Origin of the sequence: Anabaena sp. CCY 9613, from assembly GCF_963920895.1 — a bacterium.
Classification (GTDB): domain Bacteria; phylum Cyanobacteriota; class Cyanobacteriia; order Cyanobacteriales; family Nostocaceae; genus Cyanocohniella.
This window is the reverse complement of the sequence record NZ_CAWUDE010000002.1, coordinates 57,672-173,014: the sequence shown is the minus strand read 5'-3', so window position 1 is coordinate 173,014 and position 115,343 is coordinate 57,672. Positions and strand designations below refer to the sequence as shown.

Annotated in this window: 99 protein-coding genes, 2 tRNA genes and 1 pseudogene (2 of these 102 cut by a window edge); 52 read left to right on the top strand and 50 right to left on the bottom strand. The window is 41.4% G+C overall.

What is annotated here, in order from left to right:
• Positions 1-162, top strand: partial view of a glycine cleavage system protein GcvH gene (gene gcvH / locus ACM0OT_RS02615; protein WP_414562479.1) — the end only. Its footprint begins 228 nt before the window's first position; the window shows 162 of its 390 coding nt (coding positions 229-390); its start codon lies off the left edge, out of view; the stop codon is at positions 160-162.
• Between the two features lie 307 nt (positions 163-469).
• Here gcvH and ACM0OT_RS02610 read toward each other — a convergent pair whose 3' ends face one another.
• Both ACM0OT_RS02610 and ACM0OT_RS02605 read right to left on the bottom strand, forming a co-directional pair.
• The gene (locus ACM0OT_RS02610; protein ID WP_414562477.1) at positions 470-1,417 is read right to left on the bottom strand and encodes a 50S ribosomal protein L11 methyltransferase; all 948 of its coding nucleotides are present in this window, start codon (positions 1,415-1,417) and stop codon (positions 470-472) included.
• A 9-nt stretch (positions 1,418-1,426) separates the two neighbouring features.
• On the bottom strand, positions 1,427-2,311 hold the full coding sequence (locus ACM0OT_RS02605) for a bile acid:sodium symporter family protein (RefSeq protein ID WP_414562476.1): 885 nt from the start codon (positions 2,309-2,311) through the stop codon (positions 1,427-1,429).
• A gap of 86 nt (positions 2,312-2,397) precedes the next feature.
• Between ACM0OT_RS02605 and ACM0OT_RS02600 the strand changes: the two genes are divergently transcribed.
• Both ACM0OT_RS02600 and ACM0OT_RS02595 read left to right on the top strand, forming a co-directional pair.
• Positions 2,398-2,553, top strand: a complete 156-nt coding sequence (locus ACM0OT_RS02600; RefSeq protein WP_414562475.1) for a protein-arginine deiminase family protein — start codon at positions 2,398-2,400, stop codon at positions 2,551-2,553.
• A gap of 8 nt (positions 2,554-2,561) precedes the next feature.
• Positions 2,562-2,735 (top strand): UPF0175 family protein, encoded by a 174-nt coding sequence (locus tag ACM0OT_RS02595; RefSeq protein ID WP_414562847.1) that lies wholly within the window; start codon positions 2,562-2,564, stop codon positions 2,733-2,735.
• 108 nt (positions 2,736-2,843) lie between these two features.
• Here ACM0OT_RS02595 and ACM0OT_RS02590 read toward each other — a convergent pair whose 3' ends face one another.
• Entirely contained in the window at positions 2,844-4,196 is a 1,353-nt protein-coding gene (locus ACM0OT_RS02590; protein WP_414562473.1) for a DUF3370 domain-containing protein, read from the bottom strand.
• Between the two features lie 5 nt (positions 4,197-4,201).
• On the bottom strand, positions 4,202-4,771 hold the full coding sequence (locus ACM0OT_RS02585; RefSeq protein ID WP_414562472.1) for a peptidase C15: 570 nt from the start codon (positions 4,769-4,771) through the stop codon (positions 4,202-4,204).
• A 58-nt stretch (positions 4,772-4,829) separates the two neighbouring features.
• Between ACM0OT_RS02585 and hisH the strand changes: the two genes are divergently transcribed.
• The 3 genes from hisH to ACM0OT_RS02570 all read left to right on the top strand — a co-directional run bounded on the left by hisH (position 4,830) and on the right by ACM0OT_RS02570 (position 6,798).
• Complete coding sequence (gene hisH, locus ACM0OT_RS02580) at positions 4,830-5,465, top strand: imidazole glycerol phosphate synthase subunit HisH (RefSeq protein ID WP_414562470.1); 636 nt, start codon at positions 4,830-4,832, stop codon at positions 5,463-5,465.
• A gap of 179 nt (positions 5,466-5,644) precedes the next feature.
• Positions 5,645-6,211 (top strand): 16S rRNA (guanine(966)-N(2))-methyltransferase RsmD, encoded by a 567-nt coding sequence (gene rsmD, locus ACM0OT_RS02575; RefSeq protein ID WP_414562468.1) that lies wholly within the window; start codon positions 5,645-5,647, stop codon positions 6,209-6,211.
• 59 nt (positions 6,212-6,270) lie between these two features.
• On the top strand, positions 6,271-6,798 hold the full coding sequence (locus ACM0OT_RS02570) for a GrpB family protein (RefSeq protein WP_414562466.1): 528 nt from the start codon (positions 6,271-6,273) through the stop codon (positions 6,796-6,798).
• 163 nt (positions 6,799-6,961) lie between these two features.
• On the opposite strand, the gene petG is transcribed toward ACM0OT_RS02570, so the two are convergent.
• A complete protein-coding gene (petG, locus tag ACM0OT_RS02565; protein ID WP_010995538.1) occupies positions 6,962-7,075 on the bottom strand; it encodes a cytochrome b6-f complex subunit V in 114 nt (37 codons plus the stop codon).
• A gap of 209 nt (positions 7,076-7,284) precedes the next feature.
• Here petG and ACM0OT_RS02560 point away from each other — a divergent pair, with 209 nt between their 5' ends.
• From ACM0OT_RS02560 to ACM0OT_RS02545, 4 genes and pseudogenes are all read left to right on the top strand, one after another.
• A complete protein-coding gene (locus ACM0OT_RS02560) occupies positions 7,285-7,659 on the top strand; it encodes a c-type cytochrome (RefSeq protein WP_414543464.1) in 375 nt (124 codons plus the stop codon).
• 178 nt (positions 7,660-7,837) lie between these two features.
• Entirely contained in the window at positions 7,838-9,229 is a 1,392-nt protein-coding gene (locus ACM0OT_RS02555; RefSeq protein ID WP_414562464.1) for a malic enzyme-like NAD(P)-binding protein, read from the top strand.
• Between the two features lie 169 nt (positions 9,230-9,398).
• Positions 9,399-9,809, top strand: coding sequence for a thiol-disulfide oxidoreductase DCC family protein (locus tag ACM0OT_RS02550; protein WP_414562462.1), 411 nt, complete (start codon positions 9,399-9,401; stop codon positions 9,807-9,809).
• A gap of 89 nt (positions 9,810-9,898) precedes the next feature.
• Positions 9,899-10,072: pseudogene (locus tag ACM0OT_RS02545) on the top strand (ABC transporter substrate-binding protein); the annotation flags it as partial.
• A 56-nt stretch (positions 10,073-10,128) separates the two neighbouring features.
• Here the strand turns inward: ACM0OT_RS02545 and ACM0OT_RS02540 are convergent.
• The 3 genes from ACM0OT_RS02540 to ACM0OT_RS02530 all read right to left on the bottom strand — a co-directional run bounded on the left by ACM0OT_RS02540 (position 10,129) and on the right by ACM0OT_RS02530 (position 13,825).
• A complete protein-coding gene (locus ACM0OT_RS02540) occupies positions 10,129-10,557 on the bottom strand; it encodes a hypothetical protein (protein WP_414562461.1) in 429 nt (142 codons plus the stop codon).
• Positions 10,558-10,761: 204 nt separating this feature from the next.
• Complete coding sequence (locus ACM0OT_RS02535) at positions 10,762-11,364, bottom strand: hypothetical protein (RefSeq protein ID WP_414562459.1); 603 nt, start codon at positions 11,362-11,364, stop codon at positions 10,762-10,764.
• Positions 11,365-12,181: 817 nt separating this feature from the next.
• A complete protein-coding gene (locus tag ACM0OT_RS02530) occupies positions 12,182-13,825 on the bottom strand; it encodes a sensor histidine kinase (RefSeq protein WP_414562457.1) in 1,644 nt (547 codons plus the stop codon).
• 994 nt (positions 13,826-14,819) lie between these two features.
• Here ACM0OT_RS02530 and psbQ point away from each other — a divergent pair.
• From psbQ to ACM0OT_RS02485, 9 genes are all read left to right on the top strand, one after another.
• Entirely contained in the window at positions 14,820-15,287 is a 468-nt protein-coding gene (gene psbQ / locus ACM0OT_RS02525) for a photosystem II protein PsbQ (protein ID WP_414562455.1), read from the top strand.
• A gap of 155 nt (positions 15,288-15,442) precedes the next feature.
• On the top strand, positions 15,443-16,633 hold the full coding sequence (locus ACM0OT_RS02520) for a TPM domain-containing protein (protein ID WP_414562453.1): 1,191 nt from the start codon (positions 15,443-15,445) through the stop codon (positions 16,631-16,633).
• Positions 16,634-16,711: 78 nt separating this feature from the next.
• Entirely contained in the window at positions 16,712-17,902 is a 1,191-nt protein-coding gene (locus ACM0OT_RS02515) for a TPM domain-containing protein (RefSeq protein WP_414562451.1), read from the top strand.
• A 2-nt stretch (positions 17,903-17,904) separates the two neighbouring features.
• Positions 17,905-18,663 (top strand): LemA family protein, encoded by a 759-nt coding sequence (locus tag ACM0OT_RS02510; protein ID WP_414562449.1) that lies wholly within the window; start codon positions 17,905-17,907, stop codon positions 18,661-18,663.
• 53 nt (positions 18,664-18,716) lie between these two features.
• Positions 18,717-19,787 carry an NAD(P)/FAD-dependent oxidoreductase gene (locus ACM0OT_RS02505; RefSeq protein WP_414562447.1) on the top strand — a complete coding sequence of 357 codons (1,071 nt, stop codon included), beginning with the start codon at positions 18,717-18,719 and terminating at the stop codon, positions 19,785-19,787.
• Positions 19,788-19,843: 56 nt separating this feature from the next.
• Entirely contained in the window at positions 19,844-20,692 is an 849-nt protein-coding gene (locus ACM0OT_RS02500) for an alpha/beta fold hydrolase (protein ID WP_414562446.1), read from the top strand.
• Between the two features lie 222 nt (positions 20,693-20,914).
• Positions 20,915-21,499, top strand: a complete 585-nt coding sequence (gene hemJ / locus ACM0OT_RS02495) for a protoporphyrinogen oxidase HemJ (RefSeq protein ID WP_414562444.1) — start codon at positions 20,915-20,917, stop codon at positions 21,497-21,499.
• Positions 21,500-22,178: 679 nt separating this feature from the next.
• A complete protein-coding gene (locus ACM0OT_RS02490; protein ID WP_414562442.1) occupies positions 22,179-22,874 on the top strand; it encodes a hypothetical protein in 696 nt (231 codons plus the stop codon).
• Between the two features lie 12 nt (positions 22,875-22,886).
• Positions 22,887-23,456, top strand: a complete 570-nt coding sequence (locus ACM0OT_RS02485) for a hypothetical protein (RefSeq protein WP_414562441.1) — start codon at positions 22,887-22,889, stop codon at positions 23,454-23,456.
• Between the two features lie 501 nt (positions 23,457-23,957).
• Here the strand turns inward: ACM0OT_RS02485 and ACM0OT_RS02480 are convergent.
• The gene (locus ACM0OT_RS02480; RefSeq protein ID WP_414562845.1) at positions 23,958-24,680 is read right to left on the bottom strand and encodes an amino acid ABC transporter ATP-binding protein; all 723 of its coding nucleotides are present in this window, start codon (positions 24,678-24,680) and stop codon (positions 23,958-23,960) included.
• 4 nt (positions 24,681-24,684) lie between these two features.
• Positions 24,685-26,169, bottom strand: coding sequence for an ABC transporter permease subunit (locus tag ACM0OT_RS02475; RefSeq protein WP_414562439.1), 1,485 nt, complete (start codon positions 26,167-26,169; stop codon positions 24,685-24,687).
• A gap of 293 nt (positions 26,170-26,462) precedes the next feature.
• Here ACM0OT_RS02475 and ACM0OT_RS02470 point away from each other — a divergent pair, with 293 nt between their 5' ends.
• From ACM0OT_RS02470 to ACM0OT_RS02460, 3 genes are all read left to right on the top strand, one after another.
• Complete coding sequence (locus ACM0OT_RS02470) at positions 26,463-26,774, top strand: RNA recognition motif domain-containing protein (RefSeq protein WP_414543478.1); 312 nt, start codon at positions 26,463-26,465, stop codon at positions 26,772-26,774.
• A gap of 128 nt (positions 26,775-26,902) precedes the next feature.
• Positions 26,903-27,091, top strand: a complete 189-nt coding sequence (rpsU, locus tag ACM0OT_RS02465) for a 30S ribosomal protein S21 (RefSeq protein WP_414543479.1) — start codon at positions 26,903-26,905, stop codon at positions 27,089-27,091.
• Positions 27,092-27,301: 210 nt separating this feature from the next.
• Positions 27,302-27,475 (top strand): hypothetical protein, encoded by a 174-nt coding sequence (locus ACM0OT_RS02460; RefSeq protein ID WP_414562437.1) that lies wholly within the window; start codon positions 27,302-27,304, stop codon positions 27,473-27,475.
• Between the two features lie 23 nt (positions 27,476-27,498).
• Here ACM0OT_RS02460 and ACM0OT_RS02455 read toward each other — a convergent pair whose 3' ends face one another.
• The 4 genes from ACM0OT_RS02455 to mfd form a co-directional block, all read right to left on the bottom strand.
• Positions 27,499-27,879, bottom strand: coding sequence for a PIN domain-containing protein (locus ACM0OT_RS02455; protein WP_414562436.1), 381 nt, complete (start codon positions 27,877-27,879; stop codon positions 27,499-27,501).
• A 9-nt stretch (positions 27,880-27,888) separates the two neighbouring features.
• Positions 27,889-28,149: a hypothetical protein gene (locus ACM0OT_RS02450; RefSeq protein ID WP_414562435.1), complete on the bottom strand. Its 261-nt coding sequence runs from the start codon at positions 28,147-28,149 to the stop codon at positions 27,889-27,891.
• Entirely contained in the window at positions 28,139-28,588 is a 450-nt protein-coding gene (locus tag ACM0OT_RS02445) for a hypothetical protein (RefSeq protein WP_414562433.1), read from the bottom strand. The genes ACM0OT_RS02450 and ACM0OT_RS02445 overlap by 11 nt, the downstream gene beginning before the upstream one ends.
• Before the next feature lie 75 nt (positions 28,589-28,663).
• On the bottom strand, positions 28,664-32,176 hold the full coding sequence (gene mfd, locus ACM0OT_RS02440) for a transcription-repair coupling factor (protein ID WP_414562432.1): 3,513 nt from the start codon (positions 32,174-32,176) through the stop codon (positions 28,664-28,666).
• Between the two features lie 299 nt (positions 32,177-32,475).
• On the opposite strand from mfd, the gene ACM0OT_RS02435 reads away from it, so the two are divergent.
• The gene (locus ACM0OT_RS02435; RefSeq protein ID WP_414562430.1) at positions 32,476-33,804 is read left to right on the top strand and encodes a hemolysin family protein; all 1,329 of its coding nucleotides are present in this window, start codon (positions 32,476-32,478) and stop codon (positions 33,802-33,804) included.
• 34 nt (positions 33,805-33,838) lie between these two features.
• Here ACM0OT_RS02435 and ACM0OT_RS02430 read toward each other — a convergent pair whose 3' ends face one another.
• Positions 33,839-35,020, bottom strand: a complete 1,182-nt coding sequence (locus tag ACM0OT_RS02430; RefSeq protein WP_414562428.1) for an aldo/keto reductase — start codon at positions 35,018-35,020, stop codon at positions 33,839-33,841.
• A gap of 89 nt (positions 35,021-35,109) precedes the next feature.
• Positions 35,110-36,327 (bottom strand): HhoA/HhoB/HtrA family serine endopeptidase, encoded by a 1,218-nt coding sequence (locus ACM0OT_RS02425; RefSeq protein WP_414562426.1) that lies wholly within the window; start codon positions 36,325-36,327, stop codon positions 35,110-35,112.
• 277 nt (positions 36,328-36,604) lie between these two features.
• Here ACM0OT_RS02425 and ACM0OT_RS02420 point away from each other — a divergent pair, with 277 nt between their 5' ends.
• Positions 36,605-37,006 carry a metal-sensing transcriptional repressor gene (locus ACM0OT_RS02420; RefSeq protein WP_414562424.1) on the top strand — a complete coding sequence of 134 codons (402 nt, stop codon included), beginning with the start codon at positions 36,605-36,607 and terminating at the stop codon, positions 37,004-37,006.
• 43 nt (positions 37,007-37,049) lie between these two features.
• Here ACM0OT_RS02420 and nagZ read toward each other — a convergent pair whose 3' ends face one another.
• Complete coding sequence (gene nagZ / locus ACM0OT_RS02415; RefSeq protein ID WP_414562423.1) at positions 37,050-38,135, bottom strand: beta-N-acetylhexosaminidase; 1,086 nt, start codon at positions 38,133-38,135, stop codon at positions 37,050-37,052.
• Between the two features lie 327 nt (positions 38,136-38,462).
• A complete protein-coding gene (locus ACM0OT_RS02410; protein WP_414562422.1) occupies positions 38,463-39,281 on the bottom strand; it encodes a 2OG-Fe(II) oxygenase in 819 nt (272 codons plus the stop codon).
• Positions 39,282-39,729: 448 nt separating this feature from the next.
• On the opposite strand from ACM0OT_RS02410, the gene ACM0OT_RS02405 reads away from it, so the two are divergent.
• On the top strand, positions 39,730-40,626 hold the full coding sequence (locus ACM0OT_RS02405; protein WP_414562420.1) for a class I SAM-dependent methyltransferase: 897 nt from the start codon (positions 39,730-39,732) through the stop codon (positions 40,624-40,626).
• 49 nt (positions 40,627-40,675) lie between these two features.
• Here ACM0OT_RS02405 and ACM0OT_RS02400 read toward each other — a convergent pair whose 3' ends face one another.
• Positions 40,676-41,503, bottom strand: a complete 828-nt coding sequence (locus ACM0OT_RS02400) for a glycosyltransferase family 2 protein (protein WP_414562418.1) — start codon at positions 41,501-41,503, stop codon at positions 40,676-40,678.
• Positions 41,504-41,847: 344 nt separating this feature from the next.
• On the opposite strand from ACM0OT_RS02400, the gene pds reads away from it, so the two are divergent.
• From pds to ACM0OT_RS02380, 4 genes are all read left to right on the top strand, one after another.
• Positions 41,848-43,287, top strand: coding sequence for a 15-cis-phytoene desaturase (gene pds / locus ACM0OT_RS02395; protein ID WP_414562416.1), 1,440 nt, complete (start codon positions 41,848-41,850; stop codon positions 43,285-43,287).
• Entirely contained in the window at positions 43,271-44,203 is a 933-nt protein-coding gene (crtB, locus tag ACM0OT_RS02390; RefSeq protein ID WP_414562843.1) for a 15-cis-phytoene synthase CrtB, read from the top strand. Before pds ends, crtB begins: the two co-directional genes overlap by 17 nt.
• A gap of 182 nt (positions 44,204-44,385) precedes the next feature.
• Positions 44,386-44,477 (top strand) — tRNA-Ser (locus tag ACM0OT_RS02385).
• Between the two features lie 178 nt (positions 44,478-44,655).
• A complete protein-coding gene (locus ACM0OT_RS02380) occupies positions 44,656-45,957 on the top strand; it encodes an ABC transporter substrate-binding protein (RefSeq protein ID WP_414562414.1) in 1,302 nt (433 codons plus the stop codon).
• Positions 45,958-46,048: 91 nt separating this feature from the next.
• Here the strand turns inward: ACM0OT_RS02380 and ACM0OT_RS02375 are convergent, their stop codons facing one another.
• A complete protein-coding gene (locus tag ACM0OT_RS02375) occupies positions 46,049-46,654 on the bottom strand; it encodes a hypothetical protein (RefSeq protein WP_414562412.1) in 606 nt (201 codons plus the stop codon).
• Between the two features lie 327 nt (positions 46,655-46,981).
• Positions 46,982-47,833: a hypothetical protein gene (locus tag ACM0OT_RS02370; RefSeq protein ID WP_414562410.1), complete on the bottom strand. Its 852-nt coding sequence runs from the start codon at positions 47,831-47,833 to the stop codon at positions 46,982-46,984.
• Positions 47,834-48,144: 311 nt separating this feature from the next.
• Here ACM0OT_RS02370 and ACM0OT_RS02365 point away from each other — a divergent pair, with 311 nt between their 5' ends.
• Positions 48,145-49,743 carry a B12-binding domain-containing radical SAM protein gene (locus tag ACM0OT_RS02365; RefSeq protein ID WP_414562408.1) on the top strand — a complete coding sequence of 533 codons (1,599 nt, stop codon included), beginning with the start codon at positions 48,145-48,147 and terminating at the stop codon, positions 49,741-49,743.
• A gap of 208 nt (positions 49,744-49,951) precedes the next feature.
• Positions 49,952-50,251, top strand: coding sequence for a hypothetical protein (locus ACM0OT_RS02360; RefSeq protein ID WP_414562406.1), 300 nt, complete (start codon positions 49,952-49,954; stop codon positions 50,249-50,251).
• 143 nt (positions 50,252-50,394) lie between these two features.
• Here ACM0OT_RS02360 and ACM0OT_RS02355 read toward each other — a convergent pair whose 3' ends face one another.
• From ACM0OT_RS02355 to ACM0OT_RS02340, 4 genes are all read right to left on the bottom strand, one after another.
• Positions 50,395-52,458 carry a ribonuclease catalytic domain-containing protein gene (locus ACM0OT_RS02355; protein WP_414562404.1) on the bottom strand — a complete coding sequence of 688 codons (2,064 nt, stop codon included), beginning with the start codon at positions 52,456-52,458 and terminating at the stop codon, positions 50,395-50,397.
• A gap of 95 nt (positions 52,459-52,553) precedes the next feature.
• Positions 52,554-52,769 (bottom strand): 30S ribosomal protein S18, encoded by a 216-nt coding sequence (gene rpsR, locus ACM0OT_RS02350; protein ID WP_414562402.1) that lies wholly within the window; start codon positions 52,767-52,769, stop codon positions 52,554-52,556.
• 2 nt (positions 52,770-52,771) lie between these two features.
• Entirely contained in the window at positions 52,772-52,966 is a 195-nt protein-coding gene (rpmG, locus tag ACM0OT_RS02345) for a 50S ribosomal protein L33 (RefSeq protein WP_414545209.1), read from the bottom strand.
• A 43-nt stretch (positions 52,967-53,009) separates the two neighbouring features.
• Positions 53,010-53,567 (bottom strand): RDD family protein, encoded by a 558-nt coding sequence (locus tag ACM0OT_RS02340; protein WP_414562400.1) that lies wholly within the window; start codon positions 53,565-53,567, stop codon positions 53,010-53,012.
• A 237-nt stretch (positions 53,568-53,804) separates the two neighbouring features.
• On the opposite strand from ACM0OT_RS02340, the gene ACM0OT_RS02335 reads away from it, so the two are divergent.
• The 3 genes from ACM0OT_RS02335 (at position 53,805) to glp (ending at position 56,122) form a co-directional block, all read left to right on the top strand.
• Positions 53,805-54,170 (top strand): ArsR/SmtB family transcription factor, encoded by a 366-nt coding sequence (locus ACM0OT_RS02335; protein WP_414562398.1) that lies wholly within the window; start codon positions 53,805-53,807, stop codon positions 54,168-54,170.
• A gap of 106 nt (positions 54,171-54,276) precedes the next feature.
• On the top strand, positions 54,277-54,852 hold the full coding sequence (locus tag ACM0OT_RS02330; RefSeq protein ID WP_414562396.1) for a cation transporter: 576 nt from the start codon (positions 54,277-54,279) through the stop codon (positions 54,850-54,852).
• Positions 54,853-54,886: 34 nt separating this feature from the next.
• Complete coding sequence (gene glp, locus ACM0OT_RS02325; RefSeq protein ID WP_414562394.1) at positions 54,887-56,122, top strand: gephyrin-like molybdotransferase Glp; 1,236 nt, start codon at positions 54,887-54,889, stop codon at positions 56,120-56,122.
• 111 nt (positions 56,123-56,233) lie between these two features.
• Here the strand turns inward: glp and ACM0OT_RS02320 are convergent, their stop codons facing one another.
• Complete coding sequence (locus tag ACM0OT_RS02320) at positions 56,234-60,304, bottom strand: CheR family methyltransferase (protein WP_414562392.1); 4,071 nt, start codon at positions 60,302-60,304, stop codon at positions 56,234-56,236.
• 616 nt (positions 60,305-60,920) lie between these two features.
• Positions 60,921-61,874: a DUF4351 domain-containing protein gene (locus tag ACM0OT_RS02315; RefSeq protein WP_414562391.1), complete on the bottom strand. Its 954-nt coding sequence runs from the start codon at positions 61,872-61,874 to the stop codon at positions 60,921-60,923.
• A 430-nt stretch (positions 61,875-62,304) separates the two neighbouring features.
• On the opposite strand from ACM0OT_RS02315, the gene hisD reads away from it, so the two are divergent.
• On the top strand, positions 62,305-63,588 hold the full coding sequence (hisD, locus tag ACM0OT_RS02310) for a histidinol dehydrogenase (protein ID WP_414562389.1): 1,284 nt from the start codon (positions 62,305-62,307) through the stop codon (positions 63,586-63,588).
• 106 nt (positions 63,589-63,694) lie between these two features.
• Here the strand turns inward: hisD and ACM0OT_RS02305 are convergent, their stop codons facing one another.
• The 7 genes from ACM0OT_RS02305 to gyrA form a co-directional block, all read right to left on the bottom strand.
• Complete coding sequence (locus ACM0OT_RS02305; protein WP_414562388.1) at positions 63,695-64,531, bottom strand: sulfite exporter TauE/SafE family protein; 837 nt, start codon at positions 64,529-64,531, stop codon at positions 63,695-63,697.
• A gap of 26 nt (positions 64,532-64,557) precedes the next feature.
• Complete coding sequence (locus ACM0OT_RS02300; protein WP_414562386.1) at positions 64,558-65,898, bottom strand: sulfite oxidase; 1,341 nt, start codon at positions 65,896-65,898, stop codon at positions 64,558-64,560.
• A 299-nt stretch (positions 65,899-66,197) separates the two neighbouring features.
• Positions 66,198-67,646, bottom strand: a complete 1,449-nt coding sequence (locus ACM0OT_RS02295) for an aminotransferase class V-fold PLP-dependent enzyme (RefSeq protein ID WP_414562384.1) — start codon at positions 67,644-67,646, stop codon at positions 66,198-66,200.
• An 864-nt stretch (positions 67,647-68,510) separates the two neighbouring features.
• On the bottom strand, positions 68,511-68,942 hold the full coding sequence (locus tag ACM0OT_RS02290) for an EamA family transporter (RefSeq protein ID WP_414562383.1): 432 nt from the start codon (positions 68,940-68,942) through the stop codon (positions 68,511-68,513).
• 44 nt (positions 68,943-68,986) lie between these two features.
• A complete protein-coding gene (locus ACM0OT_RS02285) occupies positions 68,987-69,193 on the bottom strand; it encodes a hypothetical protein (protein WP_414562382.1) in 207 nt (68 codons plus the stop codon).
• 18 nt (positions 69,194-69,211) lie between these two features.
• A complete protein-coding gene (gene lnt / locus ACM0OT_RS02280; RefSeq protein ID WP_414562381.1) occupies positions 69,212-70,789 on the bottom strand; it encodes an apolipoprotein N-acyltransferase in 1,578 nt (525 codons plus the stop codon).
• Positions 70,770-73,391: a DNA topoisomerase (ATP-hydrolyzing) subunit A gene (gyrA, locus tag ACM0OT_RS02275; protein WP_414562379.1), complete on the bottom strand. Its 2,622-nt coding sequence runs from the start codon at positions 73,389-73,391 to the stop codon at positions 70,770-70,772. The genes lnt and gyrA overlap by 20 nt, the downstream gene beginning before the upstream one ends.
• 594 nt (positions 73,392-73,985) lie before the next feature.
• On the opposite strand from gyrA, the gene ACM0OT_RS02270 reads away from it, so the two are divergent.
• Together ACM0OT_RS02270 and ACM0OT_RS02265 are read left to right on the top strand one after the other, a co-directional pair.
• Positions 73,986-74,204 (top strand): hypothetical protein, encoded by a 219-nt coding sequence (locus ACM0OT_RS02270; RefSeq protein ID WP_414562377.1) that lies wholly within the window; start codon positions 73,986-73,988, stop codon positions 74,202-74,204.
• A gap of 79 nt (positions 74,205-74,283) precedes the next feature.
• Positions 74,284-75,204, top strand: coding sequence for a histone deacetylase family protein (locus ACM0OT_RS02265; RefSeq protein WP_414562375.1), 921 nt, complete (start codon positions 74,284-74,286; stop codon positions 75,202-75,204).
• On the opposite strand, the gene ACM0OT_RS02260 is transcribed toward ACM0OT_RS02265, so the two are convergent.
• The 6 genes from ACM0OT_RS02260 to ACM0OT_RS02235 form a co-directional block, all read right to left on the bottom strand.
• Complete coding sequence (locus ACM0OT_RS02260) at positions 75,196-77,256, bottom strand: prolyl oligopeptidase family serine peptidase (RefSeq protein ID WP_414562374.1); 2,061 nt, start codon at positions 77,254-77,256, stop codon at positions 75,196-75,198. The genes ACM0OT_RS02265 and ACM0OT_RS02260 overlap by 9 nt on opposite strands.
• A gap of 388 nt (positions 77,257-77,644) precedes the next feature.
• Positions 77,645-82,954, bottom strand: coding sequence for a response regulator (locus ACM0OT_RS02255; RefSeq protein WP_414562372.1), 5,310 nt, complete (start codon positions 82,952-82,954; stop codon positions 77,645-77,647).
• An 89-nt stretch (positions 82,955-83,043) separates the two neighbouring features.
• Positions 83,044-85,956: a methyl-accepting chemotaxis protein gene (locus ACM0OT_RS02250; protein WP_414562370.1), complete on the bottom strand. Its 2,913-nt coding sequence runs from the start codon at positions 85,954-85,956 to the stop codon at positions 83,044-83,046.
• 16 nt (positions 85,957-85,972) lie between these two features.
• Entirely contained in the window at positions 85,973-86,503 is a 531-nt protein-coding gene (locus ACM0OT_RS02245) for a chemotaxis protein CheW (protein WP_414541317.1), read from the bottom strand.
• Positions 86,504-86,516: 13 nt separating this feature from the next.
• Positions 86,517-86,882 carry a response regulator transcription factor gene (locus tag ACM0OT_RS02240; protein ID WP_414541316.1) on the bottom strand — a complete coding sequence of 122 codons (366 nt, stop codon included), beginning with the start codon at positions 86,880-86,882 and terminating at the stop codon, positions 86,517-86,519.
• A gap of 171 nt (positions 86,883-87,053) precedes the next feature.
• Positions 87,054-88,274 (bottom strand): response regulator, encoded by a 1,221-nt coding sequence (locus ACM0OT_RS02235; RefSeq protein WP_414562368.1) that lies wholly within the window; start codon positions 88,272-88,274, stop codon positions 87,054-87,056.
• 402 nt (positions 88,275-88,676) lie between these two features.
• Here ACM0OT_RS02235 and hmpF point away from each other — a divergent pair, with 402 nt between their 5' ends.
• On the top strand, positions 88,677-90,437 hold the full coding sequence (hmpF, locus tag ACM0OT_RS02230) for a pilus motility taxis protein HmpF (RefSeq protein WP_414562366.1): 1,761 nt from the start codon (positions 88,677-88,679) through the stop codon (positions 90,435-90,437).
• 367 nt (positions 90,438-90,804) lie between these two features.
• On the opposite strand, the gene tilS is transcribed toward hmpF, so the two are convergent.
• Both tilS and ACM0OT_RS02220 read right to left on the bottom strand, forming a co-directional pair.
• Positions 90,805-91,800 carry a tRNA lysidine(34) synthetase TilS gene (gene tilS / locus ACM0OT_RS02225; protein WP_414562364.1) on the bottom strand — a complete coding sequence of 332 codons (996 nt, stop codon included), beginning with the start codon at positions 91,798-91,800 and terminating at the stop codon, positions 90,805-90,807.
• A gap of 81 nt (positions 91,801-91,881) precedes the next feature.
• Positions 91,882-92,217, bottom strand: coding sequence for a KGK domain-containing protein (locus tag ACM0OT_RS02220; protein WP_414562363.1), 336 nt, complete (start codon positions 92,215-92,217; stop codon positions 91,882-91,884).
• Positions 92,218-92,824: 607 nt separating this feature from the next.
• Between ACM0OT_RS02220 and ACM0OT_RS02215 the strand changes: the two genes are divergently transcribed.
• Positions 92,825-93,244 carry a VOC family protein gene (locus tag ACM0OT_RS02215; protein WP_414562361.1) on the top strand — a complete coding sequence of 140 codons (420 nt, stop codon included), beginning with the start codon at positions 92,825-92,827 and terminating at the stop codon, positions 93,242-93,244.
• On the opposite strand, the gene ccsB is transcribed toward ACM0OT_RS02215, so the two are convergent.
• The 4 genes from ccsB to ACM0OT_RS02195 all read right to left on the bottom strand — a co-directional run bounded on the left by ccsB (position 93,241) and on the right by ACM0OT_RS02195 (position 97,603).
• Positions 93,241-94,299 (bottom strand): c-type cytochrome biogenesis protein CcsB, encoded by a 1,059-nt coding sequence (ccsB, locus tag ACM0OT_RS02210; protein ID WP_414562359.1) that lies wholly within the window; start codon positions 94,297-94,299, stop codon positions 93,241-93,243. The genes ACM0OT_RS02215 and ccsB overlap by 4 nt on opposite strands.
• A 133-nt stretch (positions 94,300-94,432) precedes the next feature.
• Entirely contained in the window at positions 94,433-96,196 is a 1,764-nt protein-coding gene (locus ACM0OT_RS02205; protein WP_414562357.1) for a DUF3352 domain-containing protein, read from the bottom strand.
• Between the two features lie 534 nt (positions 96,197-96,730).
• Entirely contained in the window at positions 96,731-97,360 is a 630-nt protein-coding gene (locus tag ACM0OT_RS02200) for a chorismate lyase (protein WP_414562355.1), read from the bottom strand.
• 162 nt (positions 97,361-97,522) lie between these two features.
• A tRNA-Leu gene (locus ACM0OT_RS02195) sits at positions 97,523-97,603 on the bottom strand.
• 411 nt (positions 97,604-98,014) lie between these two features.
• Here ACM0OT_RS02195 and accC point away from each other — a divergent pair.
• On the top strand, positions 98,015-99,358 hold the full coding sequence (gene accC, locus ACM0OT_RS02190) for an acetyl-CoA carboxylase biotin carboxylase subunit (RefSeq protein WP_414562353.1): 1,344 nt from the start codon (positions 98,015-98,017) through the stop codon (positions 99,356-99,358).
• A 58-nt stretch (positions 99,359-99,416) separates the two neighbouring features.
• Here accC and ACM0OT_RS02185 read toward each other — a convergent pair whose 3' ends face one another.
• On the bottom strand, positions 99,417-99,710 hold the full coding sequence (locus tag ACM0OT_RS02185) for a YggT family protein (RefSeq protein WP_414562351.1): 294 nt from the start codon (positions 99,708-99,710) through the stop codon (positions 99,417-99,419).
• A gap of 262 nt (positions 99,711-99,972) precedes the next feature.
• On the opposite strand from ACM0OT_RS02185, the gene psbX reads away from it, so the two are divergent.
• The 3 genes from psbX (at position 99,973) to ACM0OT_RS02170 (ending at position 101,878) form a co-directional block, all read left to right on the top strand.
• Entirely contained in the window at positions 99,973-100,092 is a 120-nt protein-coding gene (gene psbX / locus ACM0OT_RS02180; protein WP_414562349.1) for a photosystem II reaction center protein PsbX, read from the top strand.
• A gap of 260 nt (positions 100,093-100,352) precedes the next feature.
• Entirely contained in the window at positions 100,353-101,261 is a 909-nt protein-coding gene (locus ACM0OT_RS02175) for a Ycf66 family protein (RefSeq protein WP_414562348.1), read from the top strand.
• 47 nt (positions 101,262-101,308) lie between these two features.
• Complete coding sequence (locus ACM0OT_RS02170) at positions 101,309-101,878, top strand: TolB family protein (RefSeq protein WP_414562346.1); 570 nt, start codon at positions 101,309-101,311, stop codon at positions 101,876-101,878.
• A gap of 91 nt (positions 101,879-101,969) precedes the next feature.
• On the opposite strand, the gene queC is transcribed toward ACM0OT_RS02170, so the two are convergent.
• Complete coding sequence (gene queC, locus ACM0OT_RS02165) at positions 101,970-102,647, bottom strand: 7-cyano-7-deazaguanine synthase QueC (RefSeq protein ID WP_414562344.1); 678 nt, start codon at positions 102,645-102,647, stop codon at positions 101,970-101,972.
• Between the two features lie 726 nt (positions 102,648-103,373).
• Here queC and ACM0OT_RS02160 point away from each other — a divergent pair.
• The 5 genes from ACM0OT_RS02160 to ACM0OT_RS02140 all read left to right on the top strand — a co-directional run bounded on the left by ACM0OT_RS02160 (position 103,374) and on the right by ACM0OT_RS02140 (position 108,739).
• Positions 103,374-104,456, top strand: coding sequence for a Gfo/Idh/MocA family oxidoreductase (locus ACM0OT_RS02160; protein WP_414562342.1), 1,083 nt, complete (start codon positions 103,374-103,376; stop codon positions 104,454-104,456).
• Positions 104,457-104,634: 178 nt separating this feature from the next.
• Positions 104,635-105,249 (top strand): DedA family protein, encoded by a 615-nt coding sequence (locus ACM0OT_RS02155; RefSeq protein ID WP_414562340.1) that lies wholly within the window; start codon positions 104,635-104,637, stop codon positions 105,247-105,249.
• Positions 105,250-105,480: 231 nt separating this feature from the next.
• The gene (locus ACM0OT_RS02150) at positions 105,481-106,626 is read left to right on the top strand and encodes a ParM/StbA family protein (protein ID WP_414562339.1); all 1,146 of its coding nucleotides are present in this window, start codon (positions 105,481-105,483) and stop codon (positions 106,624-106,626) included.
• Positions 106,627-106,631: 5 nt separating this feature from the next.
• The gene (locus tag ACM0OT_RS02145) at positions 106,632-107,117 is read left to right on the top strand and encodes a plasmid segregation centromere-binding protein ParR (RefSeq protein ID WP_414544200.1); all 486 of its coding nucleotides are present in this window, start codon (positions 106,632-106,634) and stop codon (positions 107,115-107,117) included.
• 743 nt (positions 107,118-107,860) lie between these two features.
• Positions 107,861-108,739, top strand: coding sequence for an SDR family NAD(P)-dependent oxidoreductase (locus tag ACM0OT_RS02140; RefSeq protein WP_414562337.1), 879 nt, complete (start codon positions 107,861-107,863; stop codon positions 108,737-108,739).
• Positions 108,740-108,755: 16 nt separating this feature from the next.
• Here the strand turns inward: ACM0OT_RS02140 and ACM0OT_RS02135 are convergent, their stop codons facing one another.
• Positions 108,756-109,334: a hypothetical protein gene (locus ACM0OT_RS02135; protein WP_414562336.1), complete on the bottom strand. Its 579-nt coding sequence runs from the start codon at positions 109,332-109,334 to the stop codon at positions 108,756-108,758.
• A gap of 47 nt (positions 109,335-109,381) precedes the next feature.
• On the opposite strand from ACM0OT_RS02135, the gene ACM0OT_RS02130 reads away from it, so the two are divergent.
• The gene (locus ACM0OT_RS02130) at positions 109,382-110,866 is read left to right on the top strand and encodes a glycosyl hydrolase family 57 (protein WP_414562334.1); all 1,485 of its coding nucleotides are present in this window, start codon (positions 109,382-109,384) and stop codon (positions 110,864-110,866) included.
• A 147-nt stretch (positions 110,867-111,013) separates the two neighbouring features.
• Here the strand turns inward: ACM0OT_RS02130 and ACM0OT_RS02125 are convergent, their stop codons facing one another.
• Positions 111,014-112,375 carry a sensor histidine kinase gene (locus ACM0OT_RS02125; RefSeq protein ID WP_414562332.1) on the bottom strand — a complete coding sequence of 454 codons (1,362 nt, stop codon included), beginning with the start codon at positions 112,373-112,375 and terminating at the stop codon, positions 111,014-111,016.
• Between the two features lie 552 nt (positions 112,376-112,927).
• Between ACM0OT_RS02125 and ACM0OT_RS02120 the strand changes: the two genes are divergently transcribed.
• From ACM0OT_RS02120 to ACM0OT_RS02110, 3 genes are all read left to right on the top strand, one after another.
• Complete coding sequence (locus tag ACM0OT_RS02120; protein WP_414562330.1) at positions 112,928-113,983, top strand: permease; 1,056 nt, start codon at positions 112,928-112,930, stop codon at positions 113,981-113,983.
• Between the two features lie 100 nt (positions 113,984-114,083).
• Positions 114,084-114,857 (top strand): TIGR03943 family putative permease subunit, encoded by a 774-nt coding sequence (locus tag ACM0OT_RS02115; protein WP_414562327.1) that lies wholly within the window; start codon positions 114,084-114,086, stop codon positions 114,855-114,857.
• Between the two features lie 53 nt (positions 114,858-114,910).
• Positions 114,911-115,343: the beginning of an Ig-like domain-containing protein gene (locus tag ACM0OT_RS02110; protein WP_414562325.1), read on the top strand. The gene runs 1,067 nt beyond the window's last position; the window shows 433 of its 1,500 coding nt (coding positions 1-433); it begins with the start codon at positions 114,911-114,913; its stop codon lies off the right edge, out of view.

The window sequence follows — 115,343 nt, the reverse complement described above, 5'->3', positions numbered from 1 at the left end:
ACAGTCATAGAACGCAATGAAGCTTTAATTGAATCTCCCGAAGAAGTATCAGACGACCCATACGGTGAAGGCTGGTTCTTAAAAGTGCGCGTCAATGATCCCGATGAAGTCCTGGATGCTTTGACGGCGGATGAGTATCGGGCCCAGGTGGAGGGGGAGTAAGGAAATAGGGCGATGGGGTGATAGATATAACTCTTGTAGTGCGGGCATCTTGCCTGCACCGGACGGGCGAAACGCCCATCCTACAAGATAAATTTAATGCAACATTTTAGCTGTGCCAGTCCAGTAGGGTGCGTTATGGGCTTTAGTCCTAACGCACCGACAAACAAACATTGATGGTGCGGCGCTTGGCGACAACACACCCTACTTGTGAAAGATTTGGGGTGATTAGATCATTTGTGTGTACACTGTAGTTTGTAGGGGAGAGGAATGGAAGCGGGTTTTAAAATCCGTCGAACTCACGTTCCTTTTAACTTTTGAGACGATAAGCAAGTGCAACCCATTCGTTTAAGCGTTCACAATCGATCACCTCGAATCCTGCTTCAGTTAAGGCTGTGGTGACATTTTCTTCATTATCTGTAGTAAAGCCGGCAGTAATTAGCAATCCTGGTTGTGCTTCAGTTTGACGTAGCGCCTGCCGAAAGTCATCAGCGAGGGCAATATGCACCCGTGCTAAAACATTCGCAGCAATCAAATCAAATGTGTCTTTTGCTGCAATTTTTGCCACATTATTCACTGTGTTCCCACCCATCCAATGCCCCATTTCGCTACCACATCCCAGGCTACCTTGCATCACCTGTACTTGCGCCCCTACACCATTAAGACGTACAACTTCCTGAGTTGCTTGTACTGCAACACTGTCATTATCGAGAGCTAAGACATTAGCACCAAGTTTTGCCATTGCTACACTCAAAATACCTGAACCTGAGCCAAAGTCCAGCACCTGCATATTAGGGATAATGTACCGTTCTAGTAATTGCAGACTAACAATGGTTGCTGGATGTAACCCACTACCAAAGGCGAGAGTTTTCTTGAGTTTTAAAGTGATTTTATCTGCTGTCTCAAATTGATTGGGTGTATCCGAATTTACGACAACAAATCGTTGCCCAATTTCATGTACCAGTGGTTTCAGTACATTCGTATCTTTTTCTGCCACTATAGAAGTTTGAATAGCTGTAGTCAAACCAGTACGCTGTAAAGATGAAAGTAAATTCTCAATTTTTTCTACACGTGTCCGTGAACTAACATCGTAGGGTAAATATAGGCGGATCGTAAATGACCAATCAGAATGAGCCGAGTCCGATTCAGCATATTCTGTAATATAAACATCATTAATATCAATAGTCTCAGCCAACAGCGTACAAACCCAATCAACTGCTTCGTGGGTTGTATCGAGACTTAATTCCATCCAAGACATATGATTTTCCTACTTATATGCTTTCAACAAGCCTTGGCGACGACTAGCCCACCAAGCAAATCCAGCACCAGTCACAAACATTAACAGACTGTAAATTGCCGCAGGAATAGCCATTGTGGGGGTATTGAGTAGTGTTGGCGTAGAGGCGATTGCAATGGCTAAAGTCCCATTTTGAATGCCCACTTCTACTGTAATTGCTGTAGCGGCTTTTTCTCCTAAACGGGTTACAGTGGCGATGGCCAAACCTAAAGCCATTGTCACTACATTCAAAGCCAAAGTCACCCAGCCTACATCTATGATGTAAGAAATGACATTATCTCGTTCTCGCAACAGCACCCCAGTAATTACCACCGCCAAGAAAAATAAAGACAGCCATTTTACAGGTTTATCTGCTTTATCTGCTATTCCTGGTGCATACTTCTTGGTTATCATCCCAATCGCTACAGGTATAAGTGTAATTACTGCTATCTGCAAAACTGTATTTAAAAAAGGTAATTGTAGGGTTGTCCCTTCCCCTAAAAATGTCTGCATTGATAAATTGATTACCAAAGGAATCGTAAAAACCGTAATTAAACTACTAATGGCTGTCAACGTCACAGACAAAGCAACATCGCCCCCAGCCAAAAACGTAATCATATTAGAAGTAGGGCCACCGGGACAGGCTGCTAAAATCATCACACCTACAGCTAATTGCGGCTCCAGGGGAAACACAGAAGCAATGCCAAAACCTACAATCGGCAACATAATTAACTGCGCCACCAAGCCAATCACCACAGCTTTGGGATAGATCACAACTCGCTTGAAGTCATCTAAAGTCAAGGTTAACCCCATACCTAGCATGATGATAAATAAAGCTAGGGGCAGAAAAACAGCCGTCAGAAAGTTGGATTCCATCCTTAACCCGCATTTGTCACAATAAAATTCCCTTTGGATTGTACCGTGTTATCACTTAAATTCCCGCCATTGCCTGGGGGCGATAAATGGTCAATATGATCGTTCTCAAACAGCATCTTGCTATTCCTAAACCATTTGGGCCGAAAGTAAATGATCAATGTCAATTTGAAGCTTACGTTAAAGAGGTGTTAGAACCTTTGAGTTTAGTTTGTCACTTTATCGATGATCACCCCAAGCATTAGAAGCAGAACTGACATTTTTACTTGCAGTCAAGCTATTTGAACTACGCCGACTATCTCTTGGTAAAGCCGCCGCCTTTTGCAATATGAGCAAACCCCAATTCATGTACGAATTAGGGCGTTTGCAGATCCCGGTGATTAATTTAGATGATGATCAAATTGCCGACGAATTACGCGATGATTAACTCCGTAATTGTGGCCGATAGTAGCCCTCTCATCTCCTTGTCAATTATCGCGCAACTAGAACTTCTGCCCCAGGTGTACCAGAAAATATTAATTATTACGCTTACTCACTATTGAGTCGATACAGTTAAAACCTGCGGTGGTGTTGCATCTGGGGGATAGATAAAGTCTACCTCTACTAATCTGCGATCGCCTGGTTTCATATTCAGTAAAACCAAGGGTTCCCCCGGTTGACCTCTCTTTTGAACTAAATGAGTCAATTGAGTCTGAGGACGACCTTGATCATCTCGGTAACGTACCCGCACTGACCCCCGGAAAAATACTTGCGGTGCTGTTGTGGTAAAAAAGCGTAATCCCTGTTTCGTCAAATTGTCTTCTTTGATTGGTGTTTGCACAGATACACTCACTTTTTGAGCATTTTGTGTAGTGTTACGCAAAGGCAACTTAATACTATATTGAATGCCATAGTTGCCATGAGCGCGATAGGCGGTATCGGGATAACGTACCAGCATATTAGCACTTTGGATTTGATTCGTTCCTAAAGTACCACCATGCAAGCTACTTAGAGGGTAGGAAAATGCTTGTCCGGCTTGGGGAATGGTTAAATACCTAGCCTGGGGACCATCCACCACAAAGGATCTCCACTGAGAACCTTGAGCAACTCCGGCTACACGTCCATAAATTCTCGGTTGATTAGAGTCCAAGGGTGTAGGAACTCGATCTCGTGGAGTGGATAATTCACCAGTTTCTAATAAATTTTGCCATTCTTCTAAAGTCGGTGCGCGTTCACTACCATCGGCATTTTGACGGGCAAATAAAGCCATACTAGCCGCATAAACTGTACCACTACTCCGCAACCGCATCAACGTAGAGCGACCATTTAAAGGCGGTGTCAGTTCTCGTACAGGTATAGGTAAATTTAATAACATCTGACTTTGCCCTGGGGGAATGACAATTTGGGCTGGGAAAGATGCTTGTCGTCGTCCCCGCAATACATCAGACGAGGCGCGATCGCCTGGCCCCGCAAAAATATTACCTAAGATATTCCGACTTTGAGATGGTAGTTGAATAAATGGTGCATCTGGTTGACTTAAATAACTCGCCCCTTGCAAAATATCCACCGTCACCGCTTCCGACCCAGGATTATGCAGCATAATTCCTAGATGCAGCGACCTTAAATCTTCTGGTGGATCAGCCTTGGCGACATGGTGGGCAAAAACATCAAATCGCCCCCGAAACGGATAATTTAAATGGGCTTCTGGTACTTTTTTACCATCTGTGGGAAAAGTCGAAAGTAAAATTCCTTCTTTTAAGACCAATTCTGGACTATTGCTGTTAAAAACAGGCACAGTATCCAGTTGTCCCGGTAAAGGACGCACTTGTTGAATTTGTACCACTTCTTCGGGGGGTGGCGTAGCTGGTGTTGATTGAGCGAGTGTGAAACCAAGTAACAATGACAACATAATACTTAGAAAAATGCTTCCCCATAGAGACGCTGATGACTTGATGAAAGTGCCAGATTGTTAATAATTAATAAGAAGTCTGCCAAAATGCCTGGCAAATTTTCTGAATTTAACACGGGAACATGGACAAAAATACATGGTGTTGCGAGTTGATTTTGACACAAGTAATTTAAAACTGCATAGTACAATCCTTCTCTTCGAGACGCTACGCGAACACAAACAAATTTACCGCAGTCGTAACTAATATCAATTGCTGTTGCTCCTGTTACTAATTTTTCCAACTCAACAACTGGAGACAAAACACTTTTACCACAGCTAGCAACCGCTTCCAGACTGAGTTTTGTTCTACTAGCAGCCATACCGCAACAAATAATGTAATGGGGTTGAAGTTCAGAGATTTTTTGAATTACCTGGGAACTTGCCAGATGAACATCCACGGGTAAGCGCCGCAAAAATTTCAAATCATGAGGGAGCGAGTCAACTTTTAGCACTTCCAGTAATAAATCATCCGCAGAATTTGACTGTTGATCACTCAACCAAATCTCAAAAGAAGTTAATAGTATTCTTTTCGCCATAAGAAATATTATTTAAAATAGAAACACCCTCCATAATAAATTTACAAGGAGCCGGTTAATGCCAGTCATTGCAGTCGTAGATTACGATATGGGAAATTTGCACTCAGTCTGCAAAGGTTTAGAAAAAGCTGGAGCAACTCCTAAGATTACTCATGCTGCTAAAGATTTAGCGCTGGCAGATGCTGTAGTATTGCCAGGAGTAGGGGCATTTGATCCCGCAGTCCAACATTTGCGATCGCGTGATTTAGAACAACCCATTAAAGATGTCATCGCCTCTGGTAAACCATTCTTAGGTATCTGTTTGGGATTACAAATTTTATTTGAATCCAGTGCCGAAGGAACTCAACCAGGACTGGGAATTATCCCTGGAAAAGTGCGCCGCTTTCGTCCAGAACCAGGCATTACTATTCCCCACATGGGATGGAATCAACTAGAAATGACGCAACCAAAAAGCCTTTTATGGGAGCATTTGCCAGCTAATCCTTGGGTATATTTTGTGCATTCTTATTATGTTGACCCAACTGACCCTCAAGTTCGTGCAGCAACTGTTACCCACGGTACTCAAACTATCACAGCTGCCATCGCTCGGGAAAACCTGACAGCCGTGCAATTTCACCCAGAAAAATCCTCTAATATCGGATTGCAAATTCTGTCTAATTTTGTTGCCCAAGTCCGCGAAAAAATCGCCGCCTAAACCAACTTTTAACTTAAAATTTTGTCGTTTGTTATTTGTCCTTTGTCATGGTTTTTCCAATGACTAATGACCGATGACCAATGTACTTCTTGCAAAAGTCCTTATTTGCGCCTCTTTCTTTGCGTCTTTGCGCCTTTGCGCGAGACAAAAAAATATTTATGCAAGAGGTCTAATAATCAATGACACTGAGAATTTACGGGAATCGCCAGCTAAAAACATTACCAGGGCAAGCTACTAGACCCACCAGTGCGCGGGTTAGGGAAGCATTGTTCAATATTTGGCAAGGAACAATCGTCGGTTGTCGCTGGCTAGATGTGTGTACAGGTACTGGTTCAATGGGTGCAGAAGCGTTGTGCAGAGGAGCCAGCGTAGTAGTAGGAATAGAAAAATCTAGTCGAGCCTGTGCCATTATTCAACAAAACTGGCAGCAAGTAGCGCATGACGAACAACAATGGAAACTCTGGCGGGGAGATGTCATTCAGCAGTTAAAAAACCTATCAGGCCAGCAGTTTGACAGAATTTACTTTGATCCGCCTTATGCTAGTGAATTGTATCAGCCAGTGTTAGAGGCGATCGCTCACCATAATTTGTTAGCAGTCAATGGTGAAATAGCCGTAGAACACAATCCCCAAGGTTGGACACCGACCGTCATACCCACTTGGGAGATTTGCCGCCACAAGGTTTACGGTAATACTGCACTGACTTTCTATAAAATTATCGATGAAGGAGATAAATCAGGGGAATGAGGGTTATTTTTATGTGCAAGGTTGGCAGCTAATTAATATAAGTATTAGCAACTTCTTTTATGGATGAAGTGGTTATCGTTGAGTACAATCCCCACTGGCCGCTTCTTTTTGCTCAGGAAGCGGCACTCATACTCAAAGTTTTAAATAGTAATCTCATTACTCGTATTGAACACTTCGGCAGTACGGCAATACCAGGTTTAGCCGCAAAACCCATCATTGATTTATTGGTAGGAGTACGTTCCCTGACAGAAGCCAAGCAAGTTGCTGTTTCTCAGTTAGAAGCGCTGGGCTACGCTTATTGGGTTGATAATCCCGATCCTCAACGAATGTTTTTTGTAAAAGGTTTACCACCAAAAGGTTCAGGTCGCAGTCATCATATTCATATGGTTGAGCCAAACAATATATTGTGGGATTGTTTGCTATTTAGAGACTATCTACGTCAACATCCCGACGAAGCAGCGCATTATGCAAAATTAAAACGTCATCTTGCTCAACAGTTTTCCAACGACCGAGAGGCTTACACACTTGAAAAAGCAAATTATGTGCAGGCTATTATGCAAAAAGTACGACAAATGAGAACAAGTTAGGAATGTGGATTTAATAAAATATAGAACCTCACCCCCAACCCCTCTCCTTGGTAAGGAGAGGGGAGACTTTGACGCAAGTCAAAGACGGGGTGAGGTCAAAAACTAGACTTACATGTTATTTAATTCATGTTCCTAAGCATGGGCTTTAAGCCCCACTAAGTTATTAACCCCCCAACTCGTTAGGGCGCTTGTATTGCTTATAAGCAGCGTAAAACAGCCCAGCAAGGGTAACAACAATCAGACCAAGAACAATACCTGAGAGCAGGGGTTCAACCACTTTAAATCTCCTGTTTGCAATTATTCAATATTCGTTACTGCTTTTGATTTTACCAAATTGCGGATGAATCCCTCGCCCTACAGTGTTTTTAGGCAACAAATGATTCGGAAAAATTTATAAATTGTGCTTGCAGACACCATCAAGAACTTTTAAGCTATGTGTAGGAAATAAAAAATTCTTAGTAAACCTCAACATTGACAGCAAACCTTTTGGATAACCAGATTACCAAACCAGAAACTCTGATTCAGTGGATCGCCTCGTTGGCTCTGGTGATACTGCTAGCAGTCCTTTTGGGCATTTTTGGTGTTCAAATGGTTCGAGCATCTGATCCTTATGTCAAAAGTGTTCTTACCCTGACAGGAGATCAAGTTCAAGGACATGCGATTTTTCAAATTAACTGTGCTGGTTGTCATGGACTAGAAGCTGATGGTCTAGTAGGCCCCAGTTTGCAAAATGTATCTAAGCGCAAGTCACGATACAAACTGATTCGTCAAGTGATTAGTGGCGACACCCCGCCAATGCCCAAATTTCAACCCAGTGAGCAAGAAATGGCAGACCTGTTGAGCTATTTGGAGACTTTATAGTCTATTTAAGTTATTAAAGTCAGATAATGCTTGATTTGGCAACTATTTTGCAACTCCCACGGCTTTAAGTTGTGGGATTCTTGGTGAAATGAGGTAACCTTTGCAACTTTTCTCAGGCGATCGCCACGATTTGAGAAAAATTCGATATAAAATCTAAAACTTAAAATCAAAAATCACAATGGCACAGCTAACTCCCAATTCTAGTTTTAGTTTGACTCTGCGCTTACAAATTCCCAATCGTGTGGGGATGTTAGCATCAATTACCCAGGCGATCGCAACTAGTGGTGGTAATCTCGGTCAAATTGATTTAATCGAGCAAACTCGCCACGAATCTACCCGCGATATCACTGTAGATGCTGCTAGTACTGAACATGCAGAAACAATTGTCCAAGCAGTCAAAGCATTACCAGATATTAAAGTCCTCAGTGTCTACGATCGCACTTTTAATTTGCATCGCGGTGGCAAAATCAGCATTGCTAGCAGAATCCCCCTCAAAAGCGTTTCTGATTTAGCAATGGCCTACACACCGGGAGTCGGTCGCATTTGTACCGCCATCGCCCAAGACCCAGAGGAAGTTTACAATTTAACTATTAAACAAAATACTGTAGCCATTGTTACTGATGGTAGCGCCGTTTTAGGTTTGGGAAATCTCGGCCCGTCTGCTGCTTTACCAGTCATGGAAGGTAAAGCCATGCTCTTCAAAGAATTTGCCGGTTTAGATGCTTTTCCTATCTGTCTGGATACCCAAGATACAGATGAAATTGTCCGCACAGTCAAAAATCTCGCGCCAGTGTTTGGCGGTGTGAATTTAGAAGATATTGCTGCTCCCCGTTGCTTTGAAATTGAAAAAAGGTTGCGTCAGGAATTAGATATCCCAGTTTTTCACGATGACCAACATGGTACAGCCATTGTCACCTTAGCTGCATTGTTTAACGCCTTAAAGTTAGTACATAAATCCATCACCGAAATCCGCATTGTGATTAATGGTGCAGGGGCTGCGGGAGTGGCCATCGCCCGATTACTTCGCAAGGCTGGGGCTGAAAAAATTTGGATGTGTGATTCCAAAGGCATTATCTCCACCAGCCGCACCGATTTGACCGCTGAAAAGCAGGAATTTGCCGTGAAAGCCCAAGGGACTTTGGGGGGTGCAATGCAAGGCGCAGATGTGTTTATCGGCGTTAGCGCACCGGGAGTTTTAACCCCAGAAATGGTACAGTCAATGGCCAAAGACCCCATTGTGTTCGCAATGGCTAATCCCATTCCCGAAATCCAGCCAGAATTAGTCAGCAACATTGTCGCTGTCATGGCCACGGGTCGTAGTGACTACCCCAACCAAATTAACAACGTCCTGGCTTTTCCAGGGGTGTTTCGTGGGGCATTAGATTGTCGCGCCCAGACAATTACTACTACCATGTATTTGGAAGCAGCCAGTGCGATCGCTTCCTTAGTCAAACCTTCAGACTTGAATCGAGAACATATTATTCCTTCAGTTTTTGATCAGCGTGTTGTCACAGCCGTCGCTGGTGCTGTACAACAAGCCGCCCGTCAAGAAGGGATTGCCCGCAGTTAAATTGCAGGGAGTGGGGAATGGGGGACAAGATTTTGATACTAGTGTAAACTCTTTTCCCCCTGCAACGCCACTTGCTATAAGTCAGCACAGCCGCCCAACGCAGTGGCTCCCCTGCACCCTGCACCCCTGCTTCTTCCCCCTACTCCCTACTTCCTACTTCCTTACTTACATGAATTACTACTTTATCTATGACGGGAATTGCAATCTCTGCGTCACCTTAGTCCAGTTGCTAGAAAATTTAGATCAAGGAAAAATTTTTCGCTACGCCCCCATGCAAGATGAACAAACACTGGCACAGTGGGGAGTAACATTTCAAGATTGCGAACAAGGAATGATTTTAATTGATGCTGATGCACCCCAAAGACGTTGGCAAGGAAGTGATGCGGCTGAGGAAATTGGGCAGCTATTGCCATTGGGAGGTCTATTCATAGAAGCTTATCGAGCATTACCTGGGATGAAATGGGTAGGCGATCGCTTTTATGAACAAATCCGCGACAACCGCTATAATGTGTTCGGCAAGCGTACAAGTACATATCAATCAGCTTATTGTGTTGATGGTAGTTGTAAGACAGAAAATTAAAGATGATTGGTGCTTTTTTGCGACCCGTGAACCTGGCATTTGTCTTGGTAATAGCTTGTGTTTTCATGATTACGGGTTGTCAGATTACTCAATTTAATCTCAACCAAGCTCGCAATGCTAAGGGAGAGCCGTTTGTAGACCCCATTAAATCCCGGTGGTTTAATAACTTGGTTTTTAGGCAAGCAGTCGCTTATGCTATTAACCGCGATCGCATGAAGACAAATATTTATCGGGGATTAGGTGAACTCCAACATTCACCAGTTGAACCTAACCTACTATCTTTATTTTGGCAGGTTGAACTCAAGGGAGATAACCAAGATTAATCACTTGGTTGATTAAATACTTCTAAAATGTGTCGGCAAACTTGTTTGAGTTTGTCACCCACTTGTGGCGCAGGTGAAGAAATACCTACAAAACTCCAGTTTTCCACTGTAGATAGTCGCCACGCCTCACCTCGATGGTCAAATCCGGCGACTTCCAAACCAATAGCACGACGTGAGTGACTGATGGGGTCTTGATGAAAGCGGATTTGAATCAAGATACTGCGACTACGCCAAGACTTGCTGATCCCAGGAAAGTGAAAGCCGATATCTATAGAATCTGGATCTACTAACTCCCTGGTTTCAGGGTCATCCTTCCAAGGTTTAAGATCCGATTTAGCATCGGGAAACTCAAATTTAAACAAATTCACTACCGTAGCAATCTTGCTGGCGAGTTCAAGGTTTGTTGCTTGTTCAGCTGCATTCACAGAAAAACACTCCTATATTTTGCCGATCTATGGGGCATTGGACTACAGAAAAACCGCCAGAAAGCTTATCCTATTGGTGTTTCAGCTTATCAAGACCTTTTAGATTTAGCAAATTTAAAATTACGCTTTCCTCACAATTATGCTTGCCCACAACTGCTGATGAAGTCTTTTGGGATTGAGCAAGATTATCTTGGGTAATTATACTTAATTTTTTCCGAAAATATCCAGTAACTGCACTAAATTATGAAATGGCGCTTTATTTACCTGAAAAACATCGCTATTTGAAAACTCAGTTAATAACCATGATTCAAATTGTTGGATTAGCTTAATTTCTTCTAAATTAATACCAAATAAGTTTCTTAAGTAATTTATGGATTCATTTTGGTAAAGTTCAAAATTAATCTTGTTAATACATTTAAATTTAATTTTTTTACCGTATTGAAAACCTAAATCAAAAATAAGTAAATCTAATTCATGAAATTTATAAGGATGGGGATAAATAAATTTAGCAAAAAATTTGTATGTCCATAAATGTATTTTTTTAATCTCTGAATCATTACCCATCGTAAATCCAATTACAAAAGCTTCATCTTGAAATGAAATTCCTCGTCCCAAAAGTATATGAATATAATCATGATGACGAAGGCAAATTCTTCCAGGTAAAGATAAAGGACTTTCAGGATTTTCTAATAGCCAAACAAAAAAAGGTATTTTTGTTTCTTGTGTACCAAATACTGCTGAATATACATCTTTTAGCTGGAGATTAGCTATATGAAGTTGAAAACTTTCAGACAAATCAAAAGTCATTTATTTATATACTTTAATTTTAAATAAATGTTTCCAATTATTAAAAATATGACTAATTTATGAATAACTATTTGTTTTATGTATTGTATAGGCTTTAGTATAAAATTTTTATGTTTTTTGTCTTTTAACTGATAATTTATTGTGAAATTTAGTTTATTAAAATTTAGGCAAATATAAATAATAAATTATCTAATTAGTGCATGTATCTCATACAGCCATCTCTATCTTCACAATAGATATAGGACTCATATTTAATTTTTCAAACACATATAAGTATCTAGGCATAAATAAATTTAAAGTTTGTAGTAAGGACTTTAGTCCTGATAATCCTTGCTCTGAGCGATAAATCGCGGTTCTTCAGTTCATTTTATGGAACAGAATAATAAATAAAACATAAAGATAGGCTGAATTTATTGCTGTGAATGAGTTTTAAGTTTTTGAGCCTTTCTATAAAATTGCGATTTTAATGCTCCACCATAAAACCAACGCAAGAACCTAAATCGCTCACTACAAACTAGGAGTTTATTTTATATTTAATTATGTCTACCTACTTAGTAGACTGACATAGTTAAAAAAGTGTATTAGATATAGGTTACATTGACAAGCTTAAAGTGCTGGGTTCATCAGATAAAAAAAACAAAATTCAATCATGATCATGAATTATTCAACCCAATAAATTAGACTAGAGGCGCTACTACAATGTTTTCCCAATTTAGGCGTGTCATTCTATTAGAGTGTGTTATTAAAGCCGTAATACATCCTATATAATAGGAAAATTCTTTGAAAATTAAATCGGATTGCTATAGGATATTTATAGTTATTCTGTATCTAGGATGCTAGATTTGTTTGACGAAATCTTAAAAGGTTTTGTTTTTACGGGAAGAGTAATGATAAATTCAGTACCCTCACCTAAATTTGAGTTAACCTGAATCATTCCTTTATGCTTATCTACTATAATTTGGTAACTAATAGATAATCCCAGCCCAGTACCTTTGCCCACTGGTTTAGTAGTGAAAAAAGGATCAAATATTCTACTTTTTACTTTTTCTGTTATTCCTGAAGCATTATCTTTTATACTAATAATCACATAGTCTTCATTTTTAATTTTAGTATGAATAGTAATAGAATTAGTATAGTTTTTATTCCCTGATTTTAAATATTCTATTTCTTTTTGACGTAAAGCATCTATAGCGTTACTTAAAATATTCATAAATACTTGGTTTAATTTGCCGGCATAACATTCAACTAAAGGCAAATTACCATAATCTTTAAAAATTTGTATTTCTTGATAATTATTGCTGCCTTTAAGATTGTGCTGCAAAATTAATAATGTACTATTGATTCCTTCATGGATATTAACAGCTTTCATTTCTGCCTCATCAAGACGTGAAAAGTTGCGTAAAGTCAGCACAATTTCACGGATACGTTCAGCCCCAATTTCCATTGAAGCTAAAAGTTTTGGGATATCATCCATCACAAAGTTAAAATCTATTTCATCAATAAAATTAGCTATTCTGGGATGATAAAAACCTTCTTGTTGATATAGGTTAATTAAATTAATTAATTGTTGAATATATTCTTTAAAATGCATTAAGTTGCCATAAATAAAATTAACTGGATTATTAATTTCATGAGCAACGCCAGCCACTAACTGCCCTAGTGAAGACATTTTTTCACTTTGAATAAGTTGGACTTGAGCGTTTTGTAATTCTTGTAGTGTTTGTTGTAATTGAATATTTTGTTGATTTAATCTTTCTGTCCTTGTGACAACTTGTCTTTCTAAGGTAGAATTAGCTTCTGCCAAAGCAATTTGAGAGATTTTTTGAGCTGTTAAATATTTTTGTAATAAAGTTAATACTAAAAACCATGAGGGAATGAGAATGATTAAACTTATGATAGATATTAAGAATGCCCAAAGCACTCTTTGACGGTATTCACTTACTTTATTCTGCAAGGCAAGTAAAATATTATGATTTCTTTTGGCAACACCATCAGCATAAATTTGTTTTTGGAATTCATAATCTTGGCTGGATAATAAAATCTGCGCTGCACCTCTTTGATTATTTTTTACCAAATCAAAAGATTGGTACTCTAATGCAACTAGTATTTGATTAGCTGCATCAATTTTTTTGGTGTCTTTATTTTGATATGCTGCGGGAGCTAATTTAATAGATTCTTTAATGGCAGCCTCAAGTTGAGGTTCAAATTGACGGTAGCGTTGTTCCCAATATGAATTTCCTGTAGCAGCATTCATGCGAGCAGACATAGTTAAGACTTCATCAAAATAAGTAATTTTATCACTCAATATCTGTAGCTTAAATTCATGCTTGATAATATTATTGAAATTGCCATAAGCTTGCCAATTTAACCAAATTTGAGGCATAAACAACAGTATTGTTAATACAACTGTTATAGCTATTACTTGAGAGGCTCCCAATTTTGCTTTATCAGATAGATGCATTTTCATGGTGCAGTTATGGATAGCTTGATTTATAATTAAATATTAATTATGGTTTTGTTTTTTAAAATCAATAATTTGCAAAAAAAATATACTTTTTATAAAAATTAAATTAAAATTTAACCTATGATAAATAATTGAACTTTGTAGACTATAAAATCTTTTTTATTTCTTGTCTATACTTAAATAAAATAATTATTCTATTCTTTATATTTCTCTAAATCAGAATTAGTTATCATGAAATTTGCCTGGATGAGTAATTGTTATTTATATAAGATACAGAATTTGCATGTTTCAAAAATAAATAATATAAAATAATATTTCTCACTTCAATTCAAATTAATAAGCTTTATAAATATTCTCTTACAAAAACACTGCTGTCTGCAATTGAGCATGAGTAGTAAGGTTTTTCAGTAGATTGATCAGCACTGGTAACCAATCAGTTTCTCAATAACCTGGCTTAACTATAGTTTTTGAACACTTACTTATATTTTTTTACTAAATTCATGGCTGGTAATATTTACTAGAGTCATGTTACGACCACTCAATCTTGATAGTCTCCAGATTTAGTTTTCCCCAAAAGGTTCAAAAAATCTCAATCCGGTTCAGATATAGCGTTTTGTATATGAATATGACTACAGGCATAACTGGTAGCATCAAATTTAGGTGGCAGCAATTCTTACTCTTAAAATCAAATTGAGTTTATTTCAGTATGTGTGCGGTAATTACGCTTACCGTCCAGAAGACTGTGGTGGCCCGTGGGAATTTATAGCATAAAAGCAGGAATCCTAAGTAGGATATATGGCGAATTGGTAAGAAAGAAATCTTGGGTAAACAGTTAGACAATTAAAAGCATCAGCTTGTCCCATCAAATTAGTCAGGATGAGAGTAGCTACACATGCCGTAAGATTGCTATTTAGGCAGTTGACAGCGCCAAACTGAAACTACTAGAGTGACACTATTCATTGGCACACACAAAACACATTAAGTTCAGTTTATGGCGCGTCAACGCTCAATTTTTTCATTGATTCTAGTATTATTAGCCACATTCCTCATCAGTTGTGGTGGCCCTAGCGTCGCAGTTGCACCTCCAACTTACACCGCAGTTCAACTGGAGAGAATTCAGGAATACGTTCCGGCAATTCAAACTGTGCGCGATCGCGCAGACGAACTGAAAACCCTAATCTACAAAAAGGATTGGATTGATGTAAGTAATTTTATCCACGGGCCTATGGCAGAAGCTAGGTTGAGTATGAGTTATGTCGCTCCCAACCTACTGCCCGATGACCAACCCATAGCACGTCAAATTACACGAGATTTGCTGGATCACCTAGTTAAAATCGATCAAGCTGCTGGTCAGGGTAATACTCAACTTGCCTTGAGTAACTACCAAGCCGCTGTTACAGACATTAACAAGTTCTTCCAACTGCTTCCTAGTATAAGTACTAACGCTGAGGCAAGTTAGACACAAGTTAACATGGGTAGAGGGAAGCTTTTTTGCAGTTTTTCTCTCTACCTCTAGATGAGTTGTGAAAAAAGAAGCTAGGGGCTAGGGACTAAAAGCTAGAGAAGATATTTCCTGCTTAGTTTACAGACGTATGTCTGTTATGGGCAAAAGCAATGAAATTGAATTTACTTCCACCAAAACGTATTTTTTGGCTCAGTATATTTTCCTCAGCTATATTGAGTTCCCCCCTTTCTAGCCTAGCCTTGACGGTTAAAGAAGTCCCTAATCCCCAACAGAGGTCTGGTGATTGGGTAACTGATATGGCAGGTATTCTCAGCGATGAGACAGAAGCCCAAATTAATCAGATGATTGCTGATTTAGAGGCGAAAAATGGTACAGAAATGGCCGTGGTCACAGTACCAAAAACTGCCCCAGCAGCTTCTCCCAAGGAATTTGCTACTGAATTATTCAACTATTGGGGAATTGGTAAAAAAGGACAAGATAATGGTGTATTGTTCTTAATTTCAGTAGGCGATCGCCGGGTTGAAATTGAGACTGGTTATGGTGTTGAGGCGATTTTACCTGATGCCAAAGTCGGTAACATTATCGATACCCAAATTATCCCGCGATTTAAACAAGGGGATTTTGCAGGTGGCACACTGGCGGGAACGAAAGCGCTGGTAATTGTTTTAACAGCTGATCCTGATCAGGTCAGTACTCTACCCACAACAGAAGTCACTGCGGATAACCCGAACTCATGGGGAGGATTACCTATAGTAGCTGGGGGTGGATTATTTGCCATAGGAATCGGAACGGCTGTTTATTTTCTGAGTCATCCTCGGAAAATTCGGCTGAAACCAGAAGGACAGACACGCATAAAACAAGGCAATTACAGTTTTTTGTGTGCTGATTGCCAACAGCCAATGGAAAAAGTAGATGCAAGCATGGTTCGGCCGCATCTGAATTTAGCGGAAAATGCAGCACAAAATTTAGGTAGTGTCAACTTTGAAGGTTGGAAATGTCTCCATTGCCACCAGCAACCAACTGATAAGGGATTTCATCTGGTTGCCTTAACAAACAATTCATCTCGATTTGGGTACTGTCCTGACTGTCAAGAATTGACTGTTACTCATAATAAAAAAACTATCAAACAACCCACGCGATATAGTGAGGGACAACGACTGATTATCAGTCAATGCAATCATTGTACGTATCATTACGAAAGAAAAGAAACCATTCCTCGTTTGCCGCCCCCTTCCAGTGACAGTTTTGGCGGTGGTAGTAGTGGTGGTGGTAGCAGTGGTGGCGGTGGCAGTTTTGGCGGTGGTAGTAGCGGCGGCGGTGGTAGCGGCGGGAGTTGGTAAATGCTATTTTCCTTAATTCCTAACCCATGAATTAATTCATTAAGAGTCAATTCCGACTGATATCTGATAGAGGAAAATATGAAATTAAATTTCCTAAAACCAAAACGGATTTTTCTGTTAGGTATATTTTCAGCATCTATAGTCCTTTCGCCGTTTTCTAGCCTCGCCTTAACAGTGGAAGAAGTGCCGAATACTCGACAAATATCGGGTGGTTGGGTAACTGATATGGCAGATATTCTCAGCGATGAGACAGAAGCCCAAATTAATCAGATGATTGCTGATTTAGAGGCGAAAAATGGTACAGAAATGGCCGTGGTCACAGTACCAAAAACTGCCCCAGCAGCTTCTCCCAAGGAATTTGCTACTGAATTATTCAACTATTGGGGAATTGGTAAAAAAGGACAAGATAATGGTGTATTGTTCTTAATTTCAGTAGGCGATCGCCGGGTAGAAATAGAAACGGGTTACGGTGTTGAGGCGATTTTACCTGATGCCAAAGTCGGAAATATTATCAATAGCAAAATTACCCCGCGATTTAAACAAGGTGATTTTTCAGGTGGTACACTGGCGGGAACCAAAGCATTAGTAGTGGTTTTAGGTTCTGATTCTCAGCCCCCAGGATTATTTAATAGAATCATTCAATCTCATATTGATCGATTACTATCATCGGATTTATCAGAATTCAAACTTGATGGTCGCATACAATTCTTCGGATGTGTATTAGCCATGTGGTTGTACTGGTTAAACACGAAGATTACCCGACTTCAGAAAATTCTGTTACATCCAGAAGATCGGACAAGAAGAAAACAAGGTTATTATGTTTTTTGCTGTATTGAGTGTAAGAAACGCATGAAAAAAATAAATTTCAAAAGCGTTGCACCACATCTCAAAATCAAGGAACAAACAGCACAAAAGTTAGGTAGTGTCAAATTTGAGGGGTGGCAATGTCTCACTTGTTCTAAGCAGTCAACTGGTAGGGGATTTCATTTAATTGGTCTGGAAAGTACTTTATATAAGTTTGACATCTGCCCTCACTGTAAAGAATATACCGTTACTCGCACTGATAAAATTATTAAACGAGCCACCCAATATCGTGAGGGCAAAAAACTGGTGAAGCATAAATGCCACCATTGTAATTATTACCAGGAAACCGAGAAAATAATTCCCCGCTTACCTCCTCCTTCTTCCAGCAGTGGTGGTGGTTATGGTGGTGGTGGTGATTATGGTGGTGGTAGTAGTGGCGGCGGTGGTGCTGGAGGGAGTTGGTAAAGATGATGAAGAATCCAGAAGAAAGAATCCCCGAAGAAGTAGCACCAGAGGTGTTGGAGTTAGCCTCCCGCTATTATACCGAACAGACTCAAGGTTACTATTCTGCTGAGTTGATAGCCGCAGGACAGGAAGTTGATATCCCTGTGGAGTTTATTCAGCAAGCAATTCAAGATGTTAAAAAACGAGAACAGGAAAAACAAGCAGCTGAACAACAGTCAGCCAAATTTCGTCAAAAAGTCTTGATGATTGGCGCAGGTATAGTAGCAGCATTCGCCGTCTGGACTGGCTGGACTTACAACTCCATGCAAAGCAGTGGTAACAGAGTAGATGCAGCCTGGGCGCAAGTAGAAAACCAACTCCAGCGACGTGCTAACTTGATACCCAATCTGGTAAATGTCACCCAAGCATATGCCACACAAGAACAAGAGTTAGTTGCTTTATTAGAGCGATCGCGTCAAACTTATTTACAAGCTGCTACTCCCGCAGAAAAAGCAGAGGCTACAGCACAAGTCAATCAAGCAATTGATAGTTTTAGTAAATATGCAGCCGCTAATCCTCAATTGCAATCTAGTCAATTATTTACCAATCTTCAGTACGAGTTAACGGGTACAGAAAATCGCCTAGCTGTGGAACGGATGCGCTACAACCAAGCCGTACAAACCCATAACCAAAAAATTCAAAGTTTTCCCAACTTGTTGGTAGCTAATATGTTTGGCTTTGAGAAGCAGGAATTTTTCCCAGCGACAGGGGATTTTAAATAAACTTGATCATCGTATATAAAGTATATTCCCCTAGTCCCTAGTCTCAAAAAGAAATGCATATAGTCATTATCGGTTGTGGTGTCGTAGGAGCTGCGATCGCCTATGAACTTAGCCAAGTCCAGAACCTCAAAATTACAGTTCTCGACCGTCAACCACCCGCCCAAGCTTCTACAGGTGCAGCGCTGGGGGTTTTAATGGGTGTCATTAGCCATAAAATCAAAGGCAGGGCTTGGCAACGACGACAAACTAGCATCCAACGCTACGAAACCTTAATTCCCGAATTAGAGGCGATTACCAATCGGCAAATTCCCTTTAACCGTCAAGGTATTCTTAGTCTGTTCGGGGAAGATGAAAATGTGGCCGGGTGGGAAAATCTGGCAGCTATTCGCCATTCCCAAGGCTGGAAATTAGAAATTTGGGACACAGCTAAACTCAAAACTTTTTGTCCCCAAGTCCATAACACCAAAATTACGGGTGCTGTTTATTCTCCCCAAGACCGACAACTGAATCCGACTACGTTGACGTTGGCTTTAGTTGAGGCAGCCCAATACAACGGGGTAACGTTTAAATTTGGGGTGAATGTTTTAGGAATTGAACCAGATAACATAGAAACCACAGCAGGCAAAATTTTTGCTGATTGGATTGTTGTATCTGCGGGATTGGGTTCGACATCACTGACAAAGCAAACAATTAATATTCGTCCAGTGCTAGGACAAGCTTTACAGATACGTCTAGAACAACCATTAGGCAATCCCGACTTTCAGCCGGTGGTTACGGGTAACGATGTGCATATTGTCCCTGTGGGAAATGGTAATTACTGGGTGGGCGCAACAGTGGAGTTCCCTGGTAATAGCGATGAAATTCCACCTAACCAAGAATTATTAAATCAAGTTTGGCAGCAAGCGATCGCCTTTTGTCCAAATTTAGCCACAGCTACAATTATCCGCACTTGGTCTGGTTTACGTCCCCGTCCAGAAAATCGCCCGGCACCAGTCATTGACAAACTACCAGGCTTTAGTAACGTTTTGTTAGCTACCGGACACTACCGCAATGGGGTTTTACTAGCACCCGCAACAGCAGACGCAATTCGTGAGATGATAATTTCTAATGATTATAAAAAATAGCTTTTGATAATTTTGGCTTTGAAAGCTTGGGTAAGAAGAATTTATAGGAAAATGGCGTGTCTTTAACAGAACATAAAATCACAGTAGATTCTCTAGAATGGTTTTATCGGGAGTCTGAACCTATTGGCAGAACAGATTTACTGCCTGTAGTATTACTACACGGTTTAGTATCACAAAGTTACAGTTGGCGGAATATTATGCCTGCTTTAGCTAGTCAGGGAACAAGAGCGATCGCGCCTGATTGGATTGGTTATGGCTTTTCGGGAAAACCAGAAAAACGCGATTTTGCCTACACACCTGATACATTTATTACCGCCTTAGAAAAATTTATCAACGCGTTAGAAATAGATCGTTTTTCCTTAGTTGTCCAAGGATATTTAGGTTCTGTAGGCTTACAATATGCCTTGCGCCACCCCGAACAAATTGCTAACATCGCTATTTTAAATACACCGATTTCCACCACTGCCAAATTACCTTGGAAAATTAAACAAATGGGTTTGCCCTTGGCAGGTGAAATGATAACTCAAGACCCCTTACTAGTTGATCGAACCCTCGAAGGTGGTAGTCGCTACCGCATTGAAGATAAAGATTTAGATGTTTATCGCAAACCGTTTTTGAAAGCTTCAGTTACGGGGCGGAGTCTTCTAGCAACAATTCGCAATTTGCAACTTGACTCAGCAATGGCAGAAATTGAATCTGGCTTTCAACAATGGCAACAGCCAATCCTTCTTCAGTGGGGTATGATTGATCCTTGGTTACCCATAGACGTAGCCGAAAAGTTTGCCAATTCTGTACCTGATGCCGAATTAATAAAACTTAATAACGTCGGGCATTATCCTCAAGAACATTACCACAAAACGATTTTAGAAGACCTGCTGCCATTTGTACGCCGCACAGCGAGCTAATGCGAATATAAATCTAGCAAAAATCGATATTATAAACAAGAAGCCATATCTAAAAGCAGAGAAACACCGATAAATTATTTGAGTTTCTTTAACTTTAAGTATGGTTAAGGTTAAGAAAATATGGTTTTGTGCCGGGTTTATAATCATATCTAAGACCGCATTTGTGAACTTTTTATTACAACTAAAAAGGTATCAAAACCACACTGATGGAGATTTGGGTTCATGGCTTATTCCTGGTTTAAAGCATTTCATATTGTAGGCATTGTAGTTTGGTTTGCGGGGTTATTCTACCTGGTACGTTTGTTTATTTATCATGTGGAAGCTAACCAAGAACCAGAACCAGCAAGAACGATACTGAAAAATCAGTATCAAATTATGGAGAAGCGCCTCTACAATATCATCACTACTCCAGGGATGTTGGTAACGGTGGCAATGGCTATAGGCTTATTAAGTACTGAACCAGAAGTCTTAAAACAGAGTTGGATACACGTTAAACTGTTATTTGTTGCTCTCTTAATTGGTTATCATCATTACTGTAGTCGTCTAATGAAACAATTAGCCGCAGATGAATGTCGTTGGAGTGGACAACAGTTAAGGGCCTTAAATGAAGCACCAACTGTAATGTTGGTAGTAATTGTTTTACTGGCTGTATTTAAAAATAGTTTGCCTACAGATATTACAGCTTGGGGCATTTTTGCATTGATTATTTTTATGGCAGTGACTATTCAGCTTTATGCCAAAAAACGCAGACGTGATAAAGAGAAATTAATGGGCCAAATAGGACAAGTAGCCCAAGAACAAAGTTAGATTAGATTAGGGAGCATTATAAGTTTAACAAAATAACAGGCGAAGATAAATCGTGCGTCAGTTGCTCATGAAAGAAACCCAGATCCACTGCGTTGAATTCTGGGTTTCTTATCTACAGGACTTACGTAAGTGTCACAAAAAATAAAAAATTTTGCTTGTAGTAAGGGCTTTAGCCCTTATCTTGTCAAGCCCTGCGGGCATAGTTGCGCTTACCGCGGAGCGTCTCACCAAGAGGACTAAAGTCCTCACTACAAACTTAAAATAATATGCCAGTTGCGTAAGTCCTAATTTAATTTTACAAAAATTTGTATCACATAGAATCACAACATGGCTATTGTGCAAGAGTTGCTCTTACCTCTTTGCGCGATTTATTAGATTTGTTTATATTGGTCACTTCTATAAAATTTTGCATTTTAATTCATTTTGACTCAACTGATTCTAGGTGAGTCGGGAAGAATAAGGCTTGAGATTATTGTTTTTAGCTACATTCAAGAGATGTTGAACGTGAGCTTTCTTTATTTATAAGTATTTTATTGAATAGTGTACGGCTTTTTATCTTTATAGGATTAGGCGAGCAGTTTTGTAAAAAAGCAGCTTTTAAAAAAAATTCATAGTAATGACACCAAACAAAAAAAGATTGGATTAATATAGAAATTGAAGTAATATTTATAACATTTATATGGCTATGCGAGACGCAGATAAGGATCGTCGCAAAAATCTTCCTATCAAAAATACCAATCCACCTGCGAAGGAACCACTATCTTATCATGAGCTGAAACAGCTTTTGATGAATGCCCGTGCCAAAGCACTTCAATTGGAACAACGTGCGAAAGAAAATCAGGAAGCTGTATCTCTACTTACTCAAGTTCAGCAAGAGAACCAAGCTTACCAAGTTGAAGTTAAAGAATTAAAAGCATATGCTACACAAAGTTATCAGAAATATCTTAATGAACAAAAAAATTATCAGCAGGCTGTATCTCGTTATCATGAAGAAAGAGCAAGAGCAACTGAATTACTTACCAAATATGAGGAAGTTAAGTCCGAGAGAGACAATTATGTAATTTTATATAATGAGGCACAAGCACAACTTAAATTTGAGCGCCGTTCCAAGGCTGGTATTAAGGGATGGGAAACTCGTCGTAAAGCTGAGAATGAAAGGCTAAAACGGGAAATTTCCGAAATGGTTGTTCTACTGCGCGAATCTTTAGAAAGTAAGGATGAGGCTATAAATAACCTCTATGTTGTAGCAGAGCGTATGGATAGAATTCAATCCCTGGTTGATTCAGTAGAAAACGAAACAACAGGTAATCCTGTCGGTTTGGTACAAAAATTTAAACGTATTTGGCTTGCAATTAAAGAGATTATTTCAGAATAAACAAGCGCCCTTATGACTGAAAAACCAGCATCGACTACAGGAAATAAAAGAAAAAATCAAAGTAAAGCTAAGTTGGGAGAGCAAATTCGTAATATTGCTGATAGGCTTAAACAAGAGACTGAGATGCAGATCAAAGCAACTTCACGTATTTTAGGTGCAGCATCTCAAATTTATGAAAATCATAACCGACTTATTAATGAGGTGGTTGATATGGTTGAAGAAGACCTTAACCAACAAACGCAGACATATGAAAAGTATATTTATACAGTTAAAAATCTCAAACAGAAGTTTAAAACATTTAGTGAAGCAAAGGCTCATTTTAAACTTAAAGCTAATAGTTGGGAACTCCTTGCTAACAAACTAAATGATTCATCTCCTCAAAAGCTTATACCTGCGACTCAACTTTATTCATCTCAAGACATAGAGGGTGACGATATAGAAAAATTTGCACAAAACGGAAACCACTCGGAAGAGTTGACAGTGTATTTAGATGCAGATGTCGCAGAAATGTTTCCTAATTCTCAAGCAGTAAATGAAGCTTTACGTTTTCTAATTAGAGTTACAACTAAAAATAGTTTCTGAATCACTAATCAAAAAGCATTTACAGGTGATTGCTCAATTAATTAAAAAAAATTCTTATTTGTAAAGACCTTTGTTTTCCCTAGATGTCAATCAGTGTAAAAACAGGTTTTGGGTGAGTTTTAATGGTTTTATTAAATTTTAAGTAAAAAATCTCCTATTGCAATTTTTCGCAACAGGAGATCGATGTTAAGTTCGTCAGGTGATCGGAATAGCTACTTATTTAGTATTAATTACCAGGACTTTAATTCCTCCTGAAGATAGATAAATAGTAACTAGATATTTTGACAAAATCCTGAAAGTATTACTAAGCAATGGATTCAACTCTAACCTAAGTTTTTATCCCTAACTTCAGAATGAAAAAGCCCCATTACTGTGTAACAGCAGCAGGGCAGTGGTACGATGTGAGGAGCAAACAAATGTTTGCTTAAATAAAGCATATACAGTTAATATGTCAATTTAATGACAACAATGTGAAAGCTTTGCGTCATTGTCAGTTAAAAGCTACAACATTTTTTCTAAGAATTGCTGGGCGCGATCGCACCGAGGATGAGTAAAAAACTCACCAGGAGTACTATCTTCAGCTAACCTACCTTGGTCGAGGAACATAATCCGACTAGCAACTTCTCTCGCAAACCCCATTTCGTGGGTCACAATTGCCATTGTGATTCCAGTTTGGGCTAAAGCTTTCATCACTTCCAGCACATCCTTGACCATTTCTGGATCTAAAGCCGAAGTGGGTTCATCAAATAATATCATCTCTGGTTCCATTGCCAACGCGCGGGCGATCGCTACCCGTTGTTTCTGTCCTCCCGATAGTTTGGCTGGGTAAACATGGGCTTTTTCTTGTAGCCCCACTTTCGTTAACAACTCCAACCCTTTTGCTTGTGCTAGGTGCTTATCTACCTTTTTCACCTTCATCGGTGCATAGGTGACATTTTGCAGCACCGTCATGTGGGGAAACAAATTAAAGTGTTGAAACACCATCCCCAACCTTTGGCGGATATCAGCAATGTTGACTTTGGGATGAGTGATTTCTTGTTTATGAAAGTAAATTCTGCCTTTGGTGGGGCGTTCTAGTAAATTCATACAGCGCAAAAAAGTAGACTTACCAGAACCAGAAGGGCCTAAAATAGCCACTACTTCCCCTGGGTAAATCTCCGTGGAAATATCTTTGAGGACATGGAGTTGGCCAAAAGATTTACACAATGATTCCGTGCGAATTATGGCATTACTCACTGCGTCGCAATCTCCTTTCTAAACTCGATGCACCAAAGGTCATTCCCATCACCAGAACGTAATAAATTAACCCTGCAAACAGCAAAGGTTCAAAGTAAATATATCTATTGGCACCGACAATTTGAGCGCTGCGTAATATTTCCACAACACCAATGGTAGACACCAACGCTGAATCTTTGAGCAATCCAATGGTTTCATTGACCAATGCCGGTAAAATATTTTTCAAAGCCTGAGGCAAAATAATATCCCACATCATTAACCAGTAGGAAACACCCATCGACATAACCGCTTCACTCTGACCCTTATCTACCGCTTGAATACCCCCCCGGATAGTTTCCGACATATAAGCCCCAGAGTTGAGGGTAAAGGTCAGTACTCCGGCTTCTAATGCCGAAATATCATAACCTGTCAGCTGGGGTGTGGCGTAGTAAACCAATGCCAACTGTAACAACAGAGGTGTACCGCGAAATACCGAAGTATAGACATTAGCAATCCAGGTCAGTACTTTGATGCCAGTAATTTTCAATAAAGAAAGTACAGTACCCCAAATCAACCCTAAAAATACAGATAACAGTGTGAATAACAAAGTTAGGGGGATACCCTGAAGAATAAAGGGGATATCTGGGAGGATTCTCCGAAAATCCAGATTTAGTCTACCTGGGGGAGAAGTCGGGGATGCAGTATCAGTAGTAGTTTGGGAAAACCATTTAGCTGCTAGCTTTTCCAGTTCCCCACTATCTTGCATTTGTTGTAAAACGCGATTAAACGGCTCCACCAAAGGAGAACCTTGAGGAAAGGCGATCGCCGAGCCACTTGCCTCTTCAGAAGGAATCACATTAAACTCTAAATCTGGATTAGCTTGGGCAAATCCTTGAGCTACAGTATCCTCAACAATGGCCGCATCAATACGCCCAGCTTTCAGTTCCTGCACTACTTCCGGTACTCTATTGAGTTGCTTGAGCTGAATACCCGCCACCTTGGCGGAAATTTTCTGAGCATTTTGCTCTTGGATAGTTCCCAGTTGTACCCCAACCCTTTTAGTTGCAAGGTCTTGTGGCTGTGTGAGGTTACTACCCTTGATAGCGACAATTGTGTCTTTAGCTTCGTAATAAATAATTGAGAAATCTATATTTTTCTTACGTTCTGGAGTGGGAGTCATCCCAGCCATGACAAAATCCGCCCGATTTGACTGGAGTGCAGGAATTAAGCCATTAAAATCGGACTCCATAATCTTGAGACTAAAACCCAGTTCTCTAGCCAGAGTATTAGCAATATCAATATCAAAGCCCACAATTTCGCGTTTACCCCCCTGAGTGTCATAAAACTCATAAGGGGGATAATCTGGCGAAGTCATCATCGTCAACGATGCTTTGCCTACCGAAGAAGCTTGTAGGGGATGGCTATGACCCAAAATCAGCGAGATCAAGACCATAGCAGCAAATAGCACAGACAATAGCCATGCTCTGGGTTTTTTCATCGCCTTGCAAAAGTCAATTTTATGAATTGAACCACAAATAAGCACCGATGAACATTAAATTTGCCAAAATAATGCTGATGCTGAACCCCTCGTCCCATCAGGCTTTGGCAAGGGTTAACTATCTGTTAACTATTGACTGTGTACAAATCGTTGAATTATATGTCATCTTAGAGAGTGAGAATTAATTCGGTGACAGTGTTTGTTTTTAGTATTGACAGGTTTTTCCCTTTTAGTATTTACAGACTTTCTCCGAAATTTAAATCTCTACACAGTGATGGTTTTGGAGATACTCGATGTCAATTTATGTAGGTAACCTCTCGTACGAAGTTACAGATGATGATCTTAGAGGTGTTTTTGCAGAATACGGTTCTGTAAAGCGTGTTCAGCTACCTACTGACCGCGAAACAGGTCGTCCGAGAGGCTTTGCCTTTGTCGAAATGGGCGCAGAAGCTGAAGAAACAGCAGCTATTGAAGCTCTTGATGGTGCTGAGTGGATGGGTCGCGCTTTAAAAGTCAATAAAGCTAAACCCAGAGAAGACAGAGGTTCCTCTGGTGGTGGTAACCGTGGAGGATACGGCGGTGGCGGTTCTCGTAATCGCTACTAAGCTTTGCAACAAAAAGTTGTATCTAGAGTCTTAAGGCCAGACCAGATGTCTGCCTTTTTTTGTATTCTAGTAAACTGGGTATCTTCCACTGGAGAGCCTTCAATTAAGTCAATTTAGTAGGAGGGAACATGACTCAAATAATAGTGGGCGAAAACGAAGCAATTGAGTCAGCCTTACGTCGATTTAAGCGAGAAGTTTCCAAAGCGGGGATTTTTCCAGACATGAGAAAGCATCGTCACTTTGAAACGCCGCTAGAAAAGCGTAAGCGCAAAGAAGTTGCGAAGCACAAACAAAGTAAAAGACGTTTCCGCAATTAAGGTTTGAAACCCGGTTGATTTATATATGTCCTCTGGACAGTCTAATTTAGACTAAAAACCGGGTTTTTTCCTGTGAGCAATGGTCATTATTTTTTCCACAACATTCACCCTCTGCAAAACTCATGAAATGTCATCTCTAATTTTATTGTTGTCGATATGAGGGGGCGATCGCACTAATAGCGCACTAATTATTATAAAAGCTGAGGGTGTTTGGTGGGCTGGCGTAGTGATGACAAGAAGCTATTGCCAGATGCAAAACTTTATTTCTCAATAAAAGCTCCTCGAGGTTGTTTTCCTCGGACTCGGTTGTGGTTGCATGGTGGGCATGGCAATACTGTGAAACAGTTTGTTGCTCTGATGGATAAAGTTGCACAATTAGAATAAAGTTACTGCAAACTTTGTCATTATTAGCGTGTGTAGGGTTGTTCCATAACTAAACCAGGAATAACACGGTAATGTTTGATATTGAATGTACAAAGTGTCGCACTTTTGCCAACAGCACAAGCAGCAATCACGGCATCTAACAACCCTAAACTGTCTGATAAATGGTATGTTGTAAAATCTGACAAGGCGCGATTTAAATCAGCCTCAGTCGGCCAGACTACAGGTATTGGTGCAACCAGTTTTAAGGCATTACGCAGCTTTTGCTTGTTTTGAGAATCCTGAATTAATTCCATAACCACAAAGCCAGGTACACTAGGCAATTCTGAGAGGCTCGCAAACCAACTTATTGCAGGAGCATGACCTCGTTGAATATCAATCAAAATATCTGTATCTAGCAAATACATTAAGTTCACCTATGTTCGCTCACGAGTTTCAGCATCGTGACGTAACTGACGAGCGTAGGCTTGACTATCTGTAATATCCGGTCTTGAATTGATTACACCTTCGTTCTGCCAATAAGCCACAAGCTCGGCTCCTGTTTTGGGTGGATTTGCTAAAAGCTGCCTTAAAGAGAGAAGATAAAGAATGTATTCACAAAGAGTTAAATTAAGCTTAGAAGCTTCATGACAAAGCTCGTTTTCTAACTCTGGTGGTAAATCAAGATTAATATTCATGTTGGAGATCCTGTTTAAGTGTAGTTGTAGATTCTAGATTTGTAGTAACTTGGGCAATATCAAGAGAATCAATATCTAAAAGCCAATTTTCATCAACAAATTCCATATTTTCATCATACACAAGAACCAATTCGCCCAATTTTTGAGAGCGATTACTTACTTGGTAAGTGCTATCACTAGCAGAAGTTATCAGGGAAAACTGTAATTTTAGAAAGCGTTGTTTGTGAGTAATGCCAATATAACTATTGACTAAAACTGCTTTTAAATTACGAGACAAATTAATTGTTTCATAATATTCATCTTGCTCATCCCAGTAGCCACATACTTTATAATCACATTCTTCCAGATGTTGTTTGACAAGAATATCACTATCTAAAGTCTTTAAGATATCAGTTAAATCTCGCCAGACTTGGTGATTTTTTAGTTCAAATTTTGTCATACTTATTTTGATATCTAGTACCAGGATAAATCAGTCTAAAAAAAATTGATTTTTCAGATCCTGACTAATTATTTATCAAACTACAACCGCCTCTGCAACAGCACCCTGCATTTTCCCGAAAGCATCAATTAAACTTTGCAATTGTTGGTCAGCTTTTAAAACTGCTAAACCCCGCACTGTGACTTTACCAGGAGAGTAAACAAAACGCGTTTTTAGATGTTCTGGTAAATTCGCTGCTAATAAATTCCAAGCAGGTTCTTCCATTGGCGTTTCTAAAACAATGTGCTGTTTATTTTCTGGTTTAATGCGGCTAAATCCTAACTTTTTCGCCAGTTGTTTCAGTTCCATAACTCGTAAAAGTTGATTGGCTGGCACAGGTAAAGTACCATAGCGATCGCCCCACTCAGCCGCAATCATTTTTAGTTCTTCTGGAGACTTCGCCGCCGCTACTGCACGGTAAGCACTCATCTTTTGATCGACATCGGGAATGTAATCTGCGGGAATAAAGGCTGTGAGGTTGAGGTCAATTTGGGTATCATCAACTTTGGGTATTTCTTGACCGCGAATTTCTCGAATCGCTTCTTCTAACATTTCCATGTACAAATCAAAGCCGATGGCTTCCATTTGGCCGGATTGTTCTGCACCTAACAAGTTACCCACACCCCGAATTTCCATGTCGCGCATGGCTAGTTGATAGCCGGAACCGAGTTGAGTAAATTCTTGAATCGCCCGCAGTCTTTGCCTTGCGGCATCTGATAACGCCCGTTGTTTGGGGTAAAATAACCATGCATGGGCTTGTATACCTGCACGTCCCACCCGTCCCCTTAATTGGTATAGTTGCGATAAACCAAAACGGTGAGCGTCTTCGATTAAAATGGTGTTGACGCGGGGAATATCTAACCCAGATTCAATAATTGTGGTACAGACAAGAATATCCGCATCACCATTACTGAAAGTCAGCATGGTAGATTCTAACTCGCTTTCATCCATTTGACCGTGAGCGATCGCAAATCTCCCCCCCGGTATCATTTCCCGTAAGTTGGCTGTGGTTTCTTCAATACCCTCAACTCGCGGTACTACATAAAATACTTGTCCCCCCCGATCTAATTCTTGGCGAATCGCACTACGGATGCTTTCTGAGTTCAGGGGTGATAAATGCGTTTTAATTGGTCTTCTGGTGGGGGGTGGTGTGGTAATCAAACTCATTTCCCGAATCCCCGATAAAGACATATATAAGGTACGGGGAATGGGAGTAGCCGAAAGTGTCAGCACATCAACTTGAGTTTTCAGGCTTTTAATTTTCTCTTTTTGGTTGACTCCAAACCGCTGTTCTTCATCCACCACCAACAATCCTAAATCTTGGAAGGTCACACCTTTACCTAAAAGTTGATGTGTACCGACGACTATATCTAATTCACCTGTAGCCAGTCGCTTTTGAATATTGCGGCGTTCTTCAGCACTGCGGAAACGATTTAATAAACCGACATTCACCGGGTAAGGGGCAAAGCGTTCTTTGAGGGTGTGGTAGTGTTGTTGGGTGAGAATGGTTGTAGGTGCTAACAGTGCGACTTGTTTTCCGGCGGTGACAGCTTTAAAAATGGCGCGAATTGCTACTTCTGTTTTTCCAAAACCCACATCACCACATACTAACCGATCCATCGGGCGATCGCTTTCCATATCTCGTTTGACATCTTGCACAGCTTTTAGCTGATCTGTGGTTGCTTGGTAGGGAAACGAATCTTCCATTTCCTCTTGCCAAGGCATATCTTGGGGATAGGTATAACCTTCTTGTTTTGACCTAGCTGCATACAGTTTCAGCAAATCCACCGCTAATTTTTTGATGGCTTTGCGAACGCGGTTCTTGGTATTTTCCCAAGCCTTACCAGTCATTTTGTGCAGTTCCGGGGCTTTATCACCTGTGCGGCGAAACCGGGATAAAGAACCAACTTGATCTGCGGCCACTCTCAAGATACCGTCAGCATACTGCACCACTATGTAATCACGGGTTTCATGATTAATCGTTAAGCTTTCTAGCTTGACAAATTTACCAATACCATGACTTTTGTGAACTACAAAATCACCCTGACGTAGCTTGTTGGGGTCTACTTGCTTAGAACTGGCTTGGCGACGCTTGCGGATATAGCCTGGTGTGGCTAGGGAATGTTGACCATAAAATTCCCGATCAGTGACAATTACCAAGCGATATGTAGGCAGAATAAAACCTTCTAATTCTGCCAACCCGGAATATTTCAAAGCTACAGGTATATGGTTAATTTGTAGCTTATCAATGGCTTGGTAGTCGCGGGGATTGGGGATAAATTGAGCTGGACAATCGTGTTCTTGTAGTAGCGACACAGAACGGGAAGGTTGGGCAGAAATCAGCCAAATGGAAAAGTTGCGATCGCGCTCTTGTCTCAGTGTTTCTGCTAGTTTACCAAATTGATGTGGTGTCACAGGTAACGACCGACTAGCCAGATTTATGCCGCTGTTTTCCTCCGCCAATTCTGATAAATATATGGTGAGAAATTTATTCACATCCGCCAGACACTCATCAAACGACCGATGAATTTTCGGCAAAGTTACATTTCCTACTCCCCATTGTTCCTCGGCATTTTCCACCCAGCGATCGCTATGAGCATGACACTGTTCTGGTTCATCAACAGCAATTAAGATGTTTTTTGGCAAGTAATCTAAAAGTGAGGCTGGTTGCTCAAAGGCTAACCCCAAAAAACGACGACTACCTTCTAATAGTGCTGAGTTATCGGTGCTAAGTTCTGAGTCAGAGTTTAAATCAGCAGTAAGGTCTTGTAATCCGCCATTGTTTGTCATTTCTTGCAAAACAATAGGCGCAAAGCTAGTGGGAGTCAATATTAGCTGGTCAATTTTGTCAAGAGCAGAACGTTGAGTTGCAGCATCAAATTCACGAATTTTTTCAATTTCGTCACCAAACCACTCCAGTCTGACTGGCATTTCCGAAGAAACAGGAAAGACATCCACGATATCACCGCGCCGACTCCATTGTCCTTCTGTTTCCACCAGTGGGACTCGTTCATATCCCAAAGTGGTAATTTTTTCGCCGAAAGTATCTAAATCAAATTCCATTCCCCGCTTCACAGTTAGACAGAAGGGTGTAAAAGCTGCTGGCGGTGGTAAATGGGGTTGTAAGGCCCCAGCCGTGGCGACAACTGCTATCCGGTTAGGGGTGTTGCGGGGAGTATTTGTTTCCTTCTCCCCTGCTTCCTGTTCTCTTACCTGTACTAAATCCGCTAACACCTGCATCTGTCCCCAAGTCATTTCAGTTTCGGGGTCAAAAGGTTCGTAAGGAGAAGCTTCAGAGGTGGGGTAAAAATGTACTGTTTTCCATCCCATCACCTCCAACTGAGCATAAGCGCGTCCTGCTTCCTCCAGGGTGGCGCAAACTACCAACAAATTCCTGCCTGAATTTTGCGCCAATGCCGAAGTTACTAGACCCTTGGGTAATCGGGAAATGCCATTTAAACGCAATTCTTGTTGGCGATTTAACTTGGAAAGTAATTCAGTGCTGAGTGGCGATCGCGCCAATGCACGCACAATAGAAGAAAATGCCATAAGTTTTACTACAGGAGGAAGTCGTTAAAGATAAGAAAATCTAGAGTCAGTGTATGTTCACTATTTTAAAAGTGTTAACAGCCCTCTCATTATTTCTATGGAAGAATAATATTTAACTACTAGGGACTAGGGACTAGAGAAGAGATTTTTTCATGATTTGGTGACTTGAAAAATGCTTGATAGTTCGGCTAAATCAAAAAATACTAGCCTCTAGTCTCTATCCCCTAGCCTCTGGCTGCGAATGTACTAGATACTAAAAGGTGAGCCACGTTCGCTCTGATAAGCGGCAATTCTACAACATGTCCTCCATTACTTTTGAAATTTTCATCCTTTTAGTGCTAATTATTGCCAATGGCGTGTTTTCTATGTCTGAAATGGCAATTGTTTCGGCACGTAAAGTCAGACTACAACAGCTGGCTAATCAAGGGGATGCCAAAGCACGGGCAGCATTGAAATTGGCTGAGTCGCCAAATCATTTCTTATCGACAATTCAAATAGGAATTACCCTCATCGGTATCCTCACTGGTGCGGTTGGAGGAGCAACAATTGCCACTCGAATAGCAGTATATATACGGTTCATTCCCTTGTTTGTACCTTATAGTGAACCAATTGCTTTCGGGATAGTAGTTCTCATCATCACCTATTTGTCACTGATTATTGGTGAACTAGTACCAAAACGGTTGGCATTAAATAACCCAGAAAAAATTGCGGCGGTTGTGGCTATTCCCATGAAAGCTGTAGCTGCCTTTGCTTCACCCGCAGTGTATCTCCTCAGTGCTTCTACAGATATGATACTGCGAGTATTGGGCATTACACCATCGCTGGAACCACAAGTCACCGAAGAGGAAATTAAAATCTTAATCGAGCAAGGCACAGAGGCGGGAACCTTTGAGGAAGCGGAACAAGATATGGTAGAGCGAGTTTTTCGTTTAGGCGATCGCCATGTCAGTTCCTTGATGACACCCCGTCCTGATATTGTCTGGTTAGACCTAGAAGACTCTCCCGAAGAAAACCGCCAAAAGATGGTTGAAAATGGTTATTCTCGGTATCCCATCTGTCAGGGAGGACTCGACAATGTACTAGGTGTAATCCCTGTCACCGACTTATTAGCCCGGAGTTTACGCAATCAACCCCTGGACTTAATAGTAGGATTGCGGCAGCCTGTATTTGTGCCAGAAAGTACCCGTGGTTTAAAAGTTTTGGAGTTGTTCAAACAAACCGTCACCCACATGGCCTTGGTAGTAGATGAATATGGTGTTATTCAAGGAATAGTCACCCTCAACGACATCATGAGCGAAATCGTCGGTGATGTTCCGGAAGGACCAGAAGAAGAAGAACCACAAATTATCCAACGGGAAGACGGTTCCTGGCTGTTGGATGGGATGCTATCTATCGATGAATTTTATGAACTTTTTCATCTCGAAGAATGGGAAATTGAAGATAGAGGCAGCTATCAAACACTAGGCGGCTTCGTCATCACCAATCTTGGTCGCATCCCTGTGTCCGCCGATCATTTTGAATGGCATGGTATGCGGATTGAGGTCATGGATATGGATGGTAACCGTGTTGACAAAGTGTTGGTCATGCCGATGTTAGTTGAGGAAGTGGAAAGGGATGAGGAGGGATGAGTGATATATTTCTCTAGCCCCTAGCCCCTAGCCCCTAAGTCCTCGATAACCGCTTAACTTCAGCACCTGCTAACATCTCATGAGCTTTGGCTAACATTTGGGGAATTTTATGGGCGTGGGGACTATTAACGAGAGATTGACTTAAATCTAATTCGTCTAAGCTGTCTGCTTTATTACCAGGAAACCAATGACTGCCGTTACCCAACAGGTTGTAGCGCATTTTGGCATAGTCTACCAAATCGTAGGCGATCGCTAAATTTAAAAGCCACAAAATTACGGGTATATTTATTTCTCCCGGTGTTTGGGCAAAGTTGGGTAAGTTGGTTTCCCAAGTTTTTACCCAGTCTTCTCCTAAGCTAGCGATCGCTTCTTGTTCTAATCTCTGCAAAATTGGTGGTAAGATTTCCTCTGCCCGGTCTAGCAATTCTAAAGTTTTCAGGTGTTCATCAAAGTCTTGGGGTCTAGCTGCACCCAAACTCAAGGTGTGTACTTCGGGATGACTTAAACAAAATAAGTCATTAAACACCATTGGGCTTAAAGGGGCGCAAAGATTAACTAACTTTTGTGGTGGATTATATAGCTTTCCTCCTTTATCGGAGGGACTAATGATAAATACTCCCATATCATGACGGGTAGCTGCTTGAATTGCTTGCCAATTCCATTGATTAATGTAATACCAATGCAGGTTGACATAATCGAATTGGTTAGTATTAATTGCCTGGATAATCACATCTTTAGATCCGTGGGTGGAAAAGCCAATAAATCTGACTTTTCCCTCGGCTTGCAACTGTTTTGCTACTTCTAAACAGCCACCGGGACGCATACTATTATCGAAAGATTCAGGGTGATTAATGCCGTGTAACCCTAGTAAATCAACATAATCTAACTGGAGATTTCGCAGTGATTGTTCAAATGTCTGGCGAAATTTTTTAGCCTCTGCAACTGGGTTAACTTTTGTCTGTACAATTAGTTCATTGCGGGGGAATTTGGGCAATATTTTCCCTAACTGCATTTCCGAAGTACCATAGCCACGGGCAGTTTCAATGTGGTTAATCCCCACCTCCATCGCCCGGCGAATAGTGGCTTCGAGATTAGCCTGATTGTCAGCAGGAATTTCCGACTGTGAAACATCTTGCCATTTGAATTGGTATCTCATACCGCCGCAGGAAAACACTGGCATTTGTAATTCTGTGCGGCCAAATCTTCTATATAGCATTAGTGGCTTTTGGAGTCATTACCATCTCAAATCTACAAAAATTTAGGGATACGCCAAGACGTATCCCCACACTTAACTAATAACAATCACTAAGCAGCATCTCGCAACTCAGCCGTGCGAATTGACAACATCTGTGTCTGGTTACCGCGCTGCACTTTCACTTGTAAAGCCTGACCCAAACGACTATTTTCTACTAAGTTCTGTAATTGTTCAGCGCTGGTGACAGTTTCTCGATCAACTTGCACAATCACATCCCCACGTCGGATACCCGCAGTCGCAGCAGGAGAATTGGGTACAACTCGGATGACCACAACACCGTTAATTTCGGGGATTTGCATAGGAGAGTTGGGATCAGTATTATTCTGCTGTGCTAGCTCCGGTGTTAAAGTGAGCATTTGCACACCCAAATAGGGATGAACAACTCTACCATCACGTTGTAGTTGAGCTGCGATCGCTTTAGCTTTATCAATGGGAATCGCAAAGCCAATACCCATAGCGTCAGGACGAATGGCTGTATTAATACCAATGACTTCACCGCGTTCATTCAATAGTGGCCCCCCGGAGTTACCAGGGTTAATGGCCGCGTCGGTTTGAATAAAGTCTAAGCGTTTGTCAGCAATCCCGACTTGGGCGCTAGAACGTTTGAGGGTACTGACAATTCCCAAAGTCACGGTATTGTCAAATCCTAAAGGATTACCCACTGCGATCGCCCAGTCTCCCACTTGTACATTATCAGAAGAACCCAAAGCTGCCACAGGTAAATCATTACCAGCGTTAATCTTCACGACTGCTAAATCGGTTACTTCATCAATGCCTTGAACCTTTCCTTCATAGGTGCGGCCATCTTTGAGCCGGACTGTCACCTTATCAGCTTTATCGACTACATGGGCATTAGTCAGAACCAAACCACTTTTGTCGATAATAAAACCAGAACCTAGACCACGCAACTGTTCAGGCGGTAATTGTTGAGAAAAACCTTCCCCAAAAAACCGTCGGAAAAATGGGTCTTCCATAAATGGGTCTATGCGCCGAGTAATGGTACGCTCCGTGTCAATACGTACCACTGCCTTGCCGACACGGTTTACAGCTGCTGTGACAAAGCTAGTACTACCAATAGCCGCATTTGCTGGCGATTGCCTGGGAGTAATCAGTTCTGATGCATCTGTAGCAGCTCCTACATTGGGTGCAAGTTCTGCTTGGGCAGGTAATACCCATAAAGTACTAACAGTTAGTGTAACCCCTAGAATTATGGCTAATGCCTGGGAGGTAAGTTGATGTAGAGAATGGCGTAGTTTGAAAAATCTCATAATTACCAGCTAATTTAGCAACCTATTGGTTATTTAGTCGTGAAACATCCATTTACATTTATTTTTACAAAGCAGAACAATTGAGTTGGCATATTACATGAGCCACCTGTAATTAAAATTAATGGAATATTTAACACAATAGCTATTATGGAGATTAGCCCTTTCAAGGTTCGGGTTTCACCCTGTTAACACTATTGTCAAAGAAATAGTTTTCTTACAACCAATTATCCTCTAGGCTAGGATCTTAGTACTACCAGTGCTTGGGCAACCCATGACCATGAACGGATCAAACCGATTAGCTAAAGAATCCTTGTCTGCATCCCCAAAAGCCAAAAATATTTCCCATCAAGATACAGACCACGAACATACAGATCATACTCATGGGCATGGAAAATCAACTCATCCACACGTTCATAGTGAAGAATCGTTACGGCGAATTGTCAATCGGTTGTCACGCATAGAAGGACATATTCGTGGCATTAAGACAATGGTGCAGCAGAATAGTCCTTGTCCTGATGTTTTATTACAAATTGCGGCTGTGCGGGGCGCTTTGGATAAAGTTGCGAGAATCGTTTTAGATGAACATTTAACTGAGTGTATCGCTAGAGCCGCGCAAGAGGGCAATATGGAAGCTGAAATAGAACAATTAAAAGCTGCTTTAGATCGCTTTTTGCCTTAATGCTCATGAGCCATTGGTAAAAATTTCCCCATTTCCTAGCCCCCTAGTAACAACAAGCGATCGCTAGTTCGGCATGTTCTAGTAATGTCTTTTTATCCAAAGGATGGATAATATACTGGGGGGTGGCTGCTAATAGTTTCTCGATTCTGTCTCTAGCGGCTGTGACTACTGATTCATCCAGGCTACCTTGACTCAAAGAATTGGCAAAATCTTCAGCCATCTGATAGGTACGTTCAATCGATAATGAATTGATATTACGCGAGACAATAAACAAGTCACAGCCAGCATGAAAAGCTTTGGCTACAGTCCCATTTTCGATAAACATATCAAAGACAGCTTTCATATCCAAGTCGTCAGAGACTACTACCCCTTCAAAGCCCAGTTCTTCCCGCAGTATGCGCTTGAGGATAGCCTGGGATAATGTAGCTGGTACATCAGGATCTATCTTGGGAAACAAAATATGCGCTGTCATGATTAAAGGAATTTGCTCTGCAATCAGCGCTTTAAACGGTATGAGTTCACGAAGTCGCAGATCTTCTACGGTGAGATTGAGGATTGGTAATTCAATATGAGAATCTTTGCTAGTGTCTCCATGTCCAGGGAAATGTTTAGCACAACCCAAAATCCCTGATTCTTGCAGTCCCCGATAATATTCAAGCGCACCTTGTGCAGATGTTTCGGGAGTACTACCAAACGCACGCGGCCCAATAATTGGATTTTGCGGATGGGAAAAAATATCTGCTACTGGTGCCCAAGATAAGTTTACACCTAGTGATTTTAACTCTGTAGCTGTGGCTTTGGCTACTTCATGGGCGTGCGATCGCAACAACGAGGCATAAGGAAAGCGGGTAATTGGTAGCGGTGTCCGCACCACACGTCCCCCTTCATGATCTAACGTGATGAACATTGAATCACGTTCGGCATATTGTCTGATTTGGTCGTTTAAATCCTTGAAGTTTTCTAGCCAAACATCATAAGGGGTTCCATCCAAAAAATTTTTCGCGAAAAATATCACCCCGACTGGTTTTAGTTCACTGAGGGTGCGTTTATCGTCATCGCTTAATTTTGTTCCAGAAACACCAAGTATTAAGTGATGTCCAAAGTTTGCTAGCTGTTGAGATGCTGCCATAATGCTTTACCTACGGTTGTGTAACAAACACCTAGATTTTCAACCTAAAGGAAACAAGCTTTATCCTACACTTTTATACCAATTAAAAAATCTCAAAATCTTGGCAAGGTTATAAATCGGCTGTAGAGGCTTAAGCTTTTATGCTCTTACCGATGTATCTAAAGCAAATCTTATCCAAGATGTCACTATTGATTGCTACATCGGCCAACCACTGATTAGACATCTCCTGTCCGCTGATTTCATGAGTCCTCATCTTAGTCATAGCCATTTCAAATATATTGAGCAACTAAAACTAAACTACACTTATCAAAAGCGTAATTTAATACTTTATTTTCTATAAAAATGAGGCTTTTTAATTTTATGTTTAAAAATTTTACGCACTATATTTCGGAGACTAGCATCTCCTCTCAACAATATATCTCTCAGATTCTGTTCCGGACGACCTCGAAAGGAAGTTACATGATAATACTTCTGTGCAGCAGCAGGTTTTGGCGAAAAATAGTAGTTAGACACACAACAGCGTTGACCATGATGATTAATTGGGCTAACGGAGTGCCAAGACTTTTTATTAGTAATCATCATTACCAGCCGATTAAATTTACTGTGAATAGTTCTACACGGCTGTTTTAAATTTTGATCCCAAAGTTCTAGGTTACCGCCATAATTTTCTTGCCAATTGGGAGTTACATAATACAGTAAATTTAACACCCGATAGTTCTGAATATCTTTATCATGGGAATTGTCCAGATGAGGATTTAAAAAACAACCATATTCCATGAGGCTAACGCCACCAGCATAAAGGTATTCATCTGGCATCAATTCTTCAAATCCAGTTATTTCAGCAATCAGCTTAACTACCCTGGCATCCTGAAAAGCATAGACAATTTCTTCTAAAATAGGATTGTATTTATCTAATTGTATGCCAACATATTTATATTCTCTCAGGTCTTTCAACTGCAATAAATTTTCTTTTGCGGGAAACGCATTATAGATTTTCAATACATCATCTGTATTTAACAAATCATCTAAATAACACGTATTTATTCGGTTATCAATAGCAAATTCTTTTTTTAAAGCCGATTTACACTGTTCGAGCTTATTTAAAATTTGTTCGGCATAATAATGCCTCGAAGTTTTGTCTAGCATTTATTCCAGATATTGTAAGAAATACTGCTTTATTATATAGAATTTTCAAAAAAATGGCATTACTAAATATTATGTGAATCCAATCATTGCATTAGTTATTTTTCTTCGTAAACAAATTAATCATAGGTCTATTTTCTGATTAATTTATAGTGTTCCTATTTAATTTTTGTTGGTTTAGCCTGCGATTTGCTCTTACAAGACTCAGTACATACTTCTCCCTGTTTAACTATTTTCCATTCCCTATCTACGCAAGTAAATAGGGCTACAACACCCAAGCTATCAGCAATTAAATTGAATTGTTATATGGTGGTTTTCCAATTATCAACAATAAATTTACATAAGCTTGTTGTGATTTTTAAATAGATAATAACTAATATCAAGTTTAATTTGTTATATTTCTTGATATCAACAAAAAATTAAGTAAATACACGCTTAAACATTGTAATAAATGTTAAAAAAAATAAATACAACCTGTTCTCAGTATTTTGCTCAACCAAGCAAAATTGATAGATGGGACGAAGATATTATTATTTGCCAGATTTTAAACCCCTCCCCAGCTATCCAAGCCAACAGCTACTACTTTGGGCATCCAGAATGGGGATTAAATTATTTTAAAGCCTGTCACAGAGATGAAAAGTTTGTAGAACTGTGGCAAGCCGTGATTGGTAGTTGGCAAGGCAAAGTAGTGGTAGATATTGGTTGCGGGCCTGGCAATGTATATGCTTCTCTCAAAGAGTTTTGTGGTGAACCGCAGTTTTTACTGGGCGTAGATGTTTCTCTCGGCGCCTTAAAAATGGCTCGCCAACTCGGATATACAACAGTCCTAGCAGATGCTCAAAATCTACCTTTTATTTCTGGGTTTGCTGATATTGTGGTGCTTAATGCCTGCTTGCATCATTGTGATGATATGGCAAAAGTTCTGCAAGAAGCAGCTAAATTGGTACGTCCTGGTGGGCTGTTAATCACAGATCACGATCCCCAAAAAAGTGCTTATGAGTTCAAAGGCTTAGGCTCCCTATTATGGAAATTACGTTTGCCAATCTATCAGTATATGAAACGAGGGGGACATACCACCGTAGAGGAGCAATCCTGGGGTTTGGCAACAGAGATACATCACAAAGCGTGTGATGGTGTCACATCAGATATGTTTTATGAAATGCTAGAACCTATGGGGTTTGCGGTTAAGGTTTACCCCCATAACCACATAATAGGTGCAGAGGCATTAAAGGGTAATTACGGTAGACCATTTTGGAAGTATCGTCTAGCTCAGAGATTATCAGGTATAAATCCCAACTCCCCAGAGGCGGCATTGTCGTTGATGTGTGTTGCCACTCGCATGGATTGATCATCAATTAAACCAGCATGATTTGACTAAACTGGGTATATTCGCTGCATCACTGATGTTTTAATTTCTCCGCTTCAATCATGCGAATTGCCAAGATAGTTTCTGCTAAAACACGCTGAAATACATAATACCAACCGCGCCAACCATCAAAAATCCAGCCTTCGATAATTAAGCAATAGAGAAAAATCATCCAAGGCGCCAAGATTTTGCGTCTGCGGATACGATCAGCCCAATCGAGTTCGTTGATGGGAGTTTCTAGTATTTTCTTAGCTTCAAGCACTGTGTACCGTTCTTGTGACCATAACCAACGACTCAACGGTTTGCGATCATCGTGGTAGAGATAAGCGGAAAGTACAGCGGATTTACCAGTTAGTTGTAAAACTTGTGTATGTCCATCATCAATATAAATGGCTTTGCTTTTTTGAAACAGAACTTGACGGGGAGGGAGTATTCTGGTGTTACGAACGGGTTTGCCAAACACACAGTACTTAAACTTGGCAAAGTAGCCATCAACTTCTCCATCGACAGGTAAAGCGGCTATTTCCGATATCAACTCATCTGGAACTATATAATCTGCGTCTAGAGAAAGTACCCAACGGGATGAAACTTGTTCTAAGCCATAGTTCCATTGTTGACCGTGGGTATCGAATTTACGTTGAAATACTTGGACTTGTGAATAAGAATTAAGAATTTCTAGAGTCGTATCGGTACTATAGCTATCAATAACGATGATTTGTTTTGCCCAAGTCAGATGCTCAAGGGTACGTCCAATATTAGCTGCTTCATTATAAGTGAGAATTAGAGGCGTAATGTTTTCTAATATGGGCACAATAGTTCCATCATAATTAGACCAATTCTGTGTAGTAGGTGTTTGCATAGGAAATCAGATAATTGTAAACTGCATGTTCAATACATTGATAGCAATAAAAACTCTGTATACCAGCACTAAATAAAAATTTATATAAAATTTTACCAAGTAAATTACAGAAATTAACGTATACCTCCGGGATATTTGAGACTACGGATAAAAAGTTAGTACACAAATCACGAATCATTGACTGCTTGCTGGCGCGCTGCGCTTACTTGGAAAACTTGGTGAAATTCCCGTTGAAAGAAGTTTTTATAGAAGCGATCGCACAATGACTGCCAAATGTAACAGATTGCAACGTATAATGAGAACGACAAAACGATAAAGAAATTATTTAAAGGCAGTAAGTTTAAATGCGAGTCGCGATCGCGGGTGCTGGTTTAGCAGGGTTATCCTGCGCGAAATATCTCACAGACGCAGGTCACACTCCCATTGTCTTGGAACGCCGGGATGTATTGGGTGGCAAAGTGGCGGCGTGGCAAGATGCTGACGGAGATTGGTACGAAACGGGTCTGCACATCTTCTTTGGCGCATATCCTAATATGTTGCAGCTATTCAAAGAGTTGGACATTGAAGATCGGTTGCAGTGGAAAGAACACTCAATGATCTTTAACCAACCCGATGCACCAGGTACTTACAGTCGGTTTGATTTTCCGGATTTGCCAGCACCCTTAAATGGTGTCGTGGCAATTCTGCGAAACAACGACATGCTGACTTGGCCCGAAAAAATTAAATTTGGACTAGGGCTGATTCCCGCAATGGTTCAGGGGCAAAAGTATGTCGAGGAAATGGACAAATATTCCTGGACAGAGTGGTTGCGTAAACAAAACATCCCCGAACGAGTCAATGATGAAGTATTTATTGCCATGTGCAAGTCATTGAACTTCATTGGCCCAGATGAAATTTCTGCGACCATTCTCCTCACAGCCCTGAATCGCTTTCTCCAGGAAAAAAACGGCTCAAAAATGGCGTTTCTGGATGGTTCTCCCACAGAACGATTGTGTCAACCCATAGTAGATTACATTACCGAACGCGGTGGTGAAGTGCGTCTTAACGCGCCCTTAAAAGAAATTTTGCTGAACCCTGATGGTACAGTCAGAGGCTTTTTGCTCAGAGGATTAAACGGAGCAGCAGACGAGATTTTCACAGCTGATTTGTATGTATCGGCGATGCCAGTTGATCCTTTCAAAGTGATGCTACCAGAACCTTGGCAGCAGATGGAATTTTTCCAGAAGCTAGAAGGCTTAGAAGGCGTACCAGTTATTAACCTGCATTTGTGGTTTGATCGCAAACTCACAGAAATTGATCATCTACTTTTTTCGCGATCGCCCCTCCTCAGCGTTTATGCTGATATGAGTAATGCTTGTCGTGGATATGCTGATCCCGACCGTTCGATGCTGGAATTAGTTTTAGCACCGGCAAAAGACTGGATCACCAAATCAGATGAGGAAATTGTTACCGCCACGATTAGCGAGTTGGAAAAACTCTTCCCTGACCATTTTGGGGGAGACAACCCAGCCAAACTGCTGAAATCTCATGTGGTGAAAACGCCGCGTTCAGTTTACAAAGCGACCCCTGGTCGTCAACAGTACCGTCCCTCACAGACAACCCCCATAGCCAACTTCTATCTGACTGGGGATTACACCATGCAACGCTACTTAGCCAGTATGGAAGGTGCCGTACTTTCTGGTAAGCTAACAGCGCAGGCGATCTCAAAAGCACTGCCGGTAGCAAATGCCTCCAACCTGCAAACGCCAACCCGACCGCCCGCAACGAATGCTGCAACTGCCTGATTCCCCCCCGCGCATGAAAACGCTGGTCTCTGTAGACGAGTCCTACAAACTTTGTCGGCAACTCATAGCCAAGTATTCCGCGACTTTTTACCTCAGCACTTTGCTCCTGAGCAAAGAAAAACGTCCTGCTATTTGGGCGATTTACGCTTGGTGTCGCCGTACAGATGAACTGGTAGATGGCCCCACATCTGCCATGACTACGCCAGAAACCCTAGATTTATGGGAACAGCAGCTAGAATCAATTTTTGCTGGACGCCCGGTGGAAAATTATGATGTGGCTTTGGCGGATACTGTCCAACGCTTTCCCGTAGATATTCAGCCCTTTCGGGATATGATTGCTGGTCAGCAAATGGACTTGTATCGCAGTCGCTATGAAACCTTTGAAGATTTATACATTTACTGTTACCGCGTCGCTGGCACTGTAGGCTTGATGTCAACTTCAGTCATGGGGTTGGATGCTACCCGAAATACAGCCCCCTGGAACCATGAACAACAGCCGTATGTTCCTATTGACGAAGAAATCGCCTTAGGAATTGCCAAGCAACTTACCAATATCCTTAGAGATGTCGGAGAAGACGCACGTCGCGGGCGAATTTATATTCCTTTAGAGGATTTAGCGCGATTTAATTACACCGAGCAAGATTTGTTTAAGGGTGTAGTTGATGACCGCTGGCGCGCCCTGATGCGATTTCAAATAGATCGAGCAAGGCAATTTTATACTAAAGCTGAAAGGGGTATTACTTATCTTTCCGCTGATGCCCGTTGGCCTGTCTGGGCGGCCCTCATGCATTACAGTCGAATTTTAACCATAATTGAACAAAACGATTACGACGTGTTCACTCGACGTGCATACGTACCCCAGTGGCAAAAATTACGTTCTCTGCCAATGGCATGGATGCGATCGCAAGTGCTTTAAATAATTCGTAATTGATAATTCGTAATTCGTAGTTAAAACCCCAGAAATCAATTCCGGGATAGCTGAAACATAGATTAAATCTCATCTTCATTCATCAATTAGAAATTACGAATTACGAATTAGTAATTATTTTCTTGACCCAGCAAAAAAAATCTGCTAATATTCATATTTGTGAACCACCTGGAGAGGTGGCTGAGTGGTCGAAAGCGACAGATTGCTAATCTGTTGTACGGCAGGTAACTCCGTACCGAGGGTTCGAATCCCTCCCTCTCCGTTTTTAAAATTAAAATGATAAACACATAAAAAAATTTTGATGTGTTGGTAATAAGTTTTACTCCCTAGGGTGGATGCTATTATTTAGCATTCGGAGTCTGTTAAGATCGGACTAACTTAAAAACCTAGTTTGAATCTTACTTGTAGGCTCCTAAATATTTGAGGAGTGAAAGTAAATTATGCCAAGAATTATTACTGCCTTAGGGTTAAGTATAGCTACTCTAGCAACCGGACTTTTAGTAGGAGCTTGCGAAAATGTTAATAACCCTGAAAACACAGCTACCACTGGTGCTAATACCACAGCAGGTAGTACTCAAGGGCTAAAAATTGGTGCATTACTACCAACAACCGGTGACTTGGCTTCCGTTGGACAGCAAATGGTGGGTTCAGTACCTTTGCTCGTCGAGACTGTTAACGCTTGCGAAGGTGTTAATGGGCAACCAGTAACGTTAGTAGAAGTAGATGATCAAACCGACCCTAGAGCGGGTGCGGCTGGAATGACTAAACTGGCAACTCTCGATAAAGTAGCTGGTGTAGTTGGTTCCTTTGCTAGTAGCGTTTCTACGGCTGCTGTCTCAGTTGCCGTACCTAATCAAGTCATGCTGGTTTCTCCTGGTAGTACAAGTCCAGTCTTTACTGAAAAGGCTCAAAAAGGTGATTTTAAAGGCTTTTGGGCCCGCACTGCACCTCCAGATACCTATCAAGCATTAGCCTTAGCTCAATTAGCTAATAAAAGAGGTTTCAAGCGAGTTTCTACAGTTGTGATTAATAACGACTATGGGGTCGGGTTTGAAAGAGCATTTGTACAGGCTTTTGAACAACTAGGTGGAACTGTAGTTAATAAAGATCAGCCCGTTCGCTATGACCCCAAAGCCCAAACATTTGACACCGAAGCTGCTGCTGCTTTTGCCGGCAAGCCAGATGCCGTAGTTGCTGTTCTCTACGCTGAAACAGGTAGTCTCCTCCTGAAAACTGCTTACCAGCAAGGCTTAACTGACGGTGTACAAATTCTGCTGACAGATGGAGTTAAATCACCTACATTCCCTGAACAAGTGGGTAGAGGCAGTGATGGGAGATTTCTCTTAGCAGGATCGCTGGGGACAGTACCCGGTTCCGATGGTCAAGCATTAGCAGCCTTTAACAAACTGTGGCAAGAGAAAAAAGGCGGTTCTCCAGGTGAATATGCTCCTCAAGCTTGGGATGCTGCGGCTTTGTTGGTACTAGCAGCACAAGCTGCTAAGGAAAACACAGGTGCTGGGATTTCTAATAATATTCGTGAAGTGGCTAATGCACCCGGGACAGAAGTTACTGATGTCTGCGAGGGACTGAAGTTGTTGAAAGAAGGTCAAGACATTAACTACCAAGGGGCTAGTGGCAACGTTGATATTGATGCTAATGGTGATGTTGTTGGTGTCTACGATGTTTGGACTGTAGAGGCAGATGGCAAAATTAATGTGATTGACAAAGTTAGTCCTAAATAAAGACTTCCTCCGTCTGGAAGCTTGAAACCATAAGTAAGTTAGCCTACAAAAGTGGGCTAACATATTTCAGCCTTTTGACAGCTTGTTGGTATTAGGGCTGATTAACACTAGCTTCTAGGGTTTTGACTTGGGTTTGGAGTTCGACAATTCTTTGCATGTGCGATCGCTCTAGCGAATAACCCAACCACACAAAGCTACCACCGAACACAGCAACTATTCCTGCCAAAATCCCAGTCAGCAATTTTACCTGGGAGCGCAGATGTTTCACTTCCTGAAGCTGATACTGAGGTGGCGCCAAATAATTGAGGTTTGGGTCTGGATTTTCTGTTACCAGTTGTGTTTTTGGTATGTTCGGTATTTCTGTGCTTTTGAAGGTAACTTTACTTTGTAGCCAGTTAGTAATTAATTGAGGACAATTTTTTTTTAACCAGCGCCAAGCAAGAATTCTAAAGACTGGTTTGGATGTGTGGGAAATGAGTTTTAGGGTTTTATTAAGAGTCCTTGAACGACACTTGTGATTAATCAGGTTAATTGAACCTACATCATAAAGACAATCTAATATGAGTTTAACTGTAGTTTCTTCTCTAGTGATTAAACTTGTCATCAGCAGATTAATGTCACGTATCCGTTCTACTTCTTTCTGCTTTTCTAACTCAATTTTTGGAAAACTACTTGATATTTCTACGGGTTGATTCATATATTTTCTGGGGGTATAAATTCTGGGTTTTAATTAAAAGTTTATTTTTAATAACACAAATGAAATAATCGCTAGAGAAATTTTTAGCTTCTCCCCGCAACCCTTATTTTTACTTTTATGAGTTTATCTGCGAATAGTAAATAACTTGGTAGGTGTCTAAAATTTTAGGCGATGGCAGTAGTTGCTTGAAGTTTACATCTATTAAAAAATTATACCATTATTCCACTTTCAAAATCTATGCCGTGTTTCTTAACTGTAAATAAACTTCTAAATTGGCAAAAGGCAAAAGTAAAAAATACTTTCGCCTTTTATTTTTATATTATGTCATTAGAAGCCAGTGAAATTGTAACCAATCCCTAACAATAAACCGACATCAGTTTGTCTAAAAAAGCCGGCATTTACAGAAGCTGTAGCTGTAAATTGAGGAGTTAGAGGGAAGTCAATACCACCAGATACCAATAAGGCTGTTCTGGAGTTGCTACCAGTCTTAATAGCTGCACCTACTCCCACGTAAGGTGCGATCGCTAAAGGTTCAGCAAATGGATCTGCTGACTGTAAGGAAAAGTCATAGGTTAAGGGAATCAGAATTGTGGTGTTGTTCCCAAACACAGCTGATGGTCTGAGTGAAAAGGTATTCGTCAGTCCAATTTTACTCACGGCTGCAAAGTTACCATCACCTAAAGCCGAGTCACCGCCACCTAAACCCAGGTTACCAGCAACACCAATGTAGCTTCTGCCACCACGAGTTGGTCTACCAAAATTGATATCTGCTTGTGCTACTTGAGAACCAGCAGGTGAAAAAGTCAATTCTGATTCCGGTGTGAGGCTGGCTGATGACGTTGACACTGTACCGGGTACTGGTGCAAGTGAACTACTAGCAATTTCCTGGATAGCAGCGTTAGGAAACTGCGGTGATGCATTACCATCTAATACTGCTGCTTGATCAGCCACTACAAAAGTGGAGTCAAAATCTATTTGAGTTAGTTCTGTACTCAACTGATTCAAATCATTTGCAGCTACGGAAGTCTCACTTAACTGCTGAGAATCTACCTCATCGACTGCTTGAGCCACAGAGGATAAACCAGTAAACAAAACTGCAAATGCAGTTAAACTGGGTATCCCTAAAGCGAAAGCTCCGCTAACGCGTAACGTCTTGTAGACCAGAAAAATATTATTCACAGTTCACTCCTGACACAATATTGCCATAATCGACATTTTGTGATTATGATTTGACGAATTTGGGCAATATTCAAACTCTAACATCAGAAAATCAGTTATTACATCCTTAGTTAGACGTAAGTATTTTCCTAAATCCTATGTATTACAGACTATATGGGATTTATGATCATAAGTCAGAGCTATTGGGTATGGGAATCAGGGAAACTCGAAAATGCTAAACTAAGTCGAATAGAACATATTTCCCAAAAAGTCAATAAATCTTGATTTTCGTTAGAGTGGGATAACAATCACAGTGTGAGGATAAATACTACATGCGAGTGTTACTGGTATATCCGATATTTCCCAAAACCTTTTGGTCTTATGAAAAAATCTTGGAATTAGTTGATCGCAAGGTTTTGTTACCTCCTTTGGGTTTGGTAACGGTGGCAGCAATTTTGCCCCAAGAATGGGAGTTCAAGCTAGTTGATCGCAATATCCGCCCAGTGTCTGAAGAAGAATGGGCATGGGCGGATGTAGTCATTCTTTCCGCCATGATTGTCCAGAAGCAAGATTTATTGGGGCAAATTCAAGAGGCAAAACAACGTGGTAAGTTAGTCGCTGTGGGTGGCCCTTATCCGACTTCTGTACCTCACGAAGTGCAAAATGTCGGTGCAGATTTTCTGATTTTAGATGAAGGGGAAATTACCCTGCCCATGTTTATTGAGGCAATTCAACGGGGTGAAACGAATGGTACTTTCCGCGCCACAGAAAAACCAGATGTAACAAATACCCCGATTCCCCGTTTTGATTTACTAGAATTGAATGCCTATGACATGATGTCGGTGCAATTTTCCCGTGGATGTCCTTTCCAGTGCGAATTTTGTGACATTATTGTTCTTTATGGTCGTAAGCCGCGTACCAAAACCCCAGCACAACTTTTGGCAGAGTTAGATTGTCTCTATGAGTTGGGTTGGCGGCGTGGTGTGTTTATGGTGGATGACAACTTTATTGGCAATAAGCGCAATGTAAAATTGTTGCTGAAAGAGTTGAAAGTCTGGATGGCAGAACATCAATATCCCTTCCGTTTTGATACCGAAGCTTCCATAGATTTGGCACAAGATGCAGAAATGCTGGAGTTAATGGTTGAGTCTGGCTTCTCTGCGGTGTTCTTGGGAATTGAAACACCGGATGAGGATAGTTTGCAGTTAACCAAGAAGTTCCAGAACACTCGCAGTTCCTTAGCCGATGCAGTACAAACCATCATCAAAGCCGGGTTACGGCCGATGGCTGGGTTTATTATTGGGTTCGATGGCGAAAAAGCAGGCGCAGGCGATCGCATTGTCAGGTTTGCGGAACAAGCAGCAATTCCTTCTACAACTTTTGCTATGTTACAAGCACTACCCAATACAGCGCTGTGGCATCGACTGAAAAAAGAAGGACGACTGCGAGAAAATCAAGACGGGAACATTAACCAGTCAACATTGATGAATTTCATTGCTACCCGTCCTCTAGAAGATATTGCTAGAGAATATATTGAAGCGTTTTGTGCTTTGTATGACCCAGTTAAGTACTTAGATCGCACCTATCGCTGTTTCTTGATGATGGGTGCGCCGAGTTGGAAAGCGCCAGCTAAAATGCCAGAGTGGGTAGTTGTCAAAGCGCTACTAATTGTAATTTGGCGACAAGGTATGAAACGGGAAACTCGGTGGAAGTTCTGGCATCATTTGTTTAGTATAATCAAGCGCAACCCAGGTGTTGCCGAACATTACCTTTCTGCTTGTGCCCACAACGAGCATTTTCTAGAGTATCGCCAAATTGTGCGCGATGAAATTGAAAGTCAGTTAGCTGAGTATTTAGCCCAAGGTGCAGAACAACCCTATGTGCTTGCAGCAGCTAAAGCAGAGGAAAAAACTGAGGCGATCGCTAGTTAAGATTCAGTCATAACTGGTAATCGGTCATAGGAATCCTATATCAATTACCAGTTGTTGATAATCAGGCAATTGCCAATGGATTATATCATTGCCAGTTGTGGGTATACGAATCATGACATATCCCATATAAAACTACGCAATATTGAAAGTCTAATTAATTTGCTTAAAGTCCTCTGTTTCGACCAAAATTGTATCTTAGGAATTGTAAATGGATCTATCTTTTAAAGACATACAGTTCATTGTTGAAGCTATTGATAATTTGATTGAGAAATACCAAGAACGACTTCAACAAATTGAAGAAATAGATGAGGATGAGGCTTCTGATATTGGTAATGATACTATGTTTTTAGAATCACTGCGTAAAAAACTAGCTAATAGCTTGAATGACAACGCCTCCTCAAAGACACAGAAAAAGCATAGGCTTTTTAGAATATCTCATGAACGCGGCGTTATATCTTATACCAGAAGAATTAAAAATCATAAACAAGAAAATATCAATAATCCCTAATTCCAAGCCAGCTCTCTGAAAATTAATTTCACATTAGTTAATATTTAAATTAATTATTTTTACCTCAATTACAAATAAGTTAACTAGGAAGTTAAAGGCGATGGTTTTGACAATTTTTTAGTCACAGGTTCTAAACTAAACAGTCAATTCGATGCTGACTGATAGCTTTCTTGATAAATGATTTCCTGGAACTGAATCATGTCTTTTTGCGGATCGGAGTGACTAACTTTGACTAAAATTTGTTCACCTAAACTGACCGTACGTTTAAAAAACATCGGCAATTGTAAACCCAAATCTTCTAACAAAATTAGTGCCAAGTTGCTGTCTTCTCTCAGCCACATTAGGACTGTTACAGACCAAACTTGATCTGGATGCCGACGCAAATATTCTAAAGCATAATATCTATTAGTTTGCCGTTCTACCATTGTCACTTCTTGGGTGGTAGAGGTGACTGTCATCATCACTTCTTTGAGTTGTTCGGCTGAGAAGGGCGGAGCTTCACCCCGTAAGTGGGCTTTTAATTGAAAATGAGTGAGTAAGTCACTATAACGACGAATGGGCGAAGTTGCTTGAGTGTAGGTATTTAAACCCAAACCAGCATGGCGCAAGGGTGTGATACTCATTTCACTCTTGGGCATACAACGACGCATGGCGCAGGCGCGAACAAATCCTGCCGGTAGTAAGATTAATTCTTCTTCAGGGGGTAATTCTGGCTGTGGTTGACCACGAAAGGGCAAAGGTATGTTATGAGCTTGACCATAACGGGCAGCTACTTCGCCAGCTAAAATCATCATTTCTGCTACCAATTGCCGCGATGAGGAATCATCTAAAATATCAATGTCAATTTCGTCGCCTTTGACTTTGATCATCGCCTCTGGCATATTGATGCTGATGGCTCCTTGGTTATATCGCCAAGATTTACGCTGCTTGGCCCAGTTAGCGATCGCCTCAATTTCTGGTTCTGCTTCTACGCCTAATTCCAACATCTCATCGACATCCTCGTAGGTGAGGCGATAAGTTGGTTTAATTAAGCTGGGATGAATACAATAATCTTCTACCGCGCCGACTTGGTCTAAAATTACCCCGAAGCTTAAGGCGCAACAAACCCTTCCCTGCACCAAACTCATGGGGCCTGTCGCCAATATCTCTGGGAACATGGGAATCATTCCCGTGGGTAAATAAACTGTACTTCCCCGTTTTCTGGCCTCTAAATCTAACTCATCTTCTGGTACTAACCACCGGGTGGGATCTGCAATATGTACCCACAGTTGTTCTCGCCCATCTGGAAGTAATTCCCAACTTAAACCATCGTCAATTTCCGTCGTACTTTCATCATCAATTGTATAGACCTTCAGGTGAGACAAATCTAGGCGATTTGTATCTGAATCAGTTGGGGGAAAATCCAAACGCTGTTGCGCCACTTCTAATACCTTGTGAGGAAACTGAACCGAAATTCCAGAACGACGCAGGAACAAGTTTTCATGGGTATCCCACCAACCCAAGTCTATTAATAGTTGAAAGGCTCCTTGGGGAGTTGCGGGACGCCCCAGCATATTCATAGTTTCTAAAACTGGGGCTGGCGGAGGATAGGCCCGTGCTAGGTTGTCATAACTAACTCCCATGCGGATGATATCTGCCAGTAGTGAGGCGTATTTTTCCAGTGCTTCTAATCGCTGGCGATCATGGCGCTGCCAATCTACGGTTTCACTTTGGAGTGCTTGTTCTACACGAGCCAAAAATTCTTGCTGTCCCCTAGCTTTGAGCGCCTCTACTTCTATTTGGTGTTTGCGTTCTGCCACCTGGGCCGCTGTTCGCGGTTCATAAGCTTCACTTTTTTGTTTGAAATAAAGCTTGTCTTCTGATAACAAGCAATGGGCGGCATAACACGGGGCTGCATCCGATTCTGAAAACAGCAGATTTGCCATTTGGGCTGGTGTGACTGTTTCGCCATCTTCCACCAGCAATTCCCAAGCTACTTCTAGACTAGAGGGATCTAAATAAGGTTTAACCTGCTCCTGAAAACTGGCAATGTCCGATTGCTTGTAAGTTTGTCCGTTAACTGTATAAGTAATTTGTCTAGGCGCGAGGCTGTGGGATTGACTGCGTTCATCTACCACCAACCAGCGGGTTTTGCCGTCCGGGCGATCTACTACACCCAGACGGCGATCGCCTTGAACCCTAAATTCAACTAGCGTCCCCTTATCCACAACTCTCGCAATTATTTTGGTGAACAATTTAAATACTGGAAGTTCTGAGTTAAGAGTTTTGATTCATAACTCATCACTCATAACTCATGACTTTTTTAAGCTTCCGCATTGATAAATGGCAATAGAGCCACAATCCGCGCACGTTTAATGGCTAATGTCAATTCTCTTTGTTGCTTACATGTAAGTCCAGTGATTCGACGTGGTAAGATTTTACCCCGCTCGGTGATAAACTTACGCAACAAATCAACATCTTTATAATCTATAGGTTCTCCTGGCTTAATGGGAGACAGGCGACGACGATAATAACTCATCCTTACTTAATTTCCTTGTGAACAGTGTGTTTGTTGCAATGGGTACAGAACTTTTTCAGTTCCAAACGGTTGGTCGTGTTGCGACGGTTCTTTTTGGTGGTGTAACGTGATACACCAGGGGAACGCTTGTCTGGGTTAGTACGACATTCAGTACATTCTAGTGTCACTATTATGCGGACACCTTTACTCTTAGCCATAATCTTACAAACAGTAAAGCCTGAGGAGAATTAACACAAATTACTATCTTCTCACACTACGCACCAATTTATCAACTAATCGCTTAATTTTTATATCTAGCGAATAGCCCCGACGCGAAGAAACAATAAAAGTTCCCCCATAGCGGTCATGCAAAGCTTGCCGCATCTGGGTGTTAGATAAAGCGGCGCCACAGTCAATAGCCAGGGGAAGTAATAGCAGTATAGCTGTGGGGTTAGCTCTGATGTTGCTTAAGGCAATGGACACCAAAATAGCACCAACGCCAATTATAGCCTCTCGCTGGAGTAGCGATCGCAAGGTAGGAATTCTGCCTGATATTTGTCCATCTTTGACTTCGAGGATCTTCAAATCAAAGGCCCAACGCCCGATACTTTGCCCTTGATTGTTGTAGACTATCACCACTCGAAAAATCACCCAGCAGAAAAGAAAAACTAAAATTTGCACAAACTGGATGCCGAGTTGATTGCTTCCCAAGATGGAACTAATTAACCAAGCACCAAGGAAATCTAACCCTAATGCCATACCTCTTCGCCCAATATCAGCCTTGGGATAGTGTACTTGGGGGACTCTTTCTATAGTCATACAAAATTAGGGGACAGGGGATAGGGGACAGTCAGGAAGGATATGGATTGTATACTAAATATCTTGTTCAAAAATTAAATAGGAGTTTAAGGTTGGGGAATAATCATTGTTGCTATTTTTTATATTATTAGGGTTATGAATTATGAATGAGGTGCTAACCACCCATAACTGTGAGGTCACAGTAACCTATCTAAATCATTGCTAGACTGACTTTGAAATGGTTTATAGGAAATTATAGTGCCAAAATCGAATCCGAATGACGTTTGTCAAGTGCGCTGCTTCAACGAGAAGTTGGTAAATCACGTCCGCGAAGAAATGCCGATGGACGAAGCCCTTGAAGAAACTAAAATACTCTTTACTGCTCTTGCTGACAAATCTCGGCTGAAAATACTTCATGCTTTGAAAGACGGCAAGGAAATGTGTGTTTGTGATCTTGCAGATGTCCTCAGTGTACAAGTATCTGTTGCATCACATCATCTACGCAAGCTTCGTGACCTTAAGGTACTTAAGTATAGGAATGATGGGAAACTTGTCTATTATTCGCTACGGGATCAATTCGTAGGCAAGATTTTGGATCTTGTATTACAACAGATTGTCCATTAATTTTTTTTACTTTAACATTATTATATTCTTTTGAATGTTGGAATGTTTAAGGAACTAGGTAATGTCTGATCACTGCTGCCAAAAAAAATCATGTGAACTAGAAAAAATGACCAAACGCCAGAGTAAGGTTTTGTGGATTGCTCTCGGTGTGAATGCTGTCATGTTCATTGTGGAACTTTTTTCTGGAATTGAGTCCAAGTCCCTTTCTCTGACAGGAGACTCTCTTGATATGCTGGGAGATGCGATCGCTTATGGTAGTAGTCTCTACGTAATCAATAAAGGAACAAAATTACAGGCACAATCCGCACTGCTTAAAGGATGCATTATGTTTTTATCGGCTGTAGCAGTTTTTGCACGAGCTACTTATCAGGCGTTTTTTTACACAACTCCTGAGTTGCAACTCATGAGTACAGTCGGATTGATAGCTCTTAGTGCCAACTTGTTTTGTCTTTATCTTTTGGCGAAGCACAGGAATGACAATATCAATATGTCTTCTGTATGGCTTTGTTCTCGTAACGATATCATTGCCAATATATCTGTACTTGCAGCTGCTGGACTGGTATTTCTCACCGACTCATTTTGGCCGGATTTGCTTATAGGACTTATGCTTACATTGATTTTTGCCAAGTCAGCAGGATTAGTCCTCTCTAGGTCTTGGAAAGAGATATGCTCTCTTGATTGAGTGATCAGTTTTACTTTATTCGGAGTCATTCGCCATGTTATCAGTCAGCGAGGCCGAGACAATTATTTTAAATTTAGTGCAACCGTTAGATGCTCAACGGGATATAGAAATTGTCGATTTATTAGGCGCAGATAATCGCATTTTGGCAACTCCCGTCACTAGTGAATTGGATTTTCCCCATTGGGATAATTCAGCAATGGATGGCTATGCAGTCCGGTATGAAGATGTGCAATATTCTAGCGAAGCACAGCCAGCTAATTTAGAAATTATTGAAGAAATTCCCGCAGGATATCAACCCCAGTCTACACTGCAATCAGGGCAAGCAGCACGAATTTTCACAGGTGCAGTGATGCCACAGGGGGCGGATACTGTAGTCATGCAGGAAAGAACACGCCGGGAAGATCATCAGGTGTTGATTTTGGCTACACCACAACCCCAAGAATTTGTCAGACACAAAGCTGCTTTTTATCAAGCAGGAAAACAATTATTACCAGCAGGAATTAAATTAAATTCTCCAGAAATTGCCGTTTTAGCAGCGGCGCAGTGTTTGCAATTAAGTGTTTACCGTCGTCCCCGTGTGGCAATTTTTTCTAGTGGTGATGAATTAGTCACACCAGATAAACCCCTGAAGCCAGGTCAAATTGTCGATTCCAATCAATATGCTTTAGCAGCTTTGGTAAAACAGAATGGGGCAGAACCAATATTATTAGGTATTGTTAAAGATCATCCAGAGGCTTTACGAGAAGCGATCGCCTACGCCATAGCTAACGCTGATATAGTTTTATCTTCCGGTGGTGTGTCTGTAGGGGATTATGACTATATTGATCAAATTCTCGAATCGTTGGGAGCTAAAATTCATATTCGCTCTGTAGCTATCAGTCCAGGTAAACCTCTGACTGTTGCTTCTTTTCCCAGTTCTCAGTCCCCCATCTACTTTGGTTTACCGGGAAATCCTGTTTCAGCTTTGGTGACTTTCTGGCGATTTGTGCAACCGGCTATTAAGAAACTTTCGGGGTTAGCCCAAGGTTGGCAACCAGTATTTGTAAAAGCGCGATCGCATGATCAATTAAAATCCAATGGTAAGCGGGAAACTTACCTGTGGGGACGCTTACATTTAATTGATGGCGTTTACGAATTTCACAAAGCAGGTGGTAGTCACAGTTCCGGTAATTTAATTAATTTAGCTCAAACCAATGCTTTAGCTGTGCTGCCAGTGGGTACAACTCTCATTTCTCCACAAGATGAGGTGCTAGTTTTTCAGGTGGGGTAATGTGAAAACTGGGTACTGGGGAATAGTATGTTTTACCTCCACTAAAGGCAATAGTTGAGACGATTTTACAAGAATTGGAGTAGTTGTTTTTGACACTTTCCACAATTGTTATTAGTCAGTATTTAATCTACCTGCTAAGGTCGCAACTACAGATAATAATTGAACGGGTTGAATGGGTTTAGCAACGTGCATTTGAAACCCTGCGGCTAAAGCTTCTGTTTCGTCTGCATGTCCAGCATAAGCGGTGAGGGCGGCGGCGGGAATTTGTCCGCCAGCTTCCAGACTCAACTCTCTCACCTGACGAATCAATGCATAACCGTCTTCTTCTGGTAAACCGATGTCAGATAAAAGTACGTCGTACCCACTAGGATTTACCGTTAGTGCTGATAAGGCTTCACTTGCTGAACCTACTCCTGTGACTTCCACACCGTAATCTTCCAGTGCTATTTGAAATAACTGTTGGATATCTGCTTGATCCTCTACAAGTAATACCCGTATGCCCACTAGGGATGGAATTTCACCGATTGATGGTGTGGTTTCAGTTGTCTGATTTGTGGAGACAACTGGCTTAGTATCAATTGGTATAATTTCTGGTGGCTGAGTGTTTAAAGGCAGCTTGACTGTAAAAGTTGCGCCTTGACCTTCACCCTGGCTTTGTGCCTCCACTGTACCACCGTGGAGTTCTATGAGATGGCGGGCGATCGCTAGTCCTAATCCTAAGCCGGTATTGGTTCGTGTTCTACTAACATCGGCTTGGCAAAAGCGATCAAATATGCGGGTGAGCATTTCAGCGCTAATACCTTGTCCTGTATCGCTGAATTGAATTTGTGCTTGAGAGTCGGTGTAAGCTAGTGTGACTGTAATTCTACCGCCGGCTGGAGTGAATTTAATGGCGTTAGATAGTAAATTCCAAAACACCTGCTGTAAGCGAGTGGGATCGCCAATTATATTTTTGGGTGTGGGATCTAATCTCAGTTCTATTTGCAGATTTTTGGCTTCGGCTGACAGCCTGACAATATTGATTGCTTCTTCAATTATCGGTACTAACTCAAGCGGCTCGGCTTCTAAACGCAATCTACCGGAGCTAATGCGCGAAATATCTAATAAGTCGCCAATTAACTGGGATTGTGCTTGAGCGCTATGTTCAATGGCTTGTAATCCCCGATTCACAGTACTTTCGTCTAACTGCCGTGTCCGGAGTAAATTCGCCCAGCCCAACATAGCATTGAGTGGATTCCGCAGTTCATGGGAAAGAACTGATAAGAACTCATCTTTGGCACGGTTAGCAGTTTCCGCCGCAGTTCGCGCTGACTGTTCTTGTCTTAGCAGCCGGGTACGTTCTGCTTCCCATTGCTTTCTCTGGGTGATGTCTTCAATCAGCAGCAGAATCAACTGTACATCTTCCGCTTGAATCATTTTCCGGGCATTGAATAACAGAATTTTCTGGCCAATTTGCTCGAAATCAAGCTCAACTTCTATGTCTTGAAATGGGGCATTGTGGGGGAGAACTTCTGTTAAGAGCGATCGCAATTGGGGACTATCCCATTGTCCATTGCTCAAATCAAAGATGGGGTATTGTTCTATTTCACTGGGTAGTAATTGGAATGTTTCGTAAAAAGAGCGATTGGCTCTCACTACTTGTAAGTCTAAATTCAGCACCACCAAGGATTCCCGGACAGTATCTATAATTGCTTCTGCGTAATCACGAGATGCTCGGAGTTTTTCGGCACTGCGTTTGAGGGCGTCAATTTCCACTAATACGACTACAGCACCATCAATTTTGTTATCTATTGTCCGATAGGGTCGAATACGCAGGTCGTACCAATGCCCTTCTTGGTCTTGAACTTCTTGGGCTTTAAAGTTGAGTGTTTTAATTACTTCTAAAATCTGTTGCTCTAAGTCAGAAATATTCAAGTTGTGTTTGATATCACTGATGGGCCGCCCTGTATCGGTAGGAATCAGGTTAAAGATTCTCTCGGCTATGGGTGTAAAACGGCGAATCCGCAAATCGCTGCCTAACATCAGGATGGGAATATTTATACTACTGAGAAGATTTTGTAAATCATTGCTGACTTGAGTTGATTCAATATTACGCTGTTGCAGTTCGTCGTTAATTGTATTGAGTTCTTCGTTACTAGAGAGGATTTCTTCGTTGGCAGTTTCTAGCTCCTCATTGGTACTTTGTAATTCTTCGTTACTAGAGAGGATTTCTTCGTTGGCTGCTCTTAGGTCTTGATTGGTGGCTTGCTGTTCTTCAATAATCGATTGTAGATGTTCTTGATTGGTGGCTAATTGCTGTCTGAGTCGCTTATTCTCTTTCTCTTCATTAGTTAGTTTGCGTCGCCCAGGACGCGCACTGCGAACTGACAAGTCAGCGCTGGCGCTATCTGACTCAGGTATAGTAGTGCTAAACATCACTAAAAAGTAGCGTTCTGTAGCCGCAGCAGGTTTAAATGGCACAACATCAATTTTCACCTGCTTGACTTGTTCGTTTTCTTGTATTTCAATACCTGATTTAGTTACCGCTTCTTCTCCTTTTTTTGCTTGGTGAATGGCGGTGCGTAACTCTAGCTGTAATTCTTCTTTGGCCATTCTCAGCAGATTAAAGCTGGGTCTACCTGGTGCAGGTTGCAGATAAGAACTAGTTTGTCCCCGAAATTGCAAAATTTCCAAATCTTCGTTAATAATTACACCAACCGGAGCGTATTGCTTCAAAACAATCCGGTCAGCTTCCTTTTGCATTTCTAAATCATTCCACGTATCCGTGTTTGCTGGCAACTGGGGGTTGAAAGTTTCTACGGGGTAGTTGCTAGCAATCAAATCCATTCCCAATTGAGTCGGAGCTATTTTGCGGGAATAAATTTTATATTTTCTATCAACTAAAGCAAACAAGTCTGTAAATTCACCCACTGTTTCTGATGTGCCTAACATCAGAAAGCCATTAGACTTGAGACCATAGTGAAAAATTGGCAGCAGCTTTTTCTGCACAGCGCTGCTCAAATAAATTAACACATTACGACATGTAATCAAATCCAACCGCGAAAATGGAGGATCGTTAATTAAATTTTGTCTGGCAAAAACGCACAGTTCACGCACTGGCTTACTAATTTGATAACCACTCTCTACTGGTACAAAGAAACGCTGTAATCGTTCGGAAGAAACATCTATTACTTGGTTAGCCTTGTAGATGCCGTTACGGGCTTGTTCAATTGCTCTCTCATTGACATCGGTAGCAAAAATCTGGATGGTAGTATTAATTACCTGATTGTTTAAAAACTCTAATAAGCAAATAGCAATGGAGTAGGCTTCCTCACCTGTGGAACAACCAGCAACCCAGATACGAATAGGTGAATCGGGGCTTCTATCTTTAGTAATTAGGGGAAATACTTTAGTTTTTAAAGCTTCAAAGGCTTCAGGATCGCGGAAAAAACTGGTAACAGTAATCAAGACATCTTGATATAGTGCTTTAACTTCTGCGGGGTTCTCTTGAAGATAAGGCACATAATCTTCTAGCCTTTCTAACTTATACAAAATCATCCGCCGCAGGATACGCCGCTTCAGGGTTGTTTGCTTATAGTGGTTAAAATCAACTCCTGTAGCAGTTCGTAACAAACTGAAGATATTTGTTAAGGCATCTTTGCCCTCAATTAGTGTATCCACTGCTTTCACTGGAGTGGGATGAATAATATAGGGATGAGTACTAATTTTGGCAAGTTCTTCGGCAATTTGTTGCGGTGTCAAGACAAAATCGACATTACCGGAAGCGATCGCTGTATTTGGCATACTGGGAACTTTTGCTGATGAATCACACTGAGCAAAAGTAATTCCGCCAGCCCCTTTAATGGTTTCTAGTCCCCGTGAACCATCGGCATCACCCCCTGAGAGTACAACCCCAATAGCTTTGTTTCCCCGTTCCTCCGCTAAGGAACGAAAGAAACTATCCACAGTCATCACTTGACCACGAACCTGCTGACGTGGTGACAGTTTCAGCCGCCCTTCAGTGATAGTCATCACAGCATTGGGCGGAATCACATATACATGATTGGGTTTTACCACCAAGTCATCCTGAGCTTCCACCACAGGCATTGAGGTTGTCCGAGATAGAATTTCTGTCAACAGACTTTTTTGATGGGGGCTTAAATGCTGAATTAAAACAAAGGCCATGCTTGCTTTTATATTCATCAAATATTGATGCTGCTAGTTTTACTCTAAACTAAAAATGGGCCTATCATTTCGATGAAATATATAATTCAACCACTAATTATTTATCTATAGATATAAATAATATTGTCTTTGATAAATGTGTCTATCTTTAGTAGGAGTAAACCAAGTATTTAGGTAAGTTTGTATTCAATTAACAGATTATTGGAATATTTAGATAAACTAATATATCCTTGCTATAAAGTATTAGCTATCACTGATATTAATTTTTGTGAAAAATTTAAAATTTTTCACAAAAATTCAGATTTAAATATGGTTTTGTGTTTCATGGATTGACAGGAAAAAGCAGATATATAGATAGTAAGAATTTTAGTCATTGAAAGGCGATCTCCTGAATTAGCGAGTAATTTGATTTGACTTTCGCCAAATGGTATGAACACTGTGAACGAAACTATTATTACAGCTAAACCCGTATTACTCTAGAGATACAGTCCATGCAGCTACTTAAAACAACCGACAAAAATTTTTCTGTTAAATTCCAAACACTGGTGAGCGATCACGCGCAATCGCCGGGAAGCAATGCTTTATCCATACACTTACTATATTGACTGACAAGAAATTTCCCTCGACAAATTGCTTATGTTGTTGGATTTACTGCCAACCAATTAAGTAAATCTTCAAGGGCTATAAAATCTAATAAAGCTTCACCCAATGCTTCTAATTGCTCTAGAGAAAGAGTTTGAATCTGCTCCCTAACCTCTTGTGGTAATTCTCCTACCCGTCTTTGTAGTAGCCTTAGCACCAGAGTTTGCTCACCTTCTTGTTTTCCCCGCTCGTAACCAATGCGCTCGCCTGTGGTAATGTAACTCATAGTCTGCTCCTGTTCAAATTGTTTAAACTCTTGCCAAAACTCTGCTTCCAAGCCTTTTGGTAAAATCATAACCCAATCAATAAATCGGTAGAGGTTACGAATATCTCTTTCCTGCAATCCTAATTCATACAATCGGCGAATTAAGCTAAATTTCCAAGTTTTGCGTTCTTGGAGTTTTTTACTGGTTTCCTGCGTCTTTAAATGGGCCATTACCACTGTGGCAAAGGGGTTATTACTGGCTGATAATTCTGTCCATCTGTTGTGATAATCTAAAAGCTTGACAATACCAAATTCAAAGTTAAGTCTGCTATCAGGGTAACTATAACTATATTGATTTGGTCGCCATGTAGAATCGGCATCACACAAAATTGCTAAACTGATGGCAGGTTGAGCAAATCTGTCAAAAATTCGCAGGTTGTAAGAAAACATTCTTTCAGCAAATGTGTCTTCAGGCTTGGCTTGAATTTCTACATGAATTAATAACCAAACTTCTTGTCCTTGGATTTGCCAAACTTTAACTAATTTATCTGCATATCGCCGACCTTGTTCAGCGTCACGGGCGATTTGTTGAAATTCTTTATCGAGAAATTCGTGGGGACGTTGCCAATTAATTAATGCTGCGGTTTGAGGAAAGAAAAATTGCATGGCTTGGGGAAAGTATGCTTCTAAAACTTCTTTCCAGGGACTATCATTATCTGCTCTTGAAAGTTCCTCATTCATTCAGATAAAGGTGTTTTTATTACTAATAATTGCTAAATTAACGTGAGTTCGACGGAACCTAACCCCAACCCCTTCCCTACGAGGGAAGGGGCAAAAAATCTACAGTTTGGTACGAAAAAATAGTGTTTTTAAGCCTCTCCCCGCGTCGGGGAGAGGTTTGGAAGCGGGGTTTTTTAAAGCCATCGAACTCACGCTAAATTACCATGAACTGCGAACACTTTTTTCTTGTCGGCCTCTGTGGAGCCATCGCCGGAAAACAACGGTTGATGTTAGTGGTCAGTTCGACGATGGAGGATAACTCTGCTCCTGTTTGGTCTGCCTACGATGCTTTTGCAGCAGCAAACACAATGACACAATGCTAGAAGTTTTAAACAGCTCTACACTAAACTATTATTACGGCAAAACCCGCATTACTCTAGAGATACAGTCTATGCAGCTACTTAAAACAACCGACAAAGATTTTTCTGTTAATTTCCAAACACTGGTGAGCGATCGCCGGGAAGCAACGGTTGATGTTAGTGGTACAGTCAGGAGTATTCTTGCTGATGTAAAAGTGCGTGGTGATGCCGCTGTCAAAGAATATACTAGCCGTTTTGATCATTACAGTCCCCCATCTCTGCATTTGAGTGCAGACTTTATTGCCGAACGCGCGGCACAATGTCCGGCAGATGTCAAGGAATCTCTTAAATTAGCTGCGACTAGAATTGGATCTTTTCACGAAAAACAATTACCCCAAGATATTGGCTACACCGACACAGCCGGGGTGAAACTGGGTTTAAATTGGGTGGCTTTATCCCAAGTGGGAATTTATGTACCTGGAGGACGCGCCAGCTATCCTAGTTCTGTGTTGATGAATGCTTTACCAGCCAAAATTGCCGGTGTGGAAAGAATAGTCATGTCAGTACCTATGCCTCATGGTGAGATTAATCCCGCAGTTCTAGCCGCAGCCCAAATTGCCGGGGTGACAGAGATTTATTGCATAGGTGGAGCGCAGGCGATCGCCGCTTTAGCTTATGGTACAGAAAGCCTCATACCTGTAGATAAAATTGTTGGCCCTGGTAACGCCTATGTTGCTGAAGCCAAACGTCAGGTATTTGGAACTGTAGGTATAGACAGCGTGGCCGGGCCTTCCGAAATTTTGGTAGTAGCCGACGACAAAAATAACCCAGAGTGGATAGCCTGGGATTTACTATCGCAAGCAGAACACGACCCCAGCGCCCAATCTATTTTAATTACCGATTCTGAAACCTTTGCCCAACAAGTCATAACAGCTATCGAGCAAATTCTCACAAATTTATCTACCAAAGCAGTAGCTAGTGCTAGTTGGCAACAACATGGAGCAATAATTTTAGTTGATGATTTAGCCGCAAGCATCCCCTTACTAAATCGGCTGGCTCCCGAACACGTAGAATTGTGTATAGACAACCCACAAGAATTTGCTAGTCAAATTAAATGTGCGGGGAGTATGTTTTTAGGACGTTATACCCCAGAAGCCATCGGCGATTATTTAGGCGGGCCAAATCATGTGCTACCCACAGCCCGTTCAGCCCGCTTTGCCTCTGGTTTGAGTGTTTACGACTTTCTCAAACGGATTACCTACTTGGAATGCAATCAACAAGCATTGCAAACCATAGGTGAAGCAGCTGTCATCCTCGCAAAAGCGGAAGGTTTACCCGCACATGGCGGTAGCGTGACTGTCCGCTTGCAGTCCTAAGGGACTTCCAACTAAAAAAAATATCCTATCACTGGGGTAGGCAGGGGAGCTTTTACTCCACTTGTGGGTGAGGTTTGTACCTTTGCGCCTTTGCGCCTTTGCGTGATTAAAATGTAATCAACGAGTAAATCACTGATAAACTCTGGTTTATTGGTGGTTTTGCGGCAATGACTTGATAATTTATCCAGGCTTCGCCAAAAATATAAATTGATAGCACTCCTAAAAAAATTCGCAGTGCCAGACTCACAACAGCATCTGGTAATTTCGGTAAAGTGCGAGTACTCATTTGAACACCTAAAAGACCGCCAAAACCCAAAATTAGACCTTGAACAAACAAAATATTTCCTTCTAAAGTATGTCCTGTACAGGCAACTAAAGCCGTAATTACAATTACACCCAAACTAGTTTGAATAGCTACTTTAATTTCTTCTCCTAGTAATAACATTTGTAGGGGAACCATAATTGTCCCACCACCCAAGCCAAAGAAGCCAGCTAAAATACCTGCTGCTCCTCCAGTGCCAATTTTAGATATTAATGGGTTAAATGCTGGTGCTGTTTTCTCGACTTGTTTTAAAATTAGTTGCTTACGAAGCTCTATTAAATAGACATTAACGAGTAATATAATGCCAAATGTAAAAAGTATAATGTAAGAGGGAATTTTGTTGGCAAAATATACGCCCACTCCAGTAGTTAAAAAAGCGGGAATCCCTAAATAAATTACTCGTTGAAAATCAAAGTATCCCATCCATAAATTCTGCAAACTTCCAGAAATTGAAGTAATCACAATAGCCAGGCTACTAGTAGCGATCGCTTGGACAGGTGTATAACCTAATGTCACTAAAAGCGGAATTGTAATAATCCCGCCACCTATGCCTAGAAGTCCAGCGATAACGCCAGATATGAGACCACCAGCTATTAAAATCAACCAAACGAAATCATTCATAAACAAGACTTAGTTCAACTTGATATTCAGGCTTGTACTTTCACCGGATGGCTAACAACACCTCCGTAAAGCAATCCAAAATCATTCCACGGAACTGTACTTGGTTGTGTGTTACCCAAATTGTCTGTAGCCTTGGCTTGCAGAGAATACTCTCCAGGAACTGGATTCCATTCAATATCCCACCGCACCCATGCAAAGGGAAAATTAGGTTCTCTCAGTCGTGCCAATTGCCAGGTTCTACCGCCATCCAAACTGACTTCCACACGCACAATTTTTCCTTTACCAGACCAAGAACGCCCACGTAGCAGGTAATTCCCCGCTGAAAGCGTAGCTGGCCAAGCTAATTCAAAAGCACTCTTAACATTTTGGTAAGTAATCAGCTTACCTTTATATGGAGAAACAGCCGGATAATCTGGGCCAGTCAGCACCATCTGATCTAGTACCCACTGTGAATATATTGGTGTTTCCGAAACCTCAATGCGCTCAATCCATTTCACATTGGCGTTTCCTGACCAACCAGGAAATATCACCCGACACGGCTGACCATGATCTGGGGGTAGTGCTTCCCCATTCATTGCATAGACAAGGAGCGAGTGATCTGCTGTGGCTTTGGCAATAGGAACTACACTGCTGAACTTAGCCTTTTTTGTCCCTGTTGAGTCCAGCGAGTCTAAATCTGCTCCTTCAACTAGCACATCTCTGGCAGTGGATTTGACTCCAGAGCGCTCTAACAGCAAGCTAAGGGGGACACCAGTCCACTCAGCCACACCAATAGCGCCTAGCCTCCACCGTGTTCCAGAAAGTGGCACATTATAAGCTTCTGCAAAAAATCTCCGCCCATTGGCAGCACACTCAATGGCACTAGTTACCGAGATTGAAGGCATAGCAATGATTTCATCGTATGTAAACTCACAGGGTTTAGTAACACCACTGCCTTCAATTCGCAACCGCCATCTAGATAAATCAAAAGTGGGAGGCGCATGGCGATTATGAACATAAAACCAATGGTTTGGGACTAAATAACCACGTCCATACATTGCTTCCCAGTTCATCTCTAGTGTGCCTTTGCTATGAGAGATGTAACCTGGTGGTAACGGTTTGATGATTTTACTACCCTTGGTTTTAAAAGCAGCGGGGTTGGACAGTTTTGATTTGCTAGACTCAGCGTTAGCAGGTGCAGGTTTAGCCAGTCCTCCAATAGCTCCACCCCCGACCATAGTTGCCAGTATTCGCAGAAAGCGCTGGCGAGAAATACCCACATCTTTGCTTTGTTGCCAGATGTACTCATCAACCCGCGCCTGTACGTAATCCTCTTGGTCAAAGAGGTTTTCATCGCTCAAATTACTACCCCCTAATTCAATGATCATGCTGAGTTGGAAGAAGTAAAGGGGCAGAGGTAAGAAATAAGTTTTACTTACCTAGTCCCCAGTACCTCTAACTGTTCACGGTATATGGAAAACCTCTCTCTAAATCTCTCTCCTGCGAGGAGTGAAGGCAATACAGTTCAGTTAAGGTTTTGATCCCTACTAGTGGACTGACAAGCCTAAAATGGTGTGATAGATATAACTCTTGTAGTGCGGGCATCTTGCCTGTACTGGACGAGCAAGACGCCCATCCTACAAGATGAATGTAATGCAACATTTTAGCTGTGTCAGTCCATAAGTCCCTAAATCACAGTCCAAACACCAGTCATTTCATCTTGAGTGTAGTTAGGTAAATAGTGATCAACTCCATTTTGAGAAATTTCCGAAATTGCCTTGAGGAATCGATGACAATCTTCCAATGTGTTGTAAACAGCAAAGCTAGCTCGGATAATGCTAGGAATATTACGAGTAATGCCCCTTTCTACTTCCTTGGCAATCTCACAGTCTTGCTCATCCGAAATATTTTTGAGTTTGCGAATATATTCGTAAGTGCAGAAAGCTCCGGCTCTAACTCCAATTCCATATTCTTGTGCCAAAATTTCAGCTACTAAGCGTCCATCAAAACCGTGAATATCGAAGGGAATCACATGGGCTAAGTTATCTCCTGGGATATGTACTTGGACACCAGGAATACTCTGAAGCCGTGTGAATGTAAATTCTACTAGATAATGTTCATATTCAGCAATGCGATCGCGCCCCAGGGCTTCGATAATTTCAATTGCTTTGGCTATAGCGATCGCACCCATTGCGTTTGGGGTTCCTGGATCATGTGCCCGTTCTGTATAAAAGCGCTTAATTTCTAGGTTTCTGGTGATATAAGGCAGATTTCCTCCCCCAATTTGATAAGGGTAAGAGCCGTCAAAAAATTCCTTAGGCCCCACCAAAACCCCTGTTCCATAAGGAGCATACATTTTATGCCCAGAGAAAGCCACAAAATCTAAATGACATGGGTCATCATCTGCACGCATATCTACCCGCTCATGCTGGATTAACTGACATACGTCAGCGAACATTTTGGCACCATATCGATGTGCTAAAGCAGCAATTTCATAAATAGGTGGTCTATAACCTGTAATAGTCGAAGCACCTGTAATGGTGATTAATTTAATTTGCTCGGCTTGCGGAAGATGTTGATGTGCCTGGAAAATAGCTTCAATTTCCGCAACACTAACGCTGCCGTCGGGCTGAGTTCGGTATTGAACAACTTTGTCTTTAGTTACCCAAGGCAGCAGGTTGGAAGAATGTTCAATATCAGAGACTAATACTTTACCAGGTCTTGTAGCCCAAAGTGTGGCAGCTCCATTAATTGCTTCTGTTGTATTCTTGGCAAAAATTACATAGTTCTGTGAGGATGACCCGACAAAATCCCGAATCACGTCCCGACTGGCATCATATTCTTGTGTAGTGATGATAGATTTTTGCCCAGAACCTCGATGTACACTGCCATAGGTGTCAAGTTTATCGTCCACATGCTGTTTGAGGCTAGCAAAGGGTGTAGTCGTGGCTCCGTTATCCAAGTTGATGTACTTAATATAATTTCCGTTCCGAGTTCTCACCTGAAAAGATAAAGACTCATTCGTAAATAAAGGTTTAATTTCTTGCTCCCAAAAGCTGTCAAAATTTCCTATGAACAGTGGTGAATAGACGGTTTCTTGCTGCTTGTGTAGGTCTAATGCAAGTACATCAGTCATTTTTATAACCTCTATTTTCGATTGTTAATTTTTTGACAACCCTAACCGCGTCAACCCTTGCTCTAGGGCGACAATCACGATAATTACCACTGAATGACAGTGTTTAATAGCACTTTATTACTGGTTGGGAATTTAGTAATTGTAATGATCTTTTAATAAATAACAAAAAAATGTATCCGCAGATACACTAGTCTTTTAAGAGTTGAAAGTATTATAAAATACCTTGCAATAAATATGTTCAGGAATTTTACGTAAAAAATATTTTTTTTGATAGTAATTATATAAACTTGGTAAACTACAGATAAATTTGTAGTAAAACCCTTTTATTAGCTATACCTGAATCACTAGCTGTAAATATGTTTATCACCAAAAAGCTTGTACTAAATGCTTAGGAATATTTAAGAAATGTTTATTTATATACGTGGGTTAAAAGTTACTTAATTAACAGTATATATTAAATAATTTTACTTAATTGTCAGCTTTTCCTGACTTGTGACATTAGCTTAAATCGTTAGTTTTATACTGTTTCACCCCAGTGATGACCCCAAAGTACAGTTAAATAGTAGACTTTAGTATGAGAATTAATCCAATGTTAAAAATAGCACAGTAAAAAAATTTCCATCAATACATTTTTAATATCTATCTCAGGTGGGTTGTAATCACAATTTAAATATGAGTGTATAAATTGCGTTCAATTAACTAGTAGCACTGGCGATCGCCTTTAAAATTTAGTACATCTGCTTGGTACTCTCCTCTGTGCTACTTTGTCAGTTAATTTTTTTGATTCCCATTGACGATGGCGATCGCTGATTCGGAAGACATAGATAACGCAAGCTGCGACTTGTTCTAATGCAAATATAATATCTAACGAATCAAAACCAATGTACCAGTTAAAATCAAGCCCGTTCCCAATATTACTTGCAGCGTTAGCGGTTCCTTGAGAAAAAGTACCGAAAAAATTAGAACTAAAAGCAAACTAGATTTATCCAAAGGTGCTACTAAAGAAGCTTTCCCGATTTGTAAAGCACGAAAGTAAAATAACCAAGATAAACCCGTTGACAACCCAGAAAAAACGAGAAATAACATAGTTTTTGGGTTAATTGTCAGCAGTGTATCTAGTTGTCCTTTTGCAAAGACCCAACCCCAAACCATGACCAAAATTACAACTGTGCGGATTGCGGTGGCTAAATTGGGGTTAATTGCTTCGACTCCAATCTTGGCAAAAATAGTCGTCAAGGCTGCAAAAAATGCTGATATTAGGGCATAAAAGAGACTATTCGCTTCATTATCTGACATTTATTGTCCTTGATTACATAAGTATTTATTGAGAAATAATATCATTATTTACTATGCATGGATTCTCCACATTCGGCATCATGGTCAGGTACAATTTTTTCCACATCCCACAGTTGGGGAACAGAAAAGCCACTTAACCCCACCAGCAACATACATACCGCACACATCACATATAACAGTGCGATTCCTGCACCAGTACCAGTTCCAAATAATCCCCCAAAGACAGCAAAAAGACTACCGCCTGTACTCAAAGCAAAATTAAGTAGCCATCATGAACGGCTTAATAAATATTGTTTCAAGTAACCTAAGACACTCAACCCCAATAATCCAACTGTCAACCAATCACCGCAACGCACATACAAAGTCTGGGTTTGTCGTCTATATATGATTTCGGCGTGAGTTTCGTAGGTGTTATATCCAGATATCCATAAGGTTCTGCCGTGAGGATCTACAAAGGCTGAATATCCGGTATTAGTCGCCCGGACTGACCATCTATCGGTTTCAATTGCCCGCATCATATCTAAGGCGTGATGCTGGAATGGCATGGAGGGGCTGTAATGGGCATCGTTAGAAGAACTGAGGATAAATTGCCCACCCGCAGCAGCTTGACGACGAAAGATTTCTGGGAAAGCTGAATCGTAGCATATACCTGCGATCGCCTGACCAAATGGCGTGTCAAATATCTGATTTGTGGAACCGGGAACTTGGTGTTCGTTCAGTGGTGATAAGCGCTGAATTATCCCGCCTAAAATGCTTTCAAAGGGAATGTATTCACCTAAGGGTACTAATTTGCTTTTGTCGTAACGACTGAAAACTTCACCTTTCCCTGTGAAGGTAAATAAGCTATTGGTGTAGCTGCGTCCCCGTTCTCCAAAGGCCCCAATCCACGCAACTATGTTTTTTTCTTGTATTGCTGTAACTAAGTTGGTGTTCGGTAAGTCGCGCTGGAAAAAAGGTAGGGCGCCTTCTGGGGTGAGAACTGCTTCTACGCCTTGGTCTACTAAAGTGTAATACCCATCGGTGTAGCCTGCGATCGCTCGTCGCAAACCTTCGGGGATGAGTTTGATTTTGTTGGGGATGTTACCTTGGATGATGCCGACTTTTAAGGCTGTTGCCGCTGGTTGGTCTAGGGGACGTGTGTATAAATAAAAGCCTGTTAGGTGTAAGGTAATTAGTAGTCCTGTGGCGATGGCTAGGTTTTTATTAACTAACCACAGAGGCACAGAGGACGCAGAGGAGTTTTTGCTGTTAATGCAGCCTTCGGCTATTAAGCCGTTGATGGCAACGATGGCGGCTGTAATGGTGTTGGGTCCGGAAATTTGACCGAGGTGTAAAATTACTAGGTTGTGTGGGCTTTGGGTGTAAGCAAGTGAACTCCACCACAAGGGGCCGGCACTCCATAGGCTTTCTAAGCCGCACCAAATGGCTGTACCCATGAGAATACGTAGCCAGGATTTGTGTTGAGTGAGATGCGTCATGCAAGTTGCCCACAGGACAACGAGTAATCCCCCATATAAGCTGACAAATGACCAACAAAATAAAGTGATTGCTAATGCTGGTAGCCAAGGAACGCCTAACCAATCCATTGGATATATGCCAGTAATCCAGGAGAGGGCGACGCCGTGATAACCTATACCCCAGGTGAGGGCAAGCAACTGGGGAGATAATTTTTGGGATTTGGCGGTAATAACTAATACCCAAAGGGGAGCTAAGGCTATCCATGCCAAAAACCATGCGCCAGTGGGGGCTACGGTTAGCCCCATGAAAACGCCACTACCTAAAGAAATTAAGTAAGGGAGTAAGTTTGTTAACTTCTCCCTCTGATTTCTACTCAGCTTCTTCCACATCGACAGTATCGGGAGGAACTATGGCTACACCGTTAATAGCGTCATCTTCATCGAGGCGCTGCACTCTGACGCCAGTTGCCGATCGCGATTGGATGGAAATCGCATTCACTGCCTGACGGATGATAATACCGCGATTGGTTACCATCATGATTTCATCATCATCGTTGTTGACGATGCGGAGGGTGGCTAATTTGTCTTTAGTTTTACGGTTTTTGAATTTGGTAGCCATTAAACCTTGACCGGCACGGTTTTGTAGTCGGAATTGGGCAACTGGTACGCGTTTGCCGTAGCCACCCATTGTAATTACTAATACCCACGGGCCTATACTGCCATGTCCTGGTACTTCTGGGGTTTCTTCTAGATTTTCGCTGTCTTCGGTTTGCTCACCGATGGGGATTTCTATGGCTGGCTCGGCGCTGATGCTATCGATGTCGGCTTCTTCTGTGTTTAAGGTATCAAGAATGGCTGCGGGGAGAATGTCCATACCTACGAGTTCGTCTCCATTCTTCAGTTTCATGGCTCTTACTCCCCGTGTTGCTCTACTTAAAGGACGCAACTGTTCGTGGGTACATCTAAAGTGAATCGCCATCCCTAAGCGAGAACCAATAAGTATGCTGTCCTCGACTCTAGCGCGTCGCACCCACCGCAGTTGGTCGCCTTCTTCTAAGGAAATGGCAATTAAGCCATTGGCACGAATATTACTAAATGCGGCTAATTCGGTTTTCTTAATATTGCCGCCTTTGGTGAGCATGACCAAATATTCTTCTTTGGAAAACTCGTCTACGGGGACAATGGAGGTGATTTTTTCTTCTTTAGGAATTGGCAGCATTTGCACAATGGGTGTACCGCGACTGGTACGGGAACTCACTGGAATTTGATAAGCTTTTAAGCAGTAAACGACGCCGCGATCGCTAAAGAATAAAACACTGTCATGATCGCAGCAAGTTAAGAAATGCTCGATAGTATCATCGTCTTTGACCTTGGCTGCGGCTTTGCCTCTGGTAGCGCGGCTTTGGGCTTCAAAGGTGTTGACAGGCATCCGTTTGATGTAACCTTGCTCTGTCAGGAGAATAATGGCTTTTTCATTGGCAATTAAGTCTCGCTCATCTATTTCCCCTTCTCCTGGTAAAATTACTGTGCGTCGGGGTGTGGCAAAACTAGTTTTGAGGTCGCTAATCTCGGTTTCAATGATTTCGAGTATCCGTTCTCGCCTAGCCAAGATATCTTGCAAGTCGGCAATCTGGGTTTGTAAGTCTTCGTGTTCGTGACGAATTTTATCTGCTTCTAGGGCAGTCAAACGCCGCAATTGCATCTGCAAAATGGCATCGGCTTGTACTTCCGAAAGCCCGTAGGTGGTAATTAATTCACCTTTGGCTGTGGGTGCATCGGGTGCATGGCGAATTAGGGCAATAATTGCATCTAATTGGGATAGAGCAATTAATAATCCCTGTAAAATATGGTCGCGCGCCTCGGCTTTACGGAGTTCGTAGCGGGTACGTCTGGTAATGGCTTCGATGCGGAAATCTAGGAAAACCTCTAAGAATTTTTTGAGGTTGAGAATTTCGGGTTTACCATTCACCAACGCCAACATATTGGCCCCAAAGTTGGCTTGTAGTGGGGTTTGTTTGTAGAGGTTGTTGAGGACTACACGGGGATAGGCATCGCGCTTGAGTTCGATGACGATTCTCATGCCGTCGCGATCGCTTTCGTCCCGGATATCTGCAATTCCTTCTAGCCGCTTTTCGTTCACCATGTCGGCGATTTTTTCAATCAACGCCGCTTTGTTGGTTTGGTAGGGCAATTCGGTAATAATAATTGCGTCTCTATCCGGTCGTCCCCGTTGTTCTACGGTTTCAATGGTGGCTACGCCCCGCATGGTAATGGAACCGCGTCCTGTGGTGTAAGCTTCCCGAATGGCAGATGTTCCCAAAATTTGCGCCCCGGTGGGAAAGTCTGGCCCTTGGATGTACTCCATTAACTCCAGATCTGTGATTTCTGGGTTGTGAATTAGTGCCACTAAGCCATCAATCAATTCACCTAAGTTGTGGGGCGGAATATTTGTTGCCATCCCCACGGCAATCCCCGAAGAACCATTCAGCAGCAATTGGGGGATGCGTGATGGTAAAACTGTCGGTTCTTGTTGGGAACCGTCAAAGTTATCGATAAAGTCTACGGTTTCTGATTCGATGTCTTGCAGTAGGGACAGACTGGTTAAAGCTTGCAAGCGACATTCTGTGTATCGCATTGCCGCTGGTGGATCATTGTCCACTGAACCGAAGTTACCATGCCCGTTAATCAGTGGCGATCGCATGGAAAAATCCTGTGCCATCCGCACCAGGGCATCATACACTGCTGTATCGCCGTGGGGGTGATACTTACCCAATACTTCCCCCACCACACGGGCGCATTTCCGAAACGGGCGATCGTGAAGCAGACCCAACTCGTGCATGGCGTAGAGGATGCGACGATGCACAGGTTTCAGACCATCCCTGGCATCTGGCAGCGCCCGACCCACAATAACACTCATGGCGTATTCCAGATAAGACTGGGACATTTCGTTCCGCAGATCCGTCGGGATAATCCTCTCCTGTGAGGTTGTCATAACCTAAAAAACTCCAAAAAATGTAGATTTTAACCCTTACAGTTGTCCAAGCGCCAAATTATTCTCAATTAATATCGAATAATTGCCATATTTTGCTACAATTCTAACATATACTTTTCTGGATAGCCGATAAAGTAACTGGCTCAAAAATCAAAATTTAAAATTTAAATATAAAGACACTATATTTATTTATACATCAAGCATTTTCAACGTAAATTCCGACTTTATTTATGATATTTAAATCATGAGATTATTTGATTATTTAAGTATATTTAAATAACACTATCGAAAAAATATCTTATTTTGTATTTTTGACATCAAAAACTTCATTCAAATGTCTAAATATTGAAGATTTTTGGTATATTTTAGTGAGAAAATCATTTAAAATTACTCTATTTAAAAAATATTTTTCAGGAAAACTAAATAAAAAAATTTATATTGTGTCTGCAAATTGGTGAAAAAATCAACTATTTTCTGTCATCCATAATTAGACGTGGGAAAAGCTGTCTAGAAACATAAATTTAAGCCCCAAGATAGTGTATGTCTTACCATACTATGTCTTAGGCTAGGGGATATAAGTTAAAGGCAAGATTCATGAATAAGGAAAAAGTTCCCAACCAAGCCGAAAAAGCGCAACCAGAAAATGAAGCATCTCAATTAAGTCCTGAGGTACGGGACATGATTAAACATCCGCCGAAAATGGATGATGTCATCCGAGAACAATCGCCAGCAGAACGTAGGGGTAACCCAGCTTTAGTACCGGAAATGCTCGAACAACCAATCGATGAAACACTTGCAAGCAACGATGAGTAGGAGTATCGCTAATTACGAAGCATCATGGCAGTAGCGATAAAATAACTTTTATGATCCTGCTGCTAACTTTTTTTGCTTTATGCTACCAGTCATATATACCGATGAGTTTCTAGATCACCAAACTGGAAGGTACCACCCAGAGAAGCCAGAACGCTTGACAGCAATCGTCAAGGCCCTCAAAGCAGCGGATTTTGCAGAAAAAATTGTTTGGCGATCGCCTACTCCCGTTGCAGAAAAGCGATCGCTCATGCCTATGCTGGTAAAAGCGCATACTCAAGCTTACATCAACAAAGTCCAGGAAATTGCCGTAACTGGTGGTGGTTATTTAGATGGTGATACTCCCATTTCTCCCCGCAGTTATGATGTGGCATTGTTAGCATTGAGTGCTTGGTTAGATGGAGTTGATACCGTGATCGCCACAGCAAATCCCGCCTTTGTGTTAGCACGTCCACCAGGACATCATGCTGAACGTGATGCGGGGATGGGTTTTTGCTTATTTTCTAATGCGGCCATCGCCGCTTTATATGCCCTAGAACAATCCGAAATTAACCGCGTCGCTATTCTAGATTGGGATGTGCATCACGGCAATGGCACCCAGGCGATCGTCGAAACTCATCCCCACATTGCCTACTGTTCTCTACATCAGTACCCCTGCTATCCTGGTACTGGCAAAGCTTCTGAACGTGGTGTTTATGAGAATGTCTTAAATTTACCTCTACCTCCTGGTAGTGACATCACTGTATATCAACCACTATTAGAAAGCAAAGTAGTCCCATTTTTAGCCACATTTCAGGCAGATTTACTGATTATCAGTGCGGGTTACGATGCCAATGCCAACGATCCTTTGGCAAGTATCAATTTACAGCCAGAAGATTATGCCTTATTCACTGATTCATGTTTAGAGTTAACTCGTAAAATTCTCTTTGGATTGGAAGGGGGGTATGATTTTTCCACCCTTTCCCAATCTGTATTAGCCACAATTGAGCGCTGTTTAGTGTAATGGGTAATTAGTAATATTCAGATTACTTACTAAAAAAGCCCACTTATCTGCTGCTTCTTCAATAATTTTCGCCGTCGGTTTACCCGCACCATGTCCCGCTTTCGTCTCAATTCTAATTAACACTGGTGCATCACCAACGTGATTAGCTTGCAAAGCCGCCGCAAATTTGAAACTATGAGCCGGAACCACGCGATCGTCATGATCGGCTGTGGTAATTAAAGTTGCAGGGTAAGCTGTCTCTGGTTTGAGGTTATGCAATGGTGAATAAGCATAAAGTGACGGAAATTCTTCTGGGTTATCCGCCGAACCATATTCAGGAACCCAGGCCCAGCCAATAGTAAATTTATGGAATCGCAACATATCCATCACACCCACGGCGGGTAAAGCTGCACCGAATAAATCAGGACGCTGAGTCATACATGCACCTACCAATAAACCACCGTTACTACCACCTGCGATCGCTAACTTTTTGGGTTGGGTATACTTGTTAGCAATTAACCACTCAGCCGCAGCAATAAAGTCATCAAAAACATTCTGCTTTTTCTCCTTCATTCCAGCTTGATGCCATTCTTCGCCATACTCCCCACCACCTCGTATATTCGGCATAGCATAGACACCACCCATTTCCATCCATACCAACATACTCACAGAAAAGCCAGGAGTCATTGAGGCATTAAAACCACCATAAGCATAGAGATAGGTGGGATTATTTCCATCTAATTGAATACCTTTTTTGTGAGTAATAAACATGGGCACTTGAGTACCATCTTTACTACTATAAAAGATTTGTTTTGTCTCATAATCATTAGGATTAAAATCTACCTGTGGCTGGCGAAAAAGTTCACTTTTACCCGTTACCATGTTGTAGCGATAAATAGTACCTGGGATTGTGAAACTCGTAAAACTATAAAAAGTTTCAATATCATCACGTTTGCCACCAAAGCCACCTGCTGAACCAAGTCTGGGTAATTCTACTTCACGAACAAATGCCCCATTGATGTCAAAAATTTTGATTTGAGTATGAGCATCTTGGAGATAATCAACAACAAATTGATTATTGAGAATGTTGGCACTTTCTAAAGTTGATGCAGATTGCAGAATGATTTCTTGCCAATTTGCTTGAGCAGGGTTTTTAGTATCAATGGCAATTAATTTGCCTCGGGGAGCATTTAAATCTGTACGAAAATAAAAAACACTATCATCATGGTCAATAAAACTATAATTAGCTTCAAACTGATTAATTAGTTCTATGACTTTGGTATGAGGATTAGTTAAATCTTTGTAGAAAACTAAATTTTTAGCCTCAGTTCCCAGCCAAACCGAAATAATCAGATAACTTCCATCTTCAGTGACATCACCACTAAAACCCCATTCTTTTTGGTCATCTCGATGGTAAATTAATATATCTTCTGATTGGGGATTACCTAATTGATGATAATAGAGTTTTTGATAATAATTGACATCTTCTAATTTGGTTTTTTCATTTGGTTCATCATAACGACTGTAGAAAAAACCTTGATTATCATGTGTCCAAGATGCACCAGAAAATTTAATCCACTTGAGATGATCTTGTAGGTCTTCCCCAGTTTCCACATCACGAACTTTCCACTCTTGCCAGTCAGAACCAGATGTCGATAGTCCGTATGCTAACAGTTTGCCATTATCACTAATGGCTAACCCTGAAAGGGCAATAGTACCATCAGATGAAAGTTTATTAGGGTCAAGTAAAACTCTTGGTTCAGCATCAAGAGTTTTTAAAGTGTAGAGAACACTTTGATTTTGCAGTCCATCATTTTTGAAATAAAAGTAGTTATTGCCTTCTCTAAATGGAATACCATATTTTTCATAATCCCACAGTTTAGTCAAGCGTTGCTTAATTTCTTTCCTAACAGAAATTTCGTTCAAGTAATCAAAAGTAACTTTATTTTGTGCCTCAATCCAACTTCTGGTTTCTTCTGAGTCTGGGTTTTCTAACCAACGGTAAGGATCTGTAACTAAAGTACCGTGGTAGTTATCAACTTGATTACTTTTGCGGGTAATTGGGTAGGACATAATGCTCAAAAAATAACCTAAGTAAATTTACACAGAATAGTTATTGTGTATGTTGTATTTATATTTTGTAATACACGCTAGCTGAGGATTCGGTTAAAAATACCTTTTTACATCCTACAAAAATATTGTTTTCTGTGTAGTCCAGAGTTTTGCAGGACTTACGTAACCAACCACGTAATTTCGTCATTGCGACCGTACGGTAAAGCCCTAACGGGCATGGATGGCTGCGCTTACCGCGTAGCGTGCCGGAGGCTCTAGCAATCTCAAAGCCTTGGTTTTCATAGTGAGTGCGTAAGTCCTATTTTGGTCAAACAAAAGTTTCAATGGTGATGAGATTTTGATCGCTCATCACAAGACAAGGTTAATTTTGCTTCTATTACCAAATTTATCAAGCATTTACTAGTTTCTCTCCTTTCAACATCCGCACGGCGGCTTCCAGTAAAGCTTCTTCTAAATATGGCTTGGTAAAGTAACCACTAGCACCGAGTTGAATTGCCATTTGTCTATGTTTGTCGGCACCCCGTGAGGTGAGCATCGCGATGGGTAGGTGGTTGAGGTTAGAGTCTTTTTGGATGCGAGAAAGTAATTCTAGTCCGTCGCAACGGGGCATTTCAATGTCGCAAAATACGATATCGCAAGGTAGACCAGAACGCAGTTTATCCCAAGCTTCTTGCCCATCACGCGCCTGTTCAACGCGATAACCCGCTTTGTTAAATGTCAGTGACAGTAACTCTCGAACAGTAATGGAGTCATCGACAATCAACACTGTCGGATCAATTTTCTCTACAGGAATTTCTGGCGCATTGAAATCATCATGTTGTTGCCAAGAAGTACCAGTACCGTGTTTAGAAATCCGTCCTTGGAAGATGTCGATGATCTCCAGTACATCAGCTATCGGCATAACGCGCCCATCACCTAGAACTGTAGCACCAGCAACACCAATGGGTTTGGGTGCGGGACTTTCAAATTGTTTAATTACTATTTCTTGTTCACTGAGTACCAAGTCGATTTGTAAGGCAATTAATGTATTTCCCGATCGCACTACTACAACTGATACCATATCATCATCTCGGTTGCCGCCATAAACATTACCGCGACTCAACTGACGATTAAAGGTTAAAAGTTCTTTCAACGGTCTAAAAGGCAGTACTGTATCGCGCCAGGAAATATAAGATTGCCCATCGGCATTATGCTGGATACTTTTGACTGGTATATCTAAGGTATCTTCCACACCGTCCATCGGGAAGGCAATTCGCGCTTTATCAGAAACACAGCAAAGTGCTTTACAAATACTCAAGGTCAATGGCAGCCTAATGGTAAAGGTAGTGCCCTTGCCAATAGTGGAATCTGTGTTGACTATGCCGCGAATTTCACTAATTTCCGACCGCACGACATCCATCCCGACACCGCGGCCAGAAATTTCATCGGCTTGGTCTTTGATACTAAAACCAGGTTGGAATAGCAGGTCATAGACTTCCATGCGCGAAATGGATTTAGCCTGGGCTGCTGTAATCATACCTATCTGAGTTGCTTTAGCTTTGACTCGTTCTGGATCGATACCTGCGCCGTCATCTCCCACGGAAATAACTGTTTGGTTACCTTGGTGGAAGGCGCGGATGGTAATGTAACCTTCGGGTTGTTTACCTGCTGCTTGTCTGATTTCTGGGGTTTCAATGCCGTGGGCGATCGCATTATTCAACATGTGGGTCAACGGGTCAGTAAGATGATCTAAAATCATCTTGTCAATCAAGGTATCTCCACCTTCAATTACCAACTCTACTTGTTTGCCATACTTGATGGCATTGTCACGCACTCCTCGTCGCAAGCGATCAATTGCTTGAGAAAAAGGTACCATTCTGGCGCGTGTTAATCCCTCTTGTAACTGAGTAGTCACTTGGCGGAACTGGCGCGCTACTCTTTCGGTTTCTTCAGTAACAAAATCAATGTCACTCGCTGACTCACGCACCCTGACAATAAATTCAATCATTTCTTGGGACAGGGTGTGGAAAGGGGTAAACCGATCCATTTCTAACTCACTAAAACCTCTATCTGTGTCAGCATTAGATTCATCAACATCGAAGCTAATTTCTGGTGTGACTTTAGTTTCTTGATTTTTGCGACTGGCGAGAAGAGAGGCTTCTAAGAGCGATCGCTCATATAATTCTTGCATCCTTGCGCCTACATCTGAAAGATGTTGCACCTGAATTAGCAAGTTATCTAGCGATTGTCGTAGTCGTTCGTGATCTTGTTCTAAGGTGTTGCGATTTACAACTAATTCCCCAACTAAATTACTCATATCATCCAGTTGCTTAACTGGCACCTTCATTGTTTCTTCAAATCTGGCAGTACGACGAGTAGAGGTACGGGGAATCTTGGTTGTATGAGGTTTACTTGCTGATGAGTGGGATATGGTCTGGTCTGCTTCTGCCAGTAGTTTCTCTAAATCACTAAATTCATCATTGATATCTGCTGATGAAATAGTATTGCTGGTACTTTGGTTGGTAGTTGGTCGAATTTGTGGGGTGGTGTAGGATTGCTGGCTACTAGATGTTGTTGCCTCTTCATCATCATTATCCGCACTCAGTAAAGCTTCTAGGGCGGCAAAATCTTCTTCCAGCATCGAACTAGCATGAGAAGTTACATCTCCTTCGGCTTCTAGTAATGCTTCTAATTCAGCAAATTCATCTTGGATATAAGTATCTGTGTTGCTGTGTGGGCTAGCTTCTTCTGGATAAACTGTTGTTGTTTCTGATTCAGGAAGAACAAAGGTAGTATTTTCATTCTCAGATATTTGAACTGTGTTCAACAGTTCGTCTGATAAATTTTCTGCATTTTCTATTAACTCTTCAGTCGTTGTGGCGAATAAATCATCATCTTCAGTAGCTGTTGATGTTATCTCTGCTTCTTCTTCAAATAACTCATTTTCTATTAACTCTTCAGTTGCTGTGGCGAATAAATCATCATCTTCAGTAGCTGTTGATGTTATCTCTGCTTCTTCTTCAAATAACTCATTTTCTATTAACTCTTCAGTTGCTGTGGCAAATAAATCATCGTCTTCAGTATCTGCTATTTCATCTACTATTATGTTTGCAACATCAACTGCATTTATAGAATGAGAATCAACATTAATATCTAACAACTCTATTTCAGGTTGTAATTGTTGTAAGTCTAAATTTTCTGGTAAACTTATATGTGAATTTATTTCTGATGTAAATAATCTTTCGTCTTCTATAAGATTATCATCAATATCCAATTGAATATAAGTTGAATAATCTGTAGGAGCTATCTCTGATAATGATAGTTGTGAATTATCAGCTTCATTTTCATCGAGACTATCGAACAAATCAATGTCTAAATCCCCAAAGCTATCGGGAGAATCTACGCCAGATGTCTCTACTGGCTGGTTAGTAAATTCTGGGATTGAATCTAGAGCTTCTGGTGCTTGAGAAAAGCCGGAAATTTCTTGTAAAGACAATTCATCATCATCAACGGCAGCTGAAATTGAATTGAATGCTGTTAAATCTGCAAATAAATCATCTCCATTACCAGTATCCAATGAAAATATCTCATCTTGTTGATGGGAAGTGAGATCATCTTCTTCAGCATCAAAACTAATGAGCGGTGAAGAAATAGACTCTTGAGGATCAGGGTTACCAAAAATTTCACCAGAAGCCGCAGCTGCAAATAAACTTTCTTCTAAGGCTTTTGCTACATCCTGTTCAAATAAAGGATCATCTATTTCTGGTTGTTGTGTTTCAATTTCCTGATTCCAGAAGTCATTTAAATCGCCGTCAGTGTGAGAAAATTCTGGTTCTATTGCAGGTGGTTCATCAAATAAATCACTAATTTCTGATTCATCAATAGACAGTTTGCTATTTTCTACTACATCATCAAACAAACCATCTAAACTTAAGATATCTGATTGAATTATATTAGGGTTTTCGTCTGTATAATCATTCAGAGAAATCTCGTCACCAAGATTGCTATTTTCTATTTCTGAGAATAAATCTTCAGAATTTTTTTCTGGTTTCGTTGGTGCTTCTGTTTGCTGATTTACTTCATCTGTAGGTAGTAATTCATTTTCATCCAATGCTAAAGCTAATAAATTGCTGACCAACTCCTTTCCTGGCATCTCCTGTGGCAACTGCTTTGATTCGCTAGAAGCCAGAGAATTTTGGGAATTTTGCAAGTATGGATGCTCTTTTTCTAAGAAGTTGTTGCCAAATAATAAATTTAAATCTTCTGTTGTCGTTAAGCTGATTTGCAGTTCCTCATTACTGTTATTTTCATCAAAGGAAAGAAAATCAGCTAAATCGTTATCGACATCTTCAATATCACTATCACTAATATCTACTCCCAATTCACTGGCGGAGGTGATATCTAAAATTTCTTCTTGTTGCCAAGTTTCATCTAGTTCTGGAGTTTCACCTTCAAATAAATCGGCCAGGGTATTTAATTCAGCTAATCCTACTTCTGGGCCGTTTTGATCAATATTTATATTGGTAATATTAACGTCTTCGTGATCACCAAAGAATAAATCTGTAGTTTCAGAGTTTTCTGTTATTGCTGGAATACCCTGACCTAACCATAGCTCTGAGATTTCAGTTAGGCTATTAACGCTGTCTGTTGGCTGTAAAATCGGGGGTAATTCACTGGTAACATTATCTGTAGTCCCAGAATATACTTCATCTAATGTCGGTTCTGCTACCGCCATCGGTTGGGTATCAAACAAATCTTCATCTGGCGACAACTCCAGTTCTTGCAAGTCTAAAAGTGTTGATAATTGCTGACTAGTAACAATTTCTGCTTCTCTACCTTGGAGAACTAATTCTTGGGCTTGTTTGATTTCAGTAATGACGATTTTAGCTAAGGTGAGATAGGTATTGTCGGGATTAGCGATCGCATTGGCAGCTGCTCGACATAAACTACACCAATGAGGCAAATTCCATGTCTGGCCTAGTCTGACTAACTGCTGACAACATTGCTGAAGATTGGCCCGAGATTCGGGTGTTGTCTTTTGTTTGAACAGTTGCAACATTTCCCGTAGTGCTTGTAGCACTTGGGTTTGAAATTCTTCCCAATGATCATGTGCTGCAATGAGTGGTGAATGTTCTTCCTGAGATGTTCCAGAGAAAGTTGCTGCTGTTGATGTCTGTTCGCTGTCTTCTTCCAGATTGGGAATGTCTCGCCGCAGGAACAGTTCGGTGAGTGTGTTGACGCTATCACCAGGGTTAATTTCTGTTGTGCTAGCATCGCTGGCTACTCCATTATTTCCCTGTTGTACCAGGAGTTCTAAATGCTCATTCAGCCATTTAAAAACTGGCTCAGTTTCTGACATCAGAGTGTTAGCAGCCTCTTCAGATAGACCAAAGGGCCCACTTAAATGCTCCAATAGTACTTTTAGGGTATCAGAAACACCTAGAAATAAAGATTCTAACTTTTGGTCAACCTGAACCGGATGCTCTTTGAGAACTTTAAAAGAATCTTCCAAGCGGTGGGAGGTGTGCTGGATGCTACTTAATCCCAGCATGGCTGCTCCCCCTTTGATCGAGTGAGCCGCCCGGAAAACTTCGTTGACCATTTCCGGGTCGTTTAGGGTGTCTTGGAGATTTAATAACCCCTGCTCAATCGTATTCAGATGGTCTCTGGCTTCTTCAATGAAGTAACCTAAAATCCGCTGTTGTTGTTCCGGCAGCATAATAAAAGTTCTCAGTCCTGGGTTCTAAGTTATGAGTAGTCAACAGCCATTTAGCAATGACTAATGACCAATGACTAATGACTAATTAATTACCTAGATTCAAGGGTTTCCACGCGGAAACGCTCAACGGAGGAAATCAAGTCGCGGGAAACACCTACTAACAGTTGTAGGGCACCGGAAACTCGTTGAGCTTCCTGGGAAGTTTCTTGGGCTGTGAGTTCCACTGATTGCATTACGTGAGCTACAGCACGGGAGGTTTCCGTCTGTTCTACTGTGTCGCTGGTAATTGAACCTACGAGAGTGTCGATGCGATTCGCTACTTGAATAATATTTTCGAGCGATCGCTTGGCCTCTTCTGCCAGTTTTGTGCCTTTAATTACCTGTTGGGTGCCTTCTTCCATTGCGGTCATTACTGAGCCTGTTTCACTTTGGATTTGCATCACAATCTGCTCAATTTCCTTTAAAGATTTGGCAGATTTATCTGCTAACTGGCGCACTTCATCCGCTACAATGGCAAACCCACGTCCGGCTTCTCCGGCTCTTGCAGCTTCAATACTGGCATTGAGTGCTAGCAAGTTGGTGCGGGAGGCAATCTGAGAAATCAAGGCGACAATCTTAGAAATTTCTTGGGAAGATTCCGCTAGGCGTTTTACCTTACGGGTAGTTTCCGCTACAGTTTCCCGAATTTCTAAAATCCCTGCCACAGTGTTTTCCACTGCTTCCCCGCCTTTGAGGGCGATGGCGCTGGCATCACGGGCCACAGTTTCGGCTTCTCTTGCGGCTTCTGCTACCCGTTGAATTGAATCGGTCATCACCTGTACGGAATTTAACGTCACTCCTAACTCTTCCGCTTGGCGGAGGGCATCACTAGATAAAGCCCTAGCGAATGTTTCGGAGTTGGTTGCACCTTTTGTTACCTCCTTGGCAGCTACTTTTACTTGTTGAACGATATCCCGTAGGTTTTGAATGGTCAAGTTAAAGGCATCAGCCACAGCTCCTAGTACGTCTGCTGTCACCTCGGCTTGGACTGTCAAATCTCCCCTAGCAGCACCTTCCACATCATCCAATAGGCGAATCACTTGGCGTTGCAGGTTTTCTTTGGCTTCTTCTTGTTCATCGGCTTTACGTTGGGCTTCATGGGTAGTTGTAAAAATTACCCTCGCCATTTCATTAAAGCCTGTGGCTAACCGCCCCAATTCATCTTCGGAATACACCGTGGCTTGCACATTCAGATTACCTTGGCGAACGGCATCAAACTGCGCCTGCAAATCCTTGGTGGTGCGACGAATTTGTTTGAGTGTCAGACTGCCCATAAAGGCTGCTGTTCCAAAGCTAGCAAGACCCGCGGCTAGTGACATCGACCAACCCGTGTTCCGTACTGATTCCCGTTGTTCGGGTGGAGAAAAGCTGGTAGTTGCGAAGCTGACTGTTGCTACTACTAAAGCTGAAAAAACACCCACAGTACCAGCGACAAACCAGGGCTTCATATCCAAAGGAGCATTTTCTAAAGGTGCTAACCAGCCTTGTTCGACGCTGACGTTGGGTTCTAGCTTCGACGCATCAGTTTGGCTAAAAATAGGAACTGCATCTTGGGTGCCAGTATGGGAACCTGTAATGGAAAACAGTTCATCATCGCGATCATTAGTGCCATTATTGGGGTTAGGCTCTTCAACTTTATGCTGTGGAATGCCACTAGTTTCTAGTGAACCAGAAAGCATTGTCACATCACCAAAGCTAGAATCGGCGTCTGCTAGCTCAAACCCAGGAATATTACCTAAATCATCAAATTCGTCAAAATCATCTAAAAATTCGATATTACTCTGAGAATTACCTTTACTTTGAATGCTGTTTGTCTCTTCATCAGCCGTGGTGCCATCCGAGCCAAAGGCCGATTCAAAGGCTTCAAAATCAAAACCTTCATCACTATCCAAGCTATCAGTATCTGCCGCTGCATCAGTTTGCATCTGCTGATAGTCACGGGAGGAATTACTATTTAAATATGAAGATGCTTCAGAAAGGTTTTCAACAACTTCTATTTTCTCTAACCAATTACTTGGATCAGATTGCAGTAAATGATCTTGAGAATTATTTTTCAAGTTATCGGTTTCTGCTGCACCATTTTTAAAATGGTCTTTATCCAAAAATAATGTTTCATCTTCCTGAATGTTTGCTGTTACTGGAAAAGTATCTATATTTGGCGTTTGTTGCCTTTGATCATCCAAACGCTCAGGGATAGTTTCTAAATTAATTTCTGGAGGAAAATCAACTTCGGCAAAAGGTGTATCAACATTATTATTGTCTATTAGCAAATTGTCTGTATCTGATAAATCACGGCTACTTTCTAGTCCGTCTTCCTGCCAAAACATGGGTAATTCTAATTCAACTTGTTCATTACCCTTGTCAGCATTCAATTCTGACTCGGTTGGATGGGAATTTATAGCAAAAGGATCTTCACTAAAAGGTGTTGTGACGTCTGGTATTTCATTTAATGCATCACTTGCTGCCAATATATCAAAGGGATTGCTTAAAGATGGCTCTTCTACAGCGTCACTGTATTGAGACTCTTCTAAGGAATTGAAATCAAAACTATTACTATCTAAATTAGTAAACTGCCCCAAATCTTCTAAATCTGATGTACCAGTTTCCAGATCATCAGACATGCTGGCAAAATTTATTGGCTCTGGCTGATAATTTTCTTCAGTCCCCATATCTGGCTCTAGTGGCTGTTGGTCTTGATTGATGTTTTCCAATCCATTATTAGCAAAATCAATAATTTCTACATCATCAGACAACTGCAAAACTTTTTGATACTCTTGCTGGGCAACATCATATTGCTGCAAAACATAATAGATGTGGCCCCGTAACAAATGGCAATTGGGGTCATCCGGTACATTTTGTACCACTTCATCTACTAAAGTGGCGGCAACTTCATAGTTTTGTTGTGCATAAGCTGTACAAGCCTGCTTATAAGTTTCTAGATATTCATTTATACTTGCTGCCATTTGCTCCCTCCCAATTTCATCCTGCCCACCTTGCACTCCGCAAAATTGCCGTTTGATCAAGCAGTCTTAAACACTGATTATTTTTAGCACTTAATAACCACTCTCCACGCAAAAAGGGAGCCATCGTATCTGGTAGATTAGTTGGTGGCATCAAATGCTGTACATCCAGCCAGTCCATACCACCGATTTCGTCTACTGCCAAACCCACTATGGTGTCTTGCTCTTCAATGGCAATCACCGAAATTTCTGCTTTGTCCGTATTTAACGCAGTTGCTTCGCCCAGAAATTGACCCAAGTCTGCCACCCAAATTACTCGACCTCGTAAATTTAGAGTACCCAAAAGTAAAGGAGAAGCATTAGGAATCGGGGTGATTCTATCAGGACTTAGTTCCATAACCTCGCGAATCCCAGTTGCTGGTAAGGCAAACTCCTGTTGCGAAGGAATGTAAAACCGCAAATGTAATTCACCTTCGGGACTTTCTACTTGTAATTCAGGACGAAAGTTATCTTGACCACCACCACTTAAAAAGTCCGGTTTACTGACCATATTATTTTCATCCTTATCCTCGCAGCAGTTGTTTGACTGTTCCCACCAACTCGGTTGGTTGAAATGGTTTGGCTATGTACGCATCCGCACCTTGCTTCATCCCCCAGTAACGGTCGAATTCTTCACCTTTAGAAGAACACATGACCACAGGAACGTTTTGGGTTTTGGGGTCGGACTTTAACCGCCGACATACTTCGTAGCCGTTCATCCGGGGCATGACAATATCTAATACCACTAAATCGGGAGGGGTAGTTTGAATTGCCTCCAATGCTTCTACGCCATCACTGGCGTGAGTGACCATTAAACCACTGGCTTTCAGGAGGTCTGTAATCATCTCCCGTTGTGCGATACTGTCTTCCACAATCAGAACTGTACTCATAAATGCCTATCTACCTCCTGATGTAGACGTTCCGTTTTGGAACATTCCCTGATCCCCCGCAAATAGTTAGTGTATAAATTAATTTTATTGTTTCACTAATGTACTAGATAATAACCTGGCACTTGAATTAGCTGGTTCTGTGATAACACCTTTTACTCGACTTTTAGGGAATCAATAAGTCTCGTATTTGATTTGTGTTCCTAGACAAGACTGTGGGTTCATATATTTTTCTAAGAGCATCAGTAACTCAGTATCGCCAAAAGGCTTTGTTAAGTAATCAGTAGCTCCAACCATTCTTGCCCTGACTCGATCAATAAATTGATCTTTACCAGTTAGCATGATAATCGGTATATTTTGAAATGCGGTGGAATGCCGTAACATGGCACAAATTTCGTAACCATCCAATTCCGGCATGGCAATATCACACAAGATTAAATCTGGCTGGAGTTGAAAAATGAGACTAATGGCTTCTAAGGGATTATTCAAGGCGATCGCTTGATATCCTTTGGGCTTTAAGATAGACTCTACAGTCTCACAGATAGTTTTAGTATCGTCAATACATACTACTCGCACCCCGTGCTTTCCATCCACTTCTATATCCTGTGTACATGTGGGTGTATTACTAGTAGCTGAATATACTAGCTGCAACCAACCTTGTTGTACATATGGATATATGGCCTTAGCAACTGTCAAAATATCTCGGTTGAGATGACGCGCTAGTTGACGCAGGGAAGTTTTACCATCTGCCCAATGCTGTAGCTTATTAATGGTTACCGTGGGAAGTGAAGATTTTAATTGAACTATATCAGCTAGCATCGGCAATTGTTCAGACGACTGAATATGCGGATAAAGCTGTTTCCATTCCTGAATTTGCTGTGTAATTTTGTATATTAAAGGGGCAATTGCCAAGCTAGTTAATTGTGGAGTCAGCGTTGTACCTTGCCGGAAAATAAAACTACCTTGGTGTAAACTCAGCAAATCAAAAAGCATTTCACAGACCAAGTTGTGGATGATACTATGAGCTACTTGAGGCTTGATGATGTTTCGCTCTAAGAGGGCCCAGAGATAGCCATACTCTGGTGCGTTCTGACCACCTAGAGAGGCAAGTTGTCTTTCATCAAGCTTGGACTCAATACGGTAATAACGTAAGTAATCATCAATGCGTGACAAATTACTTTCACCTTGTTGGCAGTAAATAATTTGACCGTTGAGAAAGAAGACGAACCAAAATTGTTTGGGATAATTCCCGGAATGCTGATATTTAGCTGTATCGTGGTTTGTTAGCCTGTCACTATTGAGTCCGACTTCTACTAAAAGTTGCCCAGTTCGCTGTCCTAACTCAATCAATTGCAGGATACTGCGAATATCAATTTCATTTAAATTTCCCTGCATTTAGCTTGAAAGCTCTCCTTGTAATTCCGTTTACATTCTCTATTAATTTTGCTCATTAATTTTTTTCTGTTTTTAGCAGACGAATCAGGTACAAGTACTCAAAGTATTATTTCCTTTATAACCAGTCTCGAACAGGAGATATATTTAGCAACAAACTGTAAATTTTCGTAATGATTTTAGCTAAAGCTAGTGATAACACCGAAGTCATCATCACTGCTATCAGTACAAAATATAAAAGCGTAGCCAAATCGTTATCTATAAATATCAAGACGGTTATCCCACGTTTATAAATAGTTTTGTCTGTCTTGTTTTTCTCAAATTAGATGAAATAAGCGCAGTTAACAGAATTATCTAAGGTATATCCCCAAACACGAACATCAAGTACACAAGAGGACGAACGGTGTGCTGTATTTAGCAGAAGTACAAAAGCAGAAAGGCGGCTTACTCAGTGGTGGTGCTAAAACTGAACTGAAACTGCTAGCTTGTCAGCGAACCGACCAGAATTGGAGTACTGTGTCGGAAGAAGTAATAGCGGCTGAAGACGCCAGTAAATTAAATGATGGCGCACTAGTATTGGTGGAACTCAATCCGAATCGTCAAGTACAGCGGATTCAGGAAGCAGGCCGCCCATTAGTGAACATTTTGCAAAATTTCTCCCGTCAGTTGGAAAAATTTAAGCTTAAAGAAGATGAGATTGATCAGTGGAAGGAGTCACTGACATTTCAGGCGCAAGAGATGAATCGCCGGGAAATGGACATGGAAGTGCGCCTGGAACAGTTGCAACAAATGGAGGAAGAGTTTCAACGCCTGGAATCACAAAAACAGGAAGTTGAGACATCTCATGAGCAGATTGAACAGTTGCAAGCAGAAATTGAGCGTAATCGTCAGGAGTTAGAAGGAGCTTGGGAACATTTGCGCGGTGAACAACGCCGCCTAGAAGAGCATCAAGCAGATTGCCAACAAGGAACGGTGTTAGATGAGGAGCAAAGTCGGGTGATGAGCGAGTTACTTGAGCGCTTGTCCCATAAGGTTGCACCGACAGAAATCGTCAGAGAACACTTGAATCTGGCCTTTGAATTAGTTGAAACCCAGCAAGCTACTCTCACCCCACATTGGGAAAAACTGGAGCAGCAAAAAACTACAGCAACTCAACAACAAGAAGAAATTGAGCGCCTATCGCAAACTTTAAGCGATCGCCAAAACACTTGGCAACAAACACAAAGTTCTTTAGAACAGCAAATATCCCAATTAAAGATAAATACCGCAACTCTGAGCAGCAAACAAGATTATGCTCAAAGCATTAAAGAGCAGTTGCAAAATCATGAAGAGTTACATCAACAAATGCACACTTTGGCTGCAACTTCTGGTGGTGTGGTTCTGAGCCAAAAAGTTGATGTAGAAGCTTTAGAAACAATGCCTCTAGAAGAACTACAACAGATAGTACAAGATTTAAAAAATAAGTTGGAAATAGATTCTAGCTTTGTCCATGATCAGGAACAAGAACTGAAATATAAGCAAGAAACTATAGAAGAATTACAAAATAAAATTAAGGAAGCACCAGACCAAGACCAAATTAATTTGGCAATGGAACTAGCGGATGAAAAAGACCTTTACCAAATGTTAAATGAAACTTTGGTAGGGCAACGGCGTAATTTGCTACACCGAGAGAAGTTGATTAAGCAACATCAAAATATCATGTTACGTCGCCAAGGACAGACTGTTGCCAATACAGAAGAAGAAAACCAAATTGACTTTGGGCCGATTTTGTTGCAAATAGAAACCCTGCGACAACAACAGTCACAGGAATTACAAAAGTTGGAACATGAAATTGAGCAAATACATGCTGCTATGGAGATGGATCAGGGGATGATTGACAATCAAACCCAAGACCAACAAGAAAAGCAACAAGAACTCAAAGAGATGGAAGCCAAGTTGCTATCTTTGAAAACAGCAACGGCTGAATGCTGGGGTCGGATCAATCTTTATCAAGAGACACTAAAACCAATTCAAGATGCTTTGGATGGTTTACGTCATAAGCTGCAAGCAATTGCTGAGTCTGTGGCCCAAGTTCAAGAAACTGGTGATTATCAACTCCAGACTATTAACGAAATGCGTCAGACTCTCCAGGGCTTAATGTCTCAGCCAGAGTTGCTAGCTTCTTGATGATGTGGGATTGTTTTGGGGTGAATTGAGCAGATTCCTCATTTACGCCCCGGATTTCCAAATCTGGTGCATCCATTATTCATTTTTTGGGCAGTATGTCCGGATTATGGAATAGGTGAGGACACCCATACCACAAGAAAATTTGGAATGTTATTTATTTGAAAGTCCTTTATTAGACACTTGAGATCAACTGCTGATTACGTTTTTTGTAACTTTTATTTACAATTGCTCAATTGAGCGATATTGATCAGGATGTACGTAAACAACCACGTATTTCCGTCATTGCGACCGTAGGGAAGCAATCTCAAAGCCTTGATTTTTGTAGCGAGTGCGTAAGTCCTATTGATGAATAATTAAACTGAAGTAATTAGGGTTGTTTCCAACAGAGCCAATCACCTTGTACTTGGGCGATCGCACCACCAGGAAATGGATCGGTTTGCGAGCGGTTTGGCGCTGTAATCAAAGCCGTTAATTTTTCAATATGTTCAAAACTTGGTGCGTCAGCAAGTGTTTGTTGCAATATCTGTCGCATCACCCGACGTTGCAATGCTAAAGGTGCTGGCTGCAATACCCGTCTATTTAATCTGAAAGCAAACCCATTTTCCCTACACCCTATTCCCTCTTCCATCGCTTCTTCCCTCAACTTATGGGCTGCTGCTTCTAAATATTCCACTTCTGCTTGCAACAATTCTGCTGTTTTAGCTAGGGCAGATTCTACTTGGGGGTTAAAATTTATTTGTAAATAGGGAATTAATTCTTGGCGGATGCGGTTGCGGGCATATTTCACATCTTGATTGGTGGAGTCTTCCCAAACTGGAAGATTAAATTCTCGACAAAATTGCGCTGTTTCTGGGCGAGTAATTTCTAAAAGTGGACGCACTAATAAAATGTCTTGAGTGAGTGGCCTTTGCCAAGTCAAGGCTTGTAACCCATCTGCACCAGTACCACGCATTAAGTTATAGAGCAGAGTTTCCGCGCGATCGCTTGCAGTATGACCTGTGACAATATGATGGTAATTATTTTTTTGGGCGATCGCACTTAAAGCTTGATATCGCCAATTACGTGCCGCAGCTTCACTATTTAATAACTGCGTAGCTGTTTCTAAATAAAAAGATACACCCCAACTTTTAGCTAATTGTTCTACATGGTTCGCATTAGCTTCTGAATCAGCACGCCAGCGATGGTCACAATGGGCAATACTTACATTCCATCCCCATTTACGTTGTAAATCTAACAGTAATTTAATCAAGCACAGGGAATCTTGCCCACCGGAAACCGCTACTAATAGTTTTTGGTTTTGCTGAAATAAGTGGCGCGATCGAATAGTGCGATGTATTTTTGCATGTAGATTCGTCCATACCATTTTTGGTTTTTAACCGCACATCAACCCAGATAACTTTTATTTTATCAGTATTGATGATAAAACCCGGATACTAAGAGACTTTCAAGCCCGTTCCTTGCTATGGTCTGATTCTTTTTCCATTTGCTGAAGTTGTAGATAGATTTCCTCTAACGGAAATTCCGGCTCATCAGGACAAAATTCTAAAGATAGTCTCACTTTTCCTTTTGTCCATCCCTCAGAACTAAATTTTAAAACTTCGCAATTTAAGCCTTGTCCATACAAATTTTCTTCTGTTGTGCCTGTTGCTCCTAGATATTCTTTAATTGCTGCAATTAAATCATGAACTTTAAAAGTTCCAGCAACTTCTAAGTTATTAAATGTATTGGGTTCTACATATACAACTTCATGATGATTAAGTCGCTCAAATTGATTTTCCATAGTCATCTCCTGTCACTACATTTATTGTTTCCATAGCGATAGAAGTTAAGCTCAAATAAAATAATAGTTTTTTAAAATAGATGCTGCCTAATTACATGTATTTATTAACACATTAATCCTAGAATAATGTGGCTTTACTCAGAGCCTAACCCACCCTAAATATCTCATCATTATATTTTAACCACGTTTTTTATTTATGCAAATTAAGTCAGTTGGCCAGAAAATTGATAGCTATGTTATTGCAAACGGAGCAAATCAGAGTGAATTAATACCAAGGGATTTTAGATGATTTACATTTTCTTATGTAAATAAGTTTGTTTGTGTCTACCTACTTCTTCTTTGAATTGTACTTAATAAATATCCGTGAATCATTAGGCACTTTTCGCCATCTCATAGCACCTCATTAATCTTCAGATGGATGTGTTGACAAGAATCTTCAGATGGATGTGTTGACAAGATTCTGGAGATATTAATTAACACTAACCCTAATTTTCGCTGACTTGCTAGCTAGACTACTACAGGCAAAGTCCAAAATTAGAGGATAAAAACATTTCTTCTCCAGTCTGTGTCTTTTACCTTAAGTAATCCTATTTTCAAGGAGGTATTGATGATCGACCATGTAAGTATTAATGTTAGTAATTTTGAACACAGCAAGAATTTTTATACAGTCGTCTTAGCGCCATTAGGATATGAGTTACGCAAAGAGTATAATCCTACCTCGCCTGTTTCTAAATATGCGGCTGGTTTCGGCACAGATGGAAAAGCTGATTTTTGGATAGTTGATGAACAGGTCAATAATCCCAGAATTCATGTTGCTTTCACAGCCAAATCTTGCAAGCAGGTTGATGATTTTCATTCAGCAGCGCTCGCAGTGGGTGGTACAGATAATGGTGTACCAAGTTTGCGCTCTCATTATTATTATTTTTCTGACTATGGAGCGGTTGTTTTAGATCCAGATGGTCACTACATTGAAGTAGTTTGCTATACCCCTCCTCACAAGCCACAGGAGGGGTTAGAGGGTAATTAAAAAAACCAACCGTAAGAATGCAAACCTTTACCTAAAAGATTCACACCAAGATAGCAAATCCAGACAACCACAAAGCCACTTGCAGCTAAAATTGCTGGGCGACGACCTTGCCAACCGCGAGTAATACGGGCGTGGAGGTAAGCAGCAAAAACTAACCAGGTGATTAATGCCCAGGTTTCTTTAGGGTCCCAACTCCAGTAGGAACCCCAAGCTTCGTTAGCCCAAACTGCACCAGCAATAATGCCAATGGTTAGTAGGGGGAATCCCAGTCCAATGACGCGATAGCTGATGTTATCCAAAGTTTCAGCCAAGCTAAGGCGCTGTGGTGAAAGGGGTTCATTGGCAGTGGCTACGCTAGAAGATTCAGCAGCAGCGACTAAATTCATCACAGCAGTATTACCGTTGCCATTGTTATTGCTTTCAAAACGAGCAAAGCCATTATTGTCCCCTACAGGTGTTGCTGGTTGAGTAATTAGCTCACCCGCTTTGTGCAAGCGGTAGCCGTTGCTGCGGTAGCCACCAGTACCTACAGAACTGCCTTGAAGTTGAATGTTTTGACCACGAGTGACAATGAGAAATGCGATCGCTAGTAGTGCGCCTACCATCAAAGCGGCATAACTCAACATCATCACACTGACGTGCATCATCAGCCAATTGGACTTCAGTGCGGGGACTAAGGGTTCTGCTGATTGCATTTCTGATGGTAAAGTGAGGGTCGCAAAAGCAGTAATCCCCATGGCTACAGGGGCAGTGACAACTCCCACTAGACGGCTGCGACTGGTGTTTTCGGCAAAAAGATGAACTGCGGTAATTCCCCAAACTAAGAAAAATAAGGACTCATACAGATTACTCAGGGGAAAATAACCAGCTTCTATCCATCTCGCCCCTAATAAGGTAGCTATGCACAAATTAGCTATAGCCATCCCAGCCGTTCCCACAGCCGCAATTGCCGGCAGCTTTGGAAAAGCTGCTCCCCCCCAGTACACCAGCATGGTGAGGAATAATACGGCAAAAGAGGCATTGTCCAGCCAGTTCTGGAGTTCAACCAGATTCATAAAGTGTTCTCCCCAGTGGATTCGTTAAAATAGTGATTCCGACTGTTATGATCCTATCTGCTTAGAGACTCATCAGACAGGGTTTTTAGTCCCGCTTAAGCATTACTAAAAACTATGTACCAGTTGTCGGGGATTAGGGTACTGTAACTGCTGGTGTAGTAAGAGGCGGGATTATAGCAGTACTAGAACTAGGTGAAACGGCTGAGGTATCATCTTTTTTGAGGGCGATAAAAATATCGTAACGGGTACTGCGATTATTAGTGACAGCCGCTGTTACGCCAATGGAACGGGTTGCGTCTAGAAAAATTTGTTGGTTAGGAAACAAGGTAGTTAAAGTAAAGTTTTTGACAGCCCTTTCCATATCTAGAAAAAATTGCCCATTTGTGGGATTGGGTTCTGTAGGAACCGTTTGCTGAAATGGCAGGGTACTAGCTAGTGTGTAGTTGGGCTTAGGAACGATTTTATCTGTGATCGGAGCGCCCAACGCTAAGAAAGCGATATCGCCATCTAACCAGCCACGGGTAGCAGTTAAAGTATTAAAAGGTGTAATCCAGTTAACAACAGGATTACTGGCGACTGTTCCTTGTTGAATGCGGAACTGGTATTGGCTTTTCATCACCTCATCTAGCTTTTTCAAGGATGCTTCAGCTGATGAGCGATCGCTTGCCTGTACCATGAAGAGAAAACCTGCTCGGAAATCTTTGGCAGAATCATCTGTTGAGGTATTGGGAATCACGGAGACAGAAAACTCTCCTTGCATCCAACTAAGAAAATCCTGGTCTAAATCCAGGTTAGTGAGTGATTTGACACCACTCCGCAACTGTTCTGGTGATATGGGCGAGAGGGGATTTTTTTGTGATGTTAAAACGTAATCTTCCCACAACCGCTGTAAGTTCCCTCCAGAAAGCATCATTAAGGTTTCCGCAGGTACACGGTTTTGCATAGTTCCGGCTTTATTTTCTACTGCTAAAACTCGCTGACTATTAGGATTTAGCCAGGAAATGCCTTTTAAGCGTACTCCTTCTGGTTCCAAGGTCATAGACCCTGCTAAACCTTGGTTATTTTGCAGTTGAGCTAAAACTTGAGCTGGTAATGGACGGTTGGGAGAAGCAGCAGCTATTCTGGCAGCTATGGGGACATTTAAATAAAACTGAGCAAAGGGGCGATTATTGACAATTTTGGGGAAATTATCAGCAAAGCCGCCCACTGTTGCCAGTGATGTTTTACTTTGATAGGCATCTATTGCTCGTTCAGTGGCATGAGGATGGTCAGTAATCACGAGAAACCTGCCACCTAACAATGCGGCTGAAAGCTTTGCTCCTGCTTGACCCTGGCTTTGTTTAATAGTGATTCCCTGATAAGTGCGCTCAACCCATGTCCCTTGTTTAGATGTTTTAGGTTCAGCCAAAATGTTTTTAGCCGCTTCTGGATTGTTCACAGGTAATACCATGACCATCGATTGCTGAGTATTAGCAGCATCTCCATCGGTAGCCACGGGTTTAAGTGCTGGTTGCATTGGTGGCGACAATATTGCCAGGGTGACTTCATTACCTACCCAGGGCTGAATATCTTTTTCAAAGTCATAACCATTATTAGTCAGGAAGCGATCGCGTAACTGGACTAAATTTTTATTTATTTCTGCTTGGGTTTCTTTTGTCCCTAACTCTTGCAATTTCTGCCATTGTTGGGGATCTGTAGTTAAAGAAACCGTAAACAGGGCATCTTGAGGAATAATATTTGCACCTACTGGCAAGTTTCGGGAAAATGTTTGTCTTTGAGATAAAAACCAGTACGTTGCTGCGCCACCACCAATTAATAATCCAGCAGCAGAAAGCGTCAGCATCAGAGACGGTTTCTTTTTTTTACTTTTTAGAACAGACACAATAGGCAGTGCCATTGAAACCTATACCTCATACTTGCAAATTCATTGCTTGATCAATCAAGCAAGTAAACCAAAATTTTCTTTTTCTAGGGCAGCTTATAAGATTAATTTCTCTACCCTGGATTTAATTGATACTGCGGCTATCATAATTTCTACACTTTCAACAGTAGTTTTTTCTTGTTAGTTAACTTTTTTAACATGCTTTGTTAAATTTAGCAGGTCAATTTTTAGGGATGCATCTCTCAACAGACCAATCCCTGAAAGGTAAATCTGTCATTATCAGCACTTTGAGAATATAACTAACCTGAAAAAGCTGCAAGTCATTGTTAGCTGTTCTATATCGTCATTAATACCATCACTTTGATGAATTTTGTCAAATTCAAAACCATTAGCTTATCAGACTTAGCTCACTAAAAGCTAGTGCAGCAAAACGAAAATATAGATACCTCAATCACCGTGAATTCCCCAGAAAAGAAGAATCCATCCCCCCTAACTCACTGCTGACTTGTGACTTCTCTTTTCCTGCTCAAAGTTCCTAAAGAGTAGAGTCTATGCTTTGCCATTAGACGAATCCATCTGTGTAGATCCCAAATATTTGGTTAAATAAGGCGAAAAAACTTCATAAATCAAAGTCAGGGGCTGTCCATGATGCCAAAACAAATAGTGCCGACCCCAAAAAGGACCAGCTACTTCAAACCCTGATTCTAGTGCAGCAGAGTCGCCGTAGTAAATTCCTTGAATATCTCGATATAACTCTGTACGGATACGAGCTAAACTCGCCCAAATCGGTAATGAACGATTTTGTAAAAACTCATCAATGTGACTAGCTTCCCACCATGAAGTTGCGTAACCTAATCGCTGACCTGATGCGGTACGCAACCACACCTGTCGCCGCAATCGTGGCCCTGGTACAGCCTTAATTAAATCTGGGGCATCATCTAAATTCATGCCAATCAAAGACATGTCGATGACATCTACTTCTGTTGGTTCACCTGTGAGCAATTGTAAATGTCTGGTGGGCGAGCCGTCACCTAACAGTAATAACTGCCAAGCCGGTGCCAGCTGAGTATGGGGCAAATTTGTTTGTATAACTTCCTCACCACCTTGCCAAATCGGAGTGAGGCGATGCCATGCAGTCGGCAGTGTTGAGTTGTTGGTAGCTGTAAAAATTGCAGTCAATGTTCTTTACAAAAGTTCACCTATCTCTATCAAAGCACAAAAAACAAGGCGTTCCCATAGGAATCCAAATAGAGAGTAGAACATGGGGTATTTAAAAAACCTTGATGTATGCTAAATACAGCTGACGCTCCACTACGTTAACAGTACTCAACACTGAAAAAATGCGGATGGCGAGACTCGAACTCGCAAGGCAAAGCCACACGCACCTCAAGCGTGCGCGTATACCAATTCCGCCACATCCGCGTTAGTTGTCCAAGAGTAAATGGTAGCACAAAAAAATCAATTTAGTTAGGAAATATTTAAATTTACCAAAATTCACCAAAAATTTAAGTTGAATTGTACCTAAATTTCCTGAAGGTGGATATATGACGGACAGAAATAAAGTAACTCCACAAGTGATATTAAAAAGGGTATGGCTACTGTAAGATGCAAAATTTGCTCACAACAGCCTAGTTCGGGAAACTGGCAGAGACTAGCAAATGCAATATTGTTAGTTTAGTTAAATCCCGTAGAAGCAGGAAGCCAAATCCTATTTAAAATTTGCTGAGGATGAAGCTAAAAAACTCTTGTCATAATTTGAGATCAAGCGCCAGCATTGTGGCAAATGGGATAGGAGACAATGTTTATCTACTGGTACTAGTATCAAAGCTAAAAATGAAGTTTGACAAAATATTAATTGCCAATCGGGGAGAAATCGCCCTTCGCATTCTCCGAGCCTGTGAAGAAATGGGGATAGCGACTGTTGCGGTTCACTCCACCGTTGACCGAAATGCTCTGCACGTACAACTTGCCGACGAAGCAGTGTGCATTGGCGAACCTGCTAGCAGTAAAAGTTATTTGAATATTCCTAATATTATTGCTGCTGCCCTGACGCGCAATGCCAGTGCCATTCATCCTGGTTATGGTTTCCTAGCAGAAAATGCTCGCTTTGCCGAAATTTGTGCCGACCATCATATTGCCTTTATCGGCCCAACCCCCGAAGCTATTAGGCTGATGGGAGATAAATCAACTGCCAAAGACACCATGCAAAAAGCTATGGTACCAACTGTACCGGGTAGTGATGGGTTGGTAGAATCCGAAGAAGAAGGACTGGTCATTGCCAAAAAGATGGATTATCCCGTGATGATTAAAGCCACAGCGGGTGGTGGTGGACGGGGTATGCGTCTGGTACGCTCTGAAAATGAATTTGTCAAACTTTTCTTGGCTGCTCAAGGAGAAGCGGGAGCAGCCTTTGGTAATTCTGGCGTTTATATAGAAAAATTTATTGAACGTCCGCGCCATATTGAGTTCCAAATTTTAGCAGATAATTACGGCAACGTTATTCATTTAGGTGAAAGAGATTGCTCTATTCAGCGCCGCAATCAAAAACTGTTAGAAGAAGCACCCAGTCCGGCGCTTGACCCAGAACTACGAGAAAAAATGGGACAGGCTGCGGTGAGAGCGGCTCAGTTTATCAACTTTACTGGGGCTGGTACAGTGGAATTTCTGCTGGATAGATCTGGTAAATTCTACTTTATGGAAATGAACACCCGGATTCAAGTTGAGCATCCAGTCACAGAGATGATTACTGGAGTAGACTTGGTGGCTGAACAAATCCGCATTGCCCAAGGGGAAAAACTAAAGCTTACCCAAAACCAAGTAGTCTTGCGGGGTCATGCCATAGAATGCCGCATCAATGCTGAAGACCCCGACCATGATTTTCGCCCAGCACCGGGACGTATTAGTGGTTATCTTCCCCCTGGTGGGCCCGGTGTTCGCATTGATTCCCATGTGTACACCGACTACCAAATTCCTCCCTATTATGATTCCCTAATTGGTAAGTTAATTGTTTGGGGCCCAGATAGGGCTACTGCCATTAACCGCATGAAACGCGCACTGCGAGAGTGTGCCATTACCGGATTACCAACCACCATTGGGTTTCATCAAAAGATTATGGAAAACCCACAATTTTTACAAGGTAATGTTTATACCAATTTTGTGCAGGAGATGAATATTTAGGGACTGGGGACTAGAGGCTAGGAGGTTTTTCTCTACTCTCTATTCCCTACTCCCTAATTCAATTCACCCGAGTCATCATAGTGAGTAATCCTTGCTGACCTAAAAGAATTTCCCTGACCAGGCTGAAGATGCCTACCCAAAGAATAGGAGTGATATCTACCCCACCAATAGGTGGTACTAGCTTTCGCAACGGCACTAAAAATGGTTCGGTCGGCCAAGCTATGAGATTAAAAGGCAAACGATTTAGGTCTACTTGGGGATACCAAGTGAGAATTATGCGGAAAATAAACAAGAACGTCATCAGTCCCAATACAGGACCAAGAATCCAAACGGTCAGGTTAACACCAGTCATTGGTTTGAACTACTATCTGTGAACCAAGAAAAACTTAGGCGAAAGCCAGAAAATTTTAAGCTTTGTAAAGCATTCTCTTTCTAATTCTAACCAAATACTGTCACACACTCTTGCGTATTCCAGGGCAAATACACCCAAGTTTTTCACTCTATAACTTGTGATGATGCTAATCAAGTTTGGCAACCTATGTTCAAAGGATTCTCAAGGAAGTGATACACCATATTAGAATTATGATGAAGTGTGTAAAAAAAGGTTGAGAACTATGACGCCTTCTTTAGCAAATTTTCTTTGGAGTTTGTTTTGGGGTTTTGTAATTGTAGTTATTCCAGTTACAGTTGGTTTGATTTTCATTAGCCAGAAAGATAAAATCCAGCGTTCATAATGCTTGGGGAGTCGGTTTGACTCTCATATCACTACCGATTGTCTGTTAGCTGTCTACCCATAATTGCTCTTAGGGCATCAAATCCTCCTACTGAGGACAAGGTATACTTAGCTGACAGACATAGGTTTTTTTAGCTTTCGGTAAACAGCCTCAGACGCTTTCTTTACCAGATGCTTTGAAGCTTAAATATATTGTGTTTGATTAGAGTAGTGCTTTTAATTGTGACTCGCTAACATAGATTTGATATTGGGAAAAGAACAATGATAAATTTTGGGCTGAACTCAGCCAGCGTTCTGGCTCAGGTCAATTTTGGGGCGAACTCAGCCAGTATTTTAGGAATTTTCCTGGCTGTGTCTGGGGCAGCACTGTATTTTCTCCGCACTGTGCGTCCAGAATTGTCACGAGATCAAGATATATTTTTTGCAGCGGTGGGCTTGCTCTGTGGCTTCATTCTCATTTTCCAAGGATGGCGTTTAGACCCAATTTTGCAATTTGGTCAGTTGCTGTTAGTTGGCTCAACTGTCTTTTTTGCGGTTGAAAGTATTCGTTTGCGAGGTATTGCTACTCAACAAGCTAAACGTAACACTCCTATTGTGGATGACGAGCGAGAAGTCAGTAGGAACTATTCGTACAATCGTAGGGGATATGAGGCTGAGGTAGAGGCAGATTTAGAACCACTACCTTATGAAGAAGAAGAACCACCCGTCCGTCCTCGGATTCGGGGCAGCAGAGATGCTCGTTCCTCTCGTGATGATTACTACGAAGATCAACCACCTCGTCGTCCAGAAGCCCGCAGTAGCAGGGAAAGACCAGAAATAGCAGAAAGAAAGCGCCGTCCTAGTTCTAGTCGTCCTGTAAGTCGTAGCCCGGAGAATTATGAAAAAGAAGATTGGAATTCTTCTGGTGGGGAAGTTGATGATTGGGAAAGTTCCAGCACAGAAGTAAGAAAGTCCTCTCGTCGTGCTAGTGGTAGCTCACCGCGTCCGGAAATTCGTGATCAGGATATCTCTCCCAGACCCAGAAAGCGTCGTCCGCCTGCTGACTCAGTTTCACGGAGACCACGTGATGATGATGATGCTATTCCAACTGACTACGTACCATATAACCCCATTGAAAAGCCCAATGAGGAGCCTGATAATTCGACCGATTTTGACGACGATCTGATTTAAAACAGTCAGGTGAGAGTTAACCTGAGAGGCGATGGAAAACAGTTGAGGTGAAAAGACTTACGCCTAAATTTTGGCTCCAAAGACCAATTCATTGGAGCCTAGTGCTTAGTTTTGCTAGTTTACTGGCATCTTGTAGTTCCAATGAAATACCCATAGGGCCGACTTCTCTTAATAGTCGCTACACAGAAGAGCAACCAGCATTGAGTGGAAATGGGCGCTTTTTGGCGTTTATTTCTAATCGTAATGGTAGTCATCAACTACTAGTATACGATTTATCACAGCAACAATTTGTGCGTACACCAGGCTTAAATCGACCGCAGACAATTACCGAAAGTCCTAGTCTGAGCTATACGGGGCGTTACATTGCTTATCTGACTAGTGACCAGGGTAGACCCGTAGTGGCGCTTTACGATCGCGCTACCCAAAAGTCACAAATTCTCACTCCAACTTATCGTGGCTGGGTCAGAAATCCTGGTATTAGTCCAGATGGACGTTACATTGTCTTTGAAACCGCCAGTCGTGGTCAGTGGGATATTGAAGTTTTAGATAGAGGGCCAAATATTGAGTTAGATATTCCCAATGGGGCAACGGTGAGTGTCTCTCCTGGATTGCCTTAGTGAGGGGTTGATGGGTGTAAGTTTTACACGATATATACATTGTGTGTTATCAAAACTACTGAACCAGGGAGTGGGAAACCGCCTACTCTCTCTACTCCCTATATGCCAATGGATCTTTCAATCCCAATTCGGTAAACGCTGCTAGCCTGAGGCGACAAGAATCACAGACACCACAGGCGACATCGTCACCTGCATAGCAAGACCAAGTTAAGTCCCAAGGAACTCCCAATTGATTACCAAGTTGGATGATTTCGGTTTTTTTCAAATCAATTAGGGGGGCGACAATGGTGATGGGTTGCCCTTCTCGTCCTTGTTTGGTTCCTAGCCGGAAAACTTCTTGCATTGCCTGGATATAGTCAGGACGACAATCAGGATATCCTGAATAATCTAAGGCGTTAACACCAATATAAACGCGTTCAGCTGCGATCGCTTCGGCATAGCCCAGGGCAAAACTTAAAAAGATGGTATTCCGTGCAGGTACGTAGGTGACTGGAATATTTTGCGACATTTCATCAAGCGATCGCTCCTGGGGTAAATCAATTTTGTCGTCTGTTAATGCTGAACCACCCCATTGTCGTAAGTCAAAATTGATAATTTGGTGTTCTGCAACTCCAGCTTTGCGCGCCACAAGTAGGGCCGAACGCAACTCTCGCCGATGTCGCTGTTGGTAATCAAAGGAAATAGGATGACATTCATAACCATCACCTTTGGCTTGATATAAAACTGTGGAAGAGTCCAATCCTCCAGACAATAAAATTACAGCTTTCATTTTTCCATCGCCAAATCACTAAAAACGTGCTGAGTTGAATGTGCTGTTACCTGAGTCAGACTTAATCCATACTGAGGGGGGAAGCAGCAAGTACTTTTAAATCGGTACATAGATATAAGTTCAGCACTATTTCTTCTTCTTCTATCTTCTAGCTTTAACTAGAGTCGTATGTACAAATAAGTACACCGTAATCATGAATATTTACCTCGTAGCCAAGGCAAACTGTTTATACCAGGGCCTAAAAAAATGCCAACGGCTCAACAATATGTAAAATTTACCGAATTATGCAAAAATTGTTTAAGTATTTCAGCGGTAGCAATTCCCCATATATTTTTTTCATACAAGTATCTCAGTATAAATTTCAATTTTTCTGTATTGTCAATCACAAAATTATCTTATTAGCAAATGATACTTAGTTAAAGCTTAATCACAGTAATTAATTGTCTAACCGTTTTCTGTGGAATTTTACTTACGTCTTGCTTGATTTGTAAAGTTAATAAAAAGACACATCATATTTTTTATGAAGAGCCAAAGACTGATCAATTTAGAACCGAAGATTCAAAAGAAAGCTAAATTTCGGGAACTGATTACAAACTTTGAAATTCTTCATAAACGTAGCCTCTATGTTACCATCTGGATGGTTTTCGACGGAGCATAACTGGCTGTCAAGTATAAACGCCAACGGCCGTAGCGTCTCTAAATTTGGTGGTTGAGGAGATAACAATAGTGCAAAATAGCATGTCAGTGGCAGAACCAAATTCATTTACACAACGCAATCAACCAAAACCGATTCGCATAGGCGTAATCGGGGTGGGTAACATGGGACAACATCACGCTCGCATACTGAGTTCAATGAAAGATGTTGAACTAGTCGGGGTATCAGATATTAATGTTGACCGAGGCTTGGAGACGGCCAGTAAATACAAGGTTCGTTTTTTTGAAGATTATTGTGACTTGCTACCTCATGTGGAAGCAGTTTGTGTTGCTGTGCCTACCCGCTTGCATTATGCAGTTGGTATCAACTGTTTGTTGGCAGGGATTCATGTTTTGATTGAAAAGCCCATTGCTGCCAGCATTTCTGAGGCCGAATCACTAGTAAATGCTGCGGCCGAATCTCAGTGTATTCTGCAAGTAGGTCATATTGAGCGCTTCAATCCAGCTTTTAGGGAACTTAGCAAAGTCCTAAAAACAGAGGAAGTTCTGGCTTTAGAAGCCCATCGAATGAGTCCTTACTCAAATCGAGCCAATGATGTTTCGGTTGTGCTGGACTTAATGATCCACGACATTGACCTGCTATTGGAACTAGCAGCTTCTCCTGTGGTGAAGTTGACAGCTAGTGGTACTCGCTCTTTGGACTCTGGTTATTTGGATTACGTAACTGCTACCTTGGGTTTTGCCAATGGCATTGTTGCTACTCTAACTGCTAGTAAAGTCACGCATCGCAAAATCCGCCGTATTGTCGCTCATTGCAAAAACTCATTTACAGAAGCAGATTTTCTTAAGAACGAAATTTTAATTCACCGCCAAACAAATAACAACTCTCTGAATGATCCTCGACAAGTACTTTACAGGCAAGATGGTGTGATTGAAAAAGTTTACACCACTAATGTTCAGCCTTTAAGTGCAGAATTAGAACATTTTGTTAACTGTGTACACGGTGGAAATCAACCTTCCGTTGGTGGTGAGCAAGCCCTCAAAGCTTTAAGATTGGCAAGTTTAATTGAGCAAATGGCCTTGGAAGATCGGGTTTGGAATCCATTAGAGTGGGAATCTGAACCACAAGTGCAATCATTAACCCCAACAGTTTAAAAGAGGGAGTGGGGATGAGGAAGATCAGGAAAACAGATGTTAGTACAAACCCAATTGCATCTGCCCACTCCCCACTCCCCACTCCCCACTTCAACAAGTGGGGATGATTAATTATTACCAAGACTAAGCTAAATTTATAACGAGACGGGAGATGTAGCTCTTGTACTCAAACAATTTCATGCTCGAATGGATTATTAATACTATTAACTCCTTGGGCTATTGGGGAATTGCTCTATTAATGTTCTTGGAGAATCTCTTTCCACCCATTCCTTCAGAACTAATCATGCCCCTGGCAGGATTCACAGCCAGAACAACACCAGACACACTTAATGTCTTTGGTGTATTTTTTGCAGGACTTTTCGGTTCAATAATGGGGGCGGTTGTCTGGTACTATCCAGGTAAATTTTTGAGTGAACAGCGCTTGAGAACTTTGGCCAATAAGTACGGCAAGTGGCTGACCATATCCTATCAAGATATTACTAAGGCAAAAAATTGGTTCAACTCTCAAGGTAGTAAAGCAGTATTTATTGGGCGTCTGGTGCCGGGAGTGCGAACTTTAATTTCCGTTCCTGCGGGGATCAGCAATATGCATTTGCTACCATTTTTATTTTATACATCTCTGGGTAGCACTGTTTGGGTAGGTTTGCTAACATACTCTGGATACCTATTGGGTAGTCAGTATGAACTTGTGGCAAAGTACCTTGCTCCTGTATCTAAAATCGTGCTGGCAATTCTACTTCTGGCACTTGTTGGCTGGTTACTCAAGCGTCAGCGAAAACGTACCAGAAGCTAAAATACAGACGCTTTTAGTTTGAGGATGGGGGTTACATCTGGTTAAAATTCGCCTACACTATGCCAAATAATGCTGAATTTGTGTTAGCAAAACTTACCGGAGGTTTCGCCTAATCTAAACATTTGGCGTATTTCTAGCTACACTTGACGGAACCTAGAATTTCTGGTATTTCCCTTGTTTGTAAGATAAGCATGATAAATTTTTACAGTTAAGTAAGGACTAGGAGCTTTCATGACAGACCAACCTTCCGCCGCTACTCCAATGAATGCCGCTGCCATACCTCTCAATAGGGTGTCAGCATCTACACCGATTAATACTTCCAGCAATAAGCCCAGTATCGTTTCTAGCAAAACGATTCTCAGCGTTGACTTAGGTAGAACTTCCACTAAAACTTGTGTGAGCCGCGAACCAAATAATGTGGTGTTCGTACCTGCCAACGTCAAGAAAATGTCCATAGAACAAGTTCGGGGTGGAGTTTTTGAAGCCCGTGCTACTGACCCTCTCATGGATTTGTGGTTGGAATACCAAGGCAATGGCTTTGCTGTTGGTCAACTAGCAGCAGACTTTGGGGCCAATTTAGGAGTCGGCCAATCTAAAGTAGAAGATGCACTGATCAAAGTTTTGGCAAGTGCTGGCTACTTCAAACTCAAAGACGATATCTCGGTCGTACTAGGTCTTCCTTTCCTTTCTTTAGAGCAATTTGAAAAAGAAAAGGCGCAGTTGACTAGCCAAGTCAGTGGCCCTCACATGTTGAACTTCCGGGGCGAATCTGTATCCCTGAACATTAATAAAGTTTGGGTGATGCCAGAAGGCTATGGCAGCCTGCTATGGTCGGAAGCGCAACCAAAGACAGGTGCTAGAGTTCCCGATTTCACTAAAATATCTGTGGCAATTGTAGATATCGGACATCAAACCATTGATCTGTTGATGGTAGATAACTTCCGGTTTGCACGAGGTGCTTCTAAGAGTGAAGACTTTGGCATGAACAAGTTCTATGAAATGGTGGCCGCTGAGATCGAGGGAGCTGATAGTCAATCTTTAGCACTGATTTCTGCTGTCAACAAACCCAAAGGTGAACGCTTCTATCGTCCTAAAGGTGCTAGCAAGCCTGCCAACCTTGATGATTTCCTTCCCAACCTCATAGAGATGTTTTCTCGTGATATCTGTGGTCGCGTGCTAGCCTGGTTGCCAGAGCGGGTCACAGATGTGATTATTACTGGTGGTGGTGGTGAATTCTTCTGGGAAGACGTTCAACGTTTACTCAAAGAAGCACAAATTAATGCCCATTTATCCGCACCTTCCCGTCAGGCTAACGCCTTGGGGCAGTATATTTATGGAGAGGCGCAATTATCCGCCGTTCGAGCTGCTAGGGCTTAAAACTGATGTTCCAATGGTCAAAAAAGGTAGTTAAATCGGTCACGTTCAACCCAGAGGTTGCTGATGAAAGTTTGTTAGCAGTTGTAGAAAACCATTTAGAACAACTACCTGACAAAACTTTTAGCGATCTTTGTAAAGAAGCCCTATGGCAATCTTTATGTGTACCGGAAGCTGCAAAACCCAGTCCAAAAACAGCAGTAACAGATTCGGTGGAACAAAAAATCGATGAACTGCGACGTCAAGTGGCTGACCTAGAGGAACGTTTTTTTGCTAAGGAATCTCATCGTTTGGAGGCGATGGAACGCCATATTTTGCAACTGACGCAACAAATGGCGCATCTGGCAATTATGGTCACCGAGCGACCAGTTATTCAGCCTCCAACTCCATCGACACCAACATCAGAAGTAGCCAATCCTACTTATGATGTTCACCCTCCGGAAGAAGTTGATCCCGTCATTAGCCGCCTAAGCCAGTTTCTTGATGACTTCTAAGAAACGATTGGGTTTGTGAGCATTTATTGGCTTCTATTAGCGTTAGAGATCCTTAATAGTGCATACTATTAAGGATTATTAATATTTTAGAAAAAATTAATTAAGTGAATATGCTGTACTGACAGTATAGCAAAGTTACAAATTTTGGCAACTAATTACAGAATTAGCCCATTGCAACTATAGCTTAATATAGTGTAGGAAAATGAAGAAGATGAGAGTGATGAGGAAAAAGATTGTGGTAAAAAATCAACTTCTGCATCCTGATCCCCGGACTTTTTTTCTATGTCCCGTTGGCTGAATGTCAGGAAATGTGAATATTTCTCTTCAAGTATTAAAAAAAACTTATTCACAAAAAAAAATTTATATATATACTTTACGTTAAGAAGTATTAAGAAATACTTATTAAAGAATATTGCAATCACTTGATTTAATTGTTAACGTGTGTATTGGCAGCGGTGTTGGTGAACGCTCTGAGATTTAGGAGAAAAAAACCTATGAGCTATATCCATTCAGCCAATTGTGTGAAGTGTTGATTGTCAATCTGGGAACCAAGGCCTAAATGCCTTGAAGAAAGAATGCAGATTAGTCCAGAAATATTTCGTTGCCACAGGCTTATTTCTCTTGTGATTTCAATAACGATTAATTATTTGTCTTACCTTGTGCAGACAAGCAAGTAGCTTTGATTGTGTCTGTCGGCAATGACTAAGAGTACGGTAAGGCTCATATTTTGGAGGTGAAAACCGATGAATATTCAAGGAAAAGTTGCTTTAATTACCGGGGCTTCCCGTGGTATTGGTAAAGCGATCGCACTGGCGCTAGCGCAGCAAGGGATCAAGCGGTTGATCTTGGTAGCACGCGATCGCCAAAAGTTAACTGAGGTAGCTAACCAAGTCGAGTCCATGGGTGTGGAAACTACAATCTTGCCCATAGATTTAACACAAACAGTCGAGGTTAATATCGCCATTGCCCAATTATGGCGGACTTCTGGGCCAATTCATCTGCTGGTTAATTGTGCAGGTGTGGCATACCAAAACTCATTCTTGCAAACCAAACTGCCGAAAGTTCAAGAAGAACTCTCGGTAAATTTATTTGGCATGTATAACCTCACAAGTCTCATAGCCCGACGTATGGTGAGCCAAAGACAAGGGACAATCGTTAATGTGTCGAGTTTAATGGGGAAAGTTGCTGCACCCACAATGGCGACTTACTCAGCTACCAAGTTTGCCATCATCGGGTTTACCCAAGCCTTGCGACGCGAACTCGCTGAACACAATATCCGGGTGATTGCATTATTGCCTACCCTGACAGATACAGACATGGCGCGGGACTTAAAATTATTTCGCTGGGTGATCCCCATGACACCAGAAACAGTCGCCCAAGTACTCGTGACTGGATTGCAAAAAGATGCACCAGAAATTTTAGTTGGGTGGCAAAGTCATCTAGCCGTGTGGTGTCAACGTTTGGCCCCTTGGTTACTAGAGATGATTTTGCACATCGCCACTCCGCCCAAGGTAAAACCAGCAGAGCCTGAAGAAAAACCCAGTTTATGGACGAGAATTTATCGTCACGATTTTTTCTGGTCAAGAAATATGCTTACTTTTGTTTCAGCCCGTAAATCCTGATTAATTTTTGCTGCGGTCAATCACTTTTACTTTTCAGATAAAAACGGTAATAGCCGATAAAATACAACAGATTGACCGCAATTAGTAGTCCTTTACTCCAACTTGTTTCCGTAGTCGGCAACAGATAAATTGTTGCTCCAAGTACCAGTAAAATTTCTCCTAAAGCTGCAATAGCACCATAATGATTGGAGTCCCAATAAGAAACGGGACTAATGAAACGGTAATTACTCAAGGGAAAAAAGTGTCGATGAGCGTCGTTGTTGTGGACTGGGAAATCTAACACAGAATGTAGCACCATACTGATTAAGCCAACTTTTATTAGATGCCAATTCCAGAAATTGGCAATCAACACCCCCAACAACGCTAACGGCAACGAATGAAACGTACTGACAATACCTTGCCAAAAAGGCTGATAATAAACTTCTGACCAAATCTGTGATGATGACAGACGGTAAACAAACTTCATCAGCAAGTAGAACACAAAGATGGGAACATCAGGTAATACTGCGCCAATAATAATTGCCGGACTTGCCTGATCTCGCAGTTGTTGATGAAAAATTACCAAATTAAGAATTGCATGACTTGGGGTATTCATGGGATCAGTGCAAGATTGATAAAAAACTTATTTTGGAGCAAACAGAAATGTTTTCATTGCCTACCACGCTTCCTTTTTTGCCCGAAATCATAGACGGCTTACCGAATATTTCTGGTTGGGAAACAGAGGTTCTCTCTGTAGTTAACCACGATACACCAGTATTTTTACCCTCAACGAATATCCGGTTAGAAGACGTAAAAGCAGTATTTGCGATCGCCTTACACATGCACCAGCCCACTATACCTGCTGGACATGATGGTAAATTAATCAATAATCTGCAATATATGTTTGAACATCCCCACGAAGGGGATAATCACAACGCCTCGCCTTTTGCCTATTGTTACAGCCGGATGGGGGACTTTATCCCGGAACTCGTCAATCAAGGCTGTAATCCCCGGATTATGCTGGATTACTCAGGTAATCTCTTGTGGGGACTCAGGCAAATGGGACGCGATGATGTTTTAGATAATCTCAAACGCATCACCTGTGATTCCACCTATCACCCTTATGTAGAGTGGCTAGGAACAATGTGGGGTCATGCTGTGATTCCTTCTACTCCCATATCAGATATCAAATTGCATATTTTGGCATGGCAACATCACTTTGCTGCTATTTTTGGTTGGGAAGCATTGGCAAGGGTCAAGGGATTTTCACCCCCAGAAATGCACCTGCCAAATCACCCTGATACTTTATTTGAATTTGTCAAAGCGCTGAAGGAATGTGGCTATCGTTGGCTACTGGTGCAAGAACATTCTGTAGAAACAATTAACGGTCAATCTCTCACCCATAAACATTTACCACACCGTCTCGTTGCTCGTAATTCCCAAGGCGAAACAATTAGTATTACAGCTTTAATTAAAACCCAAGGTTCCGATACTAAATTAGTTGCTCAAATGCAACCTTACTATGAAGCTAAAACTTTAGATAAACAACAAGTAGGTGATGTTTTAATTCCACCCATAGTTAGCCAAATTGGTGATGGCGAAAATGGTGGTGTGATGATGAATGAATTTCCCAGTGCCTTCAAACAAGCTTGGGGCGAAATGGTCAACCAAGGTGGAGGAAAATCTGGTGTTGTTGGGGTGTGTGGTACAGAATATTTAGAATTAATAGCAGCTGCTGGTTGTGATTCCGCAGACTATCCCACATGTCAGCCTGTAGGACAACATCAAATTTGGCATCGGGTTTCACCAGAAAATTGCCAACCTGAGGCTATAGAAACCGCTATTCAAGAATTAAAGCAAATAAACCCTAATTTCCACATGGATGGAGCCTCATGGACGAATCATATTAGTTGGGTAAAAGGATATGAAAATGTGTTATCTCCAATGTATGAGTTCAGCAGTTTGTTTCATCAAAAAATTGATACATTATTGCCAACTAATTCATTTGAGTACCGCAACATTCTTTTACATAACTTTTTGTTGCAAACTAGCTGTTTTCGTTACTGGGGACAAGGGGCTTGGACTGATTATGCACGTAAAATTTATCAAACAGGCGAAAACTTGCTGTCAACAAGCTTGAAATGCTAATCAAAAACATATAGCCAGAGACTTTATAAACCTGATAAACAGACTGCTGATATTTTAGTCCCTGTAGACAAACAAGATTGACTAAAGAAAGATACCCGTCTTTTTAGACAAAACGGGTATCTGGAATACTATATGAATACTCAATTCTTAAACTAAGGGTAATAATATTTCAAATTCAGTACCTACACCAAGCTGTGAACGAAAATTTAATTTACCACCATGTCTGGCTGTAATAATTCGGTAACTCATGGCTAAACTAGTTTCCTTCTCAGTCAATTTTTCGACAGAAAAGGAATCTATAATTTGCTGTTGAAATTCTGGGGAAATCCCCGGCCCATTATCGGCAATACACACGGAAATCCAACGAGAATCTGGTGCATTTGGTGTAATTGCAGCTAGGGAAATTACCGCTGTATTAATTTTGATTTGGGGTTTATGAATAATTTTATGAGTATATTCTTGATTAAACTGTTGCCGTACAGCTTCATTCAGCAAAGCATCTACAGCTTGGCTTAAAATATTCATCAATACTTGATTTAATTGTCCCCTAAAACAAGAGACTGGGGGCAATTTACCATAATTTTTAATTATGGCAATTTCTCCTTTTAATCGGCTTTGAATTAGTAAAACAATACTATCTATACAGGCATGTAAATCTACTGATTTGGGATGAACTTCATCAATGTGGCAAAAATTTTGTAGCCCAGTAACAAGTTTTTTTAATCTTTCTGCACCAGTGCGAATGCTAGTAAGTGCTTTGGATAAATCTGGTTCTAGAAAATCAAATTCTATTTCTTCCTTGATATTTTCAATTTCCTCGGCAGGATGAGGTAAATTTTGCTCGTAAGCAGCTATGAGTTTGAGTAAATCTTGACTATATTGAGAAACGTAAGTTAAATTACCCCAAATAAAACCCACTGGGTCTAAAATTTCGTGTGCTACTCCATCTACCAAACGTCCTAAACGTGCCATTTTATCATTTTGAATCATTTGGGCTTGGCTGCGTTCATAGCGCACTTGAGTTGCTATTCCTTGAATTTGCCAAGCAGCAATATTTAAGTCGTGTACATCTAATAATTTGTAGCTATTAGCTGCTGTTTGCACTACGATTGGCTCTGCCAAAAGTTCAGGCGATCGCCTCAAGGTATGTTGCATAGCTGCTAAAATCGGTGTGGTTTCGGGTAGCACCAAAATAGCTGTCCTGGCATAGCTATACAGTACACCTAAAGATTCTTGAGCAAATAACTCTTTTCCATAAGGGCGAAGCCAAAATTCCAGTAGTCGTCGCCGCGAAATCATCCCAGTAAACTCTTCCTGTTCTAGCAAGATTGCGCCTGGTAGTAGTGGATATTTGTCCAAATAATGAGCAACTTTTGGAGCCGTACAATTAATCTCCACCTGAAAGTTGTACATTGGCAATTCTTGGATTGTTGACTCCAATCCTAGATCGCGATCGCTACCAGCAGAAAACACTGGTGGTAATATTAGGGAACTAAATTCTTGTGGCACTGGATACCCTGATATTTACAAATACTGGCAAGCAATAAGCTCGTAATTTATTCTCATTTACTTAATTTTTCCCCCTTGGACTTGCAGTTTGGAAATTTTTATAGTAGAAAATCAACACAAAGGTCATATACGATTTTGCCAGAAACCACCAAAGCCACAGTTGTTAGCAACTAATAGCGATCCCCAAATGTTTAAAGACTGTGAACCTTGTATGAAAATCTCTAGAAGATAACATCCTCACTAGCTAGTTAACAGCAAGTATAAACATTCAGTAATCAAACGTCATGCAGCTAGATACTTAATTCCCCAAACCTAGGAACAATTTCGGAAATATTACAATCTTAGGGATAGTCATCGTCAGTAAATGTACATAATTAAAAATAACAATCTACAACCCACCTCCGCCGACAAGAGTGACAGCGTAACTAGAAACAAAAGACAGACTTGTGGTTTCCATCAGATTAAGATACCCTTAGGTGCTTTTGATCCCCATTCCGATAGAATGACTAGGCATAACCTAAAAACTTCAAACCGCTTTTGACTGCGACACCCATGAATCAACTGAACAATGGTTTCACTATTTTTCTGAGTTTGCTAGTCGAGGCGATGCCGTTTTTGCTGTTTGGGGTCTTATTCTCCAGTGTGCTGCTGATTTTTATTGATGAGCGCCAATTAGTAGCAAAAATGCCCACAAACCCACTACTGGGTGCTTTAGCAGGCAGTATGATTGGCTTTTTATTTCCGGTGTGTGAGTGCGGTAATGTCCCGGTAGCGCGACGGTTGCTGATGCAGGGAGTACCCACACCCGTGGCTATCGGTTTTTTGCTAGCAGCACCCACAATTAACCCTATTGTGATTTGGGCAACATGGATAGCCTTTAGAGACCAGCCAGAAATAGTAGTTCTACGCGTCGTATTTTCCCTAGTAATTGCCGTAATTATCGGTGTTGTTTTCAGTTTTCAAAAAGACGTAAATCCGATTGTGCAGCCAGCGATCGCCCGTTATCTCAAATTCAACCCACCAGCCAAGCCAGAAACTAAACGCCGTGGCCGACGATATGCCGCACAACCAGAAGCAGCAGTCCCCAACGGGTTAAAATCAGGAACTTATATCTTAGGAGGAAAGCCAGGATTACCCCTACGCTTAGATCCTAGTTCATTACAGGCGGATACCTTAACTGCCGCCCCCAGTAAATCTGTTGCTGATAAACTACGCCTGGTACTGGATAACGTGGTTCAGGAATTGCGGGAATTAGGCGGAGTCATGATTTTAGGAAGTGCGATCGCTGCGGCTGTGCAGGTATTTGCTCCCCGTGATTTAATCCTGAGTTTAGGTGCAGGACATGTAAGTTCAATTGTGGTCATGCTGATATTAGCCGCAGTTGTATCCGTTTGTTCCACCGTTGATTCATTCTTTGCCCTATCTTTTGCCTCAGCTTTTAGTAGTGGTTCTTTATTGGCCTTTCTAGTATTTGGCCCGATGGTTGACATCAAAAGCGTGGGATTGATGTTATCCGTGTTTAATCCCAAGACAATATTTTACTTATTTGCCTTAGCAGCGCAATTAACCTTTTTGTTTTCCCTGTTCATGAACTTGTATGTGCTTTGATTTTGGGAATAGTGACTGGGGAACTCGGGGCCCCTTCTAGGGTAATGGGGAGAAATTTAGGGAGCATCCCAATAGCCAATGACCAATGACTAAATAACCAATGACTTCAATTCCAAATCCCAAACCTAAAATTTTAAATTTATTATTCCCCTGGCTGGATGCGTTAGCAATTACAACTTGGGGCATTTTGATGTTGCAATACTGGCTAACTGGCAAGTTGTATTTGTTGATTCATCCCAATTTCTTTGGGTTAGTGATTTTCTGTGGTATTGCCTTGCTAATGATTGGCTTGTTGAAGATGCGGGAAGTTTGGCAACAACGTCGCCGTGCTATTACAGCAAACCTTCAGCATCTCAATTTATTTCCTCCAGGCTGGGGTAGTGCCTTATTATTGGCAGTGGCAATTTTAGGTTTAATGGTTACACCCAGAGTTTTTGCTAGCGACACTGCTCTACAACTAGGAGTGACCGATTTACTATCAAGTGGACGGGTTCAACCCCAATCCTTTCGGCCTTCCATTCGCCCAGAAGAGCGATCGCTTGTAGACTGGGCCCGTACACTCAACGTTTATCCAGAACCAGATTCATATATAGGTCAAAAAGCTAAAGTTCAGGGATTTGTCATTCACCCACCAGACATAGGAGAAGAATATATATTCTTAGCGCGATTTGTGCTTACTTGCTGTGCAGCAGATGCTTATCCTGTAGGATTACCCGTTAAACTAACAGAAAATCAAAAACGTTATCCTCCTGATACTTGGCTAGAAGTGGAAGGGGAAATGACCACAGAAACTTTAGCAGGTAAACGCAACCTAACCATTGCGGCTAATTCGATTAAAGAAATTCCTCAACCTCGGAATCCTTATAGTTATTAGTTAACAAGTAACTATTAACTAACAACAAATAACAGATACCCGATAACTGAAAAATGACTACATCCAAGGCATTTATCCAACCACTAGATCGCGTGGCGATCGCACTGATGCTGCTACTGAGTCTGCTGATTGGATTCATCATATTGCAAGGTGATGTAGTGGCAGCTCGTGTCCGAGAATTTAGCTGGCAAAATCAACAAATTGGCGCCGAAGATGTTTCCTTCACCCTCAACTTTAGTCGCCCAATGGATGTCAAAAGTGTTGAGGAGAACTTGAAAATTGAGCCACCCCTAGCAGGTAAAATTAGTTGGGCAGGACGGCGGATGGTTTATACACTGCTCACACCAGCACCCTATGGCACGAATTACGAAGTCCAATTGCAAAACGCCAGAGATCGGTTTGCCGAAAAAGAAGGTAAAAATCGGATAATACAGCCATTTACAGGTAACTTCCACACCCGCGATCGCGTCATTATGTACGTAGGTG

Coding starts and splice junctions, on each gene's coding strand:
- hisH (WP_414562470.1), top strand. CDS start 4,830: ATGCCAGTCATTGCAGTCGTAGATTACGATATGGGAAATTTGCACTCA.
- queC (WP_414562344.1), bottom strand. CDS start 102,647: ATGAAAGCTGTAATTTTATTGTCTGGAGGATTGGACTCTTCCACAGTT.
- ACM0OT_RS02490 (WP_414562442.1), top strand. CDS start 22,179: ATGGCTATGCGAGACGCAGATAAGGATCGTCGCAAAAATCTTCCTATC.
- ACM0OT_RS02425 (WP_414562426.1), bottom strand. CDS start 36,327: ATGAGATTTTTCAAACTACGCCATTCTCTACATCAACTTACCTCCCAG.
- ACM0OT_RS02130 (WP_414562334.1), top strand. CDS start 109,382: ATGTTTTCATTGCCTACCACGCTTCCTTTTTTGCCCGAAATCATAGAC.
- ACM0OT_RS02255 (WP_414562372.1), bottom strand. CDS start 82,954: ATGCTGCCGGAACAACAACAGCGGATTTTAGGTTACTTCATTGAAGAA.
- ACM0OT_RS02215 (WP_414562361.1), top strand. CDS start 92,825: ATGATCGACCATGTAAGTATTAATGTTAGTAATTTTGAACACAGCAAG.
- ACM0OT_RS02320 (WP_414562392.1), bottom strand. CDS start 60,304: ATGAATATAAAAGCAAGCATGGCCTTTGTTTTAATTCAGCATTTAAGC.
- ACM0OT_RS02410 (WP_414562422.1), bottom strand. CDS start 39,281: ATGCTAGACAAAACTTCGAGGCATTATTATGCCGAACAAATTTTAAAT.
- ACM0OT_RS02420 (WP_414562424.1), top strand. CDS start 36,605: ATGAACGGATCAAACCGATTAGCTAAAGAATCCTTGTCTGCATCCCCA.
- ACM0OT_RS02485 (WP_414562441.1), top strand. CDS start 22,887: ATGACTGAAAAACCAGCATCGACTACAGGAAATAAAAGAAAAAATCAA.
- ACM0OT_RS02475 (WP_414562439.1), bottom strand. CDS start 26,169: ATGAAAAAACCCAGAGCATGGCTATTGTCTGTGCTATTTGCTGCTATG.
- rpsR (WP_414562402.1), bottom strand. CDS start 52,769: ATGAGTTATTATCGTCGTCGCCTGTCTCCCATTAAGCCAGGAGAACCT.
- tilS (WP_414562364.1), bottom strand. CDS start 91,800: ATGGTATGGACGAATCTACATGCAAAAATACATCGCACTATTCGATCG.
- ACM0OT_RS02570 (WP_414562466.1), top strand. CDS start 6,271: ATGGATGAAGTGGTTATCGTTGAGTACAATCCCCACTGGCCGCTTCTT.
- crtB (WP_414562843.1), top strand. CDS start 43,271: ATGCTGCAACTGCCTGATTCCCCCCCGCGCATGAAAACGCTGGTCTCT.
- accC (WP_414562353.1), top strand. CDS start 98,015: ATGAAGTTTGACAAAATATTAATTGCCAATCGGGGAGAAATCGCCCTT.
- ACM0OT_RS02235 (WP_414562368.1), bottom strand. CDS start 88,274: ATGCAGGGAAATTTAAATGAAATTGATATTCGCAGTATCCTGCAATTG.
- ACM0OT_RS02140 (WP_414562337.1), top strand. CDS start 107,861: ATGAATATTCAAGGAAAAGTTGCTTTAATTACCGGGGCTTCCCGTGGT.
- ACM0OT_RS02220 (WP_414562363.1), bottom strand. CDS start 92,217: ATGGAAAATCAATTTGAGCGACTTAATCATCATGAAGTTGTATATGTA.
- ACM0OT_RS02365 (WP_414562408.1), top strand. CDS start 48,145: ATGCGAGTGTTACTGGTATATCCGATATTTCCCAAAACCTTTTGGTCT.
- rpsU (WP_414543479.1), top strand. CDS start 26,903: ATGACTCAAATAATAGTGGGCGAAAACGAAGCAATTGAGTCAGCCTTA.
- ACM0OT_RS02520 (WP_414562453.1), top strand. CDS start 15,443: ATGAAATTGAATTTACTTCCACCAAAACGTATTTTTTGGCTCAGTATA.
- ACM0OT_RS02360 (WP_414562406.1), top strand. CDS start 49,952: ATGGATCTATCTTTTAAAGACATACAGTTCATTGTTGAAGCTATTGAT.
- ACM0OT_RS02305 (WP_414562388.1), bottom strand. CDS start 64,531: ATGAATGATTTCGTTTGGTTGATTTTAATAGCTGGTGGTCTCATATCT.
- ACM0OT_RS02455 (WP_414562436.1), bottom strand. CDS start 27,879: ATGTATTTGCTAGATACAGATATTTTGATTGATATTCAACGAGGTCAT.
- ACM0OT_RS02290 (WP_414562383.1), bottom strand. CDS start 68,942: ATGTCAGATAATGAAGCGAATAGTCTCTTTTATGCCCTAATATCAGCA.
- ACM0OT_RS02250 (WP_414562370.1), bottom strand. CDS start 85,956: ATGGCAGCAAGTATAAATGAATATCTAGAAACTTATAAGCAGGCTTGT.
- ACM0OT_RS02260 (WP_414562374.1), bottom strand. CDS start 77,256: ATGTCCTACCCAATTACCCGCAAAAGTAATCAAGTTGATAACTACCAC.
- ACM0OT_RS02450 (WP_414562435.1), bottom strand. CDS start 28,149: ATGAATATTAATCTTGATTTACCACCAGAGTTAGAAAACGAGCTTTGT.
- ACM0OT_RS02270 (WP_414562377.1), top strand. CDS start 73,986: ATGAATAAGGAAAAAGTTCCCAACCAAGCCGAAAAAGCGCAACCAGAA.
- ACM0OT_RS02330 (WP_414562396.1), top strand. CDS start 54,277: ATGACCAAACGCCAGAGTAAGGTTTTGTGGATTGCTCTCGGTGTGAAT.
- ACM0OT_RS02380 (WP_414562414.1), top strand. CDS start 44,656: ATGCCAAGAATTATTACTGCCTTAGGGTTAAGTATAGCTACTCTAGCA.
- ACM0OT_RS02240 (WP_414541316.1), bottom strand. CDS start 86,882: ATGAGTACAGTTCTGATTGTGGAAGACAGTATCGCACAACGGGAGATG.
- ACM0OT_RS02610 (WP_414562477.1), bottom strand. CDS start 1,417: ATGTCTTGGATGGAATTAAGTCTCGATACAACCCACGAAGCAGTTGAT.
- ACM0OT_RS02470 (WP_414543478.1), top strand. CDS start 26,463: ATGTCAATTTATGTAGGTAACCTCTCGTACGAAGTTACAGATGATGAT.
- ACM0OT_RS02550 (WP_414562462.1), top strand. CDS start 9,399: ATGAATTACTACTTTATCTATGACGGGAATTGCAATCTCTGCGTCACC.
- ACM0OT_RS02505 (WP_414562447.1), top strand. CDS start 18,717: ATGCATATAGTCATTATCGGTTGTGGTGTCGTAGGAGCTGCGATCGCC.
- ACM0OT_RS02245 (WP_414541317.1), bottom strand. CDS start 86,503: ATGGTCAGTAAACCGGACTTTTTAAGTGGTGGTGGTCAAGATAACTTT.
- ACM0OT_RS02585 (WP_414562472.1), bottom strand. CDS start 4,771: ATGGCGAAAAGAATACTATTAACTTCTTTTGAGATTTGGTTGAGTGAT.
- ACM0OT_RS02600 (WP_414562475.1), top strand. CDS start 2,398: ATGGTCAATATGATCGTTCTCAAACAGCATCTTGCTATTCCTAAACCA.
- ACM0OT_RS02590 (WP_414562473.1), bottom strand. CDS start 4,196: ATGTTGTCATTGTTACTTGGTTTCACACTCGCTCAATCAACACCAGCT.
- ACM0OT_RS02515 (WP_414562451.1), top strand. CDS start 16,712: ATGAAATTAAATTTCCTAAAACCAAAACGGATTTTTCTGTTAGGTATA.
- ACM0OT_RS02175 (WP_414562348.1), top strand. CDS start 100,353: ATGATAAATTTTGGGCTGAACTCAGCCAGCGTTCTGGCTCAGGTCAAT.
- nagZ (WP_414562423.1), bottom strand. CDS start 38,135: ATGGCAGCATCTCAACAGCTAGCAAACTTTGGACATCACTTAATACTT.
- lnt (WP_414562381.1), bottom strand. CDS start 70,789: ATGTGGAAGAAGCTGAGTAGAAATCAGAGGGAGAAGTTAACAAACTTA.
- gyrA (WP_414562379.1), bottom strand. CDS start 73,391: ATGACAACCTCACAGGAGAGGATTATCCCGACGGATCTGCGGAACGAA.
- ACM0OT_RS02295 (WP_414562384.1), bottom strand. CDS start 67,646: ATGACTGATGTACTTGCATTAGACCTACACAAGCAGCAAGAAACCGTC.
- ACM0OT_RS02535 (WP_414562459.1), bottom strand. CDS start 11,364: ATGACTTTTGATTTGTCTGAAAGTTTTCAACTTCATATAGCTAATCTC.
- ACM0OT_RS02430 (WP_414562428.1), bottom strand. CDS start 35,020: ATGCTATATAGAAGATTTGGCCGCACAGAATTACAAATGCCAGTGTTT.
- ACM0OT_RS02300 (WP_414562386.1), bottom strand. CDS start 65,898: ATGATCATTGAATTAGGGGGTAGTAATTTGAGCGATGAAAACCTCTTT.
- ACM0OT_RS02120 (WP_414562330.1), top strand. CDS start 112,928: ATGAATCAACTGAACAATGGTTTCACTATTTTTCTGAGTTTGCTAGTC.
- pds (WP_414562416.1), top strand. CDS start 41,848: ATGCGAGTCGCGATCGCGGGTGCTGGTTTAGCAGGGTTATCCTGCGCG.
- ACM0OT_RS02185 (WP_414562351.1), bottom strand. CDS start 99,710: ATGACTGGTGTTAACCTGACCGTTTGGATTCTTGGTCCTGTATTGGGA.
- ACM0OT_RS02135 (WP_414562336.1), bottom strand. CDS start 109,334: ATGAATACCCCAAGTCATGCAATTCTTAATTTGGTAATTTTTCATCAA.
- psbQ (WP_414562455.1), top strand. CDS start 14,820: ATGGCGCGTCAACGCTCAATTTTTTCATTGATTCTAGTATTATTAGCC.
- ACM0OT_RS02605 (WP_414562476.1), bottom strand. CDS start 2,311: ATGGAATCCAACTTTCTGACGGCTGTTTTTCTGCCCCTAGCTTTATTT.
- rpmG (WP_414545209.1), bottom strand. CDS start 52,966: ATGGCTAAGAGTAAAGGTGTCCGCATAATAGTGACACTAGAATGTACT.
- ACM0OT_RS02445 (WP_414562433.1), bottom strand. CDS start 28,588: ATGACAAAATTTGAACTAAAAAATCACCAAGTCTGGCGAGATTTAACT.
- ACM0OT_RS02405 (WP_414562420.1), top strand. CDS start 39,730: ATGTTAAAAAAAATAAATACAACCTGTTCTCAGTATTTTGCTCAACCA.
- hemJ (WP_414562444.1), top strand. CDS start 20,915: ATGGCTTATTCCTGGTTTAAAGCATTTCATATTGTAGGCATTGTAGTT.
- glp (WP_414562394.1), top strand. CDS start 54,887: ATGTTATCAGTCAGCGAGGCCGAGACAATTATTTTAAATTTAGTGCAA.
- ACM0OT_RS02115 (WP_414562327.1), top strand. CDS start 114,084: ATGACTTCAATTCCAAATCCCAAACCTAAAATTTTAAATTTATTATTC.
- ACM0OT_RS02375 (WP_414562412.1), bottom strand. CDS start 46,654: ATGAATCAACCCGTAGAAATATCAAGTAGTTTTCCAAAAATTGAGTTA.
- ACM0OT_RS02145 (WP_414544200.1), top strand. CDS start 106,632: ATGTTCCAATGGTCAAAAAAGGTAGTTAAATCGGTCACGTTCAACCCA.
- ccsB (WP_414562359.1), bottom strand. CDS start 94,299: ATGAATCTGGTTGAACTCCAGAACTGGCTGGACAATGCCTCTTTTGCC.
- ACM0OT_RS02435 (WP_414562430.1), top strand. CDS start 32,476: ATGTCCTCCATTACTTTTGAAATTTTCATCCTTTTAGTGCTAATTATT.
- rsmD (WP_414562468.1), top strand. CDS start 5,645: ATGACACTGAGAATTTACGGGAATCGCCAGCTAAAAACATTACCAGGG.
- ACM0OT_RS02265 (WP_414562375.1), top strand. CDS start 74,284: ATGCTACCAGTCATATATACCGATGAGTTTCTAGATCACCAAACTGGA.
- ACM0OT_RS02510 (WP_414562449.1), top strand. CDS start 17,905: ATGATGAAGAATCCAGAAGAAAGAATCCCCGAAGAAGTAGCACCAGAG.
- ACM0OT_RS02150 (WP_414562339.1), top strand. CDS start 105,481: ATGACAGACCAACCTTCCGCCGCTACTCCAATGAATGCCGCTGCCATA.
- ACM0OT_RS02205 (WP_414562357.1), bottom strand. CDS start 96,196: ATGGCACTGCCTATTGTGTCTGTTCTAAAAAGTAAAAAAAAGAAACCG.
- psbX (WP_414562349.1), top strand. CDS start 99,973: ATGACGCCTTCTTTAGCAAATTTTCTTTGGAGTTTGTTTTGGGGTTTT.
- hisD (WP_414562389.1), top strand. CDS start 62,305: ATGCAGCTACTTAAAACAACCGACAAAGATTTTTCTGTTAATTTCCAA.
- ACM0OT_RS02530 (WP_414562457.1), bottom strand. CDS start 13,825: ATGCATCTATCTGATAAAGCAAAATTGGGAGCCTCTCAAGTAATAGCT.
- ACM0OT_RS02155 (WP_414562340.1), top strand. CDS start 104,635: ATGCTCGAATGGATTATTAATACTATTAACTCCTTGGGCTATTGGGGA.
- mfd (WP_414562432.1), bottom strand. CDS start 32,176: ATGGCATTTTCTTCTATTGTGCGTGCATTGGCGCGATCGCCACTCAGC.
- ACM0OT_RS02340 (WP_414562400.1), bottom strand. CDS start 53,567: ATGACTATAGAAAGAGTCCCCCAAGTACACTATCCCAAGGCTGATATT.
- ACM0OT_RS02315 (WP_414562391.1), bottom strand. CDS start 61,874: ATGAATGAGGAACTTTCAAGAGCAGATAATGATAGTCCCTGGAAAGAA.
- ACM0OT_RS02400 (WP_414562418.1), bottom strand. CDS start 41,503: ATGCAAACACCTACTACACAGAATTGGTCTAATTATGATGGAACTATT.
- ACM0OT_RS02555 (WP_414562464.1), top strand. CDS start 7,838: ATGGCACAGCTAACTCCCAATTCTAGTTTTAGTTTGACTCTGCGCTTA.